Source organism: Collimonas sp. GW821-FHT02H07 (genome assembly GCF_059421505.1).
Genome location: NZ_JBWKVC010000013.1, coordinates 114,306 through 203,300 on the forward strand (window position 1 = coordinate 114,306; position 88,995 = coordinate 203,300).

The 88,995-nt window shown below is 60.6% G+C and carries 90 protein-coding genes, 3 tRNA genes and 1 pseudogene; 47 read left to right on the forward strand and 47 right to left on the reverse strand.

Annotated features, from left to right (window positions below):
- Positions 1-64 precede the first annotated feature (64 nt).
- On the reverse strand, positions 65-1,084 hold the full coding sequence (locus AC07V8_RS19515; protein WP_494679370.1) for an alpha/beta hydrolase family protein: 1,020 nt from the start codon (positions 1,082-1,084) through the stop codon (positions 65-67).
- A gap of 274 nt (positions 1,085-1,358) precedes the next feature.
- On the opposite strand from AC07V8_RS19515, the gene AC07V8_RS19520 reads away from it, so the two are divergent.
- From AC07V8_RS19520 to AC07V8_RS19530, 3 genes are all read left to right on the forward strand, one after another.
- Entirely contained in the window at positions 1,359-1,613 is a 255-nt protein-coding gene (locus AC07V8_RS19520; RefSeq protein ID WP_494679371.1) for a hypothetical protein, read from the forward strand.
- A gap of 118 nt (positions 1,614-1,731) precedes the next feature.
- A complete protein-coding gene (locus AC07V8_RS19525; protein ID WP_494679372.1) occupies positions 1,732-2,271 on the forward strand; it encodes an NADPH-dependent FMN reductase in 540 nt (179 codons plus the stop codon).
- Positions 2,272-2,336: 65 nt separating this feature from the next.
- Positions 2,337-2,537 (forward strand): tautomerase family protein, encoded by a 201-nt coding sequence (locus AC07V8_RS19530; protein WP_494679373.1) that lies wholly within the window; start codon positions 2,337-2,339, stop codon positions 2,535-2,537.
- A gap of 44 nt (positions 2,538-2,581) precedes the next feature.
- Here AC07V8_RS19530 and AC07V8_RS19535 read toward each other — a convergent pair whose 3' ends face one another.
- Positions 2,582-2,941, reverse strand: a complete 360-nt coding sequence (locus AC07V8_RS19535) for a DUF1304 domain-containing protein (protein WP_494679374.1) — start codon at positions 2,939-2,941, stop codon at positions 2,582-2,584.
- 137 nt (positions 2,942-3,078) lie between these two features.
- Entirely contained in the window at positions 3,079-3,729 is a 651-nt protein-coding gene (locus AC07V8_RS19540) for a glutathione S-transferase family protein (RefSeq protein WP_494679375.1), read from the reverse strand.
- Between the two features lie 369 nt (positions 3,730-4,098).
- Here AC07V8_RS19540 and AC07V8_RS19545 point away from each other — a divergent pair, with 369 nt between their 5' ends.
- A complete protein-coding gene (locus tag AC07V8_RS19545; protein WP_494679376.1) occupies positions 4,099-4,515 on the forward strand; it encodes a hypothetical protein in 417 nt (138 codons plus the stop codon).
- An 84-nt stretch (positions 4,516-4,599) separates the two neighbouring features.
- On the opposite strand, the gene AC07V8_RS19550 is transcribed toward AC07V8_RS19545, so the two are convergent.
- From AC07V8_RS19550 to AC07V8_RS19565, 4 genes are all read right to left on the reverse strand, one after another.
- A complete protein-coding gene (locus AC07V8_RS19550) occupies positions 4,600-4,809 on the reverse strand; it encodes a hypothetical protein (RefSeq protein ID WP_098496297.1) in 210 nt (69 codons plus the stop codon).
- 64 nt (positions 4,810-4,873) lie between these two features.
- On the reverse strand, positions 4,874-5,068 hold the full coding sequence (locus tag AC07V8_RS19555; protein WP_494679377.1) for a hypothetical protein: 195 nt from the start codon (positions 5,066-5,068) through the stop codon (positions 4,874-4,876).
- A gap of 148 nt (positions 5,069-5,216) precedes the next feature.
- Complete coding sequence (locus AC07V8_RS19560; RefSeq protein ID WP_494679378.1) at positions 5,217-7,109, reverse strand: S53 family peptidase; 1,893 nt, start codon at positions 7,107-7,109, stop codon at positions 5,217-5,219.
- 1,131 nt (positions 7,110-8,240) lie between these two features.
- On the reverse strand, positions 8,241-9,164 hold the full coding sequence (locus AC07V8_RS19565; protein ID WP_494679379.1) for a DMT family transporter: 924 nt from the start codon (positions 9,162-9,164) through the stop codon (positions 8,241-8,243).
- A gap of 220 nt (positions 9,165-9,384) precedes the next feature.
- Between AC07V8_RS19565 and AC07V8_RS19570 the strand changes: the two genes are divergently transcribed.
- Together AC07V8_RS19570 and AC07V8_RS19575 are read left to right on the forward strand one after the other, a co-directional pair.
- Positions 9,385-10,338 carry a LysR family transcriptional regulator gene (locus AC07V8_RS19570; protein ID WP_494679380.1) on the forward strand — a complete coding sequence of 318 codons (954 nt, stop codon included), beginning with the start codon at positions 9,385-9,387 and terminating at the stop codon, positions 10,336-10,338.
- Complete coding sequence (locus tag AC07V8_RS19575; RefSeq protein WP_494679381.1) at positions 10,335-11,033, forward strand: N-acetylmuramoyl-L-alanine amidase; 699 nt, start codon at positions 10,335-10,337, stop codon at positions 11,031-11,033. The genes AC07V8_RS19570 and AC07V8_RS19575 overlap by 4 nt, the downstream gene beginning before the upstream one ends.
- An 11-nt stretch (positions 11,034-11,044) precedes the next feature.
- On the opposite strand, the gene AC07V8_RS19580 is transcribed toward AC07V8_RS19575, so the two are convergent.
- The gene (locus AC07V8_RS19580; protein WP_494679382.1) at positions 11,045-12,616 is read right to left on the reverse strand and encodes an MFS transporter; all 1,572 of its coding nucleotides are present in this window, start codon (positions 12,614-12,616) and stop codon (positions 11,045-11,047) included.
- Between the two features lie 112 nt (positions 12,617-12,728).
- Between AC07V8_RS19580 and AC07V8_RS19585 the strand changes: the two genes are divergently transcribed.
- The gene (locus AC07V8_RS19585) at positions 12,729-13,673 is read left to right on the forward strand and encodes a LysR family transcriptional regulator (RefSeq protein WP_494679383.1); all 945 of its coding nucleotides are present in this window, start codon (positions 12,729-12,731) and stop codon (positions 13,671-13,673) included.
- Here AC07V8_RS19585 and AC07V8_RS19590 read toward each other — a convergent pair.
- A complete protein-coding gene (locus AC07V8_RS19590; RefSeq protein ID WP_494679384.1) occupies positions 13,615-13,869 on the reverse strand; it encodes a hypothetical protein in 255 nt (84 codons plus the stop codon). The two genes, AC07V8_RS19585 and AC07V8_RS19590, sit on opposite strands and share 59 nt — an antisense overlap.
- 85 nt (positions 13,870-13,954) lie before the next feature.
- Here AC07V8_RS19590 and AC07V8_RS19595 point away from each other — a divergent pair, with 85 nt between their 5' ends.
- From AC07V8_RS19595 to AC07V8_RS19690, 20 genes are all read left to right on the forward strand, one after another.
- Positions 13,955-14,746 carry an AraC family transcriptional regulator gene (locus AC07V8_RS19595; RefSeq protein ID WP_494679385.1) on the forward strand — a complete coding sequence of 264 codons (792 nt, stop codon included), beginning with the start codon at positions 13,955-13,957 and terminating at the stop codon, positions 14,744-14,746.
- Positions 14,747-15,013: 267 nt separating this feature from the next.
- A complete protein-coding gene (locus tag AC07V8_RS19600) occupies positions 15,014-15,244 on the forward strand; it encodes a hypothetical protein (RefSeq protein ID WP_494679386.1) in 231 nt (76 codons plus the stop codon).
- 72 nt (positions 15,245-15,316) lie between these two features.
- Positions 15,317-16,261: a 4-hydroxy-tetrahydrodipicolinate synthase gene (gene dapA, locus AC07V8_RS19605; protein WP_494679387.1), complete on the forward strand. Its 945-nt coding sequence runs from the start codon at positions 15,317-15,319 to the stop codon at positions 16,259-16,261.
- A gap of 7 nt (positions 16,262-16,268) precedes the next feature.
- On the forward strand, positions 16,269-16,844 hold the full coding sequence (locus AC07V8_RS19610; RefSeq protein WP_494679388.1) for a hypothetical protein: 576 nt from the start codon (positions 16,269-16,271) through the stop codon (positions 16,842-16,844).
- Between the two features lie 131 nt (positions 16,845-16,975).
- Entirely contained in the window at positions 16,976-18,058 is a 1,083-nt protein-coding gene (locus AC07V8_RS19615) for a calcium:cation antiporter (RefSeq protein ID WP_494679389.1), read from the forward strand.
- A 446-nt stretch (positions 18,059-18,504) separates the two neighbouring features.
- Positions 18,505-19,758 (forward strand): urea ABC transporter substrate-binding protein, encoded by a 1,254-nt coding sequence (gene urtA / locus AC07V8_RS19620; protein ID WP_494679390.1) that lies wholly within the window; start codon positions 18,505-18,507, stop codon positions 19,756-19,758.
- Between the two features lie 600 nt (positions 19,759-20,358).
- Positions 20,359-21,963 carry an urea ABC transporter permease subunit UrtB gene (gene urtB, locus AC07V8_RS19625; RefSeq protein ID WP_494679391.1) on the forward strand — a complete coding sequence of 535 codons (1,605 nt, stop codon included), beginning with the start codon at positions 20,359-20,361 and terminating at the stop codon, positions 21,961-21,963.
- Positions 21,960-23,135, forward strand: coding sequence for an urea ABC transporter permease subunit UrtC (gene urtC, locus AC07V8_RS19630; RefSeq protein ID WP_494679392.1), 1,176 nt, complete (start codon positions 21,960-21,962; stop codon positions 23,133-23,135). Before urtB ends, urtC begins: the two co-directional genes overlap by 4 nt.
- Complete coding sequence (gene urtD, locus AC07V8_RS19635) at positions 23,132-24,022, forward strand: urea ABC transporter ATP-binding protein UrtD (RefSeq protein WP_494679393.1); 891 nt, start codon at positions 23,132-23,134, stop codon at positions 24,020-24,022. The genes urtC and urtD overlap by 4 nt, the downstream gene beginning before the upstream one ends.
- 6 nt (positions 24,023-24,028) lie before the next feature.
- Positions 24,029-24,727, forward strand: coding sequence for an urea ABC transporter ATP-binding subunit UrtE (urtE, locus tag AC07V8_RS19640; RefSeq protein ID WP_211441993.1), 699 nt, complete (start codon positions 24,029-24,031; stop codon positions 24,725-24,727).
- A 6-nt stretch (positions 24,728-24,733) separates the two neighbouring features.
- Complete coding sequence (locus AC07V8_RS19645; RefSeq protein ID WP_494679394.1) at positions 24,734-25,621, forward strand: urease accessory protein UreD; 888 nt, start codon at positions 24,734-24,736, stop codon at positions 25,619-25,621.
- 81 nt (positions 25,622-25,702) lie between these two features.
- On the forward strand, positions 25,703-26,005 hold the full coding sequence (locus tag AC07V8_RS19650) for an urease subunit gamma (RefSeq protein ID WP_494679395.1): 303 nt from the start codon (positions 25,703-25,705) through the stop codon (positions 26,003-26,005).
- Between the two features lie 14 nt (positions 26,006-26,019).
- Positions 26,020-26,331, forward strand: coding sequence for an urease subunit beta (locus tag AC07V8_RS19655; RefSeq protein WP_494679396.1), 312 nt, complete (start codon positions 26,020-26,022; stop codon positions 26,329-26,331).
- Positions 26,328-28,028, forward strand: a complete 1,701-nt coding sequence (gene ureC / locus AC07V8_RS19660) for an urease subunit alpha (RefSeq protein ID WP_494679397.1) — start codon at positions 26,328-26,330, stop codon at positions 28,026-28,028. The genes AC07V8_RS19655 and ureC overlap by 4 nt, the downstream gene beginning before the upstream one ends.
- A gap of 33 nt (positions 28,029-28,061) precedes the next feature.
- Positions 28,062-28,586 (forward strand): urease accessory protein UreE, encoded by a 525-nt coding sequence (gene ureE / locus AC07V8_RS19665; RefSeq protein ID WP_494679398.1) that lies wholly within the window; start codon positions 28,062-28,064, stop codon positions 28,584-28,586.
- Between the two features lie 25 nt (positions 28,587-28,611).
- On the forward strand, positions 28,612-29,292 hold the full coding sequence (locus AC07V8_RS19670) for an urease accessory protein UreF (RefSeq protein ID WP_494679399.1): 681 nt from the start codon (positions 28,612-28,614) through the stop codon (positions 29,290-29,292).
- Positions 29,293-29,350: 58 nt separating this feature from the next.
- On the forward strand, positions 29,351-29,980 hold the full coding sequence (gene ureG, locus AC07V8_RS19675; protein WP_494679400.1) for an urease accessory protein UreG: 630 nt from the start codon (positions 29,351-29,353) through the stop codon (positions 29,978-29,980).
- 71 nt (positions 29,981-30,051) lie between these two features.
- A complete protein-coding gene (locus tag AC07V8_RS19680) occupies positions 30,052-30,654 on the forward strand; it encodes a HupE/UreJ family protein (protein WP_494679401.1) in 603 nt (200 codons plus the stop codon).
- Between the two features lie 173 nt (positions 30,655-30,827).
- Positions 30,828-31,700 (forward strand): pirin family protein, encoded by an 873-nt coding sequence (locus AC07V8_RS19685; RefSeq protein WP_494679402.1) that lies wholly within the window; start codon positions 30,828-30,830, stop codon positions 31,698-31,700.
- Between the two features lie 180 nt (positions 31,701-31,880).
- Positions 31,881-32,249 (forward strand): glutaredoxin domain-containing protein, encoded by a 369-nt coding sequence (locus AC07V8_RS19690; protein WP_494679403.1) that lies wholly within the window; start codon positions 31,881-31,883, stop codon positions 32,247-32,249.
- 25 nt (positions 32,250-32,274) lie between these two features.
- Here the strand turns inward: AC07V8_RS19690 and AC07V8_RS19695 are convergent, their stop codons facing one another.
- Positions 32,275-32,952, reverse strand: a complete 678-nt coding sequence (locus AC07V8_RS19695; RefSeq protein ID WP_494679404.1) for a methyltransferase family protein — start codon at positions 32,950-32,952, stop codon at positions 32,275-32,277.
- 341 nt (positions 32,953-33,293) lie between these two features.
- Here AC07V8_RS19695 and AC07V8_RS19700 point away from each other — a divergent pair, with 341 nt between their 5' ends.
- Genes AC07V8_RS19700 through AC07V8_RS19715 form a run of 4 tightly spaced genes read left to right on the forward strand, consistent with a single transcriptional unit; the run spans position 33,294 to position 36,214 of the window.
- Positions 33,294-33,896: a DUF1326 domain-containing protein gene (locus AC07V8_RS19700; RefSeq protein ID WP_494679405.1), complete on the forward strand. Its 603-nt coding sequence runs from the start codon at positions 33,294-33,296 to the stop codon at positions 33,894-33,896.
- A complete protein-coding gene (locus AC07V8_RS19705; protein ID WP_494679406.1) occupies positions 33,893-34,708 on the forward strand; it encodes a DUF2182 domain-containing protein in 816 nt (271 codons plus the stop codon). The genes AC07V8_RS19700 and AC07V8_RS19705 overlap by 4 nt, the downstream gene beginning before the upstream one ends.
- Positions 34,701-35,576, forward strand: coding sequence for a DMT family transporter (locus tag AC07V8_RS19710; RefSeq protein WP_494679407.1), 876 nt, complete (start codon positions 34,701-34,703; stop codon positions 35,574-35,576). The genes AC07V8_RS19705 and AC07V8_RS19710 overlap by 8 nt, the downstream gene beginning before the upstream one ends.
- Positions 35,577-35,590: 14 nt before the next feature.
- Positions 35,591-36,214 (forward strand): LysR substrate-binding domain-containing protein, encoded by a 624-nt coding sequence (locus tag AC07V8_RS19715; protein ID WP_494679408.1) that lies wholly within the window; start codon positions 35,591-35,593, stop codon positions 36,212-36,214.
- Between the two features lie 19 nt (positions 36,215-36,233).
- Here AC07V8_RS19715 and AC07V8_RS19720 read toward each other — a convergent pair whose 3' ends face one another.
- Positions 36,234-37,139: a DMT family transporter gene (locus tag AC07V8_RS19720; protein ID WP_494679409.1), complete on the reverse strand. Its 906-nt coding sequence runs from the start codon at positions 37,137-37,139 to the stop codon at positions 36,234-36,236.
- Positions 37,140-37,271: 132 nt separating this feature from the next.
- Here AC07V8_RS19720 and AC07V8_RS19725 point away from each other — a divergent pair, with 132 nt between their 5' ends.
- The gene (locus tag AC07V8_RS19725; protein ID WP_494679410.1) at positions 37,272-37,715 is read left to right on the forward strand and encodes an Lrp/AsnC family transcriptional regulator; all 444 of its coding nucleotides are present in this window, start codon (positions 37,272-37,274) and stop codon (positions 37,713-37,715) included.
- 12 nt (positions 37,716-37,727) lie between these two features.
- Here the strand turns inward: AC07V8_RS19725 and AC07V8_RS19730 are convergent, their stop codons facing one another.
- Positions 37,728-38,633 carry a LysR family transcriptional regulator gene (locus AC07V8_RS19730; protein WP_494679411.1) on the reverse strand — a complete coding sequence of 302 codons (906 nt, stop codon included), beginning with the start codon at positions 38,631-38,633 and terminating at the stop codon, positions 37,728-37,730.
- Positions 38,634-38,756: 123 nt separating this feature from the next.
- Here AC07V8_RS19730 and AC07V8_RS19735 point away from each other — a divergent pair, with 123 nt between their 5' ends.
- Both AC07V8_RS19735 and AC07V8_RS19740 read left to right on the forward strand, forming a co-directional pair.
- Complete coding sequence (locus AC07V8_RS19735; RefSeq protein WP_494679412.1) at positions 38,757-39,623, forward strand: pirin family protein; 867 nt, start codon at positions 38,757-38,759, stop codon at positions 39,621-39,623.
- Between the two features lie 400 nt (positions 39,624-40,023).
- Positions 40,024-42,258 (forward strand): NADP-dependent isocitrate dehydrogenase, encoded by a 2,235-nt coding sequence (locus tag AC07V8_RS19740; protein WP_494679413.1) that lies wholly within the window; start codon positions 40,024-40,026, stop codon positions 42,256-42,258.
- A 554-nt stretch (positions 42,259-42,812) separates the two neighbouring features.
- Here the strand turns inward: AC07V8_RS19740 and AC07V8_RS19745 are convergent.
- From AC07V8_RS19745 to AC07V8_RS19885, 29 genes are all read right to left on the reverse strand, one after another.
- Positions 42,813-42,888: transfer RNA gene (locus AC07V8_RS19745), tRNA-Gly, on the reverse strand.
- A 12-nt stretch (positions 42,889-42,900) separates the two neighbouring features.
- A tRNA-Cys gene (locus tag AC07V8_RS19750) sits at positions 42,901-42,974 on the reverse strand.
- Positions 42,975-43,087: 113 nt separating this feature from the next.
- Positions 43,088-43,163, reverse strand: a tRNA-Gly gene (locus AC07V8_RS19755).
- Between the two features lie 126 nt (positions 43,164-43,289).
- Positions 43,290-43,886, reverse strand: a complete 597-nt coding sequence (gene pgsA, locus AC07V8_RS19760; protein WP_494679414.1) for a CDP-diacylglycerol--glycerol-3-phosphate 3-phosphatidyltransferase — start codon at positions 43,884-43,886, stop codon at positions 43,290-43,292.
- A gap of 175 nt (positions 43,887-44,061) precedes the next feature.
- Positions 44,062-45,930 (reverse strand): excinuclease ABC subunit UvrC, encoded by a 1,869-nt coding sequence (uvrC, locus tag AC07V8_RS19765; protein WP_494679415.1) that lies wholly within the window; start codon positions 45,928-45,930, stop codon positions 44,062-44,064.
- A gap of 14 nt (positions 45,931-45,944) precedes the next feature.
- Entirely contained in the window at positions 45,945-47,000 is a 1,056-nt protein-coding gene (gene nagZ, locus AC07V8_RS19770; RefSeq protein WP_494679416.1) for a beta-N-acetylhexosaminidase, read from the reverse strand.
- Positions 46,997-47,404, reverse strand: coding sequence for a holo-ACP synthase (acpS, locus tag AC07V8_RS19775; RefSeq protein WP_211473375.1), 408 nt, complete (start codon positions 47,402-47,404; stop codon positions 46,997-46,999). The genes nagZ and acpS overlap by 4 nt, the downstream gene beginning before the upstream one ends.
- 168 nt (positions 47,405-47,572) lie before the next feature.
- Positions 47,573-48,346: a pyridoxine 5'-phosphate synthase gene (gene pdxJ, locus AC07V8_RS19780; protein WP_494679417.1), complete on the reverse strand. Its 774-nt coding sequence runs from the start codon at positions 48,344-48,346 to the stop codon at positions 47,573-47,575.
- 46 nt (positions 48,347-48,392) lie between these two features.
- Positions 48,393-49,595: a benzoate/H(+) symporter BenE family transporter gene (locus AC07V8_RS19785; protein ID WP_494679418.1), complete on the reverse strand. Its 1,203-nt coding sequence runs from the start codon at positions 49,593-49,595 to the stop codon at positions 48,393-48,395.
- A 78-nt stretch (positions 49,596-49,673) separates the two neighbouring features.
- The gene (recO, locus tag AC07V8_RS19790; protein WP_494679419.1) at positions 49,674-50,522 is read right to left on the reverse strand and encodes a DNA repair protein RecO; all 849 of its coding nucleotides are present in this window, start codon (positions 50,520-50,522) and stop codon (positions 49,674-49,676) included.
- Between the two features lie 33 nt (positions 50,523-50,555).
- Positions 50,556-51,482, reverse strand: coding sequence for a GTPase Era (gene era, locus AC07V8_RS19795; protein WP_211442032.1), 927 nt, complete (start codon positions 51,480-51,482; stop codon positions 50,556-50,558).
- A complete protein-coding gene (rnc, locus tag AC07V8_RS19800; protein ID WP_494679420.1) occupies positions 51,479-52,528 on the reverse strand; it encodes a ribonuclease III in 1,050 nt (349 codons plus the stop codon). Before rnc ends, era begins: the two co-directional genes overlap by 4 nt.
- A 63-nt stretch (positions 52,529-52,591) precedes the next feature.
- Positions 52,592-52,957: a DUF4845 domain-containing protein gene (locus tag AC07V8_RS19805; protein WP_494679421.1), complete on the reverse strand. Its 366-nt coding sequence runs from the start codon at positions 52,955-52,957 to the stop codon at positions 52,592-52,594.
- A gap of 27 nt (positions 52,958-52,984) precedes the next feature.
- The gene (gene lepB, locus AC07V8_RS19810) at positions 52,985-53,902 is read right to left on the reverse strand and encodes a signal peptidase I (RefSeq protein ID WP_494679422.1); all 918 of its coding nucleotides are present in this window, start codon (positions 53,900-53,902) and stop codon (positions 52,985-52,987) included.
- Positions 53,899-55,692: a translation elongation factor 4 gene (gene lepA / locus AC07V8_RS19815; protein ID WP_494679423.1), complete on the reverse strand. Its 1,794-nt coding sequence runs from the start codon at positions 55,690-55,692 to the stop codon at positions 53,899-53,901. The genes lepB and lepA overlap by 4 nt, the downstream gene beginning before the upstream one ends.
- Positions 55,693-56,189: 497 nt before the next feature.
- A complete protein-coding gene (locus AC07V8_RS19820) occupies positions 56,190-56,462 on the reverse strand; it encodes a glutaredoxin family protein (RefSeq protein ID WP_494679424.1) in 273 nt (90 codons plus the stop codon).
- A 92-nt stretch (positions 56,463-56,554) separates the two neighbouring features.
- Positions 56,555-58,003: a DegQ family serine endoprotease gene (locus AC07V8_RS19825; protein ID WP_494679425.1), complete on the reverse strand. Its 1,449-nt coding sequence runs from the start codon at positions 58,001-58,003 to the stop codon at positions 56,555-56,557.
- 51 nt (positions 58,004-58,054) lie between these two features.
- Positions 58,055-59,089: a MucB/RseB C-terminal domain-containing protein gene (locus AC07V8_RS19830; RefSeq protein WP_494679452.1), complete on the reverse strand. Its 1,035-nt coding sequence runs from the start codon at positions 59,087-59,089 to the stop codon at positions 58,055-58,057.
- Position 59,090: 1 nt separating this feature from the next.
- Positions 59,091-59,723 (reverse strand): sigma-E factor negative regulatory protein, encoded by a 633-nt coding sequence (locus AC07V8_RS19835; RefSeq protein ID WP_494679426.1) that lies wholly within the window; start codon positions 59,721-59,723, stop codon positions 59,091-59,093.
- A gap of 54 nt (positions 59,724-59,777) precedes the next feature.
- The gene (gene rpoE, locus AC07V8_RS19840; protein ID WP_211442039.1) at positions 59,778-60,380 is read right to left on the reverse strand and encodes an RNA polymerase sigma factor RpoE; all 603 of its coding nucleotides are present in this window, start codon (positions 60,378-60,380) and stop codon (positions 59,778-59,780) included.
- An 81-nt stretch (positions 60,381-60,461) separates the two neighbouring features.
- Complete coding sequence (locus tag AC07V8_RS19845; protein WP_494679427.1) at positions 60,462-60,965, reverse strand: protein YgfX; 504 nt, start codon at positions 60,963-60,965, stop codon at positions 60,462-60,464.
- Positions 60,966-61,034: 69 nt separating this feature from the next.
- A complete protein-coding gene (fabF, locus tag AC07V8_RS19850; RefSeq protein ID WP_494679428.1) occupies positions 61,035-62,276 on the reverse strand; it encodes a beta-ketoacyl-ACP synthase II in 1,242 nt (413 codons plus the stop codon).
- Between the two features lie 30 nt (positions 62,277-62,306).
- Positions 62,307-62,549: an acyl carrier protein gene (acpP, locus tag AC07V8_RS19855; protein WP_211442042.1), complete on the reverse strand. Its 243-nt coding sequence runs from the start codon at positions 62,547-62,549 to the stop codon at positions 62,307-62,309.
- A 190-nt stretch (positions 62,550-62,739) separates the two neighbouring features.
- Complete coding sequence (gene fabG / locus AC07V8_RS19860) at positions 62,740-63,510, reverse strand: 3-oxoacyl-ACP reductase FabG (protein ID WP_494679429.1); 771 nt, start codon at positions 63,508-63,510, stop codon at positions 62,740-62,742.
- A complete protein-coding gene (gene fabD / locus AC07V8_RS19865) occupies positions 63,507-64,439 on the reverse strand; it encodes an ACP S-malonyltransferase (RefSeq protein ID WP_494679430.1) in 933 nt (310 codons plus the stop codon). The genes fabG and fabD overlap by 4 nt, the downstream gene beginning before the upstream one ends.
- A 103-nt stretch (positions 64,440-64,542) precedes the next feature.
- A complete protein-coding gene (locus AC07V8_RS19870) occupies positions 64,543-65,529 on the reverse strand; it encodes a beta-ketoacyl-ACP synthase III (RefSeq protein WP_494679431.1) in 987 nt (328 codons plus the stop codon).
- Positions 65,526-66,641 carry a phosphate acyltransferase PlsX gene (gene plsX, locus AC07V8_RS19875; protein ID WP_494679432.1) on the reverse strand — a complete coding sequence of 372 codons (1,116 nt, stop codon included), beginning with the start codon at positions 66,639-66,641 and terminating at the stop codon, positions 65,526-65,528. Before plsX ends, AC07V8_RS19870 begins: the two co-directional genes overlap by 4 nt.
- Positions 66,642-66,801: 160 nt before the next feature.
- The gene (rpmF, locus tag AC07V8_RS19880; protein WP_014006864.1) at positions 66,802-66,984 is read right to left on the reverse strand and encodes a 50S ribosomal protein L32; all 183 of its coding nucleotides are present in this window, start codon (positions 66,982-66,984) and stop codon (positions 66,802-66,804) included.
- A gap of 274 nt (positions 66,985-67,258) precedes the next feature.
- A complete protein-coding gene (locus tag AC07V8_RS19885) occupies positions 67,259-67,756 on the reverse strand; it encodes a YceD family protein (RefSeq protein WP_494679433.1) in 498 nt (165 codons plus the stop codon).
- 155 nt (positions 67,757-67,911) lie between these two features.
- Between AC07V8_RS19885 and AC07V8_RS19890 the strand changes: the two genes are divergently transcribed.
- Together AC07V8_RS19890 and AC07V8_RS19895 are read left to right on the forward strand one after the other, a co-directional pair.
- Positions 67,912-68,523: a Maf-like protein gene (locus AC07V8_RS19890; protein WP_494679434.1), complete on the forward strand. Its 612-nt coding sequence runs from the start codon at positions 67,912-67,914 to the stop codon at positions 68,521-68,523.
- A gap of 8 nt (positions 68,524-68,531) precedes the next feature.
- Positions 68,532-69,284, forward strand: coding sequence for an SAM-dependent methyltransferase (locus AC07V8_RS19895; RefSeq protein ID WP_494679435.1), 753 nt, complete (start codon positions 68,532-68,534; stop codon positions 69,282-69,284).
- Positions 69,285-69,797: 513 nt separating this feature from the next.
- On the opposite strand, the gene AC07V8_RS19900 is transcribed toward AC07V8_RS19895, so the two are convergent.
- From AC07V8_RS19900 to AC07V8_RS19915, 4 genes are all read right to left on the reverse strand, one after another.
- Positions 69,798-70,781: a S49 family peptidase gene (locus AC07V8_RS19900; RefSeq protein WP_494679436.1), complete on the reverse strand. Its 984-nt coding sequence runs from the start codon at positions 70,779-70,781 to the stop codon at positions 69,798-69,800.
- Positions 70,782-70,840: 59 nt separating this feature from the next.
- The gene (locus AC07V8_RS19905; protein WP_494679437.1) at positions 70,841-71,227 is read right to left on the reverse strand and encodes a Rieske (2Fe-2S) protein; all 387 of its coding nucleotides are present in this window, start codon (positions 71,225-71,227) and stop codon (positions 70,841-70,843) included.
- A 40-nt stretch (positions 71,228-71,267) separates the two neighbouring features.
- The gene (locus tag AC07V8_RS19910; RefSeq protein ID WP_098497593.1) at positions 71,268-71,927 is read right to left on the reverse strand and encodes an HAD-IIIA family hydrolase; all 660 of its coding nucleotides are present in this window, start codon (positions 71,925-71,927) and stop codon (positions 71,268-71,270) included.
- Positions 71,928-72,036: 109 nt separating this feature from the next.
- Entirely contained in the window at positions 72,037-73,143 is a 1,107-nt protein-coding gene (locus AC07V8_RS19915; protein ID WP_494679438.1) for an RluA family pseudouridine synthase, read from the reverse strand.
- A gap of 724 nt (positions 73,144-73,867) precedes the next feature.
- Between AC07V8_RS19915 and AC07V8_RS19920 the strand changes: the two genes are divergently transcribed.
- From AC07V8_RS19920 to moeA, 4 genes are all read left to right on the forward strand, one after another.
- A complete protein-coding gene (locus AC07V8_RS19920; RefSeq protein ID WP_494679439.1) occupies positions 73,868-76,987 on the forward strand; it encodes an Rne/Rng family ribonuclease in 3,120 nt (1,039 codons plus the stop codon).
- 214 nt (positions 76,988-77,201) lie between these two features.
- On the forward strand, positions 77,202-78,323 hold the full coding sequence (gene moaA, locus AC07V8_RS19925; protein ID WP_494679440.1) for a GTP 3',8-cyclase MoaA: 1,122 nt from the start codon (positions 77,202-77,204) through the stop codon (positions 78,321-78,323).
- A gap of 89 nt (positions 78,324-78,412) precedes the next feature.
- Positions 78,413-78,961, forward strand: a complete 549-nt coding sequence (mobA, locus tag AC07V8_RS19930) for a molybdenum cofactor guanylyltransferase MobA (RefSeq protein ID WP_494679453.1) — start codon at positions 78,413-78,415, stop codon at positions 78,959-78,961.
- Between the two features lie 74 nt (positions 78,962-79,035).
- Complete coding sequence (gene moeA, locus AC07V8_RS19935; protein WP_494679454.1) at positions 79,036-80,268, forward strand: molybdopterin molybdotransferase MoeA; 1,233 nt, start codon at positions 79,036-79,038, stop codon at positions 80,266-80,268.
- A gap of 249 nt (positions 80,269-80,517) precedes the next feature.
- Here moeA and AC07V8_RS19940 read toward each other — a convergent pair whose 3' ends face one another.
- On the reverse strand, positions 80,518-80,937 hold the full coding sequence (locus AC07V8_RS19940) for a DUF1810 domain-containing protein (protein ID WP_494679441.1): 420 nt from the start codon (positions 80,935-80,937) through the stop codon (positions 80,518-80,520).
- An 87-nt stretch (positions 80,938-81,024) separates the two neighbouring features.
- Here AC07V8_RS19940 and AC07V8_RS19945 point away from each other — a divergent pair, with 87 nt between their 5' ends.
- Positions 81,025-81,432: a VOC family protein gene (locus tag AC07V8_RS19945; protein ID WP_494679442.1), complete on the forward strand. Its 408-nt coding sequence runs from the start codon at positions 81,025-81,027 to the stop codon at positions 81,430-81,432.
- An 89-nt stretch (positions 81,433-81,521) separates the two neighbouring features.
- Here AC07V8_RS19945 and AC07V8_RS19950 read toward each other — a convergent pair whose 3' ends face one another.
- The gene (locus AC07V8_RS19950; RefSeq protein WP_494679443.1) at positions 81,522-81,785 is read right to left on the reverse strand and encodes a hypothetical protein; all 264 of its coding nucleotides are present in this window, start codon (positions 81,783-81,785) and stop codon (positions 81,522-81,524) included.
- Between the two features lie 450 nt (positions 81,786-82,235).
- On the opposite strand from AC07V8_RS19950, the gene AC07V8_RS19955 reads away from it, so the two are divergent.
- The 6 genes and pseudogenes from AC07V8_RS19955 to AC07V8_RS19980 form a co-directional block, all read left to right on the forward strand.
- Entirely contained in the window at positions 82,236-84,404 is a 2,169-nt protein-coding gene (locus AC07V8_RS19955; RefSeq protein ID WP_494679444.1) for a TonB-dependent hemoglobin/transferrin/lactoferrin family receptor, read from the forward strand.
- A 27-nt stretch (positions 84,405-84,431) separates the two neighbouring features.
- On the forward strand, positions 84,432-85,535 hold the full coding sequence (locus tag AC07V8_RS19960) for a hemin-degrading factor (RefSeq protein ID WP_494679445.1): 1,104 nt from the start codon (positions 84,432-84,434) through the stop codon (positions 85,533-85,535).
- 26 nt (positions 85,536-85,561) lie between these two features.
- On the forward strand, positions 85,562-86,431 hold the full coding sequence (locus AC07V8_RS19965; protein ID WP_494679455.1) for a heme/hemin ABC transporter substrate-binding protein: 870 nt from the start codon (positions 85,562-85,564) through the stop codon (positions 86,429-86,431).
- Positions 86,432-86,437: 6 nt separating this feature from the next.
- The gene (locus AC07V8_RS19970) at positions 86,438-87,547 is read left to right on the forward strand and encodes a FecCD family ABC transporter permease (protein WP_494679446.1); all 1,110 of its coding nucleotides are present in this window, start codon (positions 86,438-86,440) and stop codon (positions 87,545-87,547) included.
- Between the two features lie 30 nt (positions 87,548-87,577).
- Entirely contained in the window at positions 87,578-88,384 is an 807-nt protein-coding gene (locus AC07V8_RS19975; protein WP_494679447.1) for an ATP-binding cassette domain-containing protein, read from the forward strand.
- A 393-nt stretch (positions 88,385-88,777) separates the two neighbouring features.
- Positions 88,778-88,995, forward strand: a pseudogene (locus AC07V8_RS19980) (IS110 family RNA-guided transposase); the annotation flags it as partial.

Below are 88,995 nucleotides of genomic sequence, written 5' to 3' on the forward strand. Positions count from 1 at the left end.
ATTCTATAACCGGAAGCGCCCAGCTGCGCGTTTTTGCACGGCCGGAAGCCTCATGCTTGCCGATTCATTGCCGCGCAGCTAGCGTGCGGTCGAAAAAATCGACGATTTCGGCGTTCAGCTTGGCGTGCAGGGCCACTCTGTCTATGGCGGCTCCGTCCGCCCCGGGCACATCGATGCAAATCGCCGGAACGGCTGCTTTCAAGGCATCGCTGCAAGGCCCGAGAAACACATAGTGGCCGCCCGGTACTTCGCCATGCTCGACGCTGGCCGGCAGCAGGCTCAGCAGATGATCGGTATTCCAGCGATTGCGCAGGACCTGGTCGTTGCTGGCCTTGTAGATGCGCAGCGGAATCGTGACGCCGGCCACGCCCTTGGCGTCGAACATGACGCTGAACGGCGCCATGGCGACCGCCGCACGGACTCTTTTATCCACCGGCAAGGCCCAGCCCGGCCGCGTCGCCACGGTCTTTTGCTGCGCGCTGGCGTCGCATAACTCGTGGTCGTCCGCGTGCGCCAGGCAATACGCCGTAATCAAGGACAAATCGGGCTTGGCGCCGGCCATGACCAGGGTGGTGTAGCCGCCGGCGGAAAAGCCCGCCATGCCGATGCGGCCGGCGTCAATCGCCGCGGCCAGGCGCGGGTCCGCCAGCACGGCATCGAGCGTGGCCACGGCTTGCCACGGACGGCCTATCATCTGCAGGTCGGTGCCGCGTCCTTGCGGCTGGTCATGACTGTCGCCTAGATGGCGCGGCGCCGCCACGATATAGCCATGCCGGGCCAGGGTTTCGGCCAGGTCGGCATGGCCGAATTCGCCGCCGCCGCTGCCGTGCGAGATGATCACCAAGGGATGCAAACCAGGGGTCGGCGGCGCACCGCGGGTGGCATGGATCAGATAGGGACCGGCATACCACTCGGTCTGCGCCGCGCTGGTGGGATACCAGACTGCGACGGGCACCACATATTCGCCGCCGGTGCTGAGGCTGAGCATGCCGACATTGCTTGTTCCATCAGCGGCCAGCGCCTGTTGCGCCAAGGCGCTGCACAGCGCCATCCAGATCCACATCGCTGCACGTATAAAGGGCATGACATCTCTCCTAAAGGTGAAAACGGCTGCTCACAGCCGGGAATGAAGGCGATTGTAGGCGGCGGCCGCTGTTCGCACCTGACTGGGATTGCTTATTTGCATTAAAAATACGCTGCCCAGCCACTTGATCTGTGGCGCCGGAAGATCAACAATTGTGTCTGCCGTCATTTTTTTGCCGGCTTGTCAACCGCGCGCCCGGCGCCTGACGTTAATGAACTCAGAATCAAGCTGAAACGGCGTAATCGCTGCCATCCACCACGAATAGGGGAACACCATGAAAACGAAAAGCATTGCTGTCATGTTATGCGCGCTTGCACTGGCAGGCACCACCGGCGCCGCCAGCGCCAAAGGCTGCCTGAAAGGCGCTGCGGTAGGCGGCGTGGCGGGCCACTATGCCGGCCATCATGCTGTGGTCGGCGCCATCGGCGGCTGCGTGGTCGGACGTCACCTGGCGAATAAAAAGGCGGCCGACCAGGCTGCGGCGGCACATGCGGCAGCCCCTGCTGCGCAGCCGGCCCCAGCCAAGTAAGCAACCGTCTGGCAGCAAGCCCGCGCCGAACTTGTTTCGCGCGGGCTTGTTTTTTTAGCGCCTGCAGTAAAGCGAGCTTGTCGGCATAATGATCGTCCCTGCACCTACTTCGGGCCACATGAAATTCCTCGCCATCTGCGGCAGCCTGCGCGCTGCCTCGCATAACTCCGCACTGCTGCGCGCCATGGCCCGCCTGGCGCCGGCCGCAACCAGCATTGAGCTGTACCCCGGCCTGGGCGATCTGCCGCTGTTCAATCCAGACATCGAAGCCAGCGATCCGGCGCCGGTGGCCGAGCTGCGCGCCCGCATCATCGCCGCCGACGCCCTGCTGATCGCCAGCCCTGAATATGCGCACGGTATCACCGGCGCGATGAAAAATGCGCTGGACTGGATGGTCGGTTGCGAAGCTTTCGTGCACAAGCCGGTGGCGTTGCTCAACGCTTCGCCGCGGGCAACGCATGCACAGGCATCGCTCAGAGAAATAGTGACGATGATGTCGGCGCAGATCGTCGAAGAGGCCTCGATCGCCGTGCCGGTCCTGGGCTCAGGACTGAGCGAAGAACAGATTGCCGCCCATCCGGAAATTTCCGCAGCGCTGTGTGCCGCGTTGGAGGCGTTGCGTGCCAGTGTGACCGCCAGCGGCGCAAAACGCCCGTAGTTTTTACCTTGCATGATTCACCATCGCCGATGCCTGGCGCCATCGCTTCATAAGGAAACCAAGCTATGCCATATGTAAATATTCAAATCACCAAGGGCGCCAGCCGCCAGCAGAAGGAAGAACTGGTCAAGGACGTCACCGCTTCGCTGGTGCGCGTGCTGGGTAAAAAGCCCGAGCAGACCCATATCGTGATCCAGGAAATCAACGAGGACAACTGGGGCTTCGGCGGCATGCTGTCCGACGACTACAAGAAACTGCACGGCTGACGCTGCAGCGGCATCCCGGGCCGCCGGGACAGCGCCCTGCCGGTCTAGCGGAACGCCAGCAGCAAGGCCAGCGCAAGCGCGGCCGGCAATGCTTGAATGAACAGGATCTTGCGGCCCACCGTGATGGCGCCGAAGATGCCGGCGACGATCACGCAGGCGAGGAAAAAAATCTTGATCGACAAGCCAGCTTCGCCCAGGCAGATGCCCCACGCCAGGCCCGCGGCCAGGAAGCCGTTGTACAGGCCCTGGTTGGCGGCCAGCGCCTTGGACGCGGAAGCGAACTCTGGCGTCAACTTGAAAGTCTTGCGGCCGAACGGCTTATCCCACAAGAACATTTCGAGCACCAGGAAATACACGTGCAGTAAAGCGACCAAGGCGATCAGCAGGTTGGCGACAGTATTCAAGACAAGCTCCCTATTATTGATATTTAATATTTAATATTTAATATTTAATATTTGATATTTGATTTATTGATGGCGCGCAGCCGCAGGCCGGCGGACCGGCAAGCTGCGGCTGCCGGATTTCCCCTGCGCTCATCCACTCAGGATTTCGCTGCCGCCTGGCTGGCGAGCTGCGCCGACAGCTCGGCATCCAGGGCCGTCACCCGCTGCACCGCCGGGCGGGCATTGATCCGGTCGATATAGGCCTGGATCACCGGCGACATCGGCACTATCTGGAAACCGGTGGTCCAGGTCAGCGCCGTGCCCCACAGGACATCGGCGGCGCTGAACTTCTCGCCCAGCATGTACGGCCCCTTCTGCAGCTGGTCGGTGAGCGTCTTCAGCATGGTGTCGAAATCGCCGTAGGGGCAGGTCGACGGCGATGCCGGCGGATTCTTCTGCGCGCGGTCGACCACCGCCGGCTCGAAACAGGAACCGTAGTAGACCATCCAGCGCAGGTAAGGGCCGCGCAGGGGATCGTCGAGCGCCGGCGCCAAGCCCTTGTCCATGTAGAGATCCGCCAGGTACAGGAAGACCGCGCCTTGTTCCGTGATGAGGGCGTCGCCATGCTTGATCGCCGGCACCTTCCCCATCGGATTGATCGCCAGGTAGGCGGCGCTGCGCTGCTCGCCGGCCTTCATGTTGAGGGCATGCAGCTCATAGTCTGCGCCCAGCTCTTCCAGCAGGATACGGGTGCCCTTGGAGCGGGTGTTCGGGCAATGAAAAAACGTGATGCGGCGAGTCTCTGTCATGGCGCTTTCCTTTTGATTTTAAGCAGCGTTTGGAACGCTCAATATATATCAAGGAACAGTGACACATTAAGAAACAAATCCTTCTTATTTTCCCGCGGCGGTAGTCGAAATCCTCTATTTGCATGCAGGAAAAGCCATTCGGTTAGCTTAATGGCAAGTTGCTCGCAGTGGTTTCCGGCGCTTTCAGCCGCTTCGTAAATTCCCATTTCTCATAGGTAAATCACATCACAGCCGGCGCCGATAGTATGCCTTCCTGCTCGCCTGCTCCCCTGTAAATGAGCGGTGAAAAGTGTAAGTAAATGCACAGGACACATTTTTCCGAACCTGGCTTCGTACAATCGTTGGCACTGAACTCATTCAGGAGCGCATATGAAACAGCAACTCAGCATCGCAGCGATCATCGCCGGACGTTTTTCGTCTTTCGTGAACCCGCTGCAAAAAAGCCAGGGCGGGCCTACCCCGGCCGGTCCCAACGTCATTCTCAAGAATCCGCCGCCGCCAGCCAAGCAGGAAGCCGAGCCGCACGCGCGCGCCGGACTGGTATGGAGCCCTGGTTTCTGGGATTACGTCGATGGCTGGTATGTATGGGAAGCCGGCCACTGGGAACTGGCGCGCACCGACCAGCATTACCTGAAGCCGGGCTGGCACAAAGTCATCCATGGCTGGAAGCTGCAACGCGGCGAATGGCGCGCGATAACGGCGAGCTTTATCCGCAACGGCGCGAAGACCAAGGAACAGGAAGACAAGCCGGACCAGCAGTACGATCCACTGGCAGCATTCCGCTAGAACGAGGCAACCCCGCAGCACGGTCCGTCTTTACAAAAATCGCCACGCCACGCTGTGGCGATTTTTTTTTGCTTGAAAAATATCCTACCCCGCCCGTTTCAGCAGCCCATGCGAGCGGCTGCGTTCCTGGCAGCGGAAGCAGATCCAGCGCCGGGATTTGTTGCGCATCACGAAATCGCCCTCGGCTACCGCCACTTCGCCCTGATGGTGCGAACAATAGCGTTTGCCGGTCACGTTTGCGGTGGCCTGGGTAACCAGCGCCAGCCGGTCTTGTCGCTGCAGATATGCGGTCATTGCTGATTCTTCCTTCTACAAATGCGCGCCTGCTTCAGACCTTCCGAATGCAAGCCTGGTATGGCTATTTTCCAAACGGATTGATATTGACGGCATCTTTCGGCTGCACCGCTGCCGCGCCCGGAGCGCTGACCTTGTCCTGGGCCGCGACGACGCTATGCTTTGCCGCGCTCGGATCGTCAGCTGCCAACACGGCATAGATGCTGCCCAGACCCAATGCAAGCGCCGCGGCAAGCCAGGCCAGATTCGATTTATTCATCTCGCTTCTCCGTACGCCATCGCAATTCTGTCAAACCGCCTTTTTCCGATCCATCTATCGCTGCTGCGTCGCCGCTGCGGACCGGGATGGCCGCAGCGGCGATGTCCTGCTCAACTTCTATAAAAAAGCCGGATAAGCGCTTTGCCGATCAACGCGCAAAATCCGCAGTCTTCTTGACGAAGGCATTCAGGTTGGCGATGTTCAAGCTGCCGAAACCTGTGGTTGCATCCCAGCCCTTGGCGGCTTTGTAGCCGTAGGAGCTGCTGGCGCCGTTGGTGCCCGAAATGACGTCGTGCAGCAGCGCAGCATTGGCAGCCAGTGGGAAATACTTGTAGAAGCTGGCTGCCGGGAAGCCCAGGCCGTTGGCGTTAGCCGATTGCAAGCGCGCCCAGACACCGGTGAAGATCGGCGCCGCCAGGCTGGTGCCGCCTACCGTGCCGGTCTGGCCGTTGTAGTAGATGGTGGCGCCGCTGGCGCTGGCGGCATCAAAGGCGATGTCGGGCAAGCCGCGGGTCGTCTTGCCGGCGGTGACCACGCCCTTCTGGTAGCTAGGTATCGCTTCGTACTTGCTGAAGCCGCCGCCGGTTGCCCACAGACGCTTGGTGGGATCGGAATCGCCCTGGGCATCATAGACGCCGATGGCGCTCAGGCCTTCGTTCCACACGGTTTCGCTGCTGTAGGCGCCGGCATTGGTGTACAAGGTGGTGCCGCCGACGGCGATCACGTAGGGCGAGCTGGCCGGTTCGCTGACGTCATAAGTCGACTTGTTTGTCGGTACGCCAGGCGCACCGGAAATCGAACTGGTCTGGCAGTTGTAGGTGCCGGCGTCGCCTGTCGAAATCGAGAAGGTCTGGCCTTGCGCTACCGCCTGCTTGAAGACATTGTCGTCGGCTGCCTGGGTGCCGGTGCTGTGCGTATCCGCTTCGCAGCCGCCGAGCGAGACGTTGATGACTTTCGCCAGGTTGTCAGTCACTGCCTTGTTATAGGAAGTGGTGATGCTGCTGAACTGCATGTCTGGCGACGCGTAGAAAATCAGTTTCTTGACGCCGCCGGAAGTGCCGGTGATGGTCTGGCTGTCCAGGTTCCATTCAACCTGGCCGGAAGTATCGCTGTAGTCGCTGCCGGCAGGACCGGTCTGCACCACCGCTGTGTTGACGGTTGCCAGGCCCTTGGCGGTAGTGAACGCCTTCAGGTCGGCAATGGTCGGTGAGATATCCCCTTCGGAGATGATGCCGACGGTGGTGTTGGAAGCAGTAGGCGTGCTGCCGGCGTTGTAGATCGCAGGGAATTGCGCAGGGCTGTGCGGTGTCGCCACCGGCGTTGCCGCTGGCGTGACCTTCGCTTGCAGCGCGCTGCCTGGCGCGGCATCCAGCACGAAGCGGTGATGGGTCTGCGCCAGCGCGACGTTTTGCAAGCCCAGCACCGAACCGACGATGTTGCTCAGGGCGGCAGGCACTTGTGCAGCGTCGGTATTGGCGAAGACATTGCGGCCGTCTTGCTGGAAGCGTTTCAGCGAGGTGCGGAAACCGGTTTGCACAGTCGCCGCCGTGCCGTCGGCCGACACCAGCTGGCGGTTAGGCGAGACGGTGATGTTGATGAAACCCGATTTGCTCAGATGCGCCACTACCGCAGCCACATCTTTTTCGGTCGGCGCAAACTTTTCAGCGAATTGCGCAGGCGTCAGGAACTTGCCGTAGGAAGCGCTGCCTGGGGTATGCAGGTCTTCCAGGAACTGGTCCAGCTTGGCTTCGTTGCGCAGGTTCAGGCTCAACGTCACATGCACCGGTTCGCCTTGCGCCAGCTGCACGGCCGATTCCGCCGGCGTCGCGACGCTGGCGTCAACCGCCACGCTCTTTTGATTGGCCTGGACCTGAGGCAGGAAAGCCTGGGTCTTGGTGGCTACCCAAGTGCTGTTGTCAGCGACGGCAGCATGAACGGACAAAGATGCAAACACCAGCGACAGCGCTAATGACAATGCCGAAGCCTGGGGAATCTTGAAATTTCCTGCTGGTATTTTCGCTGCTGTGATTCTCGATTTCATACGCTTATTCCTCTTGAATGGAACAAATGAAGGACGCCGCGGCCTTGCAGGGCGATCTGCAATGCGAAGGGTGTTGGCGCTGGAGTCTGCAACGCGGGTAGCGATGCAGCGGATAACGGTACTAGTCCGTTAAGGGGTTGGCGACGGCGTTAACACTGCCTGTGCCGGAAGACGGAGGAAGCTGCGGCGCAAGGAACATGCGACGCGTGTAAAAGCAGGAATTTCAAATTGAGTCTGGCGCAAATCATGGGACTTCCCTCTTGAGGATTAACAGCAGCACCGATTACTCTTTTGGAGCGAGTGCCGTGTAAAAAATCAACGCTATGCATCCTGTTCCAACAACTTCAATATGCTTTTTCGATGAATCAGAATAAATCATTTATTTCTAGGTGGCAATACAGAATAAACTGATATTTTCTTCTATCGAATCGCGTATTTCGTTTGCGTTTTCCGACAGATAAAAATTTTATTCATCGACTGTTTTACATATGTTTAGAACAAGCGGGCGCCGGCAGCGCCAACAGCTGGAAAAAAAACGTTCCGCCCGCGGGGAGCAGGCGGAACAAACGGCGGGAGCACCGAGGATATTGGGCCAAACGCATATCTCGACAAAGACATGCTTGCTGTATTCGTCTCCGTAAAGATCGGCAGGGTTCTTCTCGCACAAGCAGATACCGAGCCAATGATTTACTAATTAATTTTTATCGTTTTTATAAGCGCCGCAGAAACATCAATTGGATATAAAACATCAAATTTCTGCTTCTTGACTATCTTCGGCACTATGAAAAATTGCTTATATACATACAGGTCTGTATAGTTGATGGGACTAATAATATGACAGCCGCAGGCACATGTAAACAGAATTTATTAGAGCCTTTTGTCTGCCTTGGGTCATTTAGTTGGCATCTGATAAAGCGCGAATGTGCACATCGAAATTCAAATGTCAAACGATGCGCCGCATGATTGATGCAGCCGGAATCCGGCTGCAGGATGGGAGATTGCGATGTTATCGCTAACGACAAGCATATTTTCATCCTCCGGAAAACGCCGGCGTCCATTGCGGAAAAGACGAAATTATTCAGTTAAATGCGGCGCGATATCCCGCTCCAGATGTTACATGGCGACGTGCATTTATTTTGCCAGCCGCGCGACAAATATCGAACGCGGCAAGCTCGCCCATAGTGTGGCGGCGACGATCAGCGCGCCGCCGATCCAGGACAAGAGGCTGAGCTGCTCGCCCAGCCAGAAGGCGGCGAACAGCGCGCCGAACACCGGCTCGCTTCCCATCAGCAGAGAAACCCGGGTGGGATCGCTCTGGCGGACGGCGTAGTTTTGCGCAAAGAAGGCAAAGATGGTGCAAAACAAAACCAGGTACAGCGTCGCTATCCAGAAACCGGCAGCACTCGGCAAGGACGGCAGCCCGCCTTGCAGGAACAAGGCGGCAAGCAGCAGGCAGCCAAGCCCGACCACGCCGGATTGCACAGCCGTCAGCGCCAGCGTCGACATGTTCCGGTTTTGCGTCAGGCGCTTGGTCATGCACACCATGAAAGCGCGCAGCACGGCGGCGACCAGCATCAGGCCGTCGCCCAGATTGAATGTCAAACTGCTGCCGTAAGTCAGCAGCCAGGTGCCGAAAAGCGAGACAAACGCCATCAGGAAAGCGCTGCCGCTTGGGCGCCGCGCCATCACCAGCCATTCGACAAGTGGCGTAAATACGACACACAGGCTGATCAGGAAAGCTGCATTGGACGCCTTGGTCAGCGCTACGCCAAAGGTTTCGCATGTCAATATCGCAAGCAAGATCGCCCCTAACGGCAATCCCGCGCGCAAGGCCGCCCTGCCATGCGGCTGCATCAGCTGACGCAGGCTGGGCAGCAATAGCAGAAACGTCATGCCGAAACGCAGCGCCAGCAGGCCCAGCACCGGATAAAAAGCCAGGGCCTGTTTGGCAACACCGTAGCTGCTGCCCCAGACCACTGCGACCAGCAACAGCAGCAAGTCGGCGATCCAGATTTTCTTTGTCGGCGAGGCGGGAGAGGATGACGGCAATGGCATTTACTCTGGCTGGGGCCGGCGGCGGCGGCCGGTGGGACCGGTGGAAAAAAAAGTTCCGTCCGGCGTGGGGGCCGGACGAAACCAAAAGGCAAATCGCCTAGGATAAAACGGCAAGTCAGGAGAATAATCAGCGTACTCTGCGCTAGCGCCTATTATGTTTTACTTGGGCAAATACGATAATCTATCGGCTCGGAACAACACTTGTACCCAACGGGAATAAATGAGCAATCATCGATACATCAAGCTGATGCCGGATATGGCGGTGTTCGTGCGCGTGGTGGAAACCGGCAGTTTCTCCGCCGCGGCGTCGGAGCTGGGCATGACGCCCTCGGCTGTCAGCCGCCAGGTGTCGCGGCTGGAACAGGCCCTGGCGGTCAGGCTGCTGGAGCGCACCACCCGCAAGCTGCGCCTGAGCGAATCCGGCAACGAAGCTTTCCAGCGCTGTCAGGAAATGGTCAACGCCGCCAAGGCGGCGATGGAGGTTGCCGATAAATTCGTCGCGGCGCCGCGCGGCCTGCTGCGGGTCGGCATGCCGAAGGCCTTCGGCAAGGCGGTGGTGGCGCCTCTGGTGCCGGGGTTCCTGGAAAAATATCCGCAAGTCGACATGCAATTGATCCTCAACGATCGCCAGCTGAACCTGCTCGACGACGATGCCGACCTGTTGATCCAGATCACCCGCAATCCGGTTGAAGGACTGGCGGCACGGCCGCTGATGTCGGTGGCGCAGGTGCTGTGCGCGACCCCCGAATACCTGGCGCGGCATGGCACGCCGCGCCAGCCGCAAGACTTGTGCGGCCACAGCTGCCTGTCGCTGGGAGAAAACCCGGGCGACGCCGACTGGCGCTTCCTGCGCAAGGGCGAAGCCACCATCGTCAGGATCAGCGGCCGCTACGTCGTCAACCACAGCGAAGCGCGGCTGCAAGGCGTGCTGCAACACCTGGGGATCGCCTGCCTGCCCTACTTCACGGCGCGCGGCGCGATCGAACAAGGCCTGGTGAAAGTGCTGCTGAGCGAGTGGGAATTCGTCTCCGCCTACCAGGGCACGGCCTACATACAATATCTGCCGACGCGCTATCTGGCCCCCAAGATGCGGGTGTTCATCGATTATCTTGTGCAGCATCTGGCAGCAGACCTGAAGCCGGCGGAACGGCCGCGGCTGGCGGTCAGCACATGACGCTTGCCCATGTGCGCCAGCGGCTGCTGTTGCCGGCCTGCCTGTACGTGCTGAGCGCCACCTGCAGCGCGCAACAGGTCATCGTCGACACCGGCCACACCGCTGAAAGACCCGGCGCCATCGGTCCCGCCGGCAAGCGTGAATTCGATCTCAACCGGCAACTGGCCATCGCCCTGGTCATGGCCTTGCGCACCAAGGGCGTAAGCGCCATCGATGTCGCCGCGGCCGGCGCGCCGGCTTCCCTGCAAGCGCGCACCAAAGACAGCAGCGGCGCCGCGCTGTTCATCTCCATCCACCATGACTCGATGCAGCAAGCCTGGCTCGACGCCGGCAGGAGCCGTGAATTTTCCGGCTATGCGCTGTTCGTTTCCGCCAGCAAGCCGTACTATGGGCGCAGCCTGGATTGCGCCAAAGACATCAGCCGCAATATGCTGGCCATCGGCGAACATCCCTCGCTGTACCACGCCACCCCGATTCGCGGTGAAAACCGGCCCTTGATCGACCGCACCCTGGGGATACACCGCTTTGACGATCTGGTGGTGCTGAAAACCGCGGAATCGCCGGCGCTGCTGATGGAGGCCGGCGTGCTGGCCAATCCCGACGAAGAACCGCGCCTGGCGACCCGGCGGTTTGCCGAGCGCGCCGCCGACGCTATCGCCAGCGGCATCCGCCAGTGCTTGCCGGCGCCGCATTGAGCGGCTGTGCATCAGGCGGCCTCGGCTTCGTCCGCATGGAGCGCATTGAGCGCATCGATCCGGCCAGCCGCCGGCATGTGCGGCTGGCTGAGAAAGCCGAACACCATCGCCGCCGACAGCAGCGTGATCCCGGCCAGGATGTACAGCAGGACATGGAAGGCATCGCCATAGCCCTGAACCAATACCGCCTGGCTGGCTTGCGGCAGCAATTGCAAAGCCTGCGGCATATCGCCCATGGCCAGCCGTTGCGCCGCTTCCGCCATCCGCGGCGGCGCCGAGGGCAGCAAGCCGTGCAGGCGCGCTTGCACCAGCGCGGCAAGGATGGCCGCGACGATGGCCAGCGCTACGCCCTCGCCCGCTACCCGTGTGGTGCTGAAGATGCCGGTAGCCATGCCGGCCCGCTCCTTCGGCACGACGCTGACCGCCAGGCCATCCATCAAACCCCATGGCAGGCTGATGCCGAGCCCTATGGTCAGCATCGGCAGCAACAGTGAAGCCGGCGCCTGTCCTGGACCGATCTGCGCCAGCCACAGCAGGCCGGCGGCGCAGATCAGCAAACCGGCGCCGCAGATCACGCCGGCGGAAATCCAGCGCGCCAGCATGCCGGCGATAAACGGCAGCACCAGCATCGGCGCCGACAGCGCCATCATCATCTGCCCCGCCTGCATCGCGCTGTAGCCTTCGATGCCGATGAAACGCATCGGCAGCAATACCAGCAGCACCACATAGGAATAGGCAGGAGCGGCCGCCAGGAACTGGACGCCGACGAAGCGCGGATAGCGCAACAGCGACAGATCCAGCATCGGCCGCCGCACCCGCTGTTCGATCACGGCAAAGGCGGCCAGCAACAACAGCGAGCCGCCCAGCAGCAGCAAGGTCGGCCGGCTGTTCCAGCCGCCTTCCGGAATACGCAGCACGCCGTAGGTAAACAAGCTCAGGGCGGCGGTAAAGCTGATGGCGCCCGGCCAGTCCAGTCCGCTGGCGCCGGGATCGCGCGACTCCCTGATGCAGCGCAGGCCCGCCGCCAGCGCCAGCGCGGCAAGCGCGGCCACGCCGAGGAAGACGGAACGCCAGCCGAAGCGTTCAACCAGGACGCCGGCCAGCACCGGCCCGAACGCCAGGCCGACGCCGAAAGTGGTGCCGAGCAAGCTGAAGGCGCGGGTGCGGGCATGGCCGTCGAACTCTTGCGCCAGGGTCGCCACGCCGCCCGAAAAAGCGGCAGCGCCGGCCACGCCCTGCAGCGCCCGCAACAGATCCAGCCAGAGGATGTCCGGGGCCCATGCCAGCGCCAGCGAACTCAAGGCAAACGCAGCGACGCCGACGACGAACAAACGCTTGCGGCCGTAACTGTCGGCCAGCGCGCCGGCCGCCATCAGACAGCTGCCGAACGCCAGCATGAAGGCATTGGTGATCCAGTTGAGGGCGATCGGACTGCCGCCCAGCGCCTTGGCGATCGCCGGCATCGCTACCGCAGGACCGGTAAAACTGAGCGGCATCGTCAGTGCCGCCAGGCAGACTGCGCCCAGCGCCAGCAATCGCTGTAGCGGGTGTCGCATGTCGTTGTCGTTCCGGGTATTGCGCATGACGGCTTCCTTTTCCGAGTGAGTGTTTTGAATGATATAGTGGCTTTAATCATGTTTAAATCACTCAAATGTCCGCTATATGCGGACAAAATATCCTCAATGGAGAGCCCACATGGATAGCCTGAGCGGCCTGGCCGCCTTCGTGCAAGCCGCCGAAACCAGCAGCTTCGTGGCGGCCGGCCGCCAGCTCGGCGTATCGGCTTCGGCAATCGGCAAAAGCATTGCGCGGCTGGAGGCGAAACTGGGCGTGCGCCTGTTTCACCGCAGCACACGGCAAATCCGGCTGACCGATGAAGGCGCACTGTTTTTCGAGCGCTGCCGCGGCATCCTGGACGATATCGAAGACGCGCAAAACGAGTTGCTGAAGTCCACCGAAACGCCGCGCGGACGCCTCAAGGTCAGCTTGCCTGCGATCGGCTACCGGCTGCTCAGCAAGCAGCTGTCGGCCTTCATGCAAGCCTATCCGGCAGTCGAACTCGACCTCGACTTCAGCGACCGCATGGTGGATGTCATCGAAGAAGGCTTCGATGCCGTGATCCGCAGCGGCAGCCTGGCCGACTCGCGCCTGATGGCGCGCACCTTGTGGCCGTACAGCTTCATGATCTGCGCCGCGCCCGGCTATCTGCACCGCCGGGGCCAGCCGCAACGGCCGCAAGACCTGCTGCGGCACGCCTGCCTGCGTTATAAATTCCTCTCCAGCAGCAAGCTGCAGGACTGGGCCCTGCGCAGTGAACACGACGCGCCCGAGCTAAGGCTGCCGGCAACCCTGACCTGCAACAACATCGAAGCCCTGCTGGCGGCCACCATCAATGGCCTCGGCCTGGCTTACCTGCCCTCGTTCGTGGTGCAGGAAGCGCTGGCCGACGGCCGCCTGCGCACGGTGCTGGACGACTACGCGATCAGCCATGGCAGCTTCTCGGTGCTATGGCCATCCAGCCGCCACATGCTGCCGCGCTTGCGCGTGTTTGTCGATTTCCTGCATGCCAGCGTGCCAGCCGCTAGCGCTGCCGCGCCACGAAAGCGCGCAAGGCCGGATCGCGGATCTCGAACAGAGTGAAGACGCCAAGCGCATCGAGTGCGGCTATCGCTTCGGTCATATGGACTTCGGCTTCCTGCCGGTCCGCGGCCGAAGCAGCCGGATCGAGAAAAACCCTGGCGTTGGCCAGGAAGGCCCCGACCGTGCCTTTGCGCACGACGGCGCCATTGAATTCACGGCTGTCGAGCTGATCGGGGAGTAGGTCTTGTGCGCGCATGATGTGCTTTCCATTAAGAGAGAGAGCCGTCAGTATGCGAGCCCCTTCCTGGCGCGGCTTGCGAGGTTAAGCCATAATATGTCGCATGCAAGCCAATCCACAGCCCTTGTTGGACGCCGCCCGCAGCAACGCGCAGGACGGGCCTGGCGTCATTGCGGTGACCTGCCGCAGCGATGACTTCCGCACTACGCCGCGCCACAGCCACGCGCGCGGCCAGCTGATCGCCGCCAACAGCGGCCTGCTCACCATAGACACCGACCAGGAACGGCTGGTGGTGCCGCCCAGCCATGCGATCTGGGTACCGCCCGGTCATCCGCACAGCCTGCGCTCGCATGGCCCCTTCGACGGCTGGAGCGTGTATGTAGCTGCCGCGCAGGTTCAGCTGCCGGCGCGCGCCCTGGTGATCCGGGTTTCCGCCCTGTTGCGCGCCGCCGTGCTGCGCGCGGCCGGCTGGTCCGCGGCGCTCCAGCTTGAAGCCGCGCAAGCGCGCGTGCTGGCGGTGATCCTCGATGAGATCGTCGCCCTGCCCGGCGAGAAACTGGCGCTGCCGCTGCCGGCGGAACGCCGCCTGAAAAAAATCGCCCAGGCCATCGCCGACGATCCCGCCGACAACCGCACCCTGCTGCAATGGGCGCAATGGGCAGCCATCGCGCCGCGCACGCTGACGCGCCGCTTCACCGCCGAAACCGGCATGCCCTTGTCCGAGTGGCGCCAGCGCGCCAGGCTGCTGCGCGCGCTGGAACTGCTGGCCGCCGGGAAGCCGGTGACCTGCATCGCGCTTGAGCTGGGCTATGACAGCCTGAGCGCGTTCATCGCCATGTTCCGCCGCGCACTGGGTGTCTCGCCGAGCAGATATCTCTCTGAAAAAGCAGGTTGATTTCCTTTTGCCGAAATCAACAGATGCTTTCCATTTTTACGCCGCGTTTACAGCGGCGGCATCCCTTTTTAGAGAATCTTTACGTCGACGCTGCTAATCTGTAACTACCAAAACGACCAGTAGAATCCTTCTATGAATCAGGTAATTTCAGCAGCATCGACATGGCATTTCTCATTGCTTCCGGATGCAGTATCAAAAAAAATGCAAGCCGCCGTCTTGCCTTTCCCGCTCCGCCGTCGCCAACATCTCCCTACGCAAAAAGATTTCATGATGCTCATCACGGTCGATGCGGCATCGGTATCTGAATTGCGCCGCGTGATCGTCAGCACCTGCGGCGACCTCATGGTCTACATGCGCGTCAAACCGGTGGACCACGCCAGCAAGATGAAATTCTGGCTGTGCCTGAACAAAAAATCGATAGACTCCGTCATCGGCAACATCATGCGCGCCCTGCCGCAGGCCGAGTTCGGCCGCATCACTCCCATGCTGCCTGCATAAGCGCAATGCGTGCTTTCATTGCAACAGAAATCTGCGGCAAACATTCTCAACTCTTACTGAAATCAGAACATCATGACCACCTTTGAAGGTATCTGGGTTCCTCTTGTCACGCCTTTCCGCCAGGGCAAGCTGGATCTGCACGGCGCTCAGCAACTGGCATTGAGCCTGTCCGGCGCCGGCATACACGGGCTGGTAGTGTGCGGCACCACCGGCGAAGCGGCCACCCTGAATGAGCATGAACAAGACAAGCTGCTGTGCGGCGTCATGGAAGCAGTGCAAGAGCGCTGCCCGGTGCTGATGGGCATCGGCGGCAGCGACACCCGCGCCGTCGCTGAAAAAATCAGCCATCTGAACACCCTGCAGCCGGCCGGCTTCCTGGTCTCGGCGCCGTCGTACGTCAGGCCGTCGCAGGAAGGCATACAGCTGCACTTTGAAGCCGTCGCCGCCGCCGCGCACAGCCCGGTCGTGCTGTACAACATCCCCGCACGCGCCGGCGTCAATATCGAGCCGGCCACGGTGATCGCGCTGGAACGCCACGCGAACATCGTCGCCATCAAGGAATGCGGCGGCAGCCTGACGCAGACCATGGAGCTGGTCCACCGCAGCAATCTGAAAATCCTGTGCGGCGACGACGCCATGCTGTTCAACACCCTCTGCCTGGGCGCGCATGGCGCGATTTCCGCTGCCGCGCATATCCGGCCGGATCTGTTCGTGCGCCTGTTCGAGCTGGTGCGGGCCGGTCGGATCGAGCGTGCGCGCGCACTGTTCAAGCAGCTGCTGCCGGTGATCCAGCTGCTGTTTTCCGAACCCAACCCGGCGCCGGTGAAAGCCGCGCTGGCGCTGCAGGGCCACATCCAGGATGAGCTGCGCTTGCCGATGACGCCGATGTCGGCGGTCGGCCGGGTCAAGCTGGCGCGCGCGCTGGACGATCTGTTGGCGCTGCCGTTTGCGATGAAAATCGAGAAGCCGGAATTTTCCATCAGCGGCAGATCCCGGCAGCTAGGACTGGTGAGATGAGCCATTCATGATCCTGACCATCGCTTCTGAACATGTGCCCAGCGCCTCAACCGATATAGCAACTTCGCTGGCCGCCGCGATAGCACGGCGGCGTGCACGCGCCGGCCGCAATGTGTTGCTGGTTTATCAAAATCCGAAAATGCCGCAGGCCGGCTGGCTGGCGACGGCGATCAAGACTGGCGCGGAAATCCGCAGCATCGCCGCCAAGGATATCGGCGCCGAACTGGCCGCCGCCAAAAGCAGCTATCACGACATCCTGGTCCACCTGCCGAAATACGATGACGCCGGCTCGCGCGGCGCCCTGGCCAACGCCGACCTGGCCCTGTTTGCCGTGACCGCCGAGGATAGTCAAGCGGACGGGCTGCTGGCCGCCAGCATGCAGGCTGCCAGCACGCTCAGGCCGGGCTTGCCGCTCGTCGCGCTGATCGACGACAGCCCGGCCGGCCAGCAAGTCATGTCAGCCCTCTCGGCCAGCATCGCCAGCTTGCGTTTTCTTCATCTGTCGGCGACAAAAAGGGACGACGCCTCGCTCGGCGCCTTGTACCAGGCGCTCTACGGCCACTGCTGCAGCGCCTGCGCCTGACGGCCGGCGGCTGTATTCAGGCAGTATTCCAAGCGGATAGCAGCGGCGGCATCAAAACCGCCTGGCGCCGGCATACGCAGGCGATGCACACAATGCTTGCAAAAAAAGCTTGATACGTGTTCAATCGCCTTATGAAAATTTCCTCGACACTCCCTATATGGTCCATCGCGGCCCCGATCGCCGGCTGGCTTTTGCTGGGCGGCGCCAGCTTCAGCCTGGGCGGCTTCTATACACTGCTGCTGGTAGCCGGCCTGCTCGGCAGCGTGCTGGCGGCGGTCTACCACGCTGAAGTGGTGGCGCACCGGGTCGGCGAACCCTACGGCACGCTGGTGCTGGCGCTGGCGGTGACCCTGATCGAGGTGGCGCTGATCGTTTCGCTGATGCTGGCCGGCGGCGAAGAAACCACCGGGCTGGCGCGCGACACCGTGTTTGCCGCCATCATGATCATCCTCAACGGCATCGTCGGCATCTGCCTGCTGGTGGGCGCCAGCCGCCACCGGGAACAAAGTTTCGGCCTGCTGGGCGTCAGCGCCTCGCTGGCGACGCTGGCGGCAATTGCGGTGCTGACGCTGGTGCTGCCGAATTACACCTCGACCGCCGCCGGACCGTTCTACAGCCCCAGCCAGCTGGCGTTCATCGCCGTCATCTCGCTGATACTGTACGGCACCTTCGTGCTGGTGCAGACCGTGCGCCACCGCGACTATTTTTTGCCGGAAGAAGCAGTCAACGACGAAGACGTCCACGCGGCGCCGCCGTCAGCCAAGGTAGCGACCGCTGCCGGCGCGCTGCTGCTGGTCTGCCTGGGCGCAGTAGTGCTGTTGGCGAAATCGCTGGCGCCAGCCCTGGAGACAGCGGTGGCAAGCGTCGGCGCGCCCAAGACCCTGGTCGGCATCATCATTGCCGCGGTGGTGCTGCTGCCGGAAGGACTGGCTGCGGTGCGGGCTGCGCGCGCCAATCGCCTGCAGACCAGCCTCAACCTGGCGCTGGGTTCGGCGCTGGCCAGCATCGGCCTGACCATTCCGGCGGTGGCGATCGTTTCGCTGGCCACCGGCTGGACATTGACGCTTGGCCTGGATATCAAGTCCACCGTGCTGTTGCTGCTGTCGCTGATCGTCGCCACCCTGTCGCTCGGCACCGGCCGCACCACGGTGATGCAGGGCACGGTGCACCTGGTGATATTCGCGGTCTACCTGTTCACCACGATTGTGCCTTGATCGCCTCAAAATCCCCCGCACTTCCATCGCGGGGTTGGCGCGAGCCAACTCCGCCAGCATGATTTCCGAAATCTCCTGACGGCGCGCCTCTCCCCGCCTGTCAAATCTCCTGACTTCTGTACGTATTTGCAGCCACCGCCGCCAGCCGGGCGCCTGTTTCTTTGTTGGCACCATGCTGGTGCGCCTGTTCCGCAGCAAAAACCGTTTTCACCAAATCCGGGCGCAAAGCCTTTCCCTGCGGCCCCGCCGGCCCGCTCAAATTTAAGCCTGGGTATAAAAATCCCCGCTACCTGCCTTGCCAGGCCATTGGCATGCATTCTGCTATAGGCATGTGGTAGTCCCCGCATTCCGGCTCCATGCCTGCTGCCATAGGGCTCGCTGCTTTCTTGTTCGATTTTGTTCCGGGTTCATGCTTATTCGTCGTTCACTACAGGGAGAGAAAAATCATGTCACGTCGCACCCTTCTGAAAGCCACCGCACTCGGCGCTTTCGCCCTTGCCGCCAGTTCCTGGCTACCGTCCGCCTTTGCCGCGGATACGATCAAGGTAGGCGTCCTGCATTCCTTGTCCGGCACCATGGCGATTTCCGAGACCTCGTTGAAAGACGTGGCCTTGATGGCCATCGACGAGATCAATGCCAATGGCGGCGTGCTGGGCAAGAAACTGGAACCGGTAGTGGTCGACCCGGCTTCCAACTGGCCGCTGTTCGCCGAGAAGGCGCGGCAGCTGATTTCGCAGGACAAGGTTTCAGTGGTGTTCGGCTGCTGGACCTCGGTATCGCGCAAATCGGTGCTGCCGGTGTTCAAGGAACTCAACAGCCTGCTGTTCTATCCGGTGCAATATGAAGGTGAAGAGCTGGAGAAAAACGTGTTCTACACCGGCGCCGCGCCTAACCAGCAAGCGATCCCTGCCACCGAATACCTGATGTCGAAAGAAGGCGGGGCTGCCCGACGCTTCGTGCTGCTGGGCACCGACTACGTCTATCCGCGCACCACCAACAAGATCCTGCGCGCCTTCCTGCACAGCAAGGGCGTCAAGGATAGCGACATCGACGAGGTGTACACCCCGTTCGGCCATTCCGATTACCAGACCATCGTCGCCAACATCAAGAAATTCTCCGCCGGCGGCAAGACCGCGGTGATCTCCACCATCAACGGCGACTCCAACGTGCCGTTCTACAAAGAACTGGGCAACGCCGGCCTGAAAGCCACCGACGTGCCGGTAGTGGCGTTCTCGGTGGGTGAGGAAGAATTGCGCGGCGTCGACGCCAAGCCGCTGGTCGGCCACCTGGCGGCCTGGAACTATTTTGAATCGGTCAAGAATCCGGTGAATACGGCCTTCATCAAGAAATGGAAAGCCTACGCATTAGCCAAGAACCTGCCGAACGCCGCCACCGTCGTCACCAACGACCCGATGGAAGCGACCTATGTCGGCATCTACATGTGGAAACAAGCCGTAGAAAAAGCCAAATCCACCGACACCGACAAAGTCATCGCCGCCATGTCCGGCCAGAAATTCAAAGCCCCGTCCGGCTATGAACTGGAAATGGACGCCACCAACCATCACCTGCACAAACCGGTGATGATCGGCGAGATCAAGGCAGACGGACAGTTCAACGTAGTCAACAAAACCAAAACCACGATCCGCGCGCAGCCTTGGAGTCCTTATATTCCGGGGAATGAGGGGAAGCAGAAGCTCTGATGGTTGGCAAGGTTGGGATTTTGAAGGCGAGGCGACTGTATGTACTCTGTGGTCCGTGTGTGGGGTCAGAGTAATTTACGGCGATAAGGCTGCCGTAAAAAAACTCCGACCCCATTTAACTCCGTGGGGTTGCTTTTGACGTTGGGGTTGCCGTTGCTGTTGCTTTTGAAGTACCCCGCATGCTGACGTTGCCAAATCCGGCGCGTGTCAGCCGGGAATTGTGGGGGACATGTTTGAGCCGAAGGCGAGTTTGTCCCCCACCCGGCCGACACGCGCCGGATTTGGGGACCCGCCGAAGGCGGGCAACGGCTGTGCGGTCGCCTTTTCTTTGCTTACTTTCTTTTGGCGAAGCAAAAGAAAGTAAGTAGCTGCCGGGCTACCCCCGGCTAGCTTCCACGGAGTAGTAACCGTTTTAGCACCCACTGACCGTTCTTCGCATGTTGCCGAATGTACTCCGTAGCCCGTTAAATGGGGTCAGAGTAATTTTCGCAAAAGCCGCGAAAAAAAACTCTGACCCCATTTAACTGCTTTGGAGGTGGTTTTAAAACTACTTTCGAGGTGGCGCTAATACTGTTTTTCAGGTGGCGATAAAAAAGACTGATGAAAATTTCAAAGAGAATCCTTATTGCCAGTGCGCTCTGCCTGCATGCTTTGCTGGCGCAGGCTGCGATCGACCCCGCGCTGCTCAAGCCGCTGGCTGGCGACGACCCCGACGCCCGCATCGCCGCCGTCAACCAGATCGCCGCACTGGCCAATGACGACGCCCTCAGGATCCTCAATGCCCTCAACACCGACGCCCTCTACGTCCGGCCCGACGGCACCGTCCTCATCGTCGACGATACCAAGGCATTCAACCCCGCCACCGGCCAGACCCTGCCCACCCCGGACGACGCCGACGGCATCAGCGTCAACAACCGCCTGCGCGGCGTGGTCGAAGGCGCCCTCTCGGGGCTGAAGCTGTTCTCGCCCAACCGCAAGCTGCGCATCGCCGCCGCCACCGACCTCATGAAAACCGCCGATCCAGCCCAGATCCCGCTGATCAGCACAGCACTCCATAAAGAGAGCGACCCCGAGATCCAGGACATCCTGCAACAGGTCATCGCCACCGCCAACCTCCACTCGCCCGACGCCGCCACCCGCAAAGCCGCAGTGCAGACGCTGGCTGGCAGCACCAACGCCAACATCCGCCCGGCCCTGCAAAACCTGCTCAACAAGAATCCCGACGGCAGCTACATCGAAGCCGATCCCGCCGTCCGCATCGAAGCCGTGCGCACCCTCGGCGTGCTGGACCGCCACCTGGCCACGGTCGATTTCATCGGCAAGGTGTTCTACGGCATCTCGCTCGGCAGCGTGCTGCTGCTGGCCGCGCTGGGGCTGGCGATCACCTTCGGCCTGATGGGCATCATCAACATGGCGCACGGCGAGCTGCTGATGATAGGCGCCTACACCACCTACATGTGCCAGCTGCTCTTTCGCCAATACTTTCCGGCGGCGCTGGACGGCTACCTGCTGGCCGCCCTGCCGGCCGCCTTCATCGTCACCGCCGCCGTCGGCATCGTGCTGGAACGGCTGGTGCTGCGCTGGCTCTACGGCCGGCCGCTGGAAACCCTGCTCTGCACCTGGGGCATCAGCCTGATCCTGATGCAAACCGTGCGCTCGATCTTCGGCGCCCAGAACGTCGAAGTCGCCAACCCCGGCTGGATGTCGGGCGGCGTCACGGTGCTCGGCTCGCTGGTGCTGTCGTATAACCGCATCGTGATCATCTTCTTTGCGCTGTTCGTGGTGCTGGCGGTGTGGCTAATCCTGAACAAGACCCGGCTCGGCCTGTTCGTCCGTGCGGTCATGCAGAACCGCCGCATGGCTGCCTGCGTCGGCGTCTCCACCGGCAAGATCGACATGATGACCTTCGGCCTCGGCTGCGGCATCGCCGGCCTCGGCGGCGTCGCCCTGTCGCAGCTGGGCAATGTCGGCCCCGACCTCGGACAAGGCTATATCGTCGATTCCTTCATGGTGGTGGTGCTGGGCGGCGTCGGCCAGCTGGCCGGCACCGTCATCGCCGCCTTCGGTCTGGGCGAAGTCAACAAATTCCTGGAGCCGATGGCGGGCGCGGTGCTGGCCAAGATCGCGATCCTGGTGTTCATCATCGTCTTCATCCAGAAACGCCCGCAAGGCCTGTTTGCGCTGAAAGGCAGGAGCGTCGAATGAAATCCGCATCCATGCAAATCTCCATGGCGAAGACGCCGCTGCGCACGCCATTGTTCTCGCGTCCAGCCTGGACCGGCATCGTGGTCTGCTGCGTAATCCTGGCGCTGCTGCCGATTCTCAATCTGGCGTTCCCGGCCGGTCATGCGCTGCACATCTCCAGCTACACGGTGGCGCTGGTCGGCAAGTTCATGTGCTACGCGATGGCGGCGCTGGCGCTGGACCTGGTGTGGGGCTATACCGGCATCCTCTCGCTCGGCCACGGTGTGTTCTTTGCGCTGGGCGGCTATGCCCACGGCATGTACCTGATGCGGGCCATCGGCCGCGATGGCGTCTATCAAAGCAACCTGCCGGACTTCATGGTGTTCCTCGACTGGAAGACCTACCCCTGGTTCTGGTCGCTGACCGACAACTTCTGGTATTGCATGGCGCTGGTGGTGCTGGTGCCGGGCCTGCTGGCCTTCGTGTTCGGCTATTTCGCCTTCCGCTCGCGCATCAAGGGCGTCTACTTTTCAATTATTACCCAGGCGATGACCTTCGCTTTCATGCTGCTGTTCTTCCGCAACAATACCGGCTTCGGCGGCAACAACGGCTTTACCGATTTCAAGCGCATCCTTGGCTACTCGATTACGGCGCCGTCGACCAAGGCGGTGCTGTACCTGATCACGCTGGCCTTCCTGCTCGGCGCGCTGGTATTGTGCCGCTGGATCGTGACCTCGAAACTGGGACGGGTGCTGCAAGCAGTGCGCGATTCCGAATCGCGCCTGATGTTCATCGGCTACAACCCGCTCTGGTTCAAACTGTTTGTCTGGACCTTGTCGGCGGTACTGTGCGGCATCGCCGGCGCCTTGTATGTGCCGCAGGTGGGCATCATCAATCCTTCCGAGATGTCGCCGGCGAATTCGATCGAGATGGTGATCTGGGCCGCAGTCGGCGGCCGCGGCTCGCTGGTGGGTCCGATCATCGGCGCCTTCTCGGTGAACGGCCTGAAGAGCTGGTTCACCGGCGCCTTTCCTGACCTGTGGCTGTATGCGCTGGGCCTGATCTTCATCCTGGTGACGCTGTTCATGCCGCAAGGGATCCTGGGACTGGCGGCGAATCTGAAAAGCAAACTGAAAAGCAAACCCGCAAGTCAGCCTGAGGCTGAAACCAGCGGCAGCAAGGAGGCGGCATGAATCAAGGTATCAACCCGCGCATCAGCCCGCGCATTAGCCCTATTTATGACCCGGCGCAGCCATCGGACAAGGTCGACAACGCGCTCCACGCCGACTACGGCACCTCGTATGCGCGGATCAAGCCGGAAGGCGTCGACACCACCCACGGCGCCATCCTCTACCTGGAAAACATCACGGTGTCCTTCGACGGCTTCAAGGCCCTGAACAACCTCAACCTGGATATCTCGGTCGGCGAACTGCGCTGCATCATCGGTCCCAACGGCGCCGGCAAGACCACCATGATGGATGTCATCACCGGCAAGACCCGCCCCAGCGCTGGCACTGCTTTCTTCGGCCAGAGCATCGACCTGACCAAGCTGACCGAGTACGACATCGCCCACGCCGGCATCGGCCGCAAATTCCAGCGGCCGACGGTGTTCGAACAGCACACCGTGTTCGAGAACCTGGAGCTGGCGATGAAGATGGATAAGCGCGTCAAGACCACTTTGTTTTCGCGCCTGAGTTCGGAACAGGTCGACAAGATCGACGCCTGCCTGCGCCTGATCCGCCTCAACGGCAACGAACGGCGGCTGGCCGGCCTGCTCTCGCACGGGCAGAAGCAATGGCTGGAAATCGGCATGCTGCTGATGCAGGAGCCGCAGCTGTTGCTGCTGGACGAACCGGTGGCAGGCATGTCGGATGCGGAAACGGCGCGCACGGCGGAACTGCTCAACGAATTGCGCGGCAAGCATTCGATCATGGTGGTCGAGCACGACATGGGCTTTGTCGCCGAGATCGCGCAAGAGGGCAAGGTCACGGTGCTGCATGAAGGCTCGGTGCTGGCGGCAGGCAAGATGTCGGAAGTCCAGGCCGACGAGCGGGTAATCGAAGTCTATCTTGGACGCTAGGTAAAAATGTTAAACGTTGACCAATTGAATCAGTACTACGGCTCCTCGCACACCTTGCGCGGCATCTCGCTGTCGCTGGAAAAAGGCAAGTGCCTGGCCCTGCTCGGCCGCAACGGCGTCGGCAAGACCACCCTGCTGAAATGCCTGATGGGCGTGCTGCCCAGCGCCAGCGGCAAGGTCATGCTGGAAGGGCGCGACATCACCAGCCTGAAGCCGCACCAGCGCGCCGCGCTGGGGATTGCCTACGTGCCGCAGGGGCGCGAAATATTCGCCCGCCTGTCGGTGGAAGAAAACCTGCTGATGGGCATGGCCACCAAATCCGGCAAGCAGGCCTTGCTGATCAAGGAAGAAGTGTATGAGCTGTTCCCAGTACTGAAGGAAATGCTGCAGCGGCGCGGCGGCGACCTCTCCGGCGGCCAGCAGCAACAGCTGGCGATTGCCCGCGCCCTGCTGGCGGAACCCAAGCTGATCATCCTGGACGAACCGACCGAAGGCATCCAGCCCTCCATCATCAAGGACATCGGACGCGTGATCCGCCTGCTGCGCGAACGCGGCAACATCGGCATCCTGCTGTGCGAGCAGTACTTCGATTTCGCGCGCGACCTGGCAGACAATTTCGTGGTGCTGTCGCGCGGCGAGGTGGTGGCTGCCGGCAGCCAGGCAGCCATGGATGACGACAGCGTGAAACGACACTTGGCGGTATAGTTCCGCATGGATAATTTGACTGTTTCAACGCTGCCGGATGCGCTGCCGGCTGAACATTTTCACAACAAGGCCAGCCAGGCCTGGCTGTCGCTGGGCTTTGGCGATGACCACGGCACCACGCGCCTGCTGGAGCGCGCCCATTACGGTCCCTTGCGCGTGCAAAAAGCGCTGTATCCCGAACATCCTTCGATCTGCCACGCCATCATCGTCCATCCGCCCGGCGGCGTGGTCGGCGGCGACGAGCTGACGATCAAGGCCAGCGTCGGCGAACGCGCCCATGCTTTCCTGACAACGCCCGGCGCCGCCAAGTGGTACCAGGCCAACGGCAAGCTCTCGCAGCAGCAGGTGCGGTTGCAGGTTGCCGACGGCGCAGCATTGGAGTGGCTGCCGCAGGAAACCATTTTTTTCGACCGCGCCGAAGTCGCGCTGGAACATCAGGTCGAGCTGCAGGGCGACGCCCGCTATATCGGCGGCGAGATCCTGTGTTTCGGCCGCACCGCCTCGGGCGAGTCGTTCAACAGCGGCCGCATCTCGCAGCAGACCGGCATCCGCCGCGACGGCAAATTATTGTGGTTTGAGCAAGGCGCGCTAAGCGGCGGCAGCACTGCCATGCAGAGCCGGCTGGGATTGGCGGATTGCACCGTGTGCGCCACTCTGATAGTGGCCGGCAAGGTATTCCCGGCCAGCTTTGTGCAGCAGCTGCGCGATTGCGCCAGCGAGTTGTCGGACGGCCGCGCCAGCGTCGGCGCCAGCCAGATGAAATCGGTATTGGCATTACGCCATCTCGGGCATTCCAGCGAACTGGCAAGGCAATGGATGATGCAGGCCTGGCAAATGCTGCGTCCTGAATTACTGGGGCATGCGGCGCATATACCGCGTATCTGGAACACCTGATATGACGGCGCCGCGGGCCGTGATACAACGCAACACCACCCTGTCCACCAGCAATCAAAGTCATCGTAAAGAAAGAACGACATGGATCTGACGCCACGAGAAAAGGACAAGCTGCTGATTTTCACCGCCGCCCTGCTGGCCGAGCGGCGCCTGGCGCGCGGTCTCAAGCTGAATTATCCGGAAGCGGTCGCCATGATCAGCGCCGCCATCATGGAAGGCGCGCGCGACGGCAGGAGCGTGGCCGAGCTGATGTCCTATGGCAGCAAGATACTGACCCGGGCCGACGTCATGGACGGCATCGCCGAAATGATTCCCGACATCCAGGTCGAAGCCACCTTCCCGGACGGCAGCAAGCTGGTCACCGTGCATCACCCGATTCCATAGTTTGGAGCACTCCCATGATCCCAGGAGAAATGCAGATCCAGTCCGGCGACATCGAACTTAACGTCGGCCGCCGCGTTCACGCTGTCACAGTAGCCAACAGCGGCGACCGGCCGATCCAGATCGGCTCGCACTTTCATTTTTACGAAGTCAACCCGGCCTTGCTGTTCGAGCGCGAGGATGCCTACGGCATGCGGCTCAACATCGCCGCCGGCACCGCGGTACGCTTCGAGCCGGGCCAGAAGCGCACGGTGGAACTGGTGGAACTGGCGGGCGGCCGCATCGTCTTCGGATTCAACGGCAAGGTCATGGGGACACTAAAAAAATGAGCAAGATATCAAGGCACGCTTATGCGGAAATGTACGGCCCGACCACCGGCGACCGCATCCGCCTGGCCGACACAGAACTGTTCATCGAGATAGAACAGGACTACGCCACCTACGGCGAAGAAGTCAAGTTCGGCGGCGGCAAGGTGATCCGCGACGGCATGGGCCAGTCGCAGCGCATGCACCGCGACGTCATGGACACGGTGATCACCAACGCTGTCATCGTCGACCACTGGGGCATCGTCAAGGCCGACATCGGCATCAAGGGCGGCAAGATCGCCGCCATCGGCAAGGCCGGCAATCCCGACATCCAGCCGGATGTGACCATGGTGATCGGCGGCGCCACCGAGATCATTGCCGGCGAAGGCAAGATCGTCACCGCCGGCGGCATCGACACCCACATCCATTTCATCTGCCCGCAGCAGATGGAAGAAGCCCTGATGAGCGGCGTCACCACCATGCTGGGCGGCGGCACCGGCCCGGCCGCGGGCTCCTTCGCCACTACCTGCACGCCCGGCCCCTGGCACCTGCATGCGATGCTGTCGGCCGCCGATGCCTTCCCGATGAACCTGGGTTTCCTCGGCAAGGGCAACATCAGCCTGCCCGGCCCGCTGGAAGAACAGGTGCGCGCCGGCGCCATCGGCCTCAAGCTGCATGAAGACTGGGGCTCGACCCCGGCTGCCATCGACAACTGCCTGAGCGTGGCCGACCGCATGGATGTGCAGGTAGCCATCCATAGCGACACCCTGAACGAAGGCGGTTTCCTGGAGCATACGCTGGCGGCGTTCCAGGACCGCACCATCCACACCTTCCATACCGAAGGCGCCGGCGGCGGCCACGCGCCGGACATCATCGCCGCGGTCGGCAACAGCAATGTGCTGCCTTCCTCCACCAACCCGACCCGGCCGTTTACCGTCAACACCCTGGACGAACATCTCGACATGCTGATGGTCTGCCATCACCTGGATGCGGCGATTGCGGAAGACGTGGCCTTCGCCGAATCGCGCATCCGGCGCGAGACCATCGCCGCCGAAGACATCCTGCACGACATCGGCGCCATCAGCATGATGTCTTCCGATTCGCAAGCCATGGGCCGGGTCGGCGAAGTCATCATGCGCACCTGGCAGACCGCGCACAAGATGAAAGTCCAGCGCGGCGCGCTGCCGGAAGATAGCGGTAGGGCAGACAATTTCCGGGTCAAGCGCTACATTGCCAAATACACCATCAATCCAGCCATCACGCACGGCATCTCGCACGTGGTGGGATCGATCGAAGTCGGCAAGATCGCCGACCTGGTGCTGTGGAAGCCGGCCTTCTTCGGCGTCAAGCCATCCACCATCCTGAAGAGCGGCATGATCGCGGCGGCGCAGATGGGCGACCCGAATGCGTCCATTCCGACGCCGCAGCCGGTGCACTACCGCATGATGTTCGGCGCCTACGGCGGCGGCCTCAAGACTTCGCTGACCTTTGTTTCGCAAGCAGCCTACGACGACGGCATCGGCGAACGCCTGAAGCTGAACAAGCCGGTGCTGCCGATCAAGGACGTGCGCCACCTGCGCAAGCATCACATGATCCACAACAGCGCCACGCCGCACATGGAAGTCAATCCGGAGACCTATGAAGTGCGGGCCGACGGCGAGCTGCTGGTGTGCGAGCCGGCCAGCGTGCTGCCGATGGCGCAGCGTTATTTCCTGTTCTGATTCCGATTTTTATTCCCACATTGACGGCACAAGATGCTCATCCTCAACACCAAAGTAGAACACGCCGACCTGATCGAAGGCGAGCTGATCCTGCCCTACGACCTGCGTGAAAAGAGCCGCCTGCGCGCGACACTCAGCAACGGCGAGGAAGTCGGCGTGTTCACCGTGCGCGGCACGGTGCTGCGCCATGGCGACCTGATCAAGGGCGCGGACGACAGCGGCAGGCAGCGCGTGGTCAAGGTGCTGGCGGCTGCCGAAGCCACCTACCGCATCGAATGCCAGAATCCGCACGATCTGCTGCGCTGCGCTTTCCACCTCGGCAACCGCCATACGCAGGCACATGTCGGCGACGGCTTCCTGCGCATACGCAAGGACCCGGTGCTGAGGGAAATGCTGGAAGGCTTGCAGGCCAAGGTGATAGAAGAACTGGCGGCCTTCGAGCCGGAGTCTGGCGCATATGGACACGGCGGCGGCCATCACCACCATCACGACAACCTGCTGGCGCCGGTGCCGCTGCGCCAGAAAATCCATCGCCCTGGCGATGACGCCGGCAACTGAACGTTCACCCAAGCGAATGCACGATATGCAGGCGACCGCACTGCTCCACCTGCTGCAACTGGCCAGCCCGTCGCTGCCGATAGGCGCGTACAGCTATTCGCAAGGGCTGGAGAGCGCCATCGACAAAGGCTGGGTCAAGGATGCGGCATCGGCGCATGGCTGGATCTGCGAGCATTTGCAGCAAGTGGTTGCGCTGTTTGAAGCACCCGTGACATGGCGTCTGCTGCAGGCCTTCGAGCAGCGCGACGGCGCCGCCGTACAGCTTTGGACCGAACGCTTCATCGCCGCCCGCGACAGCGCCGAGTTCCGCGCCGAAACCATACAGATGGGCTATTCGCTGGGCAAGCTGGCGATCGAATTACAGATCGGCGACGTTGCCCTGCTGGCCATCTTGCAGGCGCAGCCGGAACTGCCGCTGCCGACCGCCTACGCCTATGCGGCGGTGGCCTTGCAAGTGCCGCACGAGGCCGCCTTGCTGGGCATGCTGTTTTCCTGGGCCGAAAACCAGGTGCTGGTGTGCGTCAAGACCATTCCGCTTGGGCAGGTCGCCGGCCAGCGCCTGCTGCTTTCCTTGCAGGCGGAACTGCAGGCGGCCGCCGAGCGCGCGCAGCGGCTGGCCGATCACGAATTATGCAACTGGGCGCCCGGCCTGTCGCTGCTATCGATGCAGCATGAAGAACAGTATAGCCGCCTGTTTCGTTCCTGAATTGTTCCTGAATTGCTCCTGAAACCAAACACCCACTATTCTTTAAGCGAATCTGAAAATGAGCACTTCCTCCACTTCCAATCCCCTGCGCGTCGGCATCGGCGGCCCGGTCGGTTCCGGCAAGACCGCGCTGTGCGAAATGCTGTGCAAGGGCATGCGCGACCACTACGACATGGCCGTCATCACCAACGACATCTACACCAAGGAAGACATGGAGATCCTGCTGCGCGCCGATGCGCTGCCGGCGGAACGCCTGATGGGCGTGGAGACCGGCGGCTGCCCGCACACCGCCATCCGCGAAGACGCCTCGATCAACCTGGAAGCGATCGCGCGCATGAGCGCGGATTTCCCCAACCTGGACCTGATCCTGCTGGAATCCGGCGGCGACAACCTGGCCGCCACCTTCAGCCCCGAACTGTCGGACCTGACCATCTACGTGATCGACGTCGCCGGCGGCGAAAAAATCCCGCGCAAGGGCGGCCCCGGCATTACCCGCTCCGATCTGCTGATCATCAACAAGACCGACCTCGCGCCCTATGTGGGCGCCAATCTGGACGTGATGGCGCACGACGCCAAAAAAATGCGCGGCGAGCGGCCCTTCATTTTCACCAACCTGCGCAGCGGCGACGGCGTCGAGCAAGTGATCGCTTTTATCCGCAGGCAAGGGCTGCTTGATCAACCAAAATAAGCAACCAAAATAAGCAACCCAAACAAGCGTTCGTACAGATTCATTTTCTTACCTTCTCACAGGAGCTCGCCATGCCCCATTTATCCGCAAAAACCAGCGGCCGCATCAGTGCCTTGGCCGTTGCCGTACTTGGCGTCGGCTCTGCCCTGGCCCATCCCGGCCATCCCGACGCCTTCGGCTTCAACGATGGCTTCGCGCATCCGTTCAGCGGCCTCGACCATTTGCTGGCAATGCTGGCGGTCGGCCTGTGGGCGGCGCAAAACAAGCGCTCCGCGCTGTGGGTATTGCCGCTGGCGTTTCCCCTGATGATGATGGCAGGTGCCTTGCTGGCGTTGGCCGGCGTCGTGCTGCCGGGCGTCGAAACCGGCATCGCTGCTTCGGTCGCCGTGCTCGGCCTGCTGATCGCCTTCGCCATCCGCATGCCGCTGTGGGCCGGCGCCGCCGTGGTGTCGGTATTTGCCTTGTTCCATGGCTATGCCCACGGCAGCGAATTGCCGCATGGCGCATCTGCACTCTGGTATGGCGCCGGCTTTGTCGCCGCCACCGCCCTGCTGCATCTGTCGGGCCTGGCGCTCGGACTGGTCGCCAGCCGCAAGATGGCGGCGCAGGCAGTGCGCGTAGGCGGCATCGCAATTGCAGCGGTCGGCGGCTGCCTGCTGAGCGGGGCGCTCTAAAAATCCAGATCGTATGACGCCGGCAGCATGCGGCGATCACCAAGATTAGAATAAGGGTCAGCTTGTTCCGCAATGGATTGCGAGACAAGCTGGCCTTTTTTGTCCGCCGCCAGGCGCATGCAAATATGCTAAGGTCTCATCTGCCGATTTTGCCTATTCAGACTGGATACATCATGACTTCATCGATTGCCTACCGCATTCCGGGACGCGCCCGCGATCTGGGCGAACTGGTCGTGCGCCGCGTACTGCCCGCCGGCCACCACCAGAGCGTCGGCCCGTTCCTGTTTTTCGACCACATGGGGCCGGTCGCATTCGCCAGCGGCCAGGGCATAGACGTGCGGCCGCATCCGCATATCGGCCTGGCCACCGTCACCTATCTGTTCGAGGGCGCAATCCGCCATCGCGACAGCCTCGGCAACGACCAGGAAATCATCCCCGGCGACGTCAACTGGATGACCGCCGGCCGCGGCATCGTCCATACCGAACGCACGCCCGACGCGCAACGCGCTGACGGCTGGCGCCTGCACGGCATCCAGACCTGGGTGGCGCTGCCGCTGGCCGATGAAGAATGCGCGCCGGCCTTTGCCCATCACCCGGCCGCCAGCCTGCCCTTGATCCAGGGCGAGGGCTACCGGTTGCGCGTGATCGCCGGCCGCGCCTTCGGCCAGGAAGCGCCGGTCAAGATCAGTTCGCCGACCTTGTACGTGGCCGCTGAAATGAACGCCGGCGCGCAATTCACGCTGGCGCCGGAATATCCGCAGCAAGCCGTGTACGTCGCCAGCGGCAGCGTCACCGTCGATGGCGAAGCGCTGGAACTGGGCGTGCTGGCGGTATTGCAGCCGGACGTAGCGGTAAGCATCGTTGCCAGCGAGGCGTCCCAGGTCATGCTGCTGGGCGGCGAGCCTGTCGACGGCCCGCGCTTGATCTGGTGGAACTTCGTCGCCAGCAAGTCTGAGCTGATCGAGACCGCCAAGCAGAACTGGCGCGAGCAGCGTTTCGACCCGGTGCCGGGCGACCCTGAATGGATTCCACTGCCGACAGCCTGAGAGCAGGCATGCCAGTAGTCATTTGCTATTGATATTTTAACTAGAATCAGATGGCATTCATCGCCAGATTCACCTGGCCCTTGTTGCGGACGCTGCGACCCAAACTCCGAACCGGCCGATAATGTGAGACGATTCAGCTCCTGTTGCAGCAGCAACGCGATACCAACCTGGAAAGCCAATATGACCCGCAACGTCCTTGATGAAGCCCAGATCCATCCCGCCATCCGCCAGACCATCGCCGACAAGCATGCCGACATCGTCCGCGAAGTGCAGGAAGCAATTGCCGGCAACAAGGTGGTCGTGGTCGGCATGACGCAAAACCCTTTTCCGCGCAAGGCGCGCAAGACGCTGGATGCGATTTCCGTTCCCTATAAATATCTTGAATACGGCAGCTACCTGGGTCAGTGGAAGCGCCGCAACGCCCTCAAGATGTGGACCGGCTGGCCGACTTTCCCGATGATATTCGTGAAGGGTGTGCTGGTAGGCGGCGCAACCGACTTGCAGCGCCTGATCGATAGCGGCGAGTTTGCGCGGATGATTGCCGACTGAGCTTAGGGCCTGTGCGTTAAGGCGGCTACCAGATATAAGGCAGCAGACGATAGCGGACTTCCTGGCAATAGTCCGCATATCCCGCCAGGTTCTTCCGCAAGAATTTTTCCTCGTCCAGCAGCCGCCAGATAAGCGCAGGCATGAACAGCAGCAGCACGATCAATCCCAGCCACGAGCCCAGCGCCAGCGGCATGCCGATCAGCAGCGGCAGCGAGCCGGCATACATCGGATGCCGCACCAGCGCGTACGGCCCGTTCGAAATGACCTGCTGCCCTTGGGCGACCTGGATCGTCGATGCGGCGTAGGTATTGGCCTTGAACACCATGAACACCAGCAGGAAACTGAATCCGACCAGCGCGTCTCCTGCCAGCGACACATAGGGCGGCGCCGGCGACCAGCCGAAACGATGGTCGAGGGCGGGAACAACAATCAAGGCAATGAATCCCGCCATCGCAATGAGCATCACGACTTTTTGCGTACGCTCCTTCTCGGCCGTCGGCCCCGCGCTCATGCGCCGTTCAAGGAGTTCAGGATCCTTGATTGCGAGATATACCGTGACGGCGGAGGATGCGCCCACGAAGACCGCCATGAACAGCCATCCCTGCCAATAATCCAGGGTCCCCGCCGGGATGAAAAGCAGGGCCGCCAGGGCGATGGCGCCAAGCACGCTGGCTCGCAGTGCGCGGATATTGAGCTGATTCATTGCGCAATGATAGTCCTATCCGCCCGGTAAATCCTGGCGTCGATGCGTAGGCTAAATTGAGGTGAATTCGACAGAGCTGTTTTCCCTGAATTCAATGCCGCCGCGCAGTTTGTCTCAGCGTTGGATTGCAACCGGACAAGCTTGCTGGCAAAGAAGATAAATCAGTAAAAATGGCACCGCCTGCAGGATTTCAATCAAAGAAAAAAGCAGCCTCGCACGGCGGTTTTCCTGGCCGTCATCGGGCTTGAATTGCCCCGCCACGCAACCTAGAATGATTTATTCCTTGCCGCTGTGAGCTGCGGCGACAAGCCCGTGTTCGTGCAGCTGCTGCGGAGGTTGGTATGAGCTATCACCTGGAAGGTCGTCTGCTTGAGGTTTGCAATTGCAATGTCTTGTGTCCCTGCTGGATCGGTGAGGATCCCGACAACGGCACCTGCGACACTATCGTCGCCTGGCGCATAGACAAGGGAATGGTCGACGGCGTCGATGTGGGCGGCAACACCATCGCGGCCGTGGCGCATGTGCCCGGCAATATTCTGCTAGGCAACTGGACTGCCGCCATCTACGTCGACGACCAGGCCTCCAAAGCGCAGGAAGAGGCGCTGCTGAAGGTCTACACAGGCCAAGCCGGCGGACCGGTCGCCGAGCTCGCCGCATTGATCGGCGAGGTGGTGTCGGTAGAGCGGGCGCCGATACGCTTCAACGTGAATGCCGGCAAGGGTGAACTCACAATCGGCAACAACTACTACGCCGAACTCGAGCCCTATCTCGGTGCGACCGGCGGCCAGACTACCCTTTCCGACACTGTGTTCTCGACGGTGCCGGGAGCGCCGGTGTTTGTCGGCAAGGCGCCGGTCTATCGCTCCAAGAACGCGGCCCTCGGCATCGATCTCAACATCAAGAACCACAACGCCTTGCAGAGCATCTTCGTCTTCGACGCATGAACGCTTCGGCAGGCCCGCTGCCGCCTGGCAACGCCCGTCGCCAGCGAGTGTTCCTGCCGGTCCTGGCGGCGTTGATCGGGTTGGCGTGGCTGACGCTATGGGCATGGGCGCGCAGTCCGTACGGACGTTATCTTGAGCACGGCGACTGGACCGCTTCGGGACCGGCGGCGTTTCTATGCCGCGTCGTTCCCGCCGGCGCCGTGGTCGTGCCGATGGCGCTCTACGCCGCTGCCTGGATACTCATGACGGCAGCCATGATGCTGCCAACCACCTTGCCCTTGTTTAACACCTTCGACCGGCTGACGGTACGGCGTCCGGACCATGGGCGGCTGCTGATGCTGCTCGGGCTGGGCTACATGACGGTGTGGGGCGCATTCGGGCTGCTGGCGCACGCGCTGCATAGCGCACTGCTGTTCGCGCTCGCCAGCATACCCGCATTGGCTTGGCATGGCTGGCTGATCGGCGCAGCCACCATTGCGCTGGCCGGCGCCTTTCAGTTCAGTTCGCTCAAATACCGCTGCCTGGAAAAGTGCCGTACGCCCTTGAGTTTCGTGATCGAACGCTGGCGCGGGCAGGCGCAAGCGCGGCACGCGTTTATGCTTGGCCTGCAGCACGGCCTGTTCTGCGTCGGCTGCTGCTGGGCGCTGATGCTGTTGATGTTCGCGCTCGGCGCCGGCAGCCTCGGCTGGATGCTCCTGCTGGCGGCCGCGATGGCGATCGAAAAGAATGTGCGCTGGGGCCGGCGTCTCAGCGCGCCGCTCGGTGTCGCGCTGCTGTCCTGGGCTGTGGTCCTGGTGGCTATCCATGCCTAAAGAACGCGACAGCCTGTCCGCCTTGCAGACGATCATCCTCACTGCGGCGGCGATGCTCGCCTTCGCGGCCAATTCCCTGCTGTGCCGGCTGGCGCTGCAGCAAGGAGGCATCGATCCGGCCAGCTTTGCCAGCATCAGGCTGGTTTCCGGAGCGATCACGCTGGCCGCGATCGTGCGCTTCAGGGCCGCTCGCTCCTTGCCCCGCCATGCCGACTGGCTCGCCGCCGCCATGCTGTTTGCCTATGTCGCATTGTTTTCCTTCGCGTATCTCAGCTTGCCCGCAGGTACCGGCGCCTTGATTCTGTTCGGCGCGGTGCAATTGACGATGTTCATCGTCGGCTTGCGCTCGGGTGAAATGTTCGGCGCCATCGCATGGCTGGGCCTGGCGCTGGCTGTCGCGGGTCTGGTCTATCTGGTGTCGCCGGGCGTCGCTGCGCCGCCGCTCCTTGGCGCTGCGCTGATGGCGGTTGCCGGCGTGGCCTGGGGCGTGTACTCGCTGCGCGGCCGCGGCGTGCCCGATCCGCTGGCCGCCACCGCGGGCAACTTCGCGCGGGCGGCGCCGCTGGCCCTGGTGCTGAGCTTGCTCTCCGTCGCCAATGCTTACGCGAATGCGGCCGGAGTGGTCCTGGCGATTGCCTCCGGCGCGCTCACCTCCGGTCTCGGGTATGTCATCTGGTATGCCGCGCTGAGCAAGCTTTCCGCCATGCGCGCGGCCACGGTGCAGCTGTCGGTGCCGCTCATCGCCGCATTCGGCGGCGTGGCCTTCCTGTCGGAAGCAATCACGCCGCGCCTGGCGGCTGCCTCCGTGGCAATCCTTGGCGGCATTGCGCTGGTGCTGGCCAGCAGGCAGAAGAAGCCGCGCCGGTAACGGTCATCGAAAAGATGGCGCCGCTCATCTTGCACTACCGCGCAAGATCAGAACTCAATCACGGCTTTGCCCCGGCCTTGGCCGGCATGGCCGTAGTCAATCGCTTCGCGCACGCTATCGAGTTGGAACAGGCCCGCCACCTCGGCCCCGACTTCCCCGCGCAGCAGCAGCGCGGTAATTTCCGCCAGCCGTTGCGGATCAGGCCGCAAGAAGACGCGGACTATATCGGTCGCTGCTTTCTGCGCGAACGTCAGATGCTGGTGGTCGGCAGCGCCGCCAGCCAGTTGGACAGCGCCCGGCCGCTGCCGCTGGTCTGCCTGCCGCAGCGCGCAGACAAGACGCAGCTGGCCATTCTGCAGGATGGCCGAAAAGTGAAGCTGCAGACGGCAACGGTGCTGGCGCTGTCGTCGCCGCTCATGATCCGCGACGCCGTGCTGGCCGGCGCCGGCGCGGGCATCTTGCCGCCCTCATTGATACGGCAGGAATTGCAGGATGGACGGTTGCGCGAGATCGGTTCGCTGGCCGATACCGAAGTGGCGATCTGGCTGCTGTACCCGTCGCGGCGGCATGTCAGCAGCCGGTTGCGGGCCTTCTCCGACCTGCTGCTGGAACGCTTTCCCGATGCGCGCATGAGTTGACGGCACGCTGCGCTGGGCCTCAGCGCAGCGTGCGGGAATCCTCGACCTGCAGCTTCGGTTTCCACAAGGACCAGCCGAGATTCATGCCCGCAGCGGCGACCAGGATGGCGGCGGCGCCCAGCAACTGGCTCAGTTGCAGCCGGTGGCCGAAAGCCAGGTAGTCGACCAGGATGGCGACGATAGGATAGATGAAGGACAGCGAACCGGTCAGATGGGTCGGCAATTTCTGGATCGCGCCGTACAGCAGGATATACATCAGCCCGGTATGCACCACCCCCACCGTCAGCAGTATGCTCCAGGCGTGGACGCCGGCCGGCAGCGTCGACAAATGCGCGAACGGCGCCAGCATCAGGATGCCGACGCAGACCTGGACCAGGGCGATCAGGTGCGGCGGCGTGCCGGCCAGTTTCTTGGTGATGATGGCGGCGACGGCATAGCAGAACGCCGCGCCCAGCGCCATCACGATGCCGGCAAAATAATTGCTGCCGCCGCCGGCAGCTTCCGGCTTGGCTTGTACGATCAGCAGCATGCCGATAAAGGCCAGCGCCAGCCAGGTCAGCTTGGCGACGGTCAGGCGTTCCGAGAAAAACACGGCGCCGAGCGCCACCAGCATGAAAGGCTGGGTGTTATACACCGCGGTGGAAATCGCAATCGATGCGCGCGAATAGGAGCCGAACAGCAGCAGCCAGTTGAGCACGATCGCCACGCCGCCGAGCGCGGCAAGGGCCAGCAGGCGCCAGTTGAAGGCGCCGCGCAGCAGCCCCAGCGCCGCGCACACCGCCAGCAGCGTCGCCGCGCCGAACACGCAGCGCCAGAACACCACGTCCAGCACCGGCTGGCCGGAGACTACGACAAACCAGCCTATGGTCCCTGAAATCACCATGGCCGCCGTCATCTCGATAGTGCCGCTCACCTTCTTGTCCATGCCTCGCCCCGAAAATCGTCAGGCCTTGATAATCGCATTTAAGCAACGGGTTTTCCATGCCAAGCGAAAGGATTTTTGTATGATATGCCTTACTATATAAGGCGACATCGATGATTTTCTGAGGAATCGAAAATGCTGAACAATATAGACCGGCGCATCCTGGAAATACTGCAGGGCGATGCGCGCATTTCGCTGAAAGACCTGGCCGCGCAAGTCGGCCTGTCCTCTCCCAGCGTCTCGGAGCGCTTGCAGCGCCTGGAAGAGCGCGGCGTCATCCGCGCCTTCACCATCGATATCGATCCGCAGGCGCTGGGCTACCAGCTGCAAGCCATCGTCCGCATCCGCCCCTTGCCCGGCAAGCTGCTGATGGTGCAGAAGCTGATCGAGCAGACGCCCGAGTTCTGCGAGTGCGACAAGGTGACCGGCGAGGATTGCTTCATCGCCCGCCTGTTCGTCCGTTCGATAGCCCAGCTCGACCAGATCATCGACCGCATCGCCGACAAGGCCGAGACCAATACCGCCATCGTCAAGGCGCAGCCGATCAAGCGCCGGCCGCCGCCGTTCGGGCTGGCCTGAGCGCCCTGTTTTTTACTCGTCGCTGAGCGCCTCGAAGCGCTGCGCCAGATAATCCACCAGGCTGCGCACCGACGGCAGCAAGCCGCGGCGCGACGGAAACACCACGTGGATGATGTCCTTGCGCGGCGCCCAGGCGGGCAACAGGCGCAGCAGACTGCCATCCGCCAGCTGTTCGCGCACCATCATGCTCGGCAGCTGCACGATGCCGACCCCGGCCCGCGCCGCATCGCGCAGGGCGATCATGTCGCCGCTGAGGAAGCGCGGCGTGTGATGCACGCTGGCTTGCGCGCCGTCCGGGCCGAGCAGGTTCCAGACATGGACCTGCTGCGGCGCGCCCAGCGCCAGGCTCGGCCAGTCGTTCAGGTCGGCCGGCGCACGCGGCAATGCGCGCCCAGCGCACAGCAGGCGGCTGGCGACCAGGCACTGGCCGCGTTCGGCCAGCACCCGCAGCACCAGGTCGCTGTCGGCCAGCGGCGGCGGCCGCACACGGATCGCGATATCGATCGCTTCCGCCACCAGGTCGACGCGGCGATTGGTGGCTTCCAGATGTAGCGTGACGCGCGGATGGCTGACCATGAAATCAGCCAGCATGACGCTGACATTCGCCTGCAGCAAAGTGACCGGGCAACTGATGCGGACGATGCCGCGCGGCTCGGCGCGGGTAACGTCGATCGCATCCTGGGCGCACTCGGCTTCCACCAGCATCGCCTTGCAATGCTCGTAGTAAGTCTGGCCGACTTCCGTCACTGAAAAGTGACGCGTGGTACGTTGCAGCAGCCGCACGCCGAGCCGTTCTTCCAGCAACGCGACGCGGCGGCTGAGCTTGGACTTGGGCATGCCGAGCGCCCGCCCGGCCGGGGCGAAGCCGCCATGTTCGACTACCTGGGCATAGTAGTAGAGGTCGTTCAGATCCTGCATCCGACTCCTTCATTGTTCACAATATGGAACACTGAAGATGAATTTTACACTCTACCGCCACCATCGTTCCTGTCCTATCATTCCTGCATCAACAATTTTTGCAACCTTTGCAAGGAGATGGAAATGAAAAAAGTCCTCGGCGTCTATAGCGCACCTCGTCCACACTGGGTTGGCGACGGTTTTCCGGTGCGTTCGATGTTTTCCTATGACAGCCACGGCAAGCAGTTGAGCCCGTTCCTGCTGCTGGATCACGCCGGACCTATCGATTTCAATCCGGCCAAGAAACCGCGCGGCGTCGGCCAGCATCCGCATCGCGGCTTTGAAACCGTGACCATCGTCTACAAGGGCGAAGTGGCGCATCGCGATTCAACCGGCCAGGGCGGCCTGATCGGTCCCGGCGATGTGCAGTGGATGACCGCCGGCGCGGGCATCCTGCACGAAGAGTTTCACTCGGAAGCGTTCACCCGCAGCGGCGGCGCCATGGAAATGGTGCAGCTGTGGGTCAACCTGCCGGCCAAGCACAAGATGACGGCGCCTGGCTACCAAGCCATCCGCAACGCCGACATCCCGGTAGTGGCTTTGCCGGACCAGGCCGGCACAGTGCGCGTGATCGCCGGCAGTTTCGACGGCCATGCCGGGCCTGCGCATACCTTCAGCCCGATGAACGTGTGGGATCTGCGGCTGGCGCAGAACGGCGTGACGGAACTGACGCTGCCGGACGGCTGGAACTCGGCGCTGATCGTGCTGCGCGGCACGGTGCTGGTGAACGGCGAAACCGTCAGCCGCGAATCGCAGATGGTCCTGCTGGACGCCAGCGGCAGCAAGGTCGCGCTGGAGGCCAACAACGACGCTGTGGTGCTGCTGCTGAGCGGCGAGCCTATCGATGAGCCTATCGTCGGCCATGGTCCGTTCGTGATGAACAGCGAGGAAGAAATCGTCCAGGCCTTTACGGACTTCAAGAATGGGCGGTTTGTGCCGGCGCCGCAATAATCAGCTGGCTCGCATGTTGTAAGCAATATCCTGTCGGCCTTTCTGGCCGCCAGGATTTTTTTTAATCCCGCCTGACCCGCGAAAACCATTGCCACAATGGCACTTCCCGGCAAGCGCAAGACGCCTCCATGCCCCACTCCGGTGCAACATGCATTGCCAACCCGCCAATGCATGGCTATCGCTAACATTTTGTTGGTGCTAAAACCCAACTGCGAATAAACTTCATCCTTTGAGATGAAATTTCATCCCTTGGGATGGAAGCAACCGTCATCCAGGCAAGCATTGCCCATCAAAATTAGCAATCTGAAAACTAATTCAGCGCGCCCTTAAGCTTGGTGAAAGCAAACACCAATATCATGTGGCGGCACCGACCAACGCATCAACCGCTAGGAGAGTTACAGTGACTGCAAGTAAATCGACCATCATCTACACCCTGACCGACGAGGCGCCGCTGCTGGCGACCGCTTCCTTCCTGCCTATCATCAAGACTTTCGCTGCACCGGCAGGTATCGATGTCGTCAAGAGTGATATTTCGGTGGCAGCGCGGATTCTTGCCGAATTCTCCGACAACCTCAAGCCTGAGCAGAAAGTGCCGGACAACCTGGCTGAACTGGGCCGCCTGACCCAGCTCCCGGAAACCAACATCATCAAGCTGCCTAACATCAGCGCCTCGGTGCCGCAACTGATCGCGGCGATCCGCGAACTGCAGGCCGGCGGCTACAACATCCCTGATTTCCCGGAAGATCCGAAGTCGGATGAAGACAAGGCGATCCAGAAGCGCTATTCGAAGATCATCGGCAGCGCCGTCAACCCGGTCCTGCGCGAAGGCAATTCCGACCGCCGCGCACCGGCCGCCGTCAAGCGCTACGCCCGCAAGCACCCGCACTCGATGTCCAAGTGGAGCCCGGCTTCGCGCACCCACGTCTCGCACATGCACGGCGGCGATTTCTACGCCAGCGAAAAATGCATGACGCTGGCCGAAGCCTGCGACGTCCGCATGGAACTGGTGACCAAGGCCGGCGAAACCGTCGTCCTGAAGAACAAGGTATCGCTGCTGGCCGGCGAAATCATCGACAGCATGTTCATGAGCAAGAAGGCCCTGTGCGCCTTCTACGAAGAACAGATGGAAGATGCGCGCGAAACCGGCGTCATGCTGTCGCTGCACGTCAAGGCGACCATGATGAAGGTGTCGCACCCTATCGTGTTCGGCCACGCCGTGAAGATCTTCTACAAGGAAGCCTTCGCCAAGCACGGCAAGCTGTTCGAAGAACTCGGCGTGAACGCCAACAACGGCCTCTCCAGCGTCTACGAAAAGATCGCCACCCTGCCGGAATCCAAGCGCGATGAAGTGATCAAGGATCTGCACGCCTGCCACGAACACCGTCCGGAACTGGCGATGGTCGATTCGGCCAAGGGCATCTCCAACCTGCACGCGCCGAACGACGTCATCGTCGACGCTTCGATGCCTGCGATGATCCGCCTCGGCGGCAAGATGTGGGGCGCCGACGGCCGTCCGAAGGACACCAAGGCGGTGATCCCGGAAAGCACTTTCGCCCGCATCTATCAAGAGATGATCAACTTCTGCAAGACCAACGGCGCTTTCGATCCGACCACCATGGGCACCGTGCCGAACGTCGGCCTGATGGCGCAGAAGGCGGAAGAATACGGTTCGCACGACAAGACTTTTGAAGTGCCGGCCGACGGCGTGGCGCGCATCGTCAAGCTCGACGGCAGCGTACTGCTGGAACAGAACGTTGAAGAAGGCGACATCTGGCGCATGTGCCAGGTCAAGGACGAGCCGATCCGCGACTGGGTCAAGCTGGCGGTGAACCGCGCGCGCCTGTCGGGCATGCCTGCGATTTTCTGGCTGGACGAGTACCGTCCGCACGAAGCCGAGCTGATCAAGAAAGTCCGGGCCTACCTGAAGGAATACGACCTGACGGGCCTCGACATCCAGATCATGTCGCAAGTGCGCGCCATGCGCTACACGCTGGAACGCGTGATCCGCGGCAAGGACACCATCTCGGTCACCGGCAACATCCTGCGCGACTACCTGACCGACCTGTTCCCGATCATGGAACTGGGCACCAGCGCCAAGATGCTGTCGATCGTCCCGCTGATGGCCGGCGGCGGCATGTTTGAAACCGGCGCCGGCGGCTCCGCGCCTAAGCACGTCAAGCAGCTGGTGGAAGAAAACCACTTGCGCTGGGATTCCCTGGGCGAGTTCCTGGCGCTGGCGGTATCGCTGGAAGACATGGGCATCAAGACTGGCAACAACAAGGCCAAGATCCTGGCGAAAACCCTGGACGACGCCACCGGCAAACTGCTCGACAACAACCAGTCGCCATCGCCGCGCACCGGCGAGCTGGACAACCGCGGCAGCCAGTTCTACCTGGCCCTGTACTGGGCGCAGGCGCTGGCGGCACAGACCGAAGACAAGGAACTGCAGGCGCATTTCGCCGTCCTGGCCAAGACCCTGACCGAGAACGAGCAAAAGATCGCCGCCGAACTCAAGGATGTGCAAGGCCATGCAGTGGATATCGGCGGTTATTTCCTGCCCGACCCGAAGAAGATGGAAGCCATCATGTGCCCAAGCGCGACCTTCAATGCTGCGCTGAGCGCTGCGCGCGTCTGAAGGTAAAGCCGGCAGACGGATCTGCGCAGTGCGGCGGATCCATGCCGGCAAGCCGCGGTCGCCGGATGCAAATCCGGCACGTATGAAAAACGCCCCGTTCGCGTGAGCAAACGGGGCGTTTTTTTGTATCCGGCTAATGAGTGATGTGCTGCCTTTAACGATGTGCCGCCAATGACGGCATCTTTACCGATAAAGGAGATGACTCCCGGAACCCAGTCCTATCTGGAAAGTGGCCCCGGCGAAAGGTGAATCAACTCGTTTATCGGCTCCTGCAAGGAAAGCAGCGACGCTCAAACAATGCTGCCGACGGCAGCATCCATACCGATAAAGGAGAAGACTCCCGAAACCCAGTCCTATCTGGAAAGTGGCTCCGGCGAAAGGTGAATCAACTCTTGTATCGGTTCCTGCGAGGAGAACGACAAGGCCGCGATAGCGGCAACTCCATGGAAATCATGCAGACGTGAAAACACCACGTTGCACATCAGGAGAAAAATCAAGGTGGGATTTTCTTACTGAACCGACCAGGAAGGTAAGAACCTTCCTGGCCTGGCATTTGGAGCGGGAGAAGAGGCTCGAACTCTCGACCTCAACCTTGGCAAGGTTGCGCTCTACCAACTGAGCTACTCCCGCGTAAGGAGTTTTTGGAGGCGGGGGTCGGGATCGAACCGGCGTAAACGGCTTTGCAGGCCGCTGCATAACCACTTTGCTACCCCGCCAGGGGTGTTGCGCCAAAATACTAAATCAATATCGGTGTATCACCTTCTACAACCAATATCTCGTTCAAGCTTAATAAAAAAAGGAAGCTTTACCAGCTTCCTTTTTTTGAATCTGGAGCGGGAGAAGAGGCTCGAACTCTCGACCTCAACCTTGGCAAGGTTGCGCTCTACCAACTGAGCTACTCCCGCATTTTGTTTCTTTTTACTACGCCATTTCCGCATCAACTACAGAGACGACATTATAGTTGATCTACAGAGTTTGTCAATGAAATTTGAATTTTTTCACCAACTTTTTTCAAATCACCGACTTTTACTTCACTGCTTGTTGTTTTCGCTGCTTACTGCTGTGCTTTCTTTAATCAGCGGCCAAGCTTTACGCAAATAGTAAAACATCGACCAAACCGTGAGCACCGCCGCAATCAGCAAAAGCACCTGTCCCCAGAAACGAGTGTTGATGCCAAACAGATCGCCATAATACAACAACATTGGGATTGCTACCATCTGTGCGGTGGTTTTAATTTTACCGATGGAGCTGACCGCCACCGATTTCGAGGCGCCGATCTGCGCCATCCATTCACGCAAGGCGCTGATCGCAATCTCGCGGCCGATGATGACGAAAGCGATGATCGGATCGACCCGCCCCAGATGCACCAGCACCAGCAAGGCGCCGGCCACCATCAGCTTGTCCGCGACCGGATCGAGGAAGGCGCCGAAGGCCGAGGTCTGGTTCCAGCGGCGCGCCAGGAAACCGTCGAACCAGTCGGTGACAGCGGCGACGATAAAGATGATGGTCGAAGCAAGGCCTAGCTGCAATGTCGTAAAACCGAGATCAGGAAGATAGAAAACGCCGACCACCAGCGGGATCAGTGCAACCCGCAGCCAGGTCAGTAAAATCGGAATATTGAATGGCATAAATAAGGCATAAATAGTTTTATTGGTAAGGAAGCCGCTGCGCTAATTATCTAGGAGTATGGAGCTGTTGGGAAATAAATCCTGCAAAAGCAACAAGTAGCGCTTCAATTGCAACACATGGCCGATTAAAACTTGATTTGCACGATGCCTCCAAGGTAAATATCCGGCGCCAGCGTCAATGCAGCTGGCGGTAGATTTCCTCCGCCAGCTGGCGCGAAATGCCGTCCACCGAGGCGATATCCTCGATGCTGGCGTCGGCCACGCCGCGCAGGCCGCCAAAGCGCGCCAGCAGTTTCTGGCGGCGTTTGGCGCCGATGCCTTCAATCTCTTCCAGCCGCGAGCTCTGGCGCGCCTTGGCGCGCTTGGCGCGCATGCCGGTGATGGCGAAGCGGTGCGCCTCGTCGCGGATCTGCGCGATCAGCATCAGGGCTGCAGACTCCTTGCCCAGCTCGCGCGCCGCGCGGCCGTCGGCAAAGATCAGGGTTTCCAGGCCGACCTTGCGCCCCTCACCTTTGGCCACGCCGACGATCAGGCTGATGTCCAGGCCCAGTTCGGCCAGCACCTGGCGCGCCATTTCCACCTGGCCCTTGCCGCCATCGATCAGCACGATATCCGGCATGACGCCGTCACCGTTCGCCACTTTTTCGTAGCGGCGCATCAGCACCTGGCGCATCGCCGCGTAATCGTCGCCGGGCGTGATGTCCTTGATGTTGTAACGGCGGTATTCGCCATTCTGCATCGCATGGTGATGGAACACCACGCAAGAGGCCTGGGTCGCTTCGCCCGAGGTGTGGCTGATGTCGAAACACTCCGCGCGCAAGCCGTCGATATCTTCCACTTCAAGCCCGAGCACTTCGACCAGAGCGCGCGTCCTGGCTTGCTGCGAGCCCTGCTCCGACAATAGCCGCGCAAGCGAAATCTCGGCGCCCTTGTGCGCCATTTCCAGCCACTGGCGGCGCTGGCCCTGCGGCTGAAACAGCAGGTTGATGCGGTGGCCGCATTGCTCCATCAACGCCACCATCAGCGCCGGTTCATCGAACTCGGTGTTGAGGATCAGGATGCCGGGAATGAACATGTCGATATAGTGCTGCGCCAGGAAAGCCTTCAGCACCGCCGCCTCGATAGACTCGCTGGCAAGCTCTTCCGGATTGGACAAGGCGCCGTCGACATGGCTGGGGAAATACGCGCGGTCGCCCAGGTGGCGGCCGCCGCGCACCATCGCCAGGTTGACGCAGGCGCGCCCGCCCTGGACGATGACGGCGATGATGTCGATATCGCTGTCGCCCACGGTTTCCATGCTTTGCTGGTGCAGCACGCGCGACAGCGAAGTGATCTGGTTGCGCACGCCGGCCGCCTGCTCGAATTTGAGTTCGGCGGCATAGGCATGCATCTTTTGCTCAAGCGCGGACAGCACTTCAGTCTGGCGGCCGCGCAGGAACTTGGCGGCATTGTCGACATCGGTCTGGTAGTCTTCATGGCTGACCAGCTTGACGCAGGGCGCGCTGCAGCGCTGGATCTGATGCAGCAGGCAGGGCCGCGTACGGTTGGCGAACACGCTGTCTTCGCAGGTGCGCAGCAGGAATACCTTCTGCAGGATCTGCATCGATTCCTTGACCGCCCAGGCATTCGGAAACGGACCGAAGTACTGGTTCTTCTTGTCGACCGCGCCGCGGTAGTAGGCCATGCGCGGATATTCCTGGTTGCTGATCTTCAGGTAGGGATAGGACTTATCGTCGCGGAACAGGATGTTGTAGCGCGGCTGCAGCGACTTGATCAGATTGCTTTCCAGGATCAGCGCCTCGGCTTCGCTGCGCGTCACCGTGGTCTCCAGCCGCGCGATGCGTTCCACCATCATGGCGGTGCGCGGACTGGCCAGGTTCTTCTGGAAATAGCTCGAGACGCGCTTCTTCAGGTCGCGCGCCTTGCCGACATACAGGATATTGTCGGCGGCGTCGAAATAGCGGTAGACGCCGGGCAGGTTCGGCAGCTTGGCGACGGTTTCCAGCACCAGCGCGCGCGGATCGGGTGTTTCAGTTTCGCTCATGGCTGCGTGTTCATTCAGGCCAGCAAGGAGTGCGCGAGCGACCTGGCGCTCTGGTAGCGGCTATCCGCTTGCAACGCTTCCCAGTCCAGCGCGGCGCTTTGCGGCAGCAGTGTCGCGAGGCGCGCGCTCGACGCAACGGCATGGGCGTCGACGGCGATCTCTAGTCCGCTCAGTAGCTGGTCCGCCTTGTCCGGCGAATTGCAGATCAGGACCACATCGCAGCCGGCTGCCAATGCCGCCTTGGCGCCGTCCAGCACGCCGCCGGCGGAACTGGCTGCCTGCATGCTGAGGTCGTCGCTGAAAATCACGCCGCCGAAACCGACATCCTGGCGCAGGATGTTCAGCCATTTTTTTGAAAACCCGGCCGAGTGCTGGTCCACCTTGGAATAGATCACGTGCGCCGGCATCACCGCCGCCAGGCTCATGCCGAGCCAGTCGTAGGGCTTGACGTCCTCTTCCATGATCTGCGCCAGGCTGCGTTCGTCGATCGGCAGCGACAGATGCGAATCGCCTTCGACAAAACCATGGCCGGGGAAATGCTTGCCGCAGTTCGCCATGCCGGCCAGCGCCAGGCCGTGGTTCAGGCTTTTCGCCAGCAGCGTCACCACGCGCGCATCGCGGTGGAAAGCGCGTTCGCCGATGACGGTGGAATCGCCGTAATCGAGATCCAGCACCGGCGTAAACGACAGGTCGACGCCGCATGCGCGCAGCTCGCTGGCCAGCACGAAGCCGACCGCGGTGGCGGCCTTGGTCGCCGCCAGCACATCTTTATCCCACAACTGCCCGAGCAGGCGCATCGCCGGCAGGCGGGTGAAACCGTCAGTGCGGAAACGCTGGACGCGGCCGCCTTCATGGTCGACCGCAATCAGGATGCCGGGACGCGCCGCATGGATCGCCGCAGTCAGCGCGCACAGCTGGGCGCGGTCCTGGTAATTGCGGGTAAACAGGATCACGCCGCCGGTGAGCGGGTGCTGGATGCGGCGGATATCGTCCGCGCTCAGGCGGGTGCCAACGACGTCCAGCATGACCGGACCCAGCGCCGTTTTTGCTACAGGATTGCCACTACTCATTTCTGCTCCACGCGATTTTGTTCCACAATGACAAAGGCGACCGCGTATTCGACCTCATCGGTGATCGACACCTGCGCAGTCAAGCCCTTCTGTTGCATGTATTCTTCCAGCGCCGGATTGACCACCACGATCGGCTTGCCGCTGGGGGCATTCAAGGTTTGCATGGCGCGCCAGGTCATCGGCATCTTCATGCCCAGCCCGAGCGCCTTGGAAAACGCTTCCTTGGCGGCGAAGCGGGTGGCCAGGAAACGAATCCCGCGCGCTTCCACCTTGGCTTTGCGCTGCAGGTATTTTTCCATTTCCTGCGGTCCCAGGATCTTTTGCGCGAAGCGGTCGCCGTTACGCTGCAACGCCGCCGCGATGCGTGGGATCTGGATGATGTCGGTGCCGATGCCGTAGATCATGATGAATTTTTTTCTATTGAAATTTCATAAAACACGACAAAACTACAATCCGGTTTTTCGTCGCGCTTAACAACAAATGCAGCTAACTGGGGTCAGAGTAATTTACGACAATAAAGCCGTCGTAAAAAAACTCTGACCCCAGATGACTCTGTCAGCTTAGCACCATGTTTAATCCGGTTTTGCCAAATTCGCTAGTCGCGCTTTCACCATCAACGCCTTCATTTCACTGACCGCTGCCTGCCAGCCGACGAACACCGCATGCGCCACGATGGCATGGCCGATGTTCAGTTCGGCGATATCCGGAATCGCCGCGATCGCCTGGGCGTTGGTGTAATGCAGGCCGTGGCCGGCATTGACCTTGAGGCCGCGCCGCACGCCCTCTTGCACTGCGCGCTGCACCCGCTCCAGCTCGGCGCGCTGTTCCGCTTCATCATGCGCTTCGGCATAGCGGCCGGTGTGCAATTCGATCACCGGCGCGCCGACTTCGGCGGCGGCCTGGATCTGATCTGCCTCCGGATCGATGAACAGGCTGACACGTATGCCCTCGCCTTGCAGCTGGCGCACCGCGGCCTGCACCTGGGTGAAATATTTCACCACGTCGAGGCCGCCTTCGGTAGTCAGCTCATGACGGCGTTCCGGCACCAGGCAGGAATCCTGCGGCTTGATCTTGCAGGAGAAATCGATCATTTCCTGGGTCACCGCCGCTTCCAGGTTCATGCGCGTGCGCAGTTGCGGACGAATCGCTTCGACGTCGGCGTCGCGGATATGGCGGCGGTCTTCGCGCAGATGCAGGGTGATGGCGTCGGCGCCGGCTTCTTCCGCCAGCAGCGCCGCCCGCAAAGGATCTGGATAAGTAGTGCCGCGCGCATTGCGCAGCGTCGCCACGTGATCGATATTGATGCCAAGGTCGATGATCGACGATGTTGGATTGAGATAGCTCATCGGTTGCTCAGTGTATGGATGGAGTTTATCGAGTATCAAGACTGCATTAATTCTGGCGTGCTGGCAATGCCGGCGCCTCCGGCGATGCCGCCGCATGCCGTTTCCAGTTCAGCACAAAGAATGCCACGGCGCCGGCCACCAGTCCCCAGAATGCTGCGCCGACGCCGAACAGGGTAACACCCGAGGCGGTCACCAGAAAGGTGATCAGCGCGGCTTCGCGCTGGGCGTCGTCAGCCATCGCCATGGTCAGGCTGTTGGCGATGGTGCCGAACAGCGCCAGGCCGGCGATCGCCAGCACCAGTTCCTGCGGGAAAGCGGCGAACAAGGCGCCGACGGTGGCGCCGAACACGCCCACCAGCAGATAGAAGCCGCCGGCCACCACTGCCGCCCAGTAGCGCTTGGCCGGATCTTCATGGGCTTCCTTGCCCATGCAGATGGCGGCGGTGATGGCGGCCAAGTTGAGCGAGAAGCAGCCGAACGGCGCCAGCACCAGCGTGGTCAACCCGGTCCAGGTCATCAGCGGGGAAATCGGCGTGCGGTAGCCGGAAGCGCGGATCACGGCGACGCCGGGCGCATTTTGCGAAGCCATGGTGACCACGAACAAGGGAATGCCGACGCCGATGATGGTCGACCAGGAAAAGCTTGGCATGGTGAATACCGGCGAGGCCCAGGCGAAATGGAAGTGCTCGAAATGCAGCAGGCCGCGGCTGGCCGCCAGCGCGACTCCAATCAGCAGCACGACGATGATGGCGTAGCGCGGCAGCCAGCGCTTGCACAGCAGGTAGACCATGAACATCGCAAACACCATGACGAATTGCGGCTTCATGGCGACGAATACGTTCATGCCGAAATGGGCCAGGATGCCCGCCAGCATAGCGGCCGCGATCGACAGCGGGATCTTGCCCATGGCGCGCTCGAACCAGCCGGTGACGCCGCACAAGGTGACCAGGGCGGCGGCGAACATGAAGGCGCCGATCGCTTCCGCCATCGGAATCCCAGACAGGCTGGTGACCAGCAAGGCGGCGCCTGGCGTCGACCATGCGGTGACTACCGGGGCCTTGTAGCGCAGCGACAAGCCGATGCAGGTCAGCCCCATGCCGAGGCCCAGCGCCAGCATCCATGAACTGATCTGCTGTGGCGTGGCGCCGGCAGCGGCGGCGGCCTGCAAGACGATGACCGCGGAACTCGTGAAACCTACCAGCACCGTGACAAAACCGGCAGCGACGCTAGACCAGGGGAAATTTTTCATCGGCAATCAACTATATATCGGCTACTTGGCTACTTGTTTTCCACTCAATGGCGCGCTCAGCGGCGCTGAGCGGCTGCCCTACAACTGCATCAGGTCTATCAGTATCTGGCGTGTGTTCAATGGCGCCCCTCCGAGATGATGCGCCAGCAGGAAACGCATCAGCACCTTGCTTTGCGCCTGGGTGGCGGGATCGCTGTAGTCTTCGCGCTCCATGTCGAGCAGGGTCTTGCCGCTGACCCGCGGCCAGGCATCGGCCGCACCCGCCAGCCGCGGGCCGCGCTCAGGATCGACCACGTAGCTTTCGGCCGGATCGACCGGCTGGCGGCTGCTGGTGCAACGGGTGAAATCGCCGGCCACGCCAGTCTGCTTGAGCAGCGCTCTTTCGAACTGGCGCAGGACGATGGGGGCCGGCTCCAGATGCGCCAGCTGATTCAGCGTGGTGACGTAATGATTGAACAAGACAGCATGCGGATCGTCGCGCGCCACCAGCTTGACCAGCAATTCATTGAGATAGAAACCGCACAGCAGCGCCGACTTTTCCAGCGGCAGCAAGCCGCCTACCCACTCGGCGGCGATCAAGGTGCGGATTTCGGATTTGCCGCTCCAGCTCAGCGATAGCGGCTGAAAGGTTTGCAGGACGCCGCGCAATTTGGAGAGCGGCCGCTTGGCGCCTTTGGCTACCAAGGCGATGCGGCCATAGTCGCGCGTAAAGACATCGATGATCAGGCTGGTTTCGCGGTGTGGATAGCTGTGCAGGACAAAGCCTGGCTGACCGGTGACGCGGGTATCTCGTTCCGGAATCCGGGCGCGCCGCTTGGGTGCGGCAGCGGCTGCCGTGGCGGCCGGACCGGGGGCGATGCTGATCAACACGGCGGCATCTTCCGGCAGCGCCTGCTCGGCGTCGGCATCAGCGATGATCGCGTTCATGTCTGGCGGTTAGACGTGTGGTGAGCGGGTGGCTTATTCGTAGCCGTAGGCGCGCAATCCGGCTTCGTTGTCGGCCCAGCCGGATTTGACCTTGACCCAGATTTCCAGATAGACCGGACCGCCGAACAGGCGTTCCATGTCGAGCCGCGCCTGGGTGGAAATATCCTTGAGGCGCGCGCCCTTCTGGCCGATCACCATGGACTTGTGGGTATCGCGCTCCACCAGGATCGCCGCAAACACGCGGCGCAGATTGCCTTCCAGTTCGAATTTTTCGATCAGGACGGTGCTGGTGTACGGCAGTTCATCGCCGACGAAACGGAATACTTTTTCACGGACGATTTCGGCGGCAAGGAATTTCTCGCTGCGGTCGGTAATATCATCCTCGCCGAACATCGGCGGATTGGCCGGCAGGTGCTTGCGGATTTCGCCTTGCAGGTTGTCCAGCTGGAAGCGCAGCTTGGCCGATACCGGCACCACCGCGGCGAAATCGCGCATGGCGGCGATCTTCTGCGCGAACGGCAGCAGCACGGCCTTGTCCTTGACGCGGTCCGACTTGTTGATGACCAGGATGCATGGCACATTGGCCGGCAACAGCGCCATCACTTGCTGGTCGGCCGGACCGAAAGTGCCGGCTTCGATGATGTACAGGATGACGTCGGCCGCTGTCAGCGTGGTGGTCACGGTGCGGTTCAGCGTCTTGTTCAGCGCATTCGAGTGACGGGTCTGGAAACCGGGTGTATCGACGTAGACGAACTGGGTATCGGCGACGGTCTGGATGCCGGTAATCCGGTGCCGCGTGGTTTGCGCCTTGCGCGAGGTAATGCTGACCTTGGCCCCGATCAGTTCATTCATCAGGGTCGACTTGCCTACGTTGGGGCGACCGACAATCGCGATATAGCCGCAACGAAAATCAGCTGCCGGCGTTACTGTGGTCGGGGCCTTGGGTGTAGAGTCTGTCATGCGGTTTTCGATTTACTCGTAGTATGGGGTGCTGCATTAGGGGTGGATACAGTCGCGCCGGCAGGATTGCCCGCTGCTGCTGCGACGGCGGTTTCGGTGACGGCATGGGCCGTCGTGCCTGCCTTGGCCGCGGCACTTGGCGCAACGTTTTCGACGCTGCCGTTGGCAGCCTTGACCGTCACCTTCGCAGGCGTTTCGGCCACGGCTTTTTCCTTGGCCGCGGCGCCAGTCTTGGCGTTGGCAACGTCTGCCGGCGCTGCCGCTACCGTTGCGGCAGGCGCATCCGGAGCGTCCGGCTGGATCGTGGCGATGCCGCTCAGTTTCAGCTGCGCAGTACGCGGCTTGGTTTTTTTTGCGGCCGAGGGGGCTTTGACAAAGGCTTTTTGCACCGCTTCCAGGGCTAGCTTGGCTGCCGCCTGCTCGCCGGCGCGGCGGCTGCCGCCGCTGCCGAACACCTGGATATCCAGTTTGGGCACCAGGCATTCGATTTCAAATTCCTGATTGTGCGCGGCGCCATGCGTGGCGACCACATTGTATTGCGGCAAAGCGATCTTTTTCCCTTGCAGGTATTCCTGCAGCAGGGTCTTGGCATCCTTGCCCAGGGTCTTGGGATCGACGGTGTCCAGGATCGGGATATACAGGGCGCGGATCACATCCCGCGCGGCGTCGAAGCCGGCGTCCAGGAAGATCGCGCCAAACAAGGCTTCCAGCGTATCGGCCAGGATCGAAGGACGGCGGAAGCCGCCCGATTTCAGCTCGCCTTCGCCCAGCCGCAGGAATTGCGACAATTCCAGCCTTTGCGCGATTTCGTAAAGCGACTGCTGCTTGACCAGGTTGGCCCGCACCCGCGACAGATCGCCTTCGTCTATCTTGGTGTAGCGGTCAAACAGCAGGGACGCGACCACGCAGTTCAGGATCGAATCGCCGAGGAACTCCAAGCGCTCGTTATGCAAGGTGCTATGGCTGCGATGCGTCAAGGCCTGCTGCAATAAAGTAGCATCCTTAAAAGTGTGGCCTAGCCGATTTTGCAATAACATGAGATCCATTTTTTCGTCGACACCGATAGTCGCCGTCTGCTGCTGTTGTTGTTTGATTATTTTACTGTTTTACTACTTGGCAGTGCTGCCGGCATAGTCGATCAACAGGCTGACCGGTCCGACCAGCGGAATCTTTTTCTGGTACGCAAAGCTGATCTGGATATCGTCGCCGTTCTTGCTGATGTCCAGGTCTTTCCCTGCAATCGCATCGATATAGCCCACTTCAGCCTGCTTGTTAAATGCGTTCTGGATTTCCTGCACCGTAGTGCCGCCCGTCTTGGCGCTGACAATCGCCTTCTTGATAGAAAAATATTCGATCGTGGTCGGCGTCACCTTGGCCACCAGCACGCCGATGCAACCGAGTACCGCCAGAACAACGATCAAGCCAAACAATGTGATGCCTTGCTGCTTGCGTGGTGCTACAGACATTCTTGTCATCCCTGACTCCGCTTTCAATTATTTGATTTATTTAAAGAAAGTACCAATACGCTTGAAATTACCCAGGTTCATCCAGACCAGGAATGCCTTTCCGACAATATTTTCATCCGGCACGAATCCCCAGTAACGACTGTCTTCACTGTTATCCCGATTATCCCCCATCATGAAATAATTTCCAGCAGGAACCGTACAGGTGAAACCTTCCGGGTTGTAGCTACAGGCATCCTTGTTAGGAAAATCCATCACGCCTTCCAGCGAAATCGGCGGCCGGTTGCTGCGCACCGCGATCGTATGTTGTACGTTTGACAAATTCTCTGTGTACTGCTGGGAGTAATCCAGCGTATCTTCATTCAGGTAATCCGGCAACGGCGCATAAGAAAGAGCTTGACCATTAATTGTTAAGCGCTTGTTTTGGTAAGTTATTTTATCACCGGGCACCCCAACCACGCGTTTGATGTAGTCGAGCGACATATCCTTCGGATATTTGAACACCATCACATCGCCACGCTGCGGATGATTCATCTCGATCACTTTTTTATTGATGATCGGCAGACGGATACCGTAAGTGAATTTGTTCACCAGGATCAGGTCGCCCACCAGCAGGGTCGGCACCATCGAGCTGGATGGAATCTTGAACGGCTCGTACAGGAACGAGCGCAGGAAAAACACCATGGCGATCACCGGGAAGAAGCTGCCCGAGTACTCGACCCAGGTCGGCTGCCGCAGCAGGTCTGCTTCCAGCGCGCCGCGGCCGCTGCTTTCCAGCTTGATGCCGTCGGCGCTCAGCTTGGCGTTGCGCGCATCGAATTCAGCCAGCGCGGCGTCAGCTTTGGCGCGGCGCTGCTTGCTCAGGGAGAAGCGGTCATAAAACCAGATGACGCCGGTGACAATGGTAAGGACAAACAGGATTAATGCGAAATTTCCTAAGATCGATTGCAATGTCATTTTTCATCCACTTGTAAGATTGCCAGGAATGCTTCTTGCGGGATCTCGACGGAGCCCACCTGCTTCATGCGTTTTTTACCGGCCTTCTGCTTTTCCAGCAATTTGCGCTTGCGGCTGATGTCGCCGCCGTAGCACTTGGCCAGCACGTTCTTGCGCAGCGCCTTGACGTTTTCGCGCGAAATGATGTTGGCGCCGATGGCCGCCTGGATCGCCACGTCGAACATCTGGCGCGGAATCAATTCGCGCATCTTGGCGGCGACGGCGCGGCCGCGGTACTGGCTGTTGGCGCGGTGGACGATGATCGCCAAGGCGTCGACTTTTTCGCTGTTGATCAGCATGTCGACCTTGACCACGTCGGCCGAGCGGTATTCCTTGAACTCGTAGTCCATCGAGGCATAGCCGCGCGAGGTCGATTTCAGGCGGTCGAAGAAATCCAGCACCACTTCGGCCATCGGAATTTCATAGGTCAGCTTGACCTGCTTGCCGTGATAGCTCATGTCGATCTGCTGCCCGCGTTTCTGGGTGCACAGCGTGATGACCGAGCCCACATATTCTTGCGGCATGTACAGGTTGACCGTGACGATAGGCTCGCGCACTTCTTCGATATTGGACGGATCGGGCATCTTCGATGGGTTGTCCACCAGCATGATGCTGCCATCGCGCTTGACGACTTCGTAGATGACGGTAGGCGCGGTGGTGATCAGGTCCATGTCGAACTCGCGCTCGAGACGTTCCTGGACGATTTCCATGTGCAGCAAACCGAGGAAGCCGCAGCGGAAGCCGAAGCCCAGCGCCTGCGATACTTCCGGTTCGTATTGCAGGGCGGCGTCATTCAGCTTGAGTTTTTCCAGCGAGTCGCGCAGCGCGTCGTACTGATTGGCTTCGACCGGGAACAGGCCGGCAAACACCTGCGGCTGCACTTCCTTGAAGCCGGGCAAGGCTTCGGCCGCGGGCTTGGACGCCAGCGTGACCGTGTCGCCCACCTTGGCTGCCTTCAATTCCTTGATGCCGGCGATGATGAAGCCCACCTGGCCGGCCGACAGCGATTCGCGCGACTGCGATTTCGGCGTGAACACGCCGACGCTTTCGGTCAGATGCTGGGAGCCGGTAGCCATCAGCAGGATCTTGTCCTTCGGGCGCAAGGTGCCGTTCTTGATACGCACCAGCATCACGACGCCGACGTAGTTGTCAAACCAGGAATCGACGATCAGGGCCTGCAAAGGCGCATCCGGATCGCCCTTCGGCGGCGGCACCTTGACGATCAGCGATTCCAGCACTTCGCGCACGCCGAGGCCGGTCTTGGCCGAACAATGCACGGCGTCGTGGGCATCGATCCCGATCACGTCTTCGATTTCGGCAATCGCGTTGTCCGGATCGGCCGAAGGCAGGTCGATCTTGTTCAGCACCGGCACCACTTCCACGCCGAGATCGAGCGCGGTATAGCAGTTGGCCACGGTCTGGGCTTCTACCCCTTGCGAGGCATCGACCACCAGCAGCGCGCCTTCGCAGGCCGACAGCGAACGGCTGACTTCATAGCTGAAATCGACGTGGCCGGGAGTATCGATCAGGTTCAGATTGTAGATCTGGCCATCCATCGCCTTGTACGTCAACGCCGCGGTCTGGGCCTTGATGGTGATGCCGCGCTCGCGCTCGATATCCATGGAGTCGAGTACCTGCGCCTCCATCTCGCGGTCGGACAAGCCGCCGCAAGACTGGATGATACGGTCCGCCAGGGTAGATTTACCGTGGTCGATATGGGCGATGATGGAGAAATTACGGATGTTGTTCATTGACAGACGCGATTACAAAAAAAGCGCTCTGAGCCGGGCTCAGTCCAGTGTCTTGTGTTTGGCGGCACAAAGGAATTTTTGTCCCGGACGCGGCGCGCAGCGAAGCGATAGCGAACTATCGCGGGCATGCGCAACAACGTATGGGGCAAAAAGACGAGCTGTGCCGGCAAGTACGAAACACTGCACTTGTGTCCCAGGCGAGCGCCTTTTATGACAGGTTATTCAGTGCCGCCATTTTACCGGATTTCAGAGGGGAAAACCGACAAATCAAAGGCCTGAGAGTATTGCCTTCCAGTATAACAAGGAAAGCAGATTATCAATATACTCCTACAAGTATCTTAAAAGCACCTTAAAAACAGCGCGGTCCCACGCTATTTTTGAGCATCAGCGCCGGAGTATCGATACACAAGCCGCTTAATGCAAATTAAGCAAGCAATGCCGAGGGACGTCCGTTTATTGCAAATAAATTATGAAATTTTGAGCCGCAAACCACCTGCTTATTCGCTCAAAAATCGCTTTACCGACTCAGCATCAAGGAAATAGTGGCAGAGCTGCGTCGCTGCCTCTCCGTTATTTCTGCCCGTCAGAACCGGCACCAGCTCATCGTATTTCGCCACCAGCGCGGGATCCGCATCGACATCGACCACGTCGACGGTGAACCAGCCCGCATCGTTCCCATCCACGGGCCGCAAGGCCAGCAGAGCCTGCAACATGTCTTCGCAAAGATGGCAGTAAGACCGGCTATACAAGATGAAATGTTTTTTTGGCATGCATTCACGCTTTTAGAACAAAAACCAGGCCGGAAAGCAAAAAGCTGCAGACCATATAGATCTGCAGCCCCAGACAAGAATTACCGGTTAAATCAATTATTTGGACGCAAGGGCACGAATTGCGATGACTCACCGCGTCGCACCAGCAGCACCGCCATTTTCTTCGGCTCCAGCTTGGCCACCAGGACGTTGAACTGCTTGGCGTCCTTGATATCGGTATTGTTCAGGCGCTGCACCACGTCGCCGGCACGCAAGCCGACCTTGGCCGCACTGCCTTCAGCCGATTCGACCTGCACGCCGCCGTCGATGCCCAGCTCTTTCTTCTTGGCGTCGCTCAAATCACTGACGATCAGGCCGAGCGCATTGGCGACCTGCTGCTCCTTCTTTTGCTTGGCATCGTCGTCGCTGGCGACCTTGTCGGCGGCCAGCTCAGTGATGACGATTGGGAAATCGCGGCTGCTGCCCTTGCGCCAGACGCTGATGGTGCCGCGCGCGCCCGGCTTGGCATTGCCGACCAGGCGCGGCAGATCATTGGCCTTTTCGATCGCCGTGCCGTTGAATTTCAAGATGATGTCGCCCGCCTGCAAGCCAGCCTTGGCCGCCGGACCATCCGCCTCAACCCGCGCTACCAGAGCGCCTTCAGCCTTCGGCAGGCCCAGCGACTCCGCCACATCCTTGGTGACTTCGCCGATCTGCACGCCGATGCGGCCGCGCGTCACCTTGCCCGAGGATTTCAGCTGATCGGAGACGCGCATCGCTTCGTCGATAGGCACGGCAAACGAAATCCCCATGAAGCCGCCGGAGCGGCTGTAGATCTGCGAATTGATACCGACCACTTCGCCGCGCATATTGATCAGCGGGCCGCCGGAATTGCCGGGATTGACGGCAACGTCAGTCTGAATCAGCGGCAGGTAGTCGCCGGTGTCGCGCGCCTTGGCTGAAATGATGCCGGCGGTCACGGTGTTTTCCAGGCCGAACGGCGAGCCGATCGCCAGCACCCATTCGCCGGCCTTGATCTTGTCGGAATCGCCCATGGTCAGGCGCGGCAGGTTGGCGCCGTCGATTTTCAGCAAAGCGACGTCGCTGCGGGTATCCGCACCTATCACCTTGGCCTTGAATTCACGTTTGTCGGTCAGCGTGACATAGACTTCGCTGGCGCCGTCGATTACGTGGGCATTGGTCATCACATAGCCGTCCGCGGAAATCACGAAACCGGAACCGACGCCGCGCGGCACTTCTTCCTGCGCCTTCGGATCAACCTTGCGGCCACGCTGGCCGGGGGCCTGCGGGCGCGGCGTATTAGGGATTGGAACGCCAAAAAAACGCCGGAAAAATTCCTGCATCTCGTCGTCGCTCGGGTCGCCTGAATCGCCCTGGCCGGACCTGATCTTTTCGGTGGTGCGGATATTGACTACTGCCGGCCCGGTCTTCTCAACGATATCGGTAAAGTCCGGCAGGCCGGAGACCGGTGCAGCGATTGCCTGGGGGCTGGCGCCGACCATGGCTGGAACAAAAAAAGCGGCAGTCGCGCTGACTGCCATTGCAGATAAAACACCACGAACCGGCCCAAGCATTTTCATAGTCATAAAGTTTTATTTGTTTTTGAGTTCAATCGAATTCGCCACCTGCCTCATCGCTGCTGGCGGCACGTCACCAACAATCGTCAACCAATAATCCCCTTGCCGTTTGCCGACAATATTCAAAGCGCCCTGCTGCAGGGAGCCTTCGGTACGGCTTTGACTGCCCGGCTCGATGAATATCGAAATCGCCACCAGTCCGTCCGAAAAAATCAATTGCGATACTTCACGGCGCGCCGCAGTTGCAGGCACGCTGGCGCTGCTCTTGGCTAGCGGACCGTCAGTCACCAGACGCTTGAGCTCGCGCACCTTCTTGAAACCGGCAGGCATGCCGGTGACGCTCCATTCGTTCAGATTGGCCGGATTGATGACATTGCTTTCCGTATGCCAGCTGCTGGTGTTGCCAAAACTTGGCTTCAGGCTGCGGTGGTCGACATTGCCTATGCCAATCTGGGTAAATGAAATCTGCTCGATAATTTCATTCTTGCCGTTCAGAGTTTGCGCCCGCAACAGCAGGCCGGAATTCTTTTCCGCCCATAGCTTGTAGCCATAGCGCATATTGTCCTTCGGCTCCAGCAGCACAGCCTGGCAATCGAAACCGGCAACCCGCCCGGTCTCGCCTAATTTTATATTGTAATAATCGCTCAAGTCGGACGGCAACGCGGCCAGGATGGCAGGAAAACCATCCTGGGTGACGCGTTTTTCGACGATCTTGGTTTTCGTCTCCGGCATGTAGCCGGTGACGTCTTCATTGCGCCGGATATACTCGCGCGGCTGTCCGTCGAGGATTTCCAGTTTTTCTATCTCATTCCGGCCTTCGAGCACATGCGTAATACGTGAAGTACGTATCTGGTTGGCCTGCTGGTAGATGAAGGTGCCGGAATAGTTCAGCTTTTGCGCCGCCGCCTGGATTTTTTTCAGCAAGGCTTGCGCATCCTGCCTGTCGGCAGCATTTCCGGCATCCGTACCTTCCGCCTGGGCGGAAAGCACTATCATCATCGACAGCAATACTCCCAGCAATACTCCCGGCAAAACTCGCGCCTGCCGCATATTAGTTATCAGCATCAGGTGCAAAAGTGGCTGGCCGGGCATACTGCGCAGCGCTGTAAAGGGAAGGAGAGAAACGTTGATGCGCCGACAGATACTCATCCATCCGCGAATCACGCAAGACTTCTCCGGCATGCGTCATGACACGTACGTCGCCCGCATTATTGGACGCCAGGGCCAGTTGCGGCGCTGCCACCGCAGCAGGAGCAGGCGCTGGGGCGCTGACGATCGCCAGCTGAGGCGAAATGATGAATGCCGCCGCCGCTACCGCCGCCGCCGCCATGCCTGGCAGGGCAAAGCGCTTGATGCTGCGCCTGCCGCCTGCGACAGCGATATGCACAGGCTGGCCGCCACCGACAGCGATCTGTTCAGATGGCTGCGCGGTGACGGCCAACGGCGCTGCAATGATCGTTGGCTCGGCATCGAGCCGCGCCGCCATGCGCGCGGAAAAATCCGAACTCATGGTCAGCGCCATATCGTCGGAACGCAGGATATCGCCTATCCGGTGATAGACATCCCACGCATCGCGGCCGTCGGCCTGGCGCAAAGCCGCCAGCGCCATGTCAATATAGGCGCTGGATAACTCCCCATCAGCCAAGGCAGAAATCTGCTCTTGGGTCATATCTTTGGTATTCATAAGTCACCTTAAAACCTGGCCAACCCCTTCGTTCCCGAAAAACCACTATCTTTTTTACCAACGTTTGTCGATAGCCGTACCCAGCAATGGCCTCAACTTATCTGCGATAGCTTCCCGTGCCCTAAATATCCGACTGCGTACCGTACCTATGGGACACCCCATTGCGTCAGCAATTTCGTCATAACTCAAACCCTCGATCTCGCGCAAGGTGATGGCCGTACGCAGCTCTGCTGGCAAAGCCTCCATTGCAGTATTCACGGTTTGCGCTATCTGCTTGGTGGCCAGCAAAGATTCAGGAGTGTTTATATCCCTTAGTTGCTCGCCGTCGTCAAAAGTTTCTGCTTCTTCTGAATTTGCCTCGGTTGAGGTCGGCGCCCTGCGCCCCTGGGTCACCAAATAATTCTTGGCTGTATTAATGCCAATGCGATACAGCCAGGTGTAAAAGGCCGAGTCGCCCCGGAACTGAGGCAGCGCCCGGTAAGCCTTGATAAAGGCTTCCTGCACAACATCCTCGGCTTCTGCCTGATCGCGCACCAGGCGCGAAACAAGACGCATTAGCTTTCGCTGGTATTTGAGAACCAGCAGCTCGAACGCCTTCTTATCGCCGCGCTGTACGCGCTCGACAAGCAGTTGATCAATTTCGCGTTCTGTCGTCAAACCCCATTCCCTTGTTTTGTTGCGACGTGCATACGGGACCGGACATAGATAGTAAGCAATAACATAAGTTCAATGAAAAGCTCATTCATTAGCCAAGCCGGCGCCCCCGGTTTTGTGCGCGCCGCCGCGGCGTGCGGCAATCCAGCGGCAAGCCACGGACAAAACTCTAAAAGTATCGTTAGAAACACAATCAGGCAGTATAGCGATTGTTCGGACCGAGCCGCTAGCCAATCGGAGGCGCAGCAACAGTAAATGTGACCAGATGATAGTGCTTTCAAGCAGCTGCACCGGCGCCGGATTTGAGATTCGGTTGATATTGCTGGCAGTAATGTCAGCCATTCTGATCTGGCCGTTTGCGTCGATATCGAGCTGAATCGCGCCGCGCCCTCGACAGTAGCGCAGCATGCCATACGCAGCTGCCGACACGCATAGTGTGGCCAGAGCGGCACGTACCGGCAATAGCAAATTACCAATAACGCCGCTGGCAATAAGAACGCCAACCAGCCCCGCCAGCGCGCATTCCGTCGTCACCAGGGCCAGCAGCAACCTGGACGGCTTGATAACGGTGCTGAGGGCGATTGACATGATGCCTAGCCAGAAGCGAATTTCGAACCGGTCGCCAAGGAAACCGGTTCAAAGCCGTTTTGCAAAAGCTTAGATTTTGCCAAAAACCAAGGTGCCATTCGTACCGCCAAAGCCGAATGAGTTTTTGACCGCGATATCAATCTTCATGTCCCGTGCGGTATTGGCGCAGTAATCAAGATCGCACTCAGGATCCTGATTGAAGATATTGGTGGTTGGCGGCGAAACCTGGTTATACAGAGCCAGCACAGTGAATACCGACTCCAGGCCACCGGCGCCGCCCAACAAATGCCCGGTCATCGACTTGGTGGAGTTCACCACCAGCTTGTAGGCGTGATCGCCGAAAGCCGCCTTGATAGCATCGGTTTCATTCTTGTCGCCCAGCGGCGTCGATGTTCCGTGCGCATTCAGGTACTGCACCTGATCGGCATTGACGCCGGCATCGCGCAAGGCATTGCCGACGCAGCGACGCGGGCCATCCAGGCTTGGCGCCGTCATGTGATAAGCGTCGCCGCTCATGCCGAAGCCGAGCAGTTCCGCATAGATCTTGGCGCCGCGCGCCTTGGCGTGTTCGTATTCTTCGAGCACCAGCACGCCGGCGCCCTCGCCCAACACGAAACCGTCGCGGTCCTTGTCCCAGGGACGCGAGGCGGTGGCAGGATCGTCATTGCGCGCCGACAAGGCGCGCGCCGAGGCAAAGCCGCCGACGCCCAGCGGCGATACGCTGGATTCCGCGCCACCGGCAATCATCACGTCGGCATCGCCGTACTGAATCATGCGGCCGGCTGCACCGATACAATGCAAGCCCGTGGTGCAGGCAGTCACAATCGCCAGATTCGGTCCTTTCAGACCGTATTTGATCGACAGGTTGCCGGAAATCATGTTGATGATCGATGCCGGGATGAAGAACGGACTGATGCGGCGCGGGCCGCGATTGGTCAGTTCGGCGTGTGTTTCTTCGATCAAAGGCAAGCCACCAATGCCGGAGCCGATAATGACGCCTATCCGCTCAGCATTAGCTTCAGTTACTTCCAGGCCACTGTCTTGCATCGCCTGCATTCCCGCCGCCATGCCATAGTGGATAAAAGTATCCATATGCCGTGCTTCTTTGGCCGGAATGTAATCTTCGATATTGAAGCCTTTGACTTCTCCCGCGAAACGCGTGGAAAAGGCAGTGGCGTCAAACTTGGTGATGGTTGCGATACCCGATTTGCCTGAAATAATCGCACTCCACGCATCGGCAATAGTATTGCCGACCGGTGAAATGCAACCCAGGCCGGTTATCACAACGCGGCGTTCACGTGTGCGGCTCAAGCGGTTCTCCTGGATACATGCAAAGCGTGCTTAGGCGGCCTTGACGTGCGCCGTAGCGTAATCGATAGCCTGTTGCACTGTAGTGATCTTTTCAGCTTGCTCGTCAGGGATTTCCATTTCGAACTCATCTTCCAGCGCCATCACCAGCTCAACGGTGTCGAGCGAATCAGCACCCAGATCATTGACAAACGACGATTCGTTCTTGATGTCAGCTTCTGCGACGCCCAGTTGCTCAGCGACGATTTTTTTAACGCGTTGTTCGATATCGGACATGTGATGCCTCCATTAGGTTACAGAAAGTGCGCGCATTTTAGCAGGTTTGCGCATTGAAAATTTACTTTCGACATTAGTCTTTAATATTTAGCAAAACCATGTCAAAAGCTTCTAAATAGGTACTACTTACTTCTAACCCCGGAACAGGCCTTACTCCGGCCTGGCCAAGGATACTAGACAAAAGACCGATTTAGCCCATATACATGCCGCCATTCACGTGCAAGGTAGTGCCCGTGATGTAGCCGGCTTGCGGCGATGCCAGGAAAGCCACGGCCGCGGCGATATCCTCTGCGGCGCCCAAGCGTCCCAGCGGAATCTGCTGCAGCAAGGCGGCTGTTTGCTGCTCGCCCAGCTCCCTGGTCATGTCGGTATCGATAAAGCCCGGTGCGACGCAATTGACCGTGATATTGCGACTGCCGATCTCGCGCGCCAGCGCGCGGCTCATGCCGGCCACGCCAGCCTTGGCTGCAGCATAGTTCATCTGACCCGGATTGCCGGCTGAACCGACCACCGAAGTGATATTGATGATGCGGCCATGCTTGGCCTTTATCATGCCACGCAAGACCGCGCGCGACAAACGCCCGACCGCGGTCAGGTTGGTGGCGATCACGGCATCCCATTCTTCGTCCTTCATGCGCATCGCCAGTTGATCCTGGGTAATACCTGCATTATTGACAAGAATCGACAAGCCGCCGAATTCTTTTTGCGTCAGCTCTACCGCGGCGGCGCAGCCGGCGACGTCATTAACGTTGAGCATGATGCCGCGGCCGTTGCCGGCATGCTCAGCCTGCATGTATTCGGTGATGGCGGCAGCGCCGGCTTCCGACGTCGCGGTGCCGATCACCTTGGCGCCGCGCTTGAGCAATTCCAGTGCGATGGCGCGGCCGATGCCGCGCGAAGCGCCGGTCACCAGGGCGACCTGGCCCGCCAGGTTCTGTACGTCTGTATTTGGTAAAGTCACTTGAATGTCTCCAACATTTTATCCAGCGACGCCTGGTCGACGATGACATCGCCGATCAAGCTGTCATCAATGCGCTTGGTCAAGCCAGCAAGAACCTTGCCCGGACCGCATTCAACCACATGCTTGACGCCTTCGGCAGCAATCTTCTGCACCGTTTCCACCCAGCGCACCGGGCTCGCCGCCTGGCGCACCAGCGCATCCTTGATGGCCTGCGGATCGCTGACGATGGCGACATCGACATTGTTGATCAAGGCGATCTGCGGCGCAGCAAAGTTCAGGTCTTGCATGTATTCGCGCAAACGGTCCGAAGCCGGCTTCAACAGCGAGGAATGAAATGGGGCCGAAACCGGCAATGGCAAGGCGCGTTTTGCACCTTTTTCTTTCGCAATCACACAAGCGCGCTCGATTGCCCCCTTATGACCGGCAATTACCACCTGCGCCGGCGCATTGAAATTCACCGCCTCGACCACCTCGCCCTGCGCCGCCGCCGCACAGACCGCGTGCACATCCTCGTCGGCCAGGCCCAGAATAACGGCCATGCCGCCCTGCCCGACCGGCACCGCCTGCTGCATGGCTTGCGCACGGAAACGCACCAGCGGCACGGCATCCTTGAACGCAATCACGCCAGCCGCCACCAGCGCCGAGTACTCGCCCAGGCTATGTCCAGCCACCAGCGACGGCGCTTTGCCGCCAGCCGCCAGCCAAGCGCGGTAGCAAGCCACCGCCGCCGTCAGCATGACTGGCTGGGTGTTGGTGGTCAAGTCCAGCTCTTCCTTCGGCCCTGCGGCGATCAGCTTGCCCAGGTCGAATTGCAGCGCTTCGGAAGCTTCCGCGACCGTGTCCTTCACTACCGGGTTGTCGGCAAAACCGTTCAACATGCCAACGGCCTGTGAACCCTGGCCCGGGAAAACAAATGCGAATTTATTCATGCCTTACCTGTGGATATCAAATTTATCAAACGCGCGCCGGCGTAGCGCAGCGCGCTGGCAGCAATCTGCTGCCAGATTGCACCTTAAAGCGCTCTATGCGTCTTTACATGCGCGCTAATATTGCGCCCCAGGTAAAGCCGCCGCCGACCCCTTCCATCATGACGTTCTGGCCAGGCTTGACGCGACCGTCGCGCACGGCCTTGTCCAGCGCCAGCGGAATCGATGCGGCCGAGGTATTGCCATGCTGGTCTACCGTCACCACCATACGCTCGTTGTCCAGGCCTAGCTTGCGGGCGGTGCTTTGCATGATGCGGATATTGGCCTGGTGCGGGATCAGCCAATCGATTTCGGACGCTTCCATGCCAGCCATCAGCAAAGCTTCGTTGGCAACCTTTTCCAGCACCGAGACTGCCAGCTTGAATACCGCCTGGCCATCCATGTACAGGAAAGCGCTGCCCTCGACCACGCCGGAACTGACCTTGCCGGGTACGCACAGGATGTCTTTATAGCGGCCGTCGGCATGCAGCTTGGTGGCCAGGATGCCGGGCTCGGCGGAACCGGTCATGACCACGGCGCCGGCGCCGTCGCCGAACAGCACGCAAGTAGTACGGTCTTCAAAATTCAGGATGCGCGAAAAAACTTCGGTGCCGATCACGAGCACATTCTTATGCGCGCCGGACTTGATGAAGGCGTCGGCAATCGATACCGCATAGACGAAACCACTGCATACCGCCTGCACGTCAAACGCTGCGCCGCCATTGGCGATGCCGAGCTTTTGCTGGACCACGCAGGCAGTGCTGGGAAAGCCGCCGAAATAATCAGGGGTCGAAGTGGCGACGATGATCAGGTCGATGTTCTCGGCCTGCATGTGCGCCATCTCCAGCGCCTGTTTGGCGGCCGCTACCGCCAGGTCGCTCGATTGCACATCGGCTTCGGCATAGTGGCGCGCGGCGATGCCGCTGCGCGAAAAAATCCATTCGTGGGACGTTTCAATCCCCTTCTCGGCGAGCTGCGCCGTGAGTTCCTGATTGCTTACCCGCTTCGGTGGCAAATAGCTGCCGGTGCCGACAATTTTGCTATATGTAGTCATGCTGTCTTTTGTTGGGTTGATTCAGTATTGACGATTTCACCGGAGACCTCACCCGCGCCGGCATCGGCAACCTTGGGTGCAGCATCGGCTTGCGGCATCAGCTCCGCAATCGTGGTGGCAATACGAGACAATACATCATATTTGGCTGCGTCGAATGCGCGCTGTATGGCCCACTCGTAGCCATAGGCGTCGGCGCCGCCATGGCTCTTGAAAACCAGCCCGCGCAGGCCGAGCAGGCTGGCGCCGTTGTAACGCGAAGGATTGAGGCGGCGCGAGATGGCCTTGATGGCGCCGCGCGCAATCACCGCGCCCAGCATGTTGAGTGCGCCGCTCTTGAATTCGGTGGTGAGGACGGACTTGACGAAACGCCCCAGGCCTTCCGAGGCCTTGAGCGTGACATTGCCGACGAAGCCGTCACAGACGACGATATCGGTAGTGCCTTCGAAAATATCGTTGCCCTCGACATTGCCGTAGAAATTCAGGATGCCTTTTTCATGATCCGCGCGCAGCAGTTCGGCGGTCTGCTTGACCACTTCATTGCCCTTGATATCTTCCTCGCCGACATTCAGCAGGCCGACCGTCGGCCGCGGCTTGCCTTCCATGGCCGACACCAGGGCCGATCCCATCAGGGCGAACTGGTGCAAGTGCTGCGGTTCGCAATCGACGTTGGCGCCCAGGTCTAGCATATAGGTCGGGCCATCTTTCTGGTTGGGGAGCAGCGTGCAGATTGCCGGGCGGTCGACGCCGTGCAAGGTCTTGAGCAGATAACGGGAAACCGCCATCAGGGCGCCGGTGTTGCCGGCCGAAACGCAGGCCTGCACCTGCTGGTCCTTGACCAGTTGCAGGGCGACGCGCATCGAGGAGTCTTTTTTACGGCGCAAGGCAGTTTCGATGGAGTCGTCCATCGTCACCACTTCGGAGGCATGCACTACCGACAAGCGCGGATGCGCGCCGGCCTTGTGCTTCTTCAGCTGGGCGCGGATTTCATCCTCAAGCCCAACCAGCACCAATTCAGCTTCTGGCTGGCGATTGGCGAACGAAACTGCAGCAGGTACGGTAACCGACGGGCCGTGATCGCCGCCCATGCAGTCAATAGAAATTTTAATTGTCATTGTTTTGATTCAGTGCCTACTCTAACCCCGTCATTATGAGGCAGATTGAGCGCGATTCAAAATGACGCAAGGATTAATTACGTACACGTTACGCATACAAAAACGGCGCTGCTGAGAAAACTCATCGCGCCGCCTTCAACCTGCATCACAAGAACAGAGATTACTCGTCGTTCTTGGTCTTCAACACTTTACGGCCACGGTAAAAGCCGTTCGGGCTGATGTGGTGGCGCAGATGTGTTTCACCAGTCGTTGGCTCGATAGCCAGCGGAGGTGCAACCAGAAAATCGTGAGCACGGTGCATGCCGCGCTTGGATGGGGTCTTCTTATTTTGTTGAACTGCCATGATAACTCCTGCTTTCTTAAGATCTAAAGTTTAACATATCCAACCCTCAGAACAGGGAAAGGCTGGATACTCCTGCCGCGTATGGAATGCGCGGATTTTACTACCTATTGCCACACCTTAGTCACACATCATCAAAATCACACTCTACGACTGTGAAAATCAGCGCGACAAATTTACCGCAATTCGATTCTAATCAGTTGGGGACAGAGGCGCACGGCTAGTGTAATTCGCCACGCTGCGGTGGCTCACAAACTCTGTCCCACATAAAAACATCTTAATTTTTTAGACTTTTAAGCATCGCAAACGGCGATTCTTTTTTACTGGCTTTGAGCCCTTCAAGCGCAGACTGGTCCGGACAGACCGGATGCTTGGGCGAGAGCGGCAAGGCCAGCAAGGCCTCGTCTTCAATCAATTCAATAATATTCAGTGATTTGGTGCCGACGATGACGTCGATCTCGTCATTATCAAGCAGCGCATCGATTTCATCGGCGCTTTCTTCATCTTTTGCCAACACCAGCACGGATTCCGCGTCGATATCGAAGGCAAATGGCGTCAGGCAGCGTTGGCACATGATCTTGATCGCCCCCGTGACCGACATCGTCAGTTGCGGATGCCCCAGGGGATCAGTGCCGCCAACCAGGACCCAGTGCAGCACGCCGGAACGGTCTGCCGACTCATCCGCCAGGCGACTCAGGTCAGCCACGGCGATGTCGCCTTCACGGCGCTCTTTATGGCGCGAATACTCAAAGGCGTCGATGACAAAAGCACTCATAGTCAAGCTGAACCCGGAAAACCTGCGATAATAACAGCCTTTTCCTTTATCCGTCAAAGTGTTAGCGCATTTTCCGCCTTTTATCGCCAGGCATGTGCCCAAATGACGGAAATCATGGCCTCTTTACAACAGACCACCGGATGACTGAACCTGTTATGTTACCACCCCTGCCGCGCCTGATCCTGGGCTCCAGCTCGAAATACCGCAAAGAATTGCTTTCCCGGCTGCACATCCCGTTCGAAGTCATGGCGCCAGCCATCGATGAAACCGCCCGCACCGGCGAAACCCCGCAAGCCACCGCCCTGCGCCTGGCGCTGGAAAAAGCCCGCGCCGTCGCGCTGGCGGCTCCCGACGCACTGGTGATCGGCTCGGACCAGGTCGCCACCCTGGACGGCGAGCAGATCGGCAAGCCTGGAGATCATGTCAATGCGCTGAAACAACTGCAAAAGATGCGCGGCCGCCGCGTCATCTTTCATACCGCCCTGTGCCTGTGGGATGGCCGTGCAGCACAGCCGGAACAAACGGCACAGATCGAAAACATCCAGACCTTCGTCACCTTCCGCGACCTGCCCGACGCCGAGCTGGACGCCTACTTGCGTATCGAGCAACCTTACGATTGCGCAGGGAGCGCAAAAAATGAAGGCCTGGGCATCGCCATCCTGGAAAAAATCGAAAGCACCGATCCGACCGCCCTGACCGGATTGCCATTGATCGCCCTGACCAGTATGCTACGGCGTGCCGCCTTTCCGTTTTTCACAAAGAACTAGAACACAACATGCCAGGCACCTTGTACTTGATTCCCAATACCCTCGGTCTAAGCGATGCCACGCCGACACAGCAGCTGGCCGCCGTCATTCCAGCCGAAGTTCAGGCGCTGACCGCCAGCCTCGCCTATTTCATTGCCGAAAACGCAAAGACTACCCGCGCATTCCTGAAGCTGGTCGATGCCGTCCAGCCGCTGGCCAGGCCGCTGCAGGAAATCCAGATCGCCGAACTCAACGTGAATACCGCCAGCGCTGCCTTGCCGGCCTTGCTTGCGCCTATCCTGGCAGGCCAGGATGCTGGCTTGATTTCGGAAGCCGGCGTGCCGGCGGTAGCCGATCCCGGCGCCAACCTGGTGCGGCTGGCGCATGCGCACAACATCCAGGTGCGGCCGCTGGTCGGTCCTTCGTCCCTGCTGCTGGCGGTCATGGGCAGCGGCCTCAACGGCCAGAGCTTTGCCTTCAACGGCTACCTGCCGACCGATGCCGAGCAGCGCGGCAAGCGCATCAAAGCGCTAGAGCTGCGTTCGCGCCAGGATCAACAAACCCAGCTGTTCATTGAAACACCCTATCGCAACGGCGCCTTCCTGGAAGCGCTGGCCAACAGTTGCCAGGCCGGCACGCTGATTTGCGTCGCCACCGACCTGACCCTGCCCAGCGAAACCATCCGGACGCAGACCGCAGCCAAATGGAAGAGCGCGCTGGCGGCCGGCAAGCATCCTGATTTCCACAAGAAGCCGACCGTGTTTTTATTTTTGGCGCAGTAATTTTCAGGCAGGCACACGGGAAAACCGGGGCACGCTTTCCAACTGATCGGCACACAATTTTTTGCAGTAGCGAAGACGGTGCTCCAAATGCAAAACGGCAACGGTATTGCGCCGTCGCCGTTTTTGCTAGTCTCGAAAGACAGGGGTTGAGAAGTCGAAAACTTCTCGGTGCCGCATCAATGATGCGGTGGTTTGTCCGGTAATCAACAACGATTCCAAAGCAAGGGGTTGTATTGCCGCTGGAATGATTCTTTGCTACCGAAACAATTGCAACTGAGTGGCCAACGAGTTTGCTGTTTCTATATTCGCCTCCTCCGTTCGCTATTCCTTTGGTCCCTTCAATATACGCCAGGAACGCCAAGATACAAGGCGAATTACGGTAATACGGTATTACCTTATAACGCTTTCAACATTCGTTGTTTTATAAAAAACCCGCCGGCGATTTCTCGCGAACGGGCTCGTTAAATAAAATCCAACGCGAAAATTCAATGCGAAAAAATCATTGCAGAAAACTCAACGCAGGCTAGGCTGCACCTGGTTCGCCAGCGACTGCACCACGCCGGCGCCCATCGCCACGCCAAATTTTTTCAACACGCGTTCAGGCAAACCTTCGCTCTTGGTGTAATCGACAATATCTTCCTGCTTCAAGACATCGCGCGCCACGCTGTCGACCGTGCCGTAACCGTCCGCCAGGCCCATGTCGATTGCCTTGGAGCCGCTCCAGAACAGGCCGGAAAAGGTTTCCGGCGTTTCCTTCAGACGCGCGCCGCGGCCCTTGCGGACAACGTCGATGAACTGCTGATGAATCTCCGCCAGCATGGTTTGCGCATAACCTTTTTGCGTCGTGCTCATCGGGCTGAACGGATCGAGGAAGCCCTTGTTCTCGCCTGCAGTCAGCAGGCGCCGCTCGACGCCGACCTTGTCCATCAAGCCGGTAAAGCCGAAGCCATCCATCAGCACGCCGATCGAGCCGACGATGCTGGCCTTGTTGACATAGATCTTGTCGGCCGCGGCAGCGATGTAGTAGCCGCCGGAAGCGCACATCTCGTCGACCACCACATACAAGGGCTTGTTCGGATACTCCTTGCGCAAGCGGGTGATTTCATCATTGATGATGCCGGCCTGCACCGGGCTGCCGCCAGGACTGTTGATGCGCAAGATCACGCCGACCGAATCATCGGCGGCGAAAGCATTGTCGAGCGCCGGCACCACCACGCCGGCGGAGCCGTTGCCTTCCGATTCGATGGCGCCGTTGATCTTCACCAGCGCAGTATGGGCGCCGACGGTTTGCGTATCCGAGCCTTCGTAATTGATGCCCAGCCAAAAGGCAAAGCCGATCACACCCAGGACCGCCAGCTTGAAGAAGATGCCCCAGCGACGGCGGGCGCGCTGCTCGCGCAACGAGGCAAACGCCAGCTTTTCCAGCAGCTCGCGTTCCCAGCCTTCTTTTTTTGCCGGCAGCGCGGACTCAACATTATCAAATTCGTTATTGCTCATGGTGCTCACTCACGTCGATTATCAGGGATCGTTCAATATGCGCAGGTCGCCAGGCCAGATCAGGCTAGCGCCGGCCGCACATATTCATCAGGGATCCAGAACACCTGATCATTGCTTTCTTCAACTAAAATCTTGTGCAGGCGTCCGCCGCGGCAGGGGCCGCCGGCGCAGCGGCCGGTTTCCGGCTCATACACTGCGCCGTGGGTGGCGCACATCAAGTACAGACCGCTGGATTCGAAGAAATCGCCTTCGTTCCAGTCCAGCTCCATCGCCACGTGAGCGCAACGGTTCAGGTAGGCATGCACGACATTGTCATAGCGGACGGCAAACGCCACCGCATCGTCGCCCCATGCGGTCACCGGAAAACGCACGCCCTTGCCGCGCTCCACCAGGGCGGCGGAAGCGCAGATGGGAATGCGCAGACTATTTACGGTTTGTTCAGACATCGCTTGGCACTCTCGTTGGCAACCTGCATCCGTTTTAAATTCAGGCGTTATTGATCAGCCAGTCGTGCAGCTGCGGCGTCGACGTCGCGCTGAACAGCGGCTTCAGCGCATTCAGTTCATGCGCCGGATGAGCGCCGTACTGTACCGCGATACCGGCGGCGCCGGCATTGATCGCCATCTGCAGATCATGCGTGGTGTCGCCGATCATCACCGTCCGCTTCAGATCCTGGCCCAGCTCGCGCGTCAGTTCCTGCAGCATGGCAGGATGCGGCTTGGAGAAGGTTTCGTCGGCGCAGCGAGTAGCATCGAACACCGACAGCAGCTTGGTTTCGTGCAAGGCGCGGTTCAGCCCGACCCGGCTCTTGCCGGTGGCGATCGCCAGGAAATAACCTTGCTGCGACAGATCGGCCAGCATTTCGCGGACGCCGTCGAACAGGGTCAGGTCCTGGTCCTGCGCCAGATAATGATAACGATAGCGCTCCACCACACGCGGATACTGGCTGGCGTCCAGACCCGGCATCGCGACCTGCATTGCTTCGCCCAGGCCGAGTCCGATCACATGCGAAGCCGCCTTGTTGTCCGGAATCGGCAAGCCCAAGTCCCTGGCCGCAGCCTGGATACATTTCACGATGATGGCGGTGCTGTCCATCAAGGTGCCATCCCAATCAAATACGATTAAGTCAAAATTCTTTCTTGCCATATTGCCCGGCAATCGCTTGCCAGCTCCTGTTCATGGGTTTTGCCTGCCGGCCGACAATGCGCAATCGGCGATCGGCAAACCAATAGATAGATAAATACTAACTGATATTCTAATCGCCCGTGATGCGTGATGGTGCCGGAGCAACATTCGATGTATTTTCCTGAGGCAAACTTTTCAGGAATTTTTCACATTCCGGCGGCAACGGCGCCTTCAAGGTCACCGGCTTGCCGGTCTCGGGATGGGCAAAGGTAATCTGATAGGCATGCAAAAACATCCGCTTCAGGGCAATGCGCTGGCCATCCGCCTTCTGCAAGGCGCGATTCAGCGCAAAATCGCCATACTTGTCGTCGCCGGCGATGGCAAAACCGCTGGAGGACAGATGGACCCGGATCTGGTGCGTGCGCCCGGTCTTCAATTCCGCTTCCAGCAAGGCATAGTCGCCGTAGCGGCGAATCAGGTTGAAGATGGTGTGCGATGCCTGGCCGTCGGCCTGCACCCGCACCCGGCGTTCGCCATCGGCCGCCGTATATTTATGCAGGGCCAATTTAATATGCTGACGTTCGTTCTGCCAATCGCCGTGCACCAATACCAGGTATCGCTTGTCGGTATCGCCGTCGCGCATCTGTTCGTGCAGATTGGTCAGCGCCGAACGTTTCTTTGCCAACAACAAAATCCCGGAGGTATCGCGATCCAGCCGGTGCACCAGTTCCAGGAACTTGGCTTGCGGACGCGCCGCCCGCAGTTGCTCGATGACGCCGTAGCTGACGCCGGATCCGCCATGCACCGCAACTCCGGCCGGCTTGTCGATCACCAGCATATGATTATCTTCAAGCAATATCTTGAATTCGGCGCCCGGCACGACCTGCTCTTGTTTTTCAGCAATACGGATCGGCGGCACCCGGATCACATCGCCTTCCAGCAAACGATAGGTCTGGTCGATACGGCCTTTATTGACCCTTACCTCGCCCGAACGCAGCACGCGGTAAATATGGCTTTTGGGCACACCTTTGCAAATACGCAACAAAAAATTGTCGATCCGTTGACCGGCATCCTCTTCGCCTATGGTCAGCAGTTGAACTTGCAGCGGGGCCGGAGGCGGCTTCACCTCTTGCTCCACGGCTACTTTGGGCTCAGCCTTGTGCTTGGCCGCGGCTTGCATCCGCGGCTCCGGGCGAGACTTGACTCGCCCTCCAGAAAATCTCGCTAAGTCCTTCATTTTGAATATATAATTGTTGCGCGACTGTTCAGAAACAGTTGCTGGTGTAAGAATAAAAAGACCATTCTACACAGGGGCGTCCCCATCAGCCTCGCCAATTTGCAAATTTGATGGGAAATGTGTACGCATCACCCCTGCGCGAGTCAAGGTCGCACCGTTGTTGTCATCGGATAGCGCGCACGGATGCTGAACAAGAATGTCTGGATGATTAGGATAAAGTCCGGCGAGCCCGATGCGATTCAGTCGCGACGAGCTCGCCGGTTGATGTAGTGCTTATAAACAAGTCGATTAACTTTACTGAAACCAATGCTTCATTTGGCTCTATCAAGCTGCTCACCGCCCGGCGTCATGCTCGCGATCCGCGAACTGCAAGACGCTGTACTGGTGCACGCTGGTAGTTTTCAGTAAGAGGCATCTGAAAACCGTCGCGAGCGGTTCAAGGTCTGGTAGAGAAGCGCAGCTGTACGAAAGTACAGCGAGCATCGCAGACCAGAGATTGAAACGCGCAGCAGGTTTGCAGAAACCTCGTCCGACAGCACTGTATCCGCGCCTGTGCACCGCGCCCTGCTTCCTAGCAGATAAGGCGCTGGCACACTAAGGCAATTCTCTCCCCCCAGACACTCCGTTCTCGCGTACATCCCTGTACTTTTTGGCGCTGACAGAATGCTGAAGAACAGCATCATTAAGCGCCATTGAATTGACCCAAGGGTCACGGAGCGAAAAAATGAAACGCATGTTGTTTAATGCTACGCAGCAGGAAGAACTGCGCGTGGCTATTGTTGACGGGCAAAAGCTCATCGACATCGATATCGAAACCACCGGACGCGAACAACGCAAGTCCAATATCTACAAAGGTGTGATTACCCGTATCGAGCCGTCGCTGGAAGCCTGCTTCGTCAACTACGGTGAAGAGCGTCATGGCTTCTTGCCGTTCAAGGAAGTCGCCCGCACCTACTTCAAGGAAGGCGTCGACGTCCGCACCGCATCGATCAAGGACGCCCTGCGCGAAGGCCAGGAAATCATGGTCCAGGTCGAAAAGGAAGAGCGCGGCAACAAGGGCGCAGCCCTGACCTCCTTCGTCTCGCTGGCCGGCCGTTACCTGGTCCTGATGCCGAACAATCCGCGCGGCGGCGGCGTATCGCGCCGGGTCGAAGGCGAAGATCGCCAGGAACTGCGCGAAACCATGGATCAGCTGGACCTGCCTAGCGGCATGTCGGTGATCGCCCGTACTGCCGGCATCGGCCGTAACGTTGACGAACTGCAATGGGATTTGAACTACCTGATGCAACTCTGGCGCGCCATCGAAGGCGCCGGCACGCAAGGCAAGGGCGCCTTCCTGATTTACCAGGAATCGTCGCTGGTGATCCGCGCGATCCGCGACTATTTCCAGCCGGACATCGGCGAAATCCTGATCGACACCGACGAAATCCACGACCAGGCCCAGCAGTTCATGGCCCACGTCATGCCTGACATGGTGCACCGCGTTAAGCGCTACCGCGACGACGTGCCGCTGTTCTCCCGCTTCCAGATCGAACATCAGATCGAAACCGCGTATTCGCGCACCGTGCCCCTGCCATCCGGCGGCGCCATCGTGATCGACCATACCGAAGCCCTGGTGTCGGTGGACGTCAACTCGGCGCGTGCGACCCGCGGCGGCGACATCGAAACCACCGCATTCAACACCAATTGCGAAGCAGCGGAAGAAGTTGCGCGCCAATTGCGTTTGCGCGACCTCGGCGGTTTGATCGTGATCGACTTCATCGACATGGAGAACTCCAAGAACCAGCGCGAAGTCGAAACCCGCCTGAAAGACGCCCTGCGCTACGATCGCGCCCGCGTCCAGATGGGCAAGATCTCGCGCTTCGGCCTGATGGAACTGTCGCGCCAGCGCCTGCGTCCGTCGCTGTCGGAAGGCAGCCACGTGACTTGCCCGCGCTGCAACGGCACCGGCCACATCCGCGATACCGAATCGTCCGCTTTGCAAGTCCTGCGCATCATCCAGGAAGAAGCGATGAAAGAAAACTCGGCGGCGATCCACGTCCAGGCGCCAGTCGACGTCGCCGCCTTCCTGCTGAACGAGAAGCGCGGCGAGATCCTGAAGATCGAAACGCGTCACCGGGTCAGCATCATCCTGATCCCGAACAAGCATCTGGAAACCCCGCACTACAAGCTGGAACGCCTGAAGCACGACGATCCGCGCCTGGAAGAAACCCAGGCCAGCTATGCGATGGCAGAGCAAGCCGATACCGATATCGGTTACAACAAAACCCAGAAAGAAGAAGGCAAGCCGCGTCAGGAAGCCGTGGTCAAGGGCATCACGCCGGACCAGCCGGCCCCTATCGTCGAGCGCAAACCGGTGGAAGCACAACCAGTCGCAGCAGCGGCTCCGGCAGAAACCGGCTTCCTCGGCAAGATCTTCGGCTTCTTCTTCAGCAAGCCGGCAGCGCCAGTTGCTGCACCTGCCGCAACGACCGAAACCAAGAGCGCGCAGCAGCGCGACCGTAACGATCGCGGCGACCGCAACAACCGTGGCCAGCGCGGCCGCAACCGTGGCGGCCGCAACCGCGACGGTAGCGAAACGCGTGAAGACAGCGCCAAGAAGCCGGTAGTGACCGAGACTGCTGAAGCCAAGACCCAGCAAGCCCGTCCGCCACGTCCGCCACGCGAACCGCGGGAGCCAAGGGAACAGCGCGAAGCCAACGAAAGCAAGGCCGATACCCGCAGCACCGAAGGCCGCGAAGGCAAGCGCGAACGCAGCGAACGCCCACCGCGTCCGCCACGCGAAGAGCGCAAGGAAAACCTGAGCGAAGTCAAAGTCGATGAAACCTTGCTCAAGGGCGGCGTAGTTGCTGCCGCCGGCGCCGGTTTGGCTGTGGCCGCCGTTGCCGAAAGCGGCGACGCAGTCCAGCTCGATAGCGGCCGCGTCGAAACCAAGGCAGAAGGTGACGAAGAACCGCGTCGCCGTCGCCGCCGCGGTGGCCGTAACCGTAATCGCCGTGATCGTGACGCAAGCGATGCTACCGAAGGCAGCGATGACATGGAAGCCGGCGAAAGCGGCGTAGCTGACGAAGTTGCGGCAGCCGATGCAGCTCCGGCAGTCGCTCCCGCAGTCGTTCCCGTCACTGCTCATGAAGCCGAACCTGTCGCCGTGCAGCCTGTTGCCGCACCGGCACAAGAGGTCGATAGCCATGTGCCGATGATGGCATCTTCGGTACCTGTCTCGCAAGAAGTTGCAACTCCGGCCCAGCCAGAGACGTTCGCACCGACAGCCCTGTCGAATGCGATCGCAGCACCGCTGGTGCCGCAGGAAGTTGCCGCAGTGACGGAAGTCGTCCCGGCAGCAGCCATCGAAGAAGCACCGGCGTCCGCGCCAGTGTGGATTCCGGTTGCTCCTGCGCCAACGGTCGCCGAGCCTGAAGCAGTCGTGGCAGCGCCGGTAGCAGCCGATCCGGTAGTCGAACCGCTGTTGACGACAGTGGCAGCGCCAGCCGCGGTTGAACACGTCGTCGCACAGGTAGAAGCGCCGGCCCCGGTCGTCGTTGAGCCGGCCCCGGTTGTGCTTGCACCAGCACCGGCAGCAGTTGCGCCAGCACCGGTAGAAGCAGCACCAGCTGAAGTCAAGGTCGCGGTCTCGAGCTCCTCGCCAAAGGTGGAAGACCTGCAAACTGTCCTGGCGGCAGCAGGCCTGACACTGGCAGCAACCGATCCGAGCAAGCTGCGCGCAGCCCAGGAAGCCAACGCCAGCATCGTCGCCGCGCCACGCGTACCGCGTGAACGCAAGCCGGCGCCGGTCCAGGTCAGCGAACCGCTGGTGCAGATCGAAACCCAGCGCTCGCAGTCCTAAGCCAACCTGCGCCGCCGGCAACATGGCGGCGTAGCAAGATAACAAGACAACAAAGGGAGTCCCAGACTCCCTTTGTCACGTCTGGCGCCAGCGCCATAGGCTGTATCTGCAGCCTGCTAGAGCCAAAAACCGATGACCATGGTATCTTGTAGAAGTTACCACCTAGTATAGAAATAGAAGCAGCAGATTTTGCATACCTTCCAAGAAACACATCATGACTAAGAAAGTCATCCCGCTGATCGACAGCCGCCGCAGTTCCCTGCCGCCGCCCCTGTCCTTGCCCTCCATACTTGAAACGCCCGACGGCCTGATCGCGGATGAACTGGGGCGGCCGCTGCACGATCTGCGCATCTCGGTGACCGACCGCTGCAACTTCCGTTGCGTGTATTGCATGCCGCGCGCGGTGTTTGACAAGGACTATGCATTTTTGCCGCATACCGCCCTGCTGTCGTTCGAGGAAATCACGCGCCTGGCCAGCCTGTTTGTCGCCCACGGCGTGCACAAGATCCGCCTGACCGGCGGCGAGCCGCTGCTGCGCAAGCACATCGAAAAGCTGATCGCCATGCTGAGCGCGCTGAAGACGCCGGACGGCAAGGAACTCGACCTGACCCTGACCACCAACGGTTCGCTGCTGGCGAAGAAGGCGCAGGCGCTGAAAGACGCCGGCCTCAAGCGCGTCACGGTATCGCTGGACGCCTTGGATGAAGAGATTTTCAAACGCATGAACGACGCCGACTTCCCGGTGGCCGACGTGCTGCACGGCCTGGACGTGGCGCACCAGGTCGGGCTCGGCCCGATCAAGGTCAACATGGTGGTCAAGCGCGGCGTCAACGAGCAGGAAATCCTGCCGATGGCGCGCCACTTCAAGAACACCCCGTACATCCTGCGTTTTATCGAATACATGGATGTCGGCGCTTCCAACGGCTGGAAAATGGATGAAGTCGTATCCTCCGCCGAAGTAGCGCAGCTGATCCAGAGCGAATTGCCGATGCAGCCGCTCGCCGCCAACTACCTCGGCGAAACGGCGCAGCGCTGGCGCTATGCCGATGGCAGCGGCGAAATCGGCTTGATTTCCAGCGTCACCCAGGCCTTTTGCCACGACTGCTCGCGGGCGCGCCTGTCGACCGAAGGCAAGCTGTACACCTGCCTGTTCGCCAGCGCCGGTCACGATCTGCGCGCCCTGCTACGCAGCGAATGCAGCGACCGCGAAATCTCCAGCGTGATCGGCCAGCTATGGCGCGCGCGCGACGACCGCTATTCCGAGCAGCGCACGCAGAATACCGAAGGGTTGGCGCCTGCCCGCAAGAAAGTGGAAATGTCGTATATCGGCGGCTGAACGGAACCTGCGCCGTGCAAACCCATGCCCACCCCGACCTTCGCAGCCTGACTACCGGCCTGATACTGGCCGGCGGCCGTGGCACGCGCATGGGCGGCGTCGACAAGGGCCTGGCGCTGCTGGACGGCCAGGCCATGGTGGCGCAGGTGATTGCGCGGCTGGCGCCGCAAGTCGGCAGCCTGCTCATCAACGCCAACCGCAACCAGGAGCGCTACGCGGCCTTCGGCTATCCGGTCTGGCCGGATGAACAGACCGATTTCGCCGGACCGCTGGCCGGCTTGCAGGCCGGCCTGCGCCACTGTCCTACCCCCTACCTGCTGACCGCACCCTGCGACTCGCCCTACTTGCCGCCCGATCTGCTGCAAAACCTGGCAAAAGCTCTGCAAGACGCCGATGCTGACGTGGCGGTAGCCGTTACCATCGATGCCGACACGCAAACACGGCAGCCGCAACCGGTTTTCATGCTGCTGAAAAGCAGTTTATTGACCGATCTCAATGACTACCTGCAAGGCGGAGGACGTAAGATAGAGGCATGGTACCGGCGCCTCAATTACTGCGAAGCGCTGTTCGACGACAACGATGCCTTCCGCAACATCAATACTGAAGAACAATTGCAGTCATCAAGAAGAACCCTTTGAATACCTTGAGCCACCCAGACCAGCCATCCTTGTCCGCCCTCACCAGCTGCCTGTCGGACTACGATCCGCAGGCCATGCCGGTGGCGCAGGCGCAGGCCATCATCCACGCCTTCATCACGCCGGTCGGCGCGATTGAAAAAGTGGCGCTGCGCAGCGCGCTGGACCGGGTGCTGGCGAACGACATCATCTCGCCCATCGACGTGCCCGCGCACGACAACTCGGCGATGGACGGCTACGCCTTCAACTCGGCCGACCTGCGCCAGGATAGCGATACCATCCTGAACGTGGCCGGCACCTCCCACGCCGGCCGCGCCCATGAAGGAACGGCGGCCCGCGGCGAAGCGATCCGCATCATGACCGGCGCCTTGATGCCGGCCGGCCTGGATACCGTGATTCCGCTGGAATTTGTACAGATTCCGGCTGGCGGCCCGGCCAGCGCGATCACCATCCCGGCAGGGACAGTCAAGCCGGGTGCCAACCGCCGCCTGGCCGGCGAAGACCTGAAAGCCGGCACGCCGGCGATCCGGCAGGGCCGCATCCTGCGTCCGGCCGACCTCGGCTTGCTGGCTTCGCTCGGCATCGCTGAAATCCCGGTGCGGCGGCGGTTGCGCGTTGCCTTCTTTTCCACCGGCGACGAGCTGCGTTCGGTCGGCGAAATACTCGAACCGGGCTGCGTCTACGATTCCAACCGCTACACCCTGTACGGCATGCTGCAACGCCTCGGCTGCGACATCATCGACATGGGCGTGGTGGGCGACGATCCGGTGGCGCTGGAAGCCGCCTTCCGCAGCGCTTGCGAGAACGCCGACGCCATCATCACCTCCGGCGGCGTCTCGGTCGGCGATGCCGACCATACCAAGCAGATAATGGCGCAGCTGGGCGACGTCGCCTTCTGGAAAATCGGCATGCGCCCGGGCCGGCCGCTGGCCTTCGGCCGCATCGCCTCCGGCGGCAAGCAGGCGTTGTTCTTCGGCCTGCCAGGCAATCCGGTGGCGGTGATGGTGTCGTTTTACTTTTTTGCGCGCGCAGCGCTGCTGCAGATGATGGGCGCGCAAGCCCCGGCGTTGCCGCTGATGCGCGTCACCGCCGCAGTCGCCATCCGCAAGCGTCCGGGACGCACGGAATACCAGCGCGGCATCCTCAGCATGAGCGACGGCAAGTGGTCGGTGCGGCCTACCGCTGCGCAAGGCTCAGGCATCCTGCGCTCCATGGCAGAGGCCAATTGCATGATCGTGCTAGCGCATGAACAAGCCGACGTCGCCAGCGGCGACCAGGTTGAAGTGATCCTGTTTGACGGTTTGATCTGAGCCCCGCCGCCGGCCAGGAACCCTAAGCCATGCTCAGACAATTCTGGCGCAAGCTGCAGCAACTGGGCCGGCCTTTCATGCTGGTGCTGGTCAGCGAAATGGCGACGCTGAGCGCTACTGTGCAGCATCGGCCTCGCCGTGATTCCGAAAATACGAGAGTTCCTGAGCGTCGATCACGACATCGCCAACGGCTGGTATCAACGGGAATATCCCGCAGCATTCAGGAACTGAGGTTTACACGCGGACCGGTCACAGCTTGTCCAGCGTGGCCGCATCCTGCACTCCGCCAAAATATTTTTGCAGGCAATCGCTGAACACCTGCTGCTGTGGAGCGGCCTTGGCAAACAAGGTCATGGATGACTGGAATTTCATGTAGTCCGGATAGCCGAAAATATCTTCTGCCGAGCGCTCGTCGACGGCAGCCACCAGCCGGCTGCATTCCAGCAGCCGAGGTCCCAGCAATGGGTGCGCAAGATAAGCACTGGCTTCGTCCAAAGAAGAGATGGCGAATTTGTGCGCCATGGAGCTATGCCCCAGTCCTTCGATCTGCGGAAAAATGAACCACATCCAGTGACTGCGCTTGCTGCCCTTGCGCAGTTCTTCGCATGCGATATCGAAGAGCGGCTGCTGGGCAGCCACGAAGCGTTGCAGATTATATTGATCGTCCATGGCTTTCCTCCGCAAAAACGGCATGCCCTGATACCCTGTCAGAATTGGAAAAACACCTGCGACGTAAATGACCGAAAGGAAAAGCGCATGATCTCTCACGTATTTGTCGGCGTCACTGACTTCCAGAGGGCGTTCCGCTTTTATTCCGCGCTCATGAAAGAGCTGGATCTGCAGCTGAAATTCTGCGATGCCGGCAAACCTTGGGCAGCCTGGATGGCGGCCGGCCATGCCCGCCCTCTCTTCATTATCGGCGCACCGTACAACGGCGCAAGCGCAGCTGCCGGCAATGGCCAGATGATCGCCCTGCTGGCGCCGACCCGCGCCGCCGTCGACGCCGCCTATGGCTTGGCCCTGCAACATGGCGGCAGCTGCGAAGGGCCGCCCGGCCTGCGCCTGGAATACCATCCGCATTACTACGGCGCGTATTTCCGCGATGCCGACGGCAACAAGATCTGCGTGTGCTGCCATGACGCCCCACCTGTCCAGGCAGCTTGAAGAAAAACCTGAGCGCCACGGCAAAACCGGACATCAATCTCTTGATGTCCGGCCGGCGAGCAACAGAACGCTATAAAAACAGGCTAGCGTCAGAAGGTATTACATTGGAACAGGCCAGGATGGCCGAAGCAGGTGGTCGTGACCGGGTAGCGTTCGACATTGTTCTTGGTGTCCAGCCGCAGTACGCAATTGCGCCATTCGTTGGAGTCGGCTTTATATCCCAGCCGCTGGCACGCCGGACCGTAGATTTGCATCATCTGGTCGACGTCTTTCTGCGCCTGCAGCGAACGTTCGGCATCCGTGGCGCAGCCTGCCAGCAGGGCGACCACGGCCAGAAAAATGAATTTGCGCATAATAAGCTCCTTGCAAGCAGCCCTGGCGGAAGGCTGCGATGAATGCCGGCGGCGAACGGATGCGCAGGAAATGCAGCATCCGCACAAGCCATGCCGTGATCATAGTATAGGTCAGGGCACAGGGGGTCTCTGTTTCAGGAAATGCATTGTTGCTACCAGATGTAACTGCCGCCGAATGGGATTCCATCCCAAAAATCCGTGCTGATATTTTGCCAATCGAAAAAATACAAATAATAATCATTCTCATTTATAATTAATCTGTGCACCCGGCTTTCCGCCACCCTGCTCACCTCACATCTATTTTCAGCCAGCCGCACTCCCAGCGACGCCAGCCACTAAACATGCTGCATCGTTCTGGAGTACGACGTTTTGCCCAATACCTATTCAAACCGCCTTGCGGCGCCGAGGCTGCGCAGGCTGCCTGCGGCCGTTCACTTTGCCATCCTCGCCATGTGCGCGGCGTCCGCGCCGGCATTTGCGGAGCCGCCGCCACTATTGGCCGGCAACCACGCGGCCGTTCACAAGTTCGATGAAATATCGGTGACGGCGACCCGCAGCGAAACCGCGGTGTCGCAGACGCCCAGCAGCATCTCGGTGATCAGCGCCGACACCATAGAGGAACAGCAGCCCAGGGATGTCAAGGACCTGCTGCGCTACGAACCGGGCGTGACCGTCCGTCACGGCCCATATCGTCCGACCTCCGCCGCCACTGCAGGCGGCCGCGGCGGCAACGAGGGCATTAATATCCGTGGCCTGGAAGGCAACCGCATCCTGCTGATGGAAGACGGCATCCGCCTGCCCAGTTCATTTTCATTTGGGCCGCTGGAAGCCGGCCGCGGCGACTATGTCGAGATGGACATGTACAAGCGGGTGGAAATCCTGCGCGGTCCGGCCTCGGCCATGTATGGCAGCGACGGCCTGACCGGCGCGGTCAATTTCATCACCAAGGATCCTGCCGACTTCCTGAAAATCTTCAACAAGCCGACTTACTTCTCGATCAAGCCGACCTACGATTCCACCGACGGCAGCACCTCGACCACTGCGGTCGCGGCTTTCGGCGGTGAACGTTTTGAAGGCTTGCTGATCGCCAACAAGCGCGACGGTCACGAAGTCGACACCAAAGGCACGCGCAATATCAACGGCCCGAACCGCGATGCCGCCAATCCTCAGAATATCCACGGCGATGCCCTGCTCGGCAAGCTGGTGTTCAAGGCCAGCGCGCAAGACACTTTCAGCGCGGCGATCAGCCACCAGGAACAGAAGACCGACTCGGACGTGCTGTCCGCCGTCACCAAAAGCACCCTGGCGCTACGCGCCAACGACAAGCTGGAGCGCAACCGCTACAGCCTGGCTTACGACTTCAAGGACAGCGCCAACCGCTTGTTCCAGAACGCGCACGCCCAGCTTTACTTCCAGGAGGCGAAGAACCACCAGTTTTCCTATGAAGACCGGTTCCCGGCGGTGGACCGCACGCGCGACAATACCTACCAGGAGCGCACCGTCGGCGGTTCAGCGCAAGCCGAAAGCAGCTTTGCCGCTGGCAGCCTGCAGCACAAGCTGGTGTATGGCTTCGACCTCAGCACGGCGCACATCAGCGGCCTGCGCGACGGCACCATTCCTGGCGTCGGCGAATCGCCCTTCCCTAACAAAGCATTCCCCAACACCGACTACACCTTGTTCGGCAGTTTCATCCAGGATGAAATCCGCCTGTCGCAGAATGGCGCGCTCAGCATCACGCCCGGCCTGCGCTTCGACGGCTACCGCCTGACGCCGGAGCAGAACGATCCGGCCTATACCGGCAATCCGACCAAGTCCAGTGGCAATGCAGTGTCGCCGCGGCTGGCGCTGATGGTCGAAATCAGCCCTGCCTTGCTGCCTTACATCCAGTACGCACGCGGCTTCCGCACGCCGACCCCGGACCAGGTCAACAACAGCTTCGGCAATCCGATCTACGGCTACGCCACCATCGGCAACCCGGACCTGAAACCGGAAACCAGCAATACCTTCGAACTGGGCTTGCGCGGCAAGCTGAGCGGCGGCGACAACGTCCTGCGCTACAGCGTGGCGGCATTCACGGGACGCTACAGCAACTTCATCTCGCAGGAAATCGTCGGCGGCAGCGGCCGCCCCTTCATCGATCCACTGATCTACCAGTATGTGAACCGTGCCAGGGCCCGCATCAGCGGCGCCGAAGCAAGAGTCGACTGGCAGCTCGCCAACGGCATCGGCGTCAAGGCCGGCATGGCCTACACCAAGGGCCACACCGAAGGCGGCACACCGCTCGACACCATCAACCCATTCATGGCGGTGCTCGGCCTGCGCTACGAGCCGAGCGAAGTCTGGTACGGTCAGGCCGATGTCATCTATCAAAGCGCCAAGCGCCGCAGCGACATGAGCAAGCAGACCGATTTCGCGCCGCCGGCGGCGTTCGTGATGGATCTGCGCGGCGGCTACAACATCAGCAAGAACGTGGCGCTGTACGCCGGCATCCACAACCTGTTCAACCGACGGTACTGGAACTGGTCGGACGTGCGCGGACTGGCTGACAGCTCCACCGTCAAGGATGCCTACACGGCTCCCGGCCGCAGTTTCAACGTCGGCTTGAAATTCCAGTACTAACCCATCCATTTCCCGGAGGAGAACCTGATGCTTACCACCACTCGCAATCCGCAGTCCCAGCAATCCGATATGCAGCAGCTGCGCGCGCAATTCCTTGCCGCCAAGCGCGAGCAAAAGCTGCGCAACCGCGACGCCGCTGCCGCCATCGGCGTTTCCGAAGGCGAAGCGCTGGCCGCCTGCGTCGGCGCCGAGGCGATCCGCCTGCTGCCGAATTTCATCGAGATTTTTGAAGAAGTGCCGCAGCTGGGCGCGGTCATGGCGCTGACCCGCAACGACAACGTAGTGCATGAAAAGGATGGCTTGTACGAAAAGATGAGCCACAACGGCCATGTCGGCCTGGCGCTGGGCGAAGCCATCGATCTGCGGATTTTCTACAAGCAGTGGCATTTCGGCTGCGCCGTCATCGAAGAAATCACCCGCGGGACCGAAACCAGCTTGCAGAAAAGCTTGCAGTTCTATGACCTGCACGGCGAAGCGGTGCATAAGGTATTTCTGCGCGAGCACAGCAACCACGCAGCTTTCGATGCGCTGGTGGCGCGCTGGCGCGATCCGCAGCAACTGCCCGGCATCACGGTTGAACCGGCGCCGCCGGCCGCCATCGACAAGAATGATGCCGAAATCGACGGCGACGGCTTCCGTACCGCCTGGCGCAACATGAGCGACACCCACCAGTTCTTCGGCCTGCTGCGCGATTTCGGCGTCAGCCGCACCCAGGCGCTGCGCCTGGCGCCGCCGCAATTCGTTCGTCAGGTGGGCAACGGCGCCGTTCGCCTGATCCTCGACCAGGCAGCGGCCAGCGGCTTGCCGATCATGGTGTTTGTCGGCAATCGCGGCATGATCCAGATTCATTCCGGCCCCGTCGCCAACATCAAGCTGATGGGGCCCTGGCTGAACGTGCTGGATCCCGGCTTCAACCTGCATCTGCGCGAAGACAAGATCGCTTCCAGCTGGGTCGTCAGCAAACCCACCAGCGACGGCGAAGTCACTTCGCTGGAACTGTTCGACGCCGACGGCGGCACCATCGCCATGCTGTTCGGCGTGCGCAAGCCGGGCCAGCCGGAACTGCCGGCATGGCGCGCGGCCGCCATGAGCCTGCCGCTGCTGCCAACCGAAGCCGAGGCACAAGCGTGAAACATCCTGTCGACAACCAGCGGCGCATGCTGCTGGGAACGGCTGCGGCCGGCATGCTGCTGACCATGCTGCCGGCCAGCGCCGCCAACCCCAGACCGCTCCGGGTAGCAGTGGCCGGCGGCGCCATCACGGAAGTAGTGTATGCGCTGGATGCCGGCGCCATGCTGATTGGCAGCGACACCACCAGCACCTATCCGGCCGCCGCGCTGGCGCTGCCCAAGATGGGCTACCAGCGCGCGCTGTCGGCGGAAGGCGTGCTGTCCTTGCGCCCCGACCTGCTGCTGGCTTCGGCCGAAGCCGGTCCGCCGACGGCATTGCAGCAGATCGCCGCTGCCGGCGTGCGCGTCATCACCTTATCCGAACAGCACGATGTGCAATCGGTGCGCGACAAGATCCGCGGCAGCGCCAAGGCGCTGGATCTGGCGTCGCGCGGCGACAGTCTGCTTAAAACCTTCGACAGCGACTGGCAGACGGCCATGGCAAACATTCAAACCCGGCAACAGCAACAGGCGGGAAAACCGCCATTGCGGGTGCTGTTCATCCTCAGCAACAGCGGCACCCAGGCCATGGTCGCCGGTCGCGAGACCGCCGCCGACGCCATGATCCGCTATGCCGGCGCCGTCAACGCCTTGGGCGGCAAGGAAGGCTTCAAAGGCTATAAGCCGCTGACCGCCGAAAGCGCCATCGCCGCCGCGCCCGATGTCCTGATGACTACCAGCGAAGGCCTGGCTTCCATGGGCGGTCTCGCACAGTTGCTGAAGATGCCCGGCCTCGCCTTGACTCCCGCTGCCCGCAACAAGCGTGTAATCGCCGATATGGACGCCTTGCTGCTGCTCGGCTTCGGCCCGCGGCTGCCGGCGGCCCTGCGCCGCCTTGCTGCTCAGCTGACTGCCTGATTCGCTATGTCGTCTTCTTACTCTGCCGCCGCACGCCCATTAACATCCACCGTTGCGATTTCGCCGCTGGCACTCGCGCACCAATCGCGTCAGCGCATGGTCCTGGCTGTCCTGGCATTAGTGCTGCTGGTGGTCATGACGGTGTGCGCGGGACTGGGCGCCTATCGCATCGATCCATGGCAGGTGCCGCGGCTGTTGTGGTCCGACGCCGCACTCTCGGCAGCGGACGCGCAGGCGCGCGCGGTGCTGCTGGATATCCGCATGCCGCGCGTGCTGCTGGCGGTGCTGGTCGGTTGCGGCTTCGGCGCCGCCGGCAGCGCGCTGCAAGCCTTGTTCCGCAATCCGCTCGCCGATCCCGGCCTGATCGGCGTCTCCAGCGGCGCCGCCCTGGGCGCCGCCATCATCATCGTGCTCGGCGGCGTGCTGTGGCCAAGCGCATTAAGCGTGGTTGGCATCTACGCGCCCATGCTGGCGGCCTTTGCCGGCGCCCTGGCGGTGGCGCTGCTGGTCTACCGGATCGGCGCCGCCAAGGGCCGCCTGGCGCTGCCCATCCTGCTGCTGGCCGGGATCGCCTTCAATGCCATCTCGATGGCCGGCATCGGCGTGCTCAGCTTTATCGCCGGCGATGCCCAGCTGCGCACTCTGACCTTCTGGAATCTCGGCAGCCTGGCTAGCGCACACTGGTCCTTGCTGGCGGTAGCTGCGCCCGTGGTGCTGCTGTGCGTGGCAGCCATGGCGCGCCACTCAGCGGCCTTGAATGCCATGCTGCTGGGCGAAGCCGAAGCCCAGCACCTGGGCGTGCCGGTGCAGCGCATCAAGCGTCAGGTGCTGATCGTCAGTTCGCTGTGCGTCGGCGGCCTGGTGGCTTGCACCGGCGCCATCGGCTTCATCGGCCTGGTGGCGCCGCATTGCATCCGCCTCGCCTGCGGCCCGGACCAGCGCGTGGTGCTGCCCGGCGCCATGCTGTTCGGCGCGCTACTGACCCTGCTGGCCGACCTGGCGGCGCGCACCATGGCGGCGCCGGCGGAACTGCCATTGGGGATTCTCACGGCACTGCTGGGCGGACCATTCTTCATCGTGTTGCTGTGGCGCCGCCGCACGCAGCTCGGCTTGTAGCGTCATCCTAAAATTTTCTGGAAAACCATCATGCTAGCGGCAACCAACCTTTCTCTACAGCGCGGCGGCAAAACCATCCTGCGCAACCTGAACCTGAGCATCCAGCCAGGTCAGATCGTAGCTTTGCTGGGCCGTAACGGCGCCGGCAAAAGCAGCCTGCTGAAAGCCATGTCGGGAGAATTCCACGGCGGGCTGCAAGGCGGCGATGCCCGCTTGAGCGGACAGATATCGATCAACCATATCGCCCTCGATCGGTTCACGTCCCAGCAGCTCGCGCAAATCCGTGCGGTGCTGCCGCAAAGCGTACAGTTCTCCTTCCCCTTCACAGCGATGGAAATCGCCTTGCTGGGCCGCTATCCGCATGGCGGCGGTGTGAATGATCGTCTGATTGCGATGGAAGCCCTGGCGCTGGCCGGCGCCGCCGCCCTGGCGGACCGCGACGTCACCACGCTTTCCGGCGGCGAACTGGCGCGGGTGCAGTTCGCGCGCGTACTGGCGCAGCTGCGGCCGGCGGCCAGCGAGCAGGAAACCCCGGCGGCGCGCTATCTGCTGCTGGACGAACCGACCGCCGCGCTCGATCTGGCGCACCAGCATCATCTGCTGCGCACCTTGCGGCAACTGGCCAGGGAATGGCATATCGGCGTGCTGGCGATCATGCATGACCCCAACCTGGCGGCGCGCTATGCCGACCAGCTAGCCTGGCTGGCGGACGGCGCCTTGCTGGTGCAGGACACCCCAGCGCTGAGCATGACGCCGGATATCGTCAGGACTTGCCTCGGGATTGAAGTGGAAGTGGTGCGGCAGGCCGGCAAGCCGCCGTTTGCGATGCCGGCTTGACGACTTAGGCGGACTGCCGACGATACCGCCAGAAAATCGCAAGCTGGTATTTCGTCGTGCTTAAGACATGTAGCTAAGTAGACCACGGAGTGCATACCCAGTCTTTTAAAAAAACCATGTAATGCACCCTGCCTTTCTCCGAATCCGTCATGTGGGGTCAGAGTCGAGTTTCGCGAAAAAGCGCCGCGAAAGTCGACTCTCGTATATTGAGCCTACCGCATCGCCATCAGATAATCAGGATGTAGAAGCGGTCGGGCGGAGTGATGCCGATTAGACTGAGTGTTGTTAAGCACGTGGGTCAGATAGGCGCCTCTGCCTGTTTCATTTTATAAGTCCGAACGGTATCTTGGGCCATCGCCTAGTGCGTAAGCCCGCATACGAGAAAGGTCAAAAATGGAAACGGTGCGCGCAATTGTTGGTATCGATGTGAGCAAGAAGAAGCTCGATATTGCCTTGCTGGTCAACGGCAAGATCAAGGCCAAGGTGGTGGATAATTCTACCGATGGATACGAATTACTCCTGATGTGGTTAAGTAAGTCGAAAGTGGAGAAGGATGCACTGCATGTCTGTATGGAGGCGACCGGGATTTACTATGAACCGGTGGCATTGGC

What these genes read in the sequence shown, in the direction of transcription:
- AC07V8_RS19585 (WP_494679383.1), top strand. Translation starts at nt 12,729, where the DNA reads ATGGATAGCCTGAGCGGCCTGGCCGCCTTCGTGCAAGCCGCCGAAACC.
- AC07V8_RS19730 (WP_494679411.1), bottom strand. Translation starts at nt 38,633, where the DNA reads ATGCAGGATCTGAACGACCTCTACTACTATGCCCAGGTAGTCGAACAT.
- AC07V8_RS19575 (WP_494679381.1), top strand. Translation starts at nt 10,335, where the DNA reads ATGACGCTTGCCCATGTGCGCCAGCGGCTGCTGTTGCCGGCCTGCCTG.
- AC07V8_RS19600 (WP_494679386.1), top strand. Translation starts at nt 15,014, where the DNA reads ATGATGCTCATCACGGTCGATGCGGCATCGGTATCTGAATTGCGCCGC.
- AC07V8_RS19830 (WP_494679452.1), bottom strand. Translation starts at nt 59,089, where the DNA reads ATGCGGCAGGCGCGAGTTTTGCCGGGAGTATTGCTGGGAGTATTGCTG.
- AC07V8_RS19915 (WP_494679438.1), bottom strand. Translation starts at nt 73,143, where the DNA reads ATGAAGGACTTAGCGAGATTTTCTGGAGGGCGAGTCAAGTCTCGCCCG.
- fabD (WP_494679430.1), bottom strand. Translation starts at nt 64,439, where the DNA reads ATGAATAAATTCGCATTTGTTTTCCCGGGCCAGGGTTCACAGGCCGTT.
- AC07V8_RS19655 (WP_494679396.1), top strand. Translation starts at nt 26,020, where the DNA reads ATGATCCCAGGAGAAATGCAGATCCAGTCCGGCGACATCGAACTTAAC.
- urtA (WP_494679390.1), top strand. Translation starts at nt 18,505, where the DNA reads ATGTCACGTCGCACCCTTCTGAAAGCCACCGCACTCGGCGCTTTCGCC.
- rnc (WP_494679420.1), bottom strand. Translation starts at nt 52,528, where the DNA reads ATGGATCTCATGTTATTGCAAAATCGGCTAGGCCACACTTTTAAGGAT.
- AC07V8_RS19550 (WP_098496297.1), bottom strand. Translation starts at nt 4,809, where the DNA reads ATGACCGCATATCTGCAGCGACAAGACCGGCTGGCGCTGGTTACCCAG.
- AC07V8_RS19515 (WP_494679370.1), bottom strand. Translation starts at nt 1,084, where the DNA reads ATGCCCTTTATACGTGCAGCGATGTGGATCTGGATGGCGCTGTGCAGC.
- AC07V8_RS19595 (WP_494679385.1), top strand. Translation starts at nt 13,955, where the DNA reads ATGCAAGCCAATCCACAGCCCTTGTTGGACGCCGCCCGCAGCAACGCG.
- AC07V8_RS19965 (WP_494679455.1), top strand. Translation starts at nt 85,562, where the DNA reads ATGCTGCTGGGAACGGCTGCGGCCGGCATGCTGCTGACCATGCTGCCG.
- AC07V8_RS19715 (WP_494679408.1), top strand. Translation starts at nt 35,591, where the DNA reads ATGGCGCCGCTCATCTTGCACTACCGCGCAAGATCAGAACTCAATCAC.
- AC07V8_RS19680 (WP_494679401.1), top strand. Translation starts at nt 30,052, where the DNA reads ATGCCCCATTTATCCGCAAAAACCAGCGGCCGCATCAGTGCCTTGGCC.
- AC07V8_RS19890 (WP_494679434.1), top strand. Translation starts at nt 67,912, where the DNA reads ATGTTACCACCCCTGCCGCGCCTGATCCTGGGCTCCAGCTCGAAATAC.
- AC07V8_RS19525 (WP_494679372.1), top strand. Translation starts at nt 1,732, where the DNA reads ATGAAATTCCTCGCCATCTGCGGCAGCCTGCGCGCTGCCTCGCATAAC.
- AC07V8_RS19945 (WP_494679442.1), top strand. Translation starts at nt 81,025, where the DNA reads ATGATCTCTCACGTATTTGTCGGCGTCACTGACTTCCAGAGGGCGTTC.
- urtB (WP_494679391.1), top strand. Translation starts at nt 20,359, where the DNA reads ATGAAAATTTCAAAGAGAATCCTTATTGCCAGTGCGCTCTGCCTGCAT.
- AC07V8_RS19545 (WP_494679376.1), top strand. Translation starts at nt 4,099, where the DNA reads ATGAAACAGCAACTCAGCATCGCAGCGATCATCGCCGGACGTTTTTCG.
- AC07V8_RS19645 (WP_494679394.1), top strand. Translation starts at nt 24,734, where the DNA reads ATGGATAATTTGACTGTTTCAACGCTGCCGGATGCGCTGCCGGCTGAA.
- urtC (WP_494679392.1), top strand. Translation starts at nt 21,960, where the DNA reads ATGAAATCCGCATCCATGCAAATCTCCATGGCGAAGACGCCGCTGCGC.
- AC07V8_RS19555 (WP_494679377.1), bottom strand. Translation starts at nt 5,068, where the DNA reads ATGAATAAATCGAATCTGGCCTGGCTTGCCGCGGCGCTTGCATTGGGT.
- nagZ (WP_494679416.1), bottom strand. Translation starts at nt 47,000, where the DNA reads ATGAGTAGTGGCAATCCTGTAGCAAAAACGGCGCTGGGTCCGGTCATG.
- AC07V8_RS19520 (WP_494679371.1), top strand. Translation starts at nt 1,359, where the DNA reads ATGAAAACGAAAAGCATTGCTGTCATGTTATGCGCGCTTGCACTGGCA.
- mobA (WP_494679453.1), top strand. Translation starts at nt 78,413, where the DNA reads ATGGGCGGCGTCGACAAGGGCCTGGCGCTGCTGGACGGCCAGGCCATG.
- AC07V8_RS19710 (WP_494679407.1), top strand. Translation starts at nt 34,701, where the DNA reads ATGCCTAAAGAACGCGACAGCCTGTCCGCCTTGCAGACGATCATCCTC.
- urtE (WP_211441993.1), top strand. Translation starts at nt 24,029, where the DNA reads ATGTTAAACGTTGACCAATTGAATCAGTACTACGGCTCCTCGCACACC.
- AC07V8_RS19720 (WP_494679409.1), bottom strand. Translation starts at nt 37,139, where the DNA reads ATGGACAAGAAGGTGAGCGGCACTATCGAGATGACGGCGGCCATGGTG.
- AC07V8_RS19950 (WP_494679443.1), bottom strand. Translation starts at nt 81,785, where the DNA reads ATGCGCAAATTCATTTTTCTGGCCGTGGTCGCCCTGCTGGCAGGCTGC.
- AC07V8_RS19845 (WP_494679427.1), bottom strand. Translation starts at nt 60,965, where the DNA reads ATGTCAATCGCCCTCAGCACCGTTATCAAGCCGTCCAGGTTGCTGCTG.
- recO (WP_494679419.1), bottom strand. Translation starts at nt 50,522, where the DNA reads ATGAACGCGATCATCGCTGATGCCGACGCCGAGCAGGCGCTGCCGGAA.
- AC07V8_RS19690 (WP_494679403.1), top strand. Translation starts at nt 31,881, where the DNA reads ATGACCCGCAACGTCCTTGATGAAGCCCAGATCCATCCCGCCATCCGC.
- AC07V8_RS19970 (WP_494679446.1), top strand. Translation starts at nt 86,438, where the DNA reads ATGTCGTCTTCTTACTCTGCCGCCGCACGCCCATTAACATCCACCGTT.
- AC07V8_RS19615 (WP_494679389.1), top strand. Translation starts at nt 16,976, where the DNA reads ATGAAAATTTCCTCGACACTCCCTATATGGTCCATCGCGGCCCCGATC.
- pdxJ (WP_494679417.1), bottom strand. Translation starts at nt 48,346, where the DNA reads ATGAGCTATCTCAATCCAACATCGTCGATCATCGACCTTGGCATCAAT.
- AC07V8_RS19910 (WP_098497593.1), bottom strand. Translation starts at nt 71,927, where the DNA reads ATGGCAAGAAAGAATTTTGACTTAATCGTATTTGATTGGGATGGCACC.
- AC07V8_RS19610 (WP_494679388.1), top strand. Translation starts at nt 16,269, where the DNA reads ATGATCCTGACCATCGCTTCTGAACATGTGCCCAGCGCCTCAACCGAT.
- AC07V8_RS19805 (WP_494679421.1), bottom strand. Translation starts at nt 52,957, where the DNA reads ATGACAAGAATGTCTGTAGCACCACGCAAGCAGCAAGGCATCACATTG.
- AC07V8_RS19785 (WP_494679418.1), bottom strand. Translation starts at nt 49,595, where the DNA reads ATGAAAAATTTCCCCTGGTCTAGCGTCGCTGCCGGTTTTGTCACGGTG.
- AC07V8_RS19685 (WP_494679402.1), top strand. Translation starts at nt 30,828, where the DNA reads ATGACTTCATCGATTGCCTACCGCATTCCGGGACGCGCCCGCGATCTG.
- AC07V8_RS19870 (WP_494679431.1), bottom strand. Translation starts at nt 65,529, where the DNA reads ATGACTACATATAGCAAAATTGTCGGCACCGGCAGCTATTTGCCACCG.
- AC07V8_RS19725 (WP_494679410.1), top strand. Translation starts at nt 37,272, where the DNA reads ATGCTGAACAATATAGACCGGCGCATCCTGGAAATACTGCAGGGCGAT.
- AC07V8_RS19920 (WP_494679439.1), top strand. Translation starts at nt 73,868, where the DNA reads ATGAAACGCATGTTGTTTAATGCTACGCAGCAGGAAGAACTGCGCGTG.
- AC07V8_RS19955 (WP_494679444.1), top strand. Translation starts at nt 82,236, where the DNA reads ATGTGCGCGGCGTCCGCGCCGGCATTTGCGGAGCCGCCGCCACTATTG.
- AC07V8_RS19565 (WP_494679379.1), bottom strand. Translation starts at nt 9,164, where the DNA reads ATGCCATTGCCGTCATCCTCTCCCGCCTCGCCGACAAAGAAAATCTGG.
- AC07V8_RS19560 (WP_494679378.1), bottom strand. Translation starts at nt 7,109, where the DNA reads ATGAAATCGAGAATCACAGCAGCGAAAATACCAGCAGGAAATTTCAAG.
- plsX (WP_494679432.1), bottom strand. Translation starts at nt 66,641, where the DNA reads ATGACAATTAAAATTTCTATTGACTGCATGGGCGGCGATCACGGCCCG.
- lepB (WP_494679422.1), bottom strand. Translation starts at nt 53,902, where the DNA reads ATGACATTGCAATCGATCTTAGGAAATTTCGCATTAATCCTGTTTGTC.
- AC07V8_RS19530 (WP_494679373.1), top strand. Translation starts at nt 2,337, where the DNA reads ATGCCATATGTAAATATTCAAATCACCAAGGGCGCCAGCCGCCAGCAG.
- AC07V8_RS19695 (WP_494679404.1), bottom strand. Translation starts at nt 32,952, where the DNA reads ATGAATCAGCTCAATATCCGCGCACTGCGAGCCAGCGTGCTTGGCGCC.
- acpS (WP_211473375.1), bottom strand. Translation starts at nt 47,404, where the DNA reads ATGATCTACGGCATCGGCACCGACATCATCCAGATCCCACGCATCGCG.
- AC07V8_RS19895 (WP_494679435.1), top strand. Translation starts at nt 68,532, where the DNA reads ATGCCAGGCACCTTGTACTTGATTCCCAATACCCTCGGTCTAAGCGAT.
- rpmF (WP_014006864.1), bottom strand. Translation starts at nt 66,984, where the DNA reads ATGGCAGTTCAACAAAATAAGAAGACCCCATCCAAGCGCGGCATGCAC.
- dapA (WP_494679387.1), top strand. Translation starts at nt 15,317, where the DNA reads ATGACCACCTTTGAAGGTATCTGGGTTCCTCTTGTCACGCCTTTCCGC.
- AC07V8_RS19705 (WP_494679406.1), top strand. Translation starts at nt 33,893, where the DNA reads ATGAACGCTTCGGCAGGCCCGCTGCCGCCTGGCAACGCCCGTCGCCAG.
- AC07V8_RS19735 (WP_494679412.1), top strand. Translation starts at nt 38,757, where the DNA reads ATGAAAAAAGTCCTCGGCGTCTATAGCGCACCTCGTCCACACTGGGTT.
- AC07V8_RS19960 (WP_494679445.1), top strand. Translation starts at nt 84,432, where the DNA reads ATGCTTACCACCACTCGCAATCCGCAGTCCCAGCAATCCGATATGCAG.
- era (WP_211442032.1), bottom strand. Translation starts at nt 51,482, where the DNA reads ATGACAGACTCTACACCCAAGGCCCCGACCACAGTAACGCCGGCAGCT.
- AC07V8_RS19700 (WP_494679405.1), top strand. Translation starts at nt 33,294, where the DNA reads ATGAGCTATCACCTGGAAGGTCGTCTGCTTGAGGTTTGCAATTGCAAT.
- AC07V8_RS19580 (WP_494679382.1), bottom strand. Translation starts at nt 12,616, where the DNA reads ATGCGCAATACCCGGAACGACAACGACATGCGACACCCGCTACAGCGA.
- uvrC (WP_494679415.1), bottom strand. Translation starts at nt 45,930, where the DNA reads ATGAGCGAAACTGAAACACCCGATCCGCGCGCGCTGGTGCTGGAAACC.
- AC07V8_RS19825 (WP_494679425.1), bottom strand. Translation starts at nt 58,003, where the DNA reads ATGGCAGTCAGCGCGACTGCCGCTTTTTTTGTTCCAGCCATGGTCGGC.
- AC07V8_RS19590 (WP_494679384.1), bottom strand. Translation starts at nt 13,869, where the DNA reads ATGCGCGCACAAGACCTACTCCCCGATCAGCTCGACAGCCGTGAATTC.
- AC07V8_RS19650 (WP_494679395.1), top strand. Translation starts at nt 25,703, where the DNA reads ATGGATCTGACGCCACGAGAAAAGGACAAGCTGCTGATTTTCACCGCC.
- urtD (WP_494679393.1), top strand. Translation starts at nt 23,132, where the DNA reads ATGAATCAAGGTATCAACCCGCGCATCAGCCCGCGCATTAGCCCTATT.
- AC07V8_RS19905 (WP_494679437.1), bottom strand. Translation starts at nt 71,227, where the DNA reads ATGTCTGAACAAACCGTAAATAGTCTGCGCATTCCCATCTGCGCTTCC.
- AC07V8_RS19820 (WP_494679424.1), bottom strand. Translation starts at nt 56,462, where the DNA reads ATGCCAAAAAAACATTTCATCTTGTATAGCCGGTCTTACTGCCATCTT.
- ureG (WP_494679400.1), top strand. Translation starts at nt 29,351, where the DNA reads ATGAGCACTTCCTCCACTTCCAATCCCCTGCGCGTCGGCATCGGCGGC.
- AC07V8_RS19570 (WP_494679380.1), top strand. Translation starts at nt 9,385, where the DNA reads ATGAGCAATCATCGATACATCAAGCTGATGCCGGATATGGCGGTGTTC.
- AC07V8_RS19975 (WP_494679447.1), top strand. Translation starts at nt 87,578, where the DNA reads ATGCTAGCGGCAACCAACCTTTCTCTACAGCGCGGCGGCAAAACCATC.
- ureC (WP_494679397.1), top strand. Translation starts at nt 26,328, where the DNA reads ATGAGCAAGATATCAAGGCACGCTTATGCGGAAATGTACGGCCCGACC.
- moeA (WP_494679454.1), top strand. Translation starts at nt 79,036, where the DNA reads ATGCCGGTGGCGCAGGCGCAGGCCATCATCCACGCCTTCATCACGCCG.
- moaA (WP_494679440.1), top strand. Translation starts at nt 77,202, where the DNA reads ATGACTAAGAAAGTCATCCCGCTGATCGACAGCCGCCGCAGTTCCCTG.
- ureE (WP_494679398.1), top strand. Translation starts at nt 28,062, where the DNA reads ATGCTCATCCTCAACACCAAAGTAGAACACGCCGACCTGATCGAAGGC.
- pgsA (WP_494679414.1), bottom strand. Translation starts at nt 43,886, where the DNA reads ATGCCATTCAATATTCCGATTTTACTGACCTGGCTGCGGGTTGCACTG.
- AC07V8_RS19540 (WP_494679375.1), bottom strand. Translation starts at nt 3,729, where the DNA reads ATGACAGAGACTCGCCGCATCACGTTTTTTCATTGCCCGAACACCCGC.
- AC07V8_RS19835 (WP_494679426.1), bottom strand. Translation starts at nt 59,723, where the DNA reads ATGAATACCAAAGATATGACCCAAGAGCAGATTTCTGCCTTGGCTGAT.
- lepA (WP_494679423.1), bottom strand. Translation starts at nt 55,692, where the DNA reads ATGAACAACATCCGTAATTTCTCCATCATCGCCCATATCGACCACGGT.
- acpP (WP_211442042.1), bottom strand. Translation starts at nt 62,549, where the DNA reads ATGTCCGATATCGAACAACGCGTTAAAAAAATCGTCGCTGAGCAACTG.
- AC07V8_RS19900 (WP_494679436.1), bottom strand. Translation starts at nt 70,781, where the DNA reads ATGAGCAATAACGAATTTGATAATGTTGAGTCCGCGCTGCCGGCAAAA.
- AC07V8_RS19670 (WP_494679399.1), top strand. Translation starts at nt 28,612, where the DNA reads ATGCAGGCGACCGCACTGCTCCACCTGCTGCAACTGGCCAGCCCGTCG.
- AC07V8_RS19940 (WP_494679441.1), bottom strand. Translation starts at nt 80,937, where the DNA reads ATGGACGATCAATATAATCTGCAACGCTTCGTGGCTGCCCAGCAGCCG.
- AC07V8_RS19885 (WP_494679433.1), bottom strand. Translation starts at nt 67,756, where the DNA reads ATGAGTGCTTTTGTCATCGACGCCTTTGAGTATTCGCGCCATAAAGAG.